Here is a 91,069-nt window from a genome sequence, read left to right on the forward strand (position 1 = left end):
GAGACGAATCGGCGGAATGGGGGGACGGCCCGTCGTACTCGTGTAGAAGGGCTTCGTTTTCTCCGTAATAAAGGAGAAGTCGATATGCATATCGATTAGCCGGAGCAAGTGATCTTCAGGAACTAACATATCCGTACTGGCCATTTCGACTTGAAATCTTCCTTGGTTGAGATGCTCGGAGCTCATGCTCGTCCCCCACATTCATTCGCTTTTTCTATATTATAACACATTACCGCGTTAATTAATTGAAATGTCTTTTTCAACAGCCTGAAAAATCATATAAAATCGCAAAACTCATCGGATCGGAGGGGCGAACAGCCTTGCGGGGCTGCGAGCAGGATAGCGATAGCAGGATAACGACAACAAGGGAACGACAACAAGAGAACGAAATCTATGATTAGCCGAAAGCGCAGTTTGGAAGAATGCGGAGATGCGGCAGAATATGAACCTGCAGATGAGGAGAAGGCGAATATGAAGTCGTTGCGAGAGTTTGGCGAAGCGATCCAATGGGGTGCGGATGCCATCCGGGTGATGGAAAATCGCGAGATTGGCGCCAGGCGCTCATGAGGAGTACCGGATTCGGGGAATCGACGATGCCATCTGCTTCGATATAAGCGGGCAGCGTGCCTGTGACCGCATGGACGATATTAAGAGGCGAGTACCGCACAGAACTCAATTGTGTATATGGCAGGTCGTTCAGATACCGGACTATACTTGCAGTGAGAGAATAAGGCGGAGACTGTCTGCAAAAAAAAGGGAGCGGTCGAAATGAGAATCGATGCCCACCAGCACTACTGGTCGATTGGGCGAACGGACTACGGGTGGCTGACGCCGGATAAAGGGATTCTGTATCGGAATTACGGCCCGGAGGAGCTTAAGCCATTATTATCCCAATTCGAATTCGATGCGACGATCGCGGTTCAGGCCGCTCCTTCGGTGGAGGAGACGCGCTATTTGCTTCGCTTGGGCGAGACGGAGCGGACGCTGGCCGGCGTAGTAGGGTGGCTTGATCTGACGGACACGCAGATGGAGCGAGCGTTCGTCAGAATGCGGGAGCACCCGTTATTCGTCGGCATTCGCCCGATGATTCAGGATCTTCCCGACGGCTGGATCGTGCAGGATACGGTAGCGGGGAACATCCGCCTGCTGTCGGATGCCGATTGTCCGATCGACCTGCAGGCTCGCCCGCGCCATCTCCCGGATCTGATCCGCCTGGCCGATCGGGTGCCGAAGCTGCGTGCGGTCGTCGATCACTTGGCCAAGCCGGAGATCGATCGCAGCGCTTGGCTGCCCTGGAGCCAGGAGATTGCGGAGTTGGCGGGCCACGGCGGGATCTATGCCAAAATATCCGGTTTCTCTGCAGAGCCCGGCCGCAAGTGGGGGCTGGAGGATGCACGCCCGTATGTCCGCCATGTGCTGGATACGTTCGGTCCGAATCGGGTGATGTACGGGAGCGACTGGCCGGTTTGCCTGGAATCGTCCACGTATCCCGCGGTTTTGCAAGCGGCAGTCGACTTCGTTCCGAGCGGCTGGACCGGGGGCGATCGCGCCGCCTTATTCGGCAAGAACGCCGCTGCGTTTTACAACGTAGCCTTTTGCGCCCGATAAGCCTGGGGAGGAAGTCCCGTTACCTTTTTGAAGAGACGGCTGAAGTAGAAAGGGTCCGAATAGCCGACGGTTTCCGCGATTTCGCGGACCGTCTTTTTGGTATGGACAAGCAGATGCTCCGCTCGCTTCACGCGCAATTCCTGCACATATTGGAAAATCGACATGCCGGCGTACTTTTTGAAAATCTGGCATAAATATTCGTATTTTCTATCGGTTACCCGCTCCAACTGCTCCCGGTCCAGCTCGCTTTCGAAGTAATTGTTGATATGACTGAGCAATCCGCGAAACGTTAAATAGGATACCGGGAACAAGGTGTCCTTCTCGCTATGATCCAATACTTCCGTGGCAATCTGCCACAGCATCTCGGAAAGCTGAATGGCCGCAAAATACCTGTAGTACCCTCTGGGACGCTTTATCGTCTCCACGAGCTGCTCGAAGATGCTCAGAATCTTGTACTGCAGCGAGGTGCGATGCCGCCTGGGGAGGATGAGCTGTTCGTCATGGCTGCGCCCGATCGTATACAACTCGGACCGCGAGGCTTGGATGATATTAAGATGTGGCGCATGATCTGATCCAAGTGGCGTCAGTCCTGGCTCGCAGGTGAACTGTACCCAGAAAAAGCGGCCGCTGCGTTCATGGGGCTTACAGCCCCGATGCTGCTCCCAGGGGGTCAGCAGCAGCACATCGCCCGATTGCAGCGTCAGGAGCTCGTCTTTCATTTGCAAGCGAATGTTCCCATCGGCAACCACAATCAGTTCGTAATGCGGGTTATGGTGGTTTTTCATGAATTCCGGATGGTTGGCATCGACTAGACCGGCCCATCTGACATCAAGGGATGACAGCCGCGACATGGCAAAATACATGATTACCTCCAAGTTTTGAATGGGGCTGGAACACATTCACGTGCATGGTCGGTCGACCGGACATCAGTCTATACTGGGGCATGCAACGGAGAACGCGTTCATCATTACTATACCATTTTCGGGAGGTTAGACGAATGAAAGTAAGCATTCTAAACGAAAGTGAATATTATCGCAAGGTTTATGGCGGCTGGCTCGGCAAAAATATCGGCGGCACGCTGGGCGCACCCGTAGAGGGGAAAAAGGAGCTGCTGGCGCTTGACTTCTATCCGGTCCTGCAGGACGGCCCCCTGGAGAACGACGATCTCGATCTGCAGTTGGTGTGGCTGCATGCGCTGGAGCAATATGGCCCCGGCTTGACAGCTCGCGAGCTGGGGCAGGAGTGGAAGGAACATGTGTTTTTCCCTTTTGACGAGTACGGCTACGCGCTCGCCAATCTGCGGAGAGGTCTTGAGGCGCCGGTAGCGGGCTGGTTCAACAATCCGTTTGCAGACTGCATGGGGTCGCCGATTCGCTCCGAGATCTGGGCGATGGTTGCGCCCGGCGCCCCGGAGGTGGCGGCTTGGTACGCCTATCAAGATGCGATTGTCGATCATGCAGGCGGCGAAGGCGTATACGGAGAGATGTTTTTCGCAGCGATCGAAAGTGCCATCTTCTTCGAGGAGGACCGCGACAAGTTGATTGAGCTCGGCATGTCATACGTACCCGAGCAAAGCAGGACGGCCCTTGCATTGAGGGATTTAATGAAATGGCACAAGGAAGGAAAGGACTGGATCGAGGCGCGCAACCTGATTTTGCATCATCATGGCAGCGACAACTTCACCGACGCTCCGCAAAATATTGCGTTCACGATTCTTGGCTGGCTGTACGGCGAAGATTTCGAAGATGCCATACTGAAGGCGACGAATTGCGGGTACGACACGGACTGCACGGCAGCGACCCTAGGATCGATTCTGGGTATGCTGCTCGGCCCCGAAGGGCTTCCCAAGAAGTGGGTCGGACCGGTCGGCAGCCGTGTCGTTGTCAGTCCTCCGATCAAAGGTTTCCCGGCGCCGAAGGATCTGGACGAGCTGACGCGCCGCACGATCTCGGCGGGGCGAAAGGTGCTTGCCTGGTGGGAGACGGATATTCTTGTTCATCCCGAGCTGCCGACGTCCTGGAATCTGCAAGCCGTCTCCAATGCCGCAGCGAAGGAGCTGCAGCACCGAAGCGTGCAGGAGAACCGGTACCTGCTTCCTCGGGGAACGAAGCTTCAGCCGGACATGGAGCTCCGATTGAACTACGGTGAAGCAGGTCCGTCGATCGCGGCAGGCCAGACCAAATCGATGCAAGCCGTTTTTAAGAATCTCTCCTGCGAGACATTGATCGGCACGTTGTCCGTCGTGCTTCCTGTCGGATGGGAAGGGCCGCAGGCTCTGGCCGTGGAGCTGGCGCCGGGCGATTCGAAGGAATGGACGATATCCGTGAAGGCGGGGAGCGAACAGGCGGCATCCTACGAGCTGGGACTGTGCTGGACAAGAGAGCACGATGCTCGCAAGTGGTCCGAGGAGCGCGTCGCGTTCTCGCTCGTCGCGGCGTCCGAATGGATTTTGCGAGATCCGGCAAGCGGGGACGAGCGAGCGACGGTCATCCATGGCAACCGGATCGAATGGGGCGGGCCGTCCACAGCGCCATCGGGCGAAGTGTACTATGCCTCCACCGTGCTGAATATTCCGTCCGAGCGCGAGCTTCGGCTGATCGCGGCATCGGCCGGTCCGGTTCGCGTGAAGCTGGACGGCAAGCCGGTCATCGATTGCAAGGAGGCGCAGGAATTCATGCCCGCCTATCACAGACCGTCCGATGAGCAATATGTCGAGCTGACGCTGCCTGCCGGACGTTATGCGCTGGAGGTGGAGGCGGTCAAGCAGGAGGGGCTGGCGCCGGAGGTGTACGTGCTGCCGGTTGCCACGAGAAATACGTCCCAGCCCGGGGGAAACTATTATTATACGGACATTCTCTTTCATTGTTAGGACCCGGGGGGATCGAAGCATGTATAGGATGATGATTGTCGACGATGATTATATTGCTGTCGAAGGTCTCAGGGATTTAATTGACTGGGAGGCCATGGGCATTCGGATCGTAGCGGAAGCCGAGGACGGCGCCGAAGGGCTGCAGAATGAGGTTGCGGAGCAATACGTCTCTCGGTCCGATCTTCGGCACAGGCAGCTCTTCGACTCTAACATCCGTTGCAATTTACAGCTTGCGCTCAGCCGTCAAATAAACGACAGTTCCGCAGAACTGTAAACTATCGTGCGCAACTTAGACAGTTTGCCGCGAAATTTATCGGTTACAGCAGATTGCGCAACGGGTTTAACCGCACGATTTTGTCGGCGAGGTAGTTGGGGGAATACGGAAGATCCTGCTCGAGCCAGAACGTGATCGTACCGATCATCGCCGAGATGGCATACCAGGAAACGACCTCCCTCGGCATCTCATAGTCGGAGACGGACTGCCTGTATTCATGCATGTGATCCGCGCTTGGCGACCTCAACGATTCCATGACCCGCTTATCGAATTGCGGCAACGCCTTCTGCACGAACAACAGGCGATACACCGTCTTATTGTGCTGGATATACGTCAAGAGGTGCTCGAAGATCCGCTTCTCCCGCGCCTCCCGGGGCAAAGCTTGATCGTAGTAGCGCAACAAAACCTCTTTTATTTTCACAACATAACCCTCTAGGAACCGCTCGATAAACTCATCGATGTTCTTGTAGTGCAAGTAGAAGGTGACTCGGTTGATTCCCGCCCGCATGGCCAACTCGTTGACGGATATCTTATAGAACGGTTTCTCTTGCAGCAGAAGGACCAGAGCGTCGTGCAGCAACTGCCTCGTCCGTTGGATTCGCAGATCGTCTTGACCCGTGGTTGCCATCATAGCGCCTTAAGCTGGAAGTGTTCTTCCCATTCGTTGACTCCTGCGTCCATCCGATAAGCGGTAATCCCGTTGGCCTGCAGCTTCTCCGCAGCGATGGCAGAGTAAACGCACAAGGGGCCCCTGCAGTAGGCGATCACTTCAGCAACATCGGGCCTGTCCCGCATGAAGCTGTCCAACTCCTCCATCGGTACGGAGATGGCGCCGACGATATGCCCCGCATCGTACTCCTCTCTTGGTCTCACATCGAGCAGCAGAATGGATTCATTGTTCACTTTGGTCATGACTTCATCCATCGTCAACGTTTGAATGCCATCCAGGTCATTGAGGAAGTCGTCCTTCAGCTTGCCGATGTCCGGCAGCTGCTTCTCGCTGATTCGCCAGAGCGACGACAGGAAGTCGACAACGGCCGGATCGGCCAGAGAGTAGATGGCATATGTTTTGTTCTTGACGAATTTAACGAGCTTGGCTTCCAGCAGAATCTGAAGATGCCGAGACACGTTGGCAACGGTCATAGCCGTGCAGGAAGCCAGCTTCTCCACGGTTTTGGGGCCTTGGGAGAGCAGCATCAATAGTTCCAATCGTTTGTCGCTCGATACGCTTTTGCCGATCCTCGCGAACTGCTTGTACAAATCCTCCTTTAAGGACTTCGCGGAGCCCAGGACGTCCTCCATCTTCGTTGACCTCATTTCTACTATAGAATTGGAAAAATCGGCAATAGCATTATGCTATTGCCGACGCGGGGTTAGTCTAAAACGGCTGTGATGTGCGCTTTGGTGACGGACCAGTGTGTGGTGCTCCAATATTTTGCCTTGTCCTTCACGTAAATAATCTGCGGCGACTCGTGCTTGACATTCAAATCCTCGGCGATCCGATTCGATACGGGACGGGATTCGATCACCTTAACAAGCGTGTAGTCCACGTCGGGATTAGGCGAACCCTTCAGATACTCTTCGTATTCGCGAAGCGCATTGGCGCTGACGGGACAAGTTGTGCTGTGCTTCAGGATAACCTGTCCGCGTTCGGAGGATTTCGCGATAAGGGCATTCCACTCGTCAAGCGTTGAGATCTCTCTCCAGTTCATTGTGAATTCCTTCTTTCGGGCTTTGAATTCAAATAGTTGATTGAATTTTATCATATAATCCTCTGTATTGACAGTAGGGGGAGACGGCACCTATAATTCAATTATTCGATTGAAAAGTAGAATTTATGTGCGGCAGAGGAGAACACGATGGCTGAGAATCCGTTAGAGCTTGACGGTCATGCCCTGAGCGTGACAAATCCGATTATGGAATACGTGAGATCGCCGGAGAAGCAACGCCAGTTGCACGCAAGAACGTTGAGAGTCGTCATTGTCTCCCAAATTTTCGGCGGAGCGGGTCTGGCGGCAGGCATTACGGTTGGCGCGCTGCTGGCGCAAGCCATGCTTGGCACGGATCGGTATTCCGGGGTTCCCACGGCATTGTTTACGCTGGGTTCGGCTATCGCCGCGCTCCTGGTCGGCCGCCTGTCGCAACGGTTAAGCCGCCGCGTCGGGTTGGCCGCCGGTTTTATGGCCGGCGGCATAGGAGCCATTGGCGTCGTCGGCGCCGCTATTCTGGACAGTATCCCGCTGCTGTTCCTGTCCATGCTCGTGTATGGAGGGGGAACGGCGACCAATCTGCAGGCGCGTTATGCGGGGACGGATCTGGCGCTGCCCGCCCATCGGGCCCAAGCGGTCAGCATGGCGATGGTGTTCACGACCTTCGGCGCGGTTGCCGGCCCCAATCTTGTGACGGCGACGGGCCGCTTCGCCGCTTCGGTCGGCGCTCCTCCATTGTCCGGCCCCTTCATGTTGGCCGCACTCGCCTATATCGCAGCCGGGATTGTCTTGTTGTTGTTCCTGCGGCCGGACCCGCTTATTGTGGCCAAAGCGATTGCGGAGGATCAATTCTTGCAAGGTGCCGCTGTTGCACAGCATGACCAGCCTGCTGCGCAAGAGCAAAAAGGCAACGCCAAAGGAATCGTTATCGGCGCAACCGTCATGCTGCTCACTCAAGTTGTCATGGTAGCGATTATGACGATGACGCCCGTGCACATGAAGCATCATGGCCACAGCTTGGGCGAAGTGGGACTGGTCATCGGCCTTCATGTGGCCGCTATGTATCTGCCGTCCCCCCTTACGGGTTATCTCGTCGATAAATTCGGCCGCACGATGATGTCTTATATGGCGGGGTTAACCTTGCTGCTCTCCGGGCTGTTGGCGGCGCTCGCTCCCGGCGATTCCATGATTCTGCTTGTTGCGGCATTGGCGCTGCTCGGATTGGGCTGGAACTTCGGGTTCATTAGCGGAACGGCGGCAATCGTCGACGCGACGGCTCCCCGGGAGCGCGCCAAGACTCAAGGCTCCATCGACGTCCTGGTCGCGCTCGGCGGCGCTTCCGGAGGCGCGCTGTCCGGCATGGTTGTCGCTCAGACGAGCTACGCGACGCTGTCCCTGTCCGGAGCGATTCTGTCGTTGCTGCTTATTCCCTTCGTGATCTGGTCCCGGGCGAATAGAGGAGATAAAGTGTGACGGAGCGTTCAATACTTCTCCAAATCTTATTATGTTGCCGAATTTTTTGCGCACAACAAGGGCGGGTTATCTATTCGATATCCCGCCCTTGTTGTATTCCTTAGCTTATTCCGTCGTTGAAGTGGTTATCTCAACAGGTCCCCGCACAAGACTCCATTCCTTCGAATCATTCCTTTGCATATCGAAATATACGAAGTTGCCATCTTTACGTTCCCAGAACTGAATGACCCGTTGCTGATCGGATCGGATCAGCACAGCGGGGAATACATCGCCAATCTCCAAGGCTCCATTCGCTTCTTTGCCCATAAGCACCCGATTAAACGAGGAGGCTTCGTCGATCGTCATTCCGTTGGTCAACTCCAGATCGACATCGCCTGCATTCACCAGCGTCCACTCCGATTTGGATTCTTCCCCCAACTCTGTCAGGACAGCCGCTTCACCTCGCTCCCAACTGCTTTGGAGGAACGCAGCCACTTCAGGCTTTTTTGTTTGCAGAAAAGGTTTATGGAGATTAATATGTGCCGTCCCCTGCTCAAGTGTTTGCTGGAAGGTCTCCGGCTGATCCGCATTTGTTAATTGCGAAATTCCAAAGAATGTTCCGCCAGCCGCGATACACGCAAGAAAAGCTTTTTGCAGTGTTTTTTTCATTAATACCCCTCCCAAGTCTCGGTTCCGGCAAAATCATAATCGTTCCCATCTTCAAATTCCCAGTGCTCACTCCATCTCATTTCATAATCATTTGACGAAGCATGCGTGCAGGCAGTTGTTTTAGCTTCAACATTAATTGGTGGAGTACTATCTTCTGCCAACTTGCTACCAGTAAATACTCCATTCGTGTACCAGTTGAAATAAGCACGTCCCAATTCCGTTGCAGGATAAAGACCATTATCGGTACCTCGGTCGCTACCTAAAACATAGCTAGTGCTTCCTACAGGACATGTAGTATCTATGGAAATTGAACGTGAAGGAGTTACATAAGCTGAAGCAGATTGATTAACACAAAGAATAGTGAAAAGAGATAGGGCCATAATTGATTTTATGGTCTTGTCCTTTTTTATCGTTAACACCTTATTCTTCAACATAGCTCACCGTCCATTCGTTGTTTGTTCCCAGGGGCGGGTATAATTTATCATTATATTACTTTTAGTAAAAGGGTAAATAGAACTAAATTTACATTTATTCCTTATTCCAGATCCTTGCGAAGATTATCTGTATTATTGACGATTTTTTACGCATAAAGGTTGGAAACAATATGTAACACCGAAAGAAAATGATATGTCCAACAATAAGGTAGCAGTCTCAGCCGCTTAGACTAGACGCTAGGAACTTCAATCCAAACAACTGTCCGAATTCAACGTTCTCTGTCTTAATAGTCAAAAGCCATTGCATCCCGCTGAGCTGCAGGTTACGATTCTAGTAAACACAATTGCTGGGAGTGCCGCTTATGACCATTAATGTTGCTTTGCCTTGGAGAGAAGTTCTTGCGGACGAGGCCGTTCACACCATTGTTGGCGACGTTCGGATTATCGAGGCCTTCCCGATTCCGCAGCTTCAGACCGAGCGCAGGGTGTGGATTTACTTGCCGAGGAGCTATCACGGCGGGGAGCGCAGCTACCCGGTCTTCTATATGCATGACGGTCAGAACGTATTCGATCAAGCGACGTCCTGGGGGAGCGAGTGGGGCGTCGACGAGACGTTGGAGAAGCTGGAGGACCCCGAGCTGGAGACGATCGTAGTCGCAATTGACCATGGGGGCGACGAACGCAATCACGAATATAACTTCGCGGTTAACGCGGAATACGGCTTCGGCGGCAAAGGAGAGGCGTACGCCGCATTCCTGGCGGAGACGCTCAAGCCTTATATCGACAGCCATTATCGTACGCTCCCCGAACCGGAGCATTCGATCCTCGTCGGAAGCTCGTTCGGCGCCTATGTCTCGCTGTTCGCCGCCATCCGTTATCCGGATCGCTTCGGCCGCGTGGGCGGGATCTCCTTCGTGATGTGGCATGACGGCGGCGCGATCGTGGAGCTGCTCCGGCAGTCGGCGCTGTCCCCTGCGCTGCGCGTCTATCTGAGCATCGGCGAGCTGGAGACCGACAACCCCGAGTTTAATCGGATCGCTTGCGAGCACGTCGAGCTGGCCCTCCAGACGATATTAGCGGCGGGAATCCCGGAGGAGCGCGTTCGATTCGACGTCGTTCCGGGAGGAACGCATCACGAATCCACCTGGGGCTCGCTGTTCCCCGAAGTCCACCGCTGGCTGCTCCAGCCATAGATGGCTTCTGTCATCCCACTGACACATTGGAAGTGTATGGTCGAGGCAGCGCAAGTTCGAACACAAGCGAAGAATCGCATCTTGGATGAGGCCGCGAGCCGGGACAAGAAGGGATTGTACGAATGAAGCAGAAGGTGCTGATTGTTGAAGACGAAGCCAATATCTCCATGGTGCTGAAGGCGTTCCTGGCGAAGGCGGGCTTCCTGGTCGAGCAGGCTTACAACGGCGAGCAGGCCGTCAGCTTGTTCGAATCGGGGAAGCCGTCGCTTGTGCTGCTCGATATCACGCTGCCCGTGATGGACGGCTGGACGGTGCTGAAGCGAATCAGGCAGGTGAGCTCGTGCCCGGTCATCATGCTGACGGCGCTCAGCGATATCAACTATCGGATCGAGGGGCTGAACAGCGGCGCCGACGATTATCTGAGCAAGCCGTTCGTCGGGGACGAGGTGGTGGCGCGCATCAGGGCGGTGCTGCGGCGGATGCCGCAGGTCGCGACGGAGAATGCGGCGCTGTTCGGCGGCCTCAAGGTGGACTACAACGCGAGCGAGATCGCTTTGAACGGCAAGCCGGTGCACCTGACGCCGCGGGATTTGTCCCTGCTGCTCTTCCTGACCCGCCATCCGAACCAGACGTTCGATCGGGACCAGTTGATCGAATCGGTCTGGGGCATGGATTACGTCGGGAGCGATCGCGCCGTCGATATGGCGATCAAGCGGATTCGCCAGTCTCTGGCGGGGTGGTCCTCGGAGGAAGGGGATATCGTTACTTTCAAGAGATTGGGGTACCAATTCCGTGTCAAGTCCGCAACGTAAGAGCATCCTCTACTATTGGTCCATCCGCTACTTGACGATTCTGTTCGTCAGCATCGTGGTTCTCGGTCTGCTCGCCATGTATCTGTTCAATTGGAACGCGTTGTATCAACAGAAGAGCCGATTGCAGAACATCGTGCGGGACATCGGAGCGGCGGCCGAGGACAATGGAGGCAGGCTTCCCGAGGTTCCGGACATGGAGCGGTTCCTGTCCGATCTCGCTGCCAGGCATGGATTGCCGGACGATCCGATCCTGTTCATTCTCGACAGCGAGGGCGGAGTTGTTCAGCAATTCCCGCCGTCCCCTCCGAAGGAGACCGATCAGATCGCAGAGAGAATGCCGGAGGTGCTGTCCCGCGGGGCGCAGATCATTGCCCTGGATGCGTATGAAGGCAGGAAACCTCTCTTCGTCGGCATCCAGCCGATTGCGGTCGCAGACCGGACGGCAGGGTATGCCCTGTACGCGGTTGCGAGGCAGGATGTACTGGACGGAATCTTCGCCTTCCGCTACCCCAGAATCATCCTCTTGAGCCTCTTCATGCTGCTCGGCTGGGGGATCGTGTACGCGTTGACGCGAAGGCTGATGACGCCGATTCGGGAAGCGGCGGAGGCGGCGAAGCAGATCGTGGCCGGCAACTACGATCTTCATCTGGATAAAGAGTACAAAGAGAAGGAGATTCACGAGCTCGCCTCGTCCTTCAAGGAGATGGCGGATCGGCTCAGCCGGTTGGAGGCGCTCCGAACGCAATTGCTGGCCGGGGTTACGCACGAGTTCAAGACGCCCGTCACCTCGATCAGCGGATTGCTTCAAGCGGTGCGCAAGAAGGTCGTCAGAGGCAAGGAAGCGGAGGTGTTCCTCGACCATTGCATGAATGAATGCGATCGGCTGCAGAAGATGGTCGAAGACTTGCTGGACTTCAACAGCTTCGCCGCCGGCGTCATCAACGTAAGGAACGAGCCGACGCCGCTGAACGAGACGATAGCGGCCATGATCGACCGATGGCGCTGCGGGCAGGATCGCTTGCAGACCGAGGTCAGGCTGGAGATGGCGGCCTCGAAGACGAATCCGATCGTATTCACCGATCCGACCCGCCTGGAACAGATTCTCGTTAATCTGCTGAATAATGCAAAGGATGCGACGGCCGGCGAGGGATCGATCCGCATCTCCGTAAGCTCCGATCCGGAGTGGAGCATCATTCGAGTCGAGGATACGGGCTGCGGCATTCCCGCAGAGGAGCAGAAGGATATCTTCGAGCCGTTCTATCGCGGAGCGGAGAAGAAGGTGCTGATCCACGGCCTCGGTCTCGGCTTGCCCTTCAGCCGTCTGATCGCGCGATCGCTCGGCGGGGATCTTGCGCTGAAGAGCAGCTCCGCGAGCGGGTCGGCCTTCGAGCTTCACATTCCGCTAAGCACCGCCAGTTAAAGACAGCCTTGACCGGGATATCGATCCCGCTGGGGTGTCTTTTTTTGGTTCGACAAAAAAACCTCATCCGCCGCTTTTGTCATCTGACTGACATTCTGGAATAGTAGCATGTAGTCGATTGAGAGATTGGGATAAAGGTAGTGGGACGGATGAACGTATGGATTGGAAGTGTGGCGCTGGCTGTTCTGCTTGGCGTATGTTCGATCTCTCTGACGGTCGTATGGAAGCTGATGCACCCTGCGCGGAAGCCGGTGCAGCTATCGCCGGGCGAAGAGGGGATGGCTTATGAATCGATCGCGTTCCGGAGCCGGGACCGGCAGGTCGAATTGAAGGGATGGTTCCTTCCCGCAGCGGGGGCTCCCAAGATGACGATTATTTTCGCCCATGGATACAGGGGCAATCGGCTTCAGAAGAATGCAACGGCGCTTGGCCTGGCCAAGGAATTCGTGCAACGGGACTTCAATGTCGTGTTGTTCGACTTCCGCAACTGCGGAGATTCCGGCGGGCATATTACGACGATTGGCCTCGATGAGCAGCAGGATATTCTCGGAGCGATCGATTGGTGCAAGGCACGCGGGGAGGAGCCGATCGGCCTGATCGGCTTCTCGATGGGAGCCGTCGCCTCCATTCTGGCGGCGGCCAAGAGCGCGGAAGTATCCGGAGTCGTAGCGGATAGTCCGTTCGGCGATCTGACTCGTTATCTGCTGAACAACCTATCGGTCTGGTCCAAGCTCCCGAAGTACCCTTTTTCCCCGCTGATGGTGCTCGCCATTCGCTTCGTTATGCGCAAGAATCCCCGATTGGTGAAGCCGATGGCATCGATCCAGCAGATCTACCCCCGGCCGGTGCTGTTTATTCATGGCGATCAGGACGATGCGATTCCGTGCACCGACAGCGAGATGATGTCCAAGCGATTCGCCGACGCGTTCAGCTATTGGCAGGTTCCGGGGGCGAAGCATACCGGCTCCTACAAGCTGTATCCGCAGGAATATGCGCGCAGGGTTGTTCACTTCTTCGATGGTTTGGCAGGAGGGCGTTGACGGAATGAATTCGAAGTCCAAGATGACGGCAATAGGCAGCTATGTTCCTTCCCAGGTGCTGGACAACTTCGAGCTGGAGGCGATGACGGATACGACCGACGAATGGATCGTGCAGCGAACGGGCATCCGGGAGCGGCGAATCGCCGGAGCGAACGAGTTCACGAGCCATCTGTGCATCGGCGCAATCGACGATCTTCTTCGGAATTATGACGGTACTCTTGCGGACGTCGATATGATCCTGGTGGCCACGTACACCCCCGACTTCCCGGCTCCTTCGGTTGCGTGCTTGATTCAGCGCCATTACGGCATCCCTGCGGCGGGAACGCTCGATGTGAATGCGGCCTGCGCGGGATTCGTCTATGCGATGAATCTGGCGAACGGCTTGATCACGGCAGGGTTGAATCGGAAAATCCTGGTGGCGGGCGCGGATACGGCATCGAAGATCGTCGATTACGGAGACCGCTCTTCTTGCATTCTGTTCGGAGACGGCGCGGGCGTCGTGCTGATGGAGAGGACGGAGGAGGAGGGGGCGGTTGTCGCGCAGCACTTCGGAGCCGACGGCAACGGAGGCATTCACCTCTATCGGACGGGATTAAGGAATGAATTGGACGGCATCGAGCTGAGCGGCGACGGGAAGCTGATGCAGAGCGGCAGGGATGTGTACCGGTTCGCGGTGGGCACGGTTCCTCCGGGCGTGCACAAGCTGCTCGAGCAGGCGCAGTGGAGCGTCGATCGGATCGACTGGTTTATCCCGCACAGCGCCAATCTGCGAATTGTCGAATCGCTATGCGAGAAGACGGGAATTCCGATGGACAGAACGCTGTACAGCATGGAGCAATACGGCAATACGTCGGCTGCGAGCATTCCGCTTACGCTGGCCATGGGAGTGAAGTCAGGCCGAGTCCGGGCCGGAGACCGGCTGCTGCTGTTCGGATTCGGCAGCGGCTTCTCTTACGGCGGCATGATTCTGAAGTGGACGGCATGTTCATAGCCGATTGGAGCGGCGATATAACGCGGGAGTTGTTCCCAGATGCTTGCGGAACAGCTTGTTCAGGTAAAATCCGGATTCGTAGCCGCAGCTCTCCGCAATCTGCGCCAAGGTCAGGTCGGTCTCGACCAGCAGCATCCCGGCCTTCTCGAGCCGGAGCTGCCGGAGGTAGTGGTTCGGAGAGACGCCGACCTCCGATTTGAACTCGCGGCTCAGCCTGTAGGACGACAACCGCAGCTCGGAGGCGATAGCCTGCAGGCTGCAGCGGTCGAAGGCGCGCCGTTCGATCAAAGCCATGGCTTGGCCCATCGGCGAATCGGCCGGGGGGCGTCTGGGCCCCAAGAGCTCCGGCTCGGGAAGCGATTCCAACAGATAGGTAAGCCATATATCCCGAATATAATGATTGCGCAGCTCCTCGGCCGTATCCGGGGCCATCCGGCAGGTGCGCTGCAATTGCTTGTAATTGTACTGCAGGCGCTCGACGTTGCGGATGCTGATCTTGCCTTCGGGGATTGGGGAAGCGCCGGTGCCGGCGTCCGTGTCCGCGGAAGGGGCGACCGTCCAGCGAAGCCGCAAGAACTGCAGCGTCAGCGGGGCGATGACCGATCTGCGCAGCGGAACGCCCGGCTTGCAGAACAGCAGATCGCCGAACGCCGCCGTTCCCGAGCTGCCGTCCAGCTCGTAATGGAAGGAGCCGCGTTCGACTGCAAAAACCGTCCACTCCCGGTACGTCTCCACCTCGTAAATAAACCGGTCGCGTCGTTCGAAATAAGCGTAGAAGCTTAATTCGGGCATCGGATAACGCTGCTCGAGCATCGGTTTGCCTCCCTTCCTCCGCTGCAATTTTGGACATATTATATCGCAAGCGGCTCCATTTGCAAATACTCGCAACCTCTCTACGATGGAGAAGGACGCGACAATCGAAATGGAGGACTGCACAATGGATAGGCAAGAGTATGTCGAGGAATATCGGAAGGTTCCCGTATGCGGGGAATACGATGTCGTGGTGTGCGGGGGAGGTCCCGCCGGCTCGGCGGCCGCGATCGCTTCGGCGCGCGCGGGCGCGCGAACGCTGCTGCTCGAGACGGCCGGATGTCTGGGCGGCGTGTGGACGGCCGGGCAACTGGCGTGGGTGTTCGACTTCGACAAAGCGGGATTCACGCGGGAGCTTCGCGAGGAGTTGGAGAAGCGCGGCGCCAAGGTCGGGGTGCGGGAGGATCGCTTCACGTACGATATTGAAGAGATGAAGCTGCTGCTGGAGGAGAAGTGCCTGGAGGCGGGAGTCGACGTGCAGTTGCACACCCGCGTCGTCGCGGCGCTGAAGGACGAGGCCAACCGGCTGAAGGGCGTCTTCAGCGAGTCCAAGTCCGGCAGGCAGGTATGGTCGGCCAAGCTGTTCGTCGATGCGACGGGCGACGGCGATCTCGGCGCCTTGGCCGGCTGCGGCTTCGACTACGGCTATCGCTCTCCCGACGAAGTGCAGCCGATGACGTTCATGGCGCTCGTATCCGTGCCGGACGTTCAGGCGTTGCAGCCCTATATCTCCTTCTGGCAGGGGGAGGAGCCGCAGCAATGGCCCCGCTTCCTGGAGGAGATTCGCCGCGCCGGTCTGGAGCCTTCCTATGCCAGGCCGACGCTGTTCCAGGTGCGGGACTCGCTTCTCGCCATCATGATCAATCACGGGTATGGCGTAAACGCGCTGGATGCGCGGCAGGTCACGCAAGCGACCATCCGGGGAAGGGCCGAGGTGCAGCGCATCGTGAAGGCGCTTGATCGGCTTGGCGGCTGCTGGCAGGGCATCCGGCTCGTCGCTTCGGCCGACCAGATCGGCGTCCGCGACGGGCGGAGAATTCACGGGCTGCATCGCGTGTCCGTCGACGACTTGACCTCCGGCGCGCGGCACCCGGATGCGGTCGCCAGAGTCGGCTTCGGCGTGGACGTGCATTCGTTCGATTCCCGCAGCAACGGGAAGGAGCAAGGCTTGTCGAACATGGGAGTCCGGTCGCAGCCGTACGATATTCCGCTGCGCGCGCTGATCGCGCGCGACGTCCAAGGCTTGCTCCTGGCCGGGCGGTGCATCAGCGGCGATTACCTCGCGCACGCAAGCTATCGCGTGACCGGCAACGCCGTGTCCATGGGGCAGTATGCGGGCGTTGCCGCCGCTGCCGCCGCGGAGCTCGGGGTGCTGCCCCAGGAGCTCAACTGGGAGGAGATTCGCAAGCGCTTGGTCGGAGTCGAAGTCGGATAAGTCGGATAGGTCGGATAAGTCGGATAGGTCGGATAAGTCGGATAAGAATGAGGAGGGCCGGCGTCTTAACGGACGTTCGGCTCTTCGCTTGCTTCTCTGACCCACTGCAGGAACATGCCTGCGCCCAAGGGCAACGCACTCTCGTCGAGATCGAACAGGGGATGATGCACCGGATGCATGGTCTCCCGGGCCGGATCGGCCACGCCGAGGAAGGCGAAGGCTCCCGGCACCTCGCGCAAGTACAAGGCGAAGTCTTCCCCGGCCAGGCTCGGCTTCTCCAGGACGACAACGTTCCCCTCTCCGAGAATCCGCCTTCCCGCCCGCAGCGACAGCTCGACGGCGGCCGGGTCGTTGATCAGCGGCGTGCCGAGCCGATACTGCGACGTATAGCCTCCCCCGTAAGCGCCGGCGATTGCGGCGGCCCTCGTCTCCAGCACCCGATGCAGCTTGTCCACGTCCTCCGTCCGGAACACGCGGTAGGTGCCGCTCAGCTCGCTCTCTCCCGCAATCGCGTTGATCGCCGTGCCGGCGTGCAAGGTGCCGAAGGCGAACACGGCCGGCTGCATCGGATCGAGCTCCGTCGCGACGGCGATCTTGACGTCGGTGACGAATTGCGCGGCCATGGACAGCGCGTCAACGGCCAGATGCGGCGTGCTGTGGTGGCCGTTCAGTCCCTGGAACGCGATGCGAAAGTGCGTCGAAGCGGCCATCGATTCGCGGCGATGGATGCCGAGCGTGCCGACGGGCAGCGACGGTTGGACATGGAGGGCGAAGGCATAGTCGGCTCCCGCGAGCGCTCCGTCTTCGATCATGTCCTTGCCGCCGCTGATCATTCGCCCGTCGAGCGGACTGGGCAAGGCGCTCTCCTCGGCGGGCTGGAACACGAACCGCACCGTGCCGCGCCACTGCTCGCGGAATCGCGCCAGCGCCTTGGCCGCGCCGAGCAGCATGGCCGTGTGCGCGTCGTGCCCGCAAGCGTGCATGGCGCCTTCGTTCCGGGAGCGGTGCTCGAACGTGTTCTCCTCCCGGATCGCGAGCGCGTCCATGTCGGCCCGAAGCACGATAACCGGACCCGGGCGGCCGCTGTCCAGCGTACCGATAACCCCCTTGCCGAAGTGCTTGCCCACGCCTTCCCGAACATCCAGGCCCAGCTCCGTCAAGTAAGCGGCAACCTTGGCTGCGGTTCGATCGACGTCGAACAGCACCTCCGGGTACCGGTGCAGATCCCGACGGATGTCGATGAGCTCCTCCTTTAACGACCTTATGTACGCCATTGCTTCATCGCTCACGTTAAATTCCTCCCATTGCTTCCAGTTGCGCTTCTTCCAACCTATCATCGTTAAACTCGGCCTGTCTATTCCGATTATAACACTATTTAAAGTTTGAATTGGTCTATCGGATTTATTTATTAGTCAACCGCCAAGCTTCGCCCTTACAATGAGGATAATCCTAACTAATTTAATAGGAATTATACTTATTTTGGGCAAAGGGAGTGAACGCACGATGGCGAATCGGAAGCAAATCAAGTTCGGAGCGGCTCTTCACGGCGTGGGAGGCAATGTCAGCGGATGGCGGCATCCTAACGTGCTTGCGGATGCGAGCGTCAACTTTGAGCAGTACAAGAGGTGGACGCACAAAGCCGAGGAGGGCAAGCTCGATTTTATTTTTATCGCCGACGGCTTGTACATCAATGAGAAATCGATCCCTCACTTCCTGAACCGCTTCGAGCCGATTGCGCTGCTCAGCGCGCTGGCTTCGCAGAGCTCGAAGATCGGACTTGTCGGGACGCTGTCGACAACCTACAGCGAGCCGTTCACCGTCGCGCGGCAATTCGGCACCATCGACAAGATCAGCGGCGGGCGCGCCGGCTGGAACATCGTGACCTCCCCGCTCGAAGGCACCGCGTCCAACTTCAACAACAAGGAGCATCCCGAGCACGACTTGCGCTACGAGATCGCGGCGGAGTATCTTGAGGTGACAAGAGGCTTGTGGGATTCCTGGGAAGACGATGCCTTCGTCCGCAACAAGGAGACCGGCGTCTTTTTCGATCCCGAGAAGCTGCACACGTTAAACCACCAGGGCCGGTTTTTCTCCGTCAGAGGACCGCTGAACATTGCGCGCTCCCCGCAGGGACGGCCGGTGATCTTCCAGGCGGGCTCATCGGAGGTCGGCAAGAGCTTCGCTTCCCGCGAAGCGGACGCGATCTTCACCGGGCACGAGACGATCGAGGATGCGGTCGCGTTCTATAACGACGTCAAGGAGCGGGCCCAAGCGTTCGGCCGTTCCCCGGACGACGTGCTCGTGTTCCCCGGAATCGGGCCGATTGTCGGCGCGACGGAGGAGGAAGCCGAACGGAAGTACCGCGAGGTGGCGGAGCTGGTCACAATCGAGAAGGCGCTGGACCATCTGGGCCGCTTCTTCGAGCACCACGACTTCAGCCAGTACCCGCTGGACGAGCCGTTCCCGGATATCGGGGAGTTGGGCCGCAACAGCTTCCAGAGCGGAACCGACAAGATCAAGGCGGACGCCAAGGCGAACAACTGGACGCTGCGCGAGGTCGCGCTTCGTGCGGCTACCCGCCGAAGCGAGTTTGTCGGGACGCCGGCCCAGGTGGCCGATCTGATCCAGAAGTGGTTCGAGGCCGGCGCGGCCGACGGGTTTATTCTGTTCGAAGCCGTTCCCGGCGGTCTGGAAGACTTCGTCGACCATGTGGTGCCGATTCTGCAGGAGCGCGGCTTGTTCCGCAAGGAATACGAGAGCGACACGCTGCGCGGCAATCTGGGGCTGCCGTTCCCCGAGAATCGGTACGCTCAAGCCAAGTCGGTGCTCTCAAGCCAAGGGGGAGATAAGCGATGACGATCGACTTCCGCGTCAAAGCGCCGATTCCGGGGTGGGAGGGCTTGTTCGCCGAAGGCAAGCGGGCCTTCGCTTCCTTGCTGAATCTGGACCTGGAGCCGACGTCGGCGGAGACGCTTGAGCAAGTGATCGCCGAGCAGGACCGCTGGGGAATTGCGCACGGCGTCATTATGGGGCGGGGCAACGAGCCCGGCTCGTCGAACGAAGAGCTTGCGGCATTCCTGCGGAGTCAACCGACTTCGCGGTTCAGCGGATTTATCGGCATCGACACGCCCGATATCGCCAGCGCCGTCGCGACCATCGACAAGTATGCGCCGACGGGACTGTTCCGCGGCGTGTCGCTGAATCCCGGCTTTATTCAGCCGCGAATTCCGCTGGATGATCCGGCTTGGGAGCCCGTCTATGAAGCCAGCCTGAGGCATGGCTTGCCGCTGTCGATCGTGCTCAGCGGGTACTTGGGCTTGCTCGGCGCGGAGCCGGATTACGACTTCATTCGACCGTCCCGGCTTGTGAAGCACGCCCGCAAGTATTCCGATCTGAAGATCATCATCTCGCACGGCGCCTGGCCGCTGGTTAGCGAAGCGATCATGACGGCGCTGGCCAGTCCCAATATTTACCTGTCTCCCGACTTCTACCTGGGCTTCCCGGGCAGCAAGCTCTATGTCGAAGCCGCGAACCTTGCGCTCTCCGATCGTATTCTGTACGGCAGTTGCTATCCGAACGTTCCGTACGACTTCGCCATTCAGCACTTCCGCAAGCAGGAGTGGAATTCTGGCGTACTGGACAAGGTTCTCTATGAGAACGGGGCCAAGCTGCTTGGCTTGTAGAGAGAGCGGCCGGAGGAACCGGCTTCGAGAGGGTAGGGAGAGCCGATGAAGTTCGTGCTGTTCAGTCTGATTATGAATCTGCCGCATCCCTTGACCGGGGAGAAGCTGACCGATCAGCAGAAGTTCCGCAACGTATTGCGGCAAGCGGAACTGGCCGAGAAGCTCGGCTTCGACGGCTTCGGCGTGGGGGAGAGGCACGGACCGCCGTTCCTGTCGGCAGCGCCGCCGGTCATCCTCGCTTCGATCGCCGCGCGGACGGAGCGGATTCGGCTGCTGACGACGGTGACGGTGCTCAGCGTGCTCGACCCGGTGCGCGTGGCCGAGGACTACGCGACACTGGATCACTTAAGCGGCGGGCGCCTCGACATCATCATCGGCAAGGGCAACGATCCGCGCCATTATCCGCTCTTCGGCCTCCGACCGGAAGAACAGTGGGATTCCCTGGCGGAGCGGTACGAGTTGCTTCGAAGGTTGTGGTCGGAGGAGGAAGTGACCTGGGAAGGCCGCTATCGGCCTTCACTCGAGAACGCTGCGGTGTGGCCGAAGCCGCTGCAGCGGCCGATCCGCATCTGGCACGGCAGCGCCTCGAGCGAGATCTCGACGGAGCTGGCCGCGAAGTACGGCGAGCCGTTGTTCTCGTCCAACGCGGCGCACGAGCAAGGCAAGTACAAGGCGCTGATCGATCATTACCGCGATCGCCTCGCCTTCCACGGCCATGACCCGACCCGGGCGCTCGTCGGCGCCGGGACCGGGGGCTTGTACATCGCCGACACGAAGGAAGCGGCGATCGAGCGCTACCGCCCTTATTACAACACCTTCTCCAATACCGAGGCCGCCCGGCACAACCGATCGCCGTTCGTCGATGCGGAGGACTACGCGGCAAGAAGCTCGGGCCTGATCGGAAGCCCGGACAGCGTCATTGAGAAAATCCTGGATTATCATCGGGCATTCGGCAATCAGGTGCTCGGGATCAGCGTCGACGGGTTGACCGAATCGGAGCAGGAGGAGCAGATGGCGCGCTTCGCCGAGGAAGTGGCTCCCGTGCTTCGGCGCGAACTGCCGAATTCGCTGTGGACCTAACGAACAGGAGGCTTCGCATTGCCCGATTGGAAGCGCAACATGTATTTGCTCTGGTGCGGCATGTTTATCAACGGCATGGCGGCTACGCTGTCCACGCCGTTCTACCCCCTGTTCCTGCGACAGGATCTCGGGGTTCATCGGCATGTCGAGACTTGGGCCGGCATCGCCATCTCGATCAGCTTCCTGGTGAGCGGCCTGTGCGCCCCGTTCTGGGGCTCGCTCGCGGATCGCTTCGGCAGCAAGCCGATGCTGATCCGCTCGGGCATCGGGCTCGGACTCGCTTATATCGCCAATGTGTTCGTGTTCGATCTCATCTCGTTCCTTGCCGTTCGGGTGTTCCAGGGAATCATGGCGGGCTTCTACCCGGCATCGATGACCTTGGTCGGAACGAACACGCCGGAGAAGCATGTCGGGTACGCGCTTGGCATCATGTCGACTTCTACGGCCGCAGGAAGCATCGTCGGTCCCTTGGCGGGAGGTTTGGTCAGTCAGTGGATCGGGCTGCGGGGATGTTTTGTTCTGTCCGGCGTCTTCATGATTCTGTCCGCCTTGATCGTCTTCGGCGTTCGGGAGGCCCAGCGGCGGCGCGAAGCGGCTCGCACTTCCGTGCAGCAAGACTTGAGGCAGGCGGCGAAGACGCCGATGCTGCTGCGGATTTATGCCATCATTGCGGTCGTCACCGTGTCGACCTACATGCTGGAGCCGCTGCTGTCGCTCTATGTCGTCGAACTGGGCGCGGACGAGAGCAATGCGATGCTGAGCTCGGGCATTGCCTTCTCGGCGGTAGGTCTGGCGACGGTGCTGACCGGTGCCTTCTGGGGGAAAATGGGCGGGAGATGGGGCTTCGGCAGAACGCTGATCGTCGGTCTTGCGGGCGGCGGGATCGGCAGCCTGCTGCAACTGTTCGTTCCCGGCGTCGCCGCCTTCACCGGTCTGCGCTTCGGCTACGGGCTCTTCTACGCGGCGGTGTTCCCGGCGCTCAATGCGCTGATCGTGCAGTTCGTCGACAGCGAATTCCGGGGCAGAGCCGTGAGCCTGAGCCAATCGGCGAATATGCTCGGCTTCGTGCTCGGGCCGCTGCTCGGCGGCATCCTGGGCGGCGCCTTCGGAATTCCGCTCGTCTTCGCGTTGACCGGGGCCGTCCTGCTCGGCGCGTCCTGGTTCATCCATGCCAGCCGATTCGATAGAAAAACAGCCAAATCTATTGGCACTGCCGGAAGAAACAGCTAGAATAAATGGGCGTTATCTCATCTGTATAGCGGAATGCACAAGGAGAGCTCCCATGGATTATACGACTGTGCAAATTATCGTTACCGTTCTGTGCGCGGTGATGGTCGGCTTCACGAAGACGGGCTTGCCGACGCTCGGCATCTTCGTCGCCTCGATCATGGCCGCGACGTTCCCGGCCCGCGAATCGGTCGGCCTGCTGACGCCGATCCTCATCACCGGCGATATTATCGCCATTATGTACTACCGCAAGGCGGTCGTGTGGAAGCATCTGTTCACGCTGCTGCCGTGGGTGCTTGCGGGCATCGCCGTCGGCTTCGTCGTTCTGGACTACATCAGCAACGGCGCGCTGTCCGTGCTGATCGGCTCGCTGGTGCTGGCGCTGATCGTCGTGCATCTGCTTAGAGCGAAGCTGGAGAGCTGGCTCCACATCTCGCTTGGCCAATCGCGTCTGTTCGCGGGAACGCTCGGCGTGCTCGCCGGCTTCACGACGATGATCGGCAATGCGGCCGGGAGCATCATGTCTGTCTACCTGCTGTCCAAGGGCATGAACAAGACGAACTTCGTCGGCACGAACGCGTTCTTTTTCTTTATCGTCAACGTCATCAAAGTCCCCTTCACCGTCTACCTCGGACTCATCGACGCCCGCTCGCTTACGCTGAACGCCTGGGTCATTCCGGCCGTGCTCGTCGGCGCGGCGATCGGCTTCAAGGTGCTGCCGCTGATTCCGCAGAAGTACTTCCAGGCGATTATCCTCTCCCTGGCCGCACTCGGCGGACTTCATCTGATTTTCTTCTAAGTGATTCGGAGCTTGGGACGATAGAAGCGCTCTATAGAATGATTCTATGGAAGTATTCATGCCGTCGCTGCAGGATTAACATTCGCGTTGACGTGACGATAACGCTTGCCGGACGATCTCCTGCTACATTGGAAGCATCCCCCAATGCGAAGGAGAGAATCGTTAATGAAGAAGAAGCTTGGTCTGTTCGCGATTGCGACGCTTGGTGCAAGTCTGCTGACGTCGAGTTTGACCGGGATCACGCCGGCCCATGCCGCCGGGCTCGCCGTACCGGACTATGAGGTGAAGTGGTACCTGGACCCCGCGGTCGTGCTGAACTCGGACCACAAGCTGAAGAGCTCCGTACTCGACGAATTCGACATGCCTTCCACCGTGGAGAAGATGAACGTACAATACTTGGACAGCGACGATCTTGAGCTGAACGACGAAGGCTGGAACGTGCGCATCCGCAAGATGGAGGAGTTCAGCGACAAGGAATTCGAGCTTACCTACAAGAAGCGTTATCCGATCGTTAACGGCGACATCGAAGCGGCTCTGGAAGCGGCGGAGGAAGACGGCTTCGACGCGGACGAGGAGGACTACAAGCCGCAGGTCGAATGGGGCTATTCCTCGCAGACGCTCAGCTTCAGCAACAAGAAGGACGTCACCAAGAAGGGCTACGACGGCATGGAGCTGCCGAGCAAGGGAGATTCCCGCGACATGGCGGTAGACAAGCTGCCCGGCAAGCTGGAGAACTGGAAGCCCGGCGATTGGGCCGAAGACATTCTGGATGACGCGCACATCTACGGCCCCGTCGAGGCGAAGCGATCGATCGGAGAGTGGGACGGCGAGGAGCTCTACATCGAAGTGTGGCAGATCCGCAGCGCATCCGGAACCGGGTACGACTACCTGGTGGAAGCCTCGATGAAGATCGACGACTACGCGACGGCTTCGGCCAAGCGCACTTCGCTGAAGAACAAGCTGGTCGCGAAGGGCTGGTTCCTGCCGGCTGACGGCCTCAAGACCGCCCTTATCTTGGATCGGTATTAAGTCGAATACGGCAACGAAGCTGACATAGAAGACTTTTGCGAGAAGCCGGGACGGCGTTATGTCGTTGCCGGCTTCTCGCACGCCTTGGGCCACCGGCTTCGCGCGTCGGCCGTCACGATGAGTCCCGCGCCAGCTCGGCAGCCCGGCGATTAGCTGGAGGAGTAGGGGAGCGGCAGACGAGCCTCTTTTGTATACCCCCACCCTGTATATTTGCCGTGCTGGCTGAGCTGGCCCATATTCCTTTTCGCAAGTGGGTGCCTTATCCCTTTGATTCAGTATCCTAATTACTGGAAAATTCGGCCCTGAACAGCAGGGATAAGACCCCCTTTTAAAAATAGTAGACGGTTTTTACGGGGAATTACCTTATATTGGAATATGGTTATAACAAGGGCTAGTCCTGAGAAACGGCAAACGAAGCCCCGTCTTGAGGAACGAAACCCAATGAGCTACTTGAGAATGCCTAAATATTCGCGCCACGGCCCGACGGCCTGCTCATATCGTTTGGCCATGACTCGAACAATCTGGGCGATGTGCGTTAAATCATGAGCGGCCCAGGTGGCGATTAATTCGCGGACCTTCACGACGCCGAAAGCGGGGTGATACCCCGTGCGTTCCAGATCCGCTTCCGATTCGATCCGCTTGTTGAGTTTGTCCAGGTTCTCGGCGCGCAGCTTCTGGAATTCGAGCAGCTTCTCTGCCAGCGATTGTGCGGATTTGTTGCTCAGGTGAGAGTAGCGATCGAAGGGAGGGAACGGCCGGCTCTCGCCTTCCTTCAGAATGAACTCCAATCGCGGAATCCAGTTCATCTTCTCCCCTTCGATAAGGTGCTCGATCACTTCGCGAACATTCCACGTCCCCTCCCCTTCGTTGCAGATCAGCCAGCCTTCGGACAATCCCGTTAAGAACATCTCCAACGTGCGCGGCGTGCGCTCGAGAACTTCAATCGCTTCAAATCTATTAAATGCTTCAGGCTCATTAACGCTCATACGAACAAACCTCCATCCTTGTTAAATGATAGCCGATATACCTTGCTCCATAGCCAGTATCAAAGGACTCCTGCCGGATCGTCGTCGCGGCGATAGTTGCTGAGGCCATTTTAGTCAGATTTGATGGCTATGTCAAAGCAGCCGATAATGATGCTCCGAAGAGGCGGTTGGAGGGGGTGGTGTGCGGGAAACCTGCATAACGACAGCTCGTGTCGCTGCCGCTGTTTCCGCATGAGTTGCTCTCGTCGCCTCCGTCGCGCCCCTAACGCGTCTACCTCTGTCTCGCTTCTCACCGACATGCCGACCGCGTCGGACCAAGTGCTGGATGTATGCTAAAAACCTCTATGCCAACAAGGACGGTTGTCCCCCCTACAATGAAAATTTTCCGTACGCAGCCTCCGTGGCTATGAAAGCCTACTGTGAAGAGGCTGGGGGCGGAGTGAAGGAAGTCCGATCCTTCGAGCGCGGAGAGGCGAAGGGGGAGGCGTTAGTGGAGAAATCCGCACAACGCCGCTCCACAGAGACGGTTGGAGAGTGATGATGTGGCGACTCATCTCGGTCCCTCCGCGCGCCAATCGCCGCTCCAGTTGAGTCGTGGTGACTCATCTGCACCCACCATGCCTGCACGAACGCCCGCACTTGAGTAATGGCGACTCATCTCGGTCCCTCCACGCGCCAATCGCCGCTCCAGTTGACCCGTGGTTACTCATCTGCCCCCACCATGCCTGCTCGAACGCCTGCACTTGAGTAATGGTGACTCATCTTGATCCCTCCGCGCACCTATCGCCGCTCCAGTTTGACCCGTGTCTAGGAACAATGTGCCGGGAACCCGCACAACGAAGCTCTGAAGAGGCGGTTGGAGAGGGTGATGAGCGGAACCGCTCGAAATTCGGGCGACGAATGTGAAATTTCGCATAAAACGCAGAATCGGAGGAATCGCAGGTGTGAGGTTGTGAAGGGGGATGGAGGCGATGCCACCGCAAGCAAAGAACCCGCCAGGGGGCTCGGCCCTGGCGGGTTCTCTGCTGCGGCCGGACGGGAGCCGCTTATTATTGCTCGATCGCCCACTTCACATCGGCCCGGTCGATTGCGATTCGGATCGTGCGGCCGGCCGTGGAATAGACGACGGTGGCCGAGCGGCGCTCCGCGTCGATGGACAGCTCCTCCAGCCGGGCGGCCGGAGCGCCGCCGGCTGCGAGCTGCGGCAGCGCGACGCAGGCGATGCCCGTCGTGCCGTTCGCTGTTCCGCTCATCGACAGCACCCGGTTCGGCTCCTTCTCCCCGTAGATGCGCGAGATCCAGCCGGCCTCTTCGGAGACGACGAAGCCGGAGCCGGCCGTCGTCCAGTGCAGGTCGACGAGCACCTCCGTCGACGGATAACCAATTCTCGCCGACGGGGATGCGCCGTCCTCCGAGCCGCCCAGCTCGACCGAGGCGTCCGGATGCAACTGGAACCGCTGCTCGAGCGTCCGCTCGCCGTCGCCCTCCAGCCAGTCGACGATGACGAGGACGCCGGCTTCCTTGCCGAGGAGCGTCCATCTCCGGTGCAGGACGGGGGCTTCCAGGCGGAGGTAGCCGTCGTGCGTCGCTTCGAGGAAGGCGAAGCTCGGGTTGTCGATCCAGCGCAGCGTCTCGCATTCCGCGACGGGCTCGCCCCAGCGCTGCGTTGCGACGTAAGGAGTCTGGTCTTGTCCGTCTACGGTTACGGTGTTGTGTGCGCGCGTGCTTTTGAAGTAATGCCGCCATTCGCCTTCCTCGTACGTATACCTGCCCGGATCGGCGAAGATAAGCTGGCCGCGCCACATCCATTCCAGGCTGAGCGCGTCGGCATGGCCGTGGGCGCCGCCCATTCCGGCCGCGTCGAAGAACAGGTGCTGGCCCTCGCTCTTGACGAAGTAATAGCCGGTCTGCTCGAAGGCGCGGCTGACGGTGCCGGGGCTAAAAGCAGCCTGGCTGTCCCGCATCTGCAGATAGACGTCCGCCCCGAAGTGCCACAGCAGCTCCTCGCTGACTTCTCCCGCCGCGAGCAGCGCCTTGTCTCCGAGGATGGCGCCGAGCAGGCCGAGCGGCTTGCGGCCGTGGCTGATCCAGTCCGAGTCGCCGATCGGCGTCGCTTGGCCGTCGGGACGGATGGCCGCTTCGGTGAACGCTCCCATGCGCGCAAGCTTGCGGCCGTACTCTTCGGGGAACTCGAAGCCGGTCTTCAGCGCGAGCAGATAAGGCGTTCCGAACATGCCGATGCTGCCGTTGTGGTAGTGTGTGGTCAGCTCGCTCTGAACGCCTTCGTCTCCGACCTGGCGCGCCATGCACAGCTCCAGCCGCTCGGCGGCGAGCTGGCGCCACAGCGGCGAGCGCGGATGCTCCGCGTGGAAGGCGCCGATCATGAAGAGGCTCTGCATGTGCATGATCGCGTGGTTGATCTCGGCGCTGCCGAGGAACCGGACCAAGTAGTCCGCGTGCTCGGCGAGGGCCGAGAAGAAGCGTTCGCGGAACGAATCGGACAGCCGGGGGCTCGATTCGACCATCCGGTACGTCCAGATCCACGATTGCACGCGCAGGCCGGTCTCGAGCAGCCGCCACGGGCCGGGGCGCTGGAAGTAGGTCGCTTCCTCGTAGGGCACTTCCGCCGGCGGGGAGTTCTGCACAAGCCACTCCTCGAAGTGTCTTGCGAACGTGTGGACGTACTCCTCGCGTCCGGTGAGCAGGTACGCCTTGCCGAGATCCTCCATATGCCAGTGGCGGTTCAGAATCCAGGTGAATTCGAGGTCCTGCGTCGGGTTGTACAGCCAGTCGATCGGCGTCCCCATGTCGACCCAGCGGTCCATCGCCATCGTGAACGGAAGCCGGAACTCGTTGCGCCCGGCGTGCTCGGCGACCTCGACGGCTTTCTTCGCCCGGTCGGGGTAGGAGGCGGCGAACACCTTGGCGGCTTCGCGCAGCTCGTCGTGCGTCAGGAAGAACGGGTTCGTACTTGTGCTCGTGTGCGGATTCATGCTCGGGCTCATTCCGCCACCTCGGCTTCCAGGAAGTCTTGGCGGAGCGGCGTGAATACGTCCAGAATGATCGAATCCTCAAGCGCCACGACGCCGTGGGGGACGCGCAGTCCCGCATAGAAGCTGTCCCCGGCGCTCAGGATCGACTTGACGCCGCCGACGGACACCTCGAACTTGCCCTTGACGATGTAGCTGGTCTGTTCGTGCTCCTCATGGAAGTGAACCTCGCCGACGCCGCCTTTCTTGAAGCTGACTTCCACCATCATCAGGCTGCCTCCGGTGCCGAGGATTTTGCGGGAGGCGTATTCGTCCACCTTGCGGCTGGGGATATCGTTGTTGTGAACAATCATGACGGGAGTTCCTCCTGTTCGATGTCGGATCTTATATAGCAACAGCGCAACGATGCAAAAAAGGGCGCCGAAAAATCTCGGCGCGCGATAAGATTGCGGTGCGATCAATCGATTCGATGGAATGCCCGATTACTGGGCGAGACTGCCTTGGAGCTTGGCGGCGTCGAAGTCCGGGTCCGCCTCGATCTTCGTCGTGCCGTCCGCGCGGGCTTTGGCGAGCGCCGTGTTGTAGCGGGTGTTGAGGTCCTCGATCAGCTTGTCGAGGTCCCCGCCCACGACGACGTACTTGGTCATGACGTCGGCGTACTTCGTGCCTTCAAGCGCGGCTTCCGTCGCGGTAATCGGAGTGGCCGGGTAGATCGCATCGTACTTCGTCGGCAGGAAGCCTTCAATGCCGGGGATCGATGGCGTCGCCGCCGCTTCGATAACGTCCGGGATCAGCGATACGCCGTAGCCGCTCTCGTAATATTCCTTCTGCAGATCCAGGCTGTACACGTATTCGAGGAACTTCCACGCCTTGTCCTTATTCGGCGAGTCGTTGCTGATTCCGATGTAGGAGCCGCCGACGACATTGATCGCGCCGTGGATCGTTCCGTCCGAAGTCGGAGGGAGCGCCGCGCCCCAGTCGATCGTGGTCGGGAACTGGTCCTTGTAGACGCCGGGCTCGCCGGAGTGATTGATATACATGCCGATCTTCCCTTGCGCGAACTGGGCGCGGAGCGGGTCCATGTCGAGGCTCTCGACGCCGGGCAGCATGCTGCCGTCTTCCATCATCTGATGGAGGGCCTGGGCGACGTCCTTCAGCGAGCCGAAGTCGAACTGGCCGGTCTGGAAGTTGTAGCCCTCGGCTCCGGTCGTGTTGCTCGCCGGCGCGATCGTGATCGAAGGGCGCCAGAAGCCGGAGGAGCTCTTCAGATTGCTCGCGAAGCCGTAGGCGCCTTCCGACTTGCCCGCTTCGGTGATCTTCTTCGCGTAGTCGACGAGCTCGGCAAGCGTCTTCGGAGGCTCGGTGAGGCCGGCCTTGGCGAAGAGGTCCTTGTTGTAGATGAGGCGCCACGTCTGACCTATATTCGGAAGGGAATAGATCTGGCCGTCGATCATGTTCTTGTTCTCGATCAGGACGGTGGCGAATCTGGCCTTCGTCGCGTCGTCCATGTAAGGGTCCAGCGGCGTAATGTAGCCTTTCTTCACGTAGGTGTCGAGGTTGTTGATCTGCAGCACGTCCGGCGCCTGCTTGCTGGCGAACGCGATGTCGACGGCGTCCGGGTAGTTGTCGGCCATGACCGTCATCTCGACCTCGATGTTGTCCGTGTTCGTCTTGTTGAACTCGTCGATCTTCGCCTGCATGAACACCGCGTCGTGGCGGTCCGGCGTCCAGTAGGAGATCTTCGTCTTCTCCCCGGAGCTTTGCCCTGAAGCGCTTGCAGAAGCGGCCCCGCTATTCGAGGCGTCCGAAGAACCGCCTTCGTTGCCGGAAGAACAAGCCGCAAGCCCAACGATCAATGTCGCGCCGAGCGCCGCATAACCCCATTGCTTTAACACGTTGTAAAACCTCCCTTTGTCTTGTGCGCTAGCCGGAGAGCCCGGGTAACTGACTCGATTATAGGACGGAACCCGCGAGGGGGGAGAAGGACATTCCGACTGTGGAGGGAGGAGGATATCACTTTTTGTTCCGGTATTCCGTCGGCGTCAGCCCTGTATGCTTCTTGAACAGCTCGCTGAAGTAGGGACGGTCCTCGTACCCGAGCGAGGCGGCGATCTCCTGCACCTGAAGCCCGTCGGCGAGCATCGCCTTGGCCTTCTCCATACGCTGCTGGGTGACATACTGCATCAGCGTCAGCCCCGTCTCCTTCTTGAACAGGTTGGCGAAGTAGCTCGGGCTGAGGTGGACCGATCTGGCGCAATCGTTCACCGTCAAGCTCTGATCGATGTTCTCCTCGATATACGTCATGGTCCGCACGATCAGCTTCGCCGCGTCGCGGTTCTGCCGGTTCTCGAGCATGCCGCAGCCGAGCGCGCAGTAGTCGTGAAGCTTCCGCTGCCAGCCGCTCAGCGACAGGGAGGAGAACTCCTTGATCTCGGCCAGCTTCGTCTCGAGCTGCTGCCGCTCTTCGTCCTGCACCTGCTCCGAGAGGGCGCGGAACATGGAGAACGCGAGTCCGTACAGCAGGTTCGTCATGATGGCGGGCTCGGGCGGAACCGGGTACTGCGAGCATTCCATGAAAATATCGTCGAGCCACTTCGCCGCCCTGTCCAGGTTGCCCGACCGCAGCGCGAACAGCAGCTCCTTCTCCTTGTCGGCCGAGAAGCGAGGCGAGATGAAGCCGCTCTTCTCGGTATAGGGCAGGACGCAGTTGCCGCCGCTGTAGAACGAATAGGACAGCGCGGCCTTCGCCTGCTCATAAGACAAATAAACGCTCTGGATGCCGTCCGCCTGGGAGCCGACTCCGATCGAGACGGACTGCGATGTCCACCTGTCGATATTCTCCCGGCAGCGCTCCAGCAGCTCCGCCGCATCGAGCTGTCCCGGCGGGTTGAACACGGCGACGAACTGGTGCACGTTCTCGCGCAGCAGAATAAACTTCGTGTGCGAGGCGAGCGTCTCCTCCAGCACGTTCTGCACGGCGAACCGGCCCAGCTCGACCTCCTTGATCGGCAGCTCCCGCGCCTTCTCCTCGAAGTTGTCGATCTCGGCGATCATGACGAGCAGAGGCGAATACGCCATCTCCATCTGCAGGAAGCCCCATTGCCGGTTCAGCGACTCCAGGCTCGAGTCGTAGCGGAGCAGCCTGCGGCAGAACTCCTGCCGCAGGTGGGGCATGCTCTCGGCAAGCTGCCGCTCCATCTCGCGCAGGACGTCGCGGCGGGAACGCTCGCTCAGCACGGCTTCCTTCGCCTTCGTCACCGCGTCGACAACCTGGCTCGGGGTGAAGGGCTTCAGCAGGTAATCGAATGCGCCGAGCTTGACCGCTTCCTGCGCGTACGTGAAGTCGGTGTAGCCGCTGATGAAGATGATCTTGGACGGAATGTCTCCGTCCGCGACCAGCTTCACCATGTCGATGCCGCTGATGCCCGGCATGCGGATGTCGGTGACGACGATGTCGGGCTGCTTCTCCCGAATCAGCGCGAGCCCCTCCGAGCCGTCCAGCGCCGTGCCGACGACCTCGATTCCGTGTTGGTCCCACGGGATGCGGGTTGCGATCCCGTTCACGACCGTCTTGATGTCGTCGATGACGCACATCGTTACGATCCGTTCCATTCGTATTCCTCCTTCGGCATGGGAATAAGCAGAGTAACGGCCGTCTCCCGGCCGGGATCGCTCGTGAGCGTCATGGAAGCCTGCGCGCCGTAATATAGCGTCAGCCGCGCCCGAACGTTCGCGAGCGCGTAGCCCTTCAGCGACGAATCCGGCTCGTTCATTCGCCGGAGCACCTGGTCGACGTCCATGCCGCTGCCGTTATCCGCCACGCGCAGCCGCAGATGGGAGCCTTCCCGGCGCACGTCGATTCGGATCATCCCGTGCTCCTTGACATGCTCGAAGCCGTGCAGGATCGAATTCTCGACGAGCGGCTGCAGCAGGATCTTCAGAATCGGCATGGAGAGCAGCGCCCGGTCCTGCAGCGAGATGGAGAAGTCGAACCGGTCCTCGTAGCACTTCTGCTGGATGAACAGGTATTGACGGACGTGGTCGAGCTCCTTCTCGAGCGTCGTGATCTCGTTGCCGTTGTTCAGGCCGAGCCGGAACAGCAGGGACAGAGAGACAATCATCTCCTGCACGTCGGCGTACTCCTCGCTCTCGCTTTTCCAATAAATCGTGTTAAGGGTGTTGTATAGAAAATGAGGCTCGATCTGCGACTGAAGCGCCTTGATCTCCGACTTGCGCTTCTCCTGCTCCGACGCCTTGACCTCTGCAATCAGCGTCTGGAGCTGCTCCAGCATCCGATTGAACTTGTGGCCGACATGGCCGACCTCGTCCTCGTAAGGGCTCTCGAAGCGAACGTCCAGGTCGTTCTTCTCGACCTTGGCCATCAGGCGGCGCAGCTTGTACAGAGGCTTGAGCAGCACGTCCGACAGCAGCTTGGAGAAGAGCAGCGCAACAATGACGCAGGCGGCCATAATAATCAGGATGAGCCAGCGAATGTTCTTCATCGGCCGCAGCAGTTCCGCCTCGGACTGGACGCCGACAAGCGTCCAGCCGTCGTTCATCGTCGAGCCGGCATAGTTGACGAGCTGGCGATTGCCGTCGCGGTCGGTGAAGCGGAAGAAGCCCTTGCCGGTGCTGCGGGACATGTTGCTCAGGAAGGCCGGCTCCGCGCCGAAGTCGATGGACGAGCTGGACGGACGCACCACCTCGGAGCCGTCCGCATCGAGCAGGTACAAGCCGACCTGGTCGTCGATCAGATTCTCCTCGACAATCTCGCGGACAAGCGCCTCATTGAGGTTGACGGTCAGGAAGACGTCGGAGGAGTATTGGCTGCTGAGAGGACGAAGGAGCAGGGACAGCACCCGCTTGCCGCCCACGAACAGGGAGTCCTCGTGCGAACCGATCCATTGGACGCTCCAGGAGGGCCGATCGAGCCAGGAGCCGAACTCCCGGTAGTAGTCGGTCGACGCCAGCTTCGTATCCTTGGTCGCATAGAAGTCGCCGATCGGCGTGTTCAGCAGGACGGATTCCACGAGCGGCTCGTTCAGCTTCAACTGCACGAAAGGAACCTGCAGCGCGGACAGGTTCCGGTAGTAACTCGTATTGTTCTTCGCCTGGACGTCCTTCATCGTCTGAACGAACGCATCGCTCAGCATCAAGGTGTAGGAGGAGACGATGACGTGACGGAGGTGCTCGTCCAGCACCTGTGCCGACTTGTTCAGCGTATTCTGGCTCAGGCCGAGCGCATTGCGCTCCATGACCCGGGACGCGAAGTAATCGGAGAGCATCCCGGTCACAAGAATGCAGAACACCGTCAAGAGAATGTAGAAGAGCTGAATTCGTTGCTTAAGGGATAACCGATAGTAGGCATGCTTCATGAGATATCACTCCCCGCCTCCCATTATAGCGCAACAGGTCATCCCTTCACGGCTCCGGCGGATACTTGCATAAACGACTTGTTGGCGAAAATATAAACGACGAGCATCGGCAGGATCGACAGGCACGCTCCGGCCAGCATAAGCTGCGTCTCCGAGGCGGAGCCGATGCTGTAGCGCAGGCCGGCGAGTCCGACGGTGAGCGTCTGCAGCTCGGGCCTTGTCATCGTGAACACGAGCGGAAGAATGTATTCGTTCCACGCCCCGCGGAAGACGAACAGGCCGCAGACGGCAAGAGCCGGGCGAAGCAGCGGCAGCACGATGCGCCAGAATACGGAGTAGAAGTTGCAGCCGTCGATCAGCGCGGCTTCGTCGAGATCGCGCGGAATGCCGCGGAAGAAGCCGATCAGCATGAAGAAGATCGAAGCATGGGCGCTGATCAGGATGATGATGACGCCCCACAGCGACTTCTGCAGGCCGAGGCCGATCATCATGTCGAATTGGGGGCGAAGCACAACCGCCCCGATCGAGATGAACAGCATGCTCGCTTGGAGCACAACGTAGAAGCGCTTGCCGAAGAAGTTGGCGCGGTCGACGGCGTAGGCCGCCATCGTCGTCACCAGAAGCGTGCCGACCGTCGTGGCGGCGCTCACGAACGTGCTGTTCCACGTAAACCGGGAGAAGTTCGCCGCCTTCCAGGCGGTCGAGTAGTTGCCGAACTGCCATACCTTGGGCAGAATCGTCGCCCCGACCGTGACCTCCAGGTTCGTCTTGAAGGAGCCGAGCACGGTAAGCGCCACGGGGAAGAGCATCAGGAAGGCCGTCAGGAGCAGGAACAGCCACAGAATCGTTCTCGGCACCAGAGTCAGTATTTTCGCCGAAGTCATGGACAGCTTCCTCGCTTTCTTTAATAAATTTTGTCCATCTTCCTAGAGAAGTAGAAGTAGAGCGCCGTCACGACACCGACGATGATCGCCGAGGCGAAGCCGACCGCGCTGCCGTAGCCGAAGCGCTGCATGCTGGCCGTGTCAGCGGAGATGGGGAAGAACTGCTTGAACACGTACAGGTACATGACGTCGGTCTTGCCGTAAGGGCCGCCGCCGGTGAACACCATAATGCTCTCGTAGCCCTTGAGCGCAACCGTGATGGCGTACATGACGATCATCTGCAGCACGGGGCCGAGCATCGGGATCGTGATCTTGAACAGCTTCTGCGCCGCATTCGCTCCGTCCAGGGAAGCAGCCTCGTACAGATCGTTCGGAATGCCCTGCAGACCGGCGAGGAACAACAGCATGTAGTTGCCGACGCCGCCCCAGACGGCGATCAGAATCGTGGTCAGCATCGCGTAATCCGCGCCGAGCCAGTTGATCGGGGACGAGATCAGATGGTACTTCATCAGGAACTGATTGGCCATGCCGTTGTACGCGTTGAAAATAATAAAGAAGACGATGGACATGACGGAGGCGCTGATGATCGTGGGGAGGAAGTAGATCGCACGAAGCAATTGCCGGCCGCGGAACGCCTTGTTCAGGATGACGGCCAGAATAAGCGAGAGCGGGAGCGTCAGCACCAGCTTGCCTCCGGCGTAGATGAACGTGTTCTTGACCGAGTTCCAATATTCGGCGTCCCGCATCAGCCGGGCGAAGTTGTCCAGTCCGACGTAGGTGGCGGAGCCGTAGCCCGGATAGTCGTAGAACATATACCTGAGAGCCCACAGGATCGGGTAGACTCCAAGCGCCAGGGTCAACAGCAGACTCGGCATGATGAATGCGTATGGTTGGGTTTTTCTCATGGTCCTGCAGCCCTCCTCGAGTAGATAGTAAAGATTATAGAAGAGGGGGGAGCGGCGGCGAGATGGACGATTCCACTGTCTAGAGGGGAGAATGTGACTGTGATGGTTGTGAGGAGGGGGCGGGGAGGCGGCAGCAGCGGCGGCAGCGTCGGAAGCGGCAGAAGCGCGGCAGGGGAGCAGGGCGGACTTCGATGCGGGGTTTATGTTAGGAATAGTGACATTTTGAAAACGCCTTCCAATCATCGTGTTCCTTGCCGAAAAATGTAAGCGAACACATCGGAGGCCAATCGCCCTCGTCCTCGCTTCAACAAACAAAAAATAGCTAACAAAAACAAAATGCGGCCATTTGAATGTGATTTTAATTGACATAGTATAAACTTAGGCAATCGGCCATAAGCGCAGCAAGCAAAATGGGGAGGCTAACAAATGAAAAAGAAGAATGTGGCAGCAGGGTTGGCGATCACGCTCGGAATCGGGCTGCTGGCCGGGTGCGGCAGCTCGAACGACGATTCGAATGCATCGCCGTCGGCGAGCGCTTCGGCAGATACGGGGGCAAGCGCGCCGGCAAGCGAGTCGGCCAGCGCAGGCGCAAGCGGCGCCGATAACGGCGGCGAGGAGATCAAGGGCACGATCACGTGGGCGACGCACCGGACCGAGCTGGCCGATACCGACCTGAAGAAGTACGTCGAAGCGTTCGAAGCCAAATACCCGGGAACGACGGTCAAGATCGAAGGGCTGAAGGATTACGAGCAGACGATCCGCGTGCGGATGGCTGCGAACGAGTTGCCCGACGTGCTCTCCCTCGTCGAGACGACGCAATCGGACTTGCCGAAGTTCTATGAACCGCTCGACGACCTCGGGCTGAACGACAACATTTACTTCAAGGACTACAATTCCTACGACGGCAAGCTGTACGGCATCACGCAACAGGTGGCGATCAACGGCCTGCTGTACAACAAGCAGGCATTCGCCAAGGCCGGCATCGCCGAGCCGCCGAAGACGCTGGACGAGCTGTTCGCCGATGCGGAGAAGCTGAAGGCTGCGGGCATCGTGCCGATGGCGACCGCCTTCAAGGACGCCTGGACGCTGCAATACTGGACCGATCCGGCCGAGTTCATCTACGGCAGCACGGACCTGCGCAACGACAAGATCAATACGGACACGCCGTTCACGGTCGACGGCGCTTACGGCCAGGGGCTCGGCATCCTGAAGCAGTTCTATGACAAGGGCTATCTCGAGAAGGACGTCTACTCGGCGACATGGGATCAGACGCAGAAGGATCTCGCCTCCGGCAAAGCCGCGATGATGTACATCGGCAACTGGGCGATCTCGAACCTGCTCAGCAACGGCCTGTCGCTCGACGACATCGGCTTTGTGCCGTTGCCGTACGACAACAGCGGCACGTACAAGGGCATGATGCGCAACGACTGGGCATACGCAGTCAGCGCGACGAGCAAGAACAAGCCGCTCGCCAAGGCGTTCATCAAGTTCCTGCTCGAAGAGTCGGGCGACTACGCCGACCATATGATCATCTCGCCGCTGAAGGATCAACAGCAAAGCCTGAAGCAGATTACCGACTTTATGGCCTACAACCCGGAGATGCTCGAAGCCCAGTCGATCAGCGAAGACGTCAAGGCCGTCGAGAACAAGATGCAGTTCGATCCGTTCAAGTTCATTCAAGAAGTGACGGTCGGCAAGATGCAGGACGTGTTCGACAGCTACAACAAGAAGTGGAAGTCGACGAAGGCGGCGCTCGGCAAGTAACGGGACGGGCGGATCGATTCTCGGCATGACCGACAGAAGCGGATGGCCGGTCCTACGGACATCCGCTTCGTCGTCTCTGCCGCCGCGTCCGTCGATAAGAAAGGAGTGTTAGCGGATGGTCGACAGCCTATCGTACAGCCTGCAGAAGCGGATTCTGATCGTCCTGTTCCTGCTTGTCCCGATTGTGCTGCTGGTGTTGTTCTCCCTGTATCCTGCCGGCTATCTGGTCTATCTCAGCTTCATGAGCTGGGACGGCTTCAGCCCGGAGAAGACATGGGCGGGCATCGCCAACTACAAGGAAGTGTTCCAGACGAAGGAGATCTGGCAGGCGTTCGGCCACAACTTCGTCTATCTGATCTGGGGGCTGTTCCAGAACGCGCTCGGCCTGTTCTTCGCGCTGCTGCTCAATTCGCGGCTGAAGGGGCGCAACGCGTACCGGGTCATGCTGTTCATGCCTTATATTATGAACGGCGTCGCCGTCGCTTATATGTTCAACTACGTGTTCAATTCCGAATACGGCTCCTTCAACACGCTGCTGCGCGGCATGGGGCTCGACTCCCTCGCGATCAGCTGGTTCGGTTCGCCGAAGGCGGTCAATCACGTATTGGGCTTCATTACACTGTGGAAGTTCATGGGCCTCAACATGGTCATCTATCTCGCCGCGCTGCAGTCCGTTCCTTCGGAGATTGTCGAGGCCGCCAAGATCGACGGCGCTTCGCGCTTCCAGACGAGCATGCGCGTTGTCCTGCCCAACATTACCCAGGTCATCGAGCTTAACCTGTTCCTGACGATCATCGGCACGCTCGAGATGTTCGACCTGCCGTTTATTCTGACGGGCGGCGGCCCGCTCGGCGCGAGCGACACGTTCCTGACGAAGACGATCGCGACGGCGTTCAAGTTCAACAACTTCGGCCTGGCGTCCGCGATGAGCATCACCTTGATTGCCCTCGTCGTTGTCGTGTTGGGCGTGCAGCGGCTCGCAACGCGGAGGTGGTCGGATTGAGAGAGAAGGCATTCGCGCCGTTGACTCTATTTAAGCACTTCATTCTGTGGATAGCCGTTGTCCTGATCGTGTTCCCGCCGTATGTGCTCGTGATGAACGCGTTCAAGAGCAAGACGGAATTCGCCCAGACGAGCGTCTTCAAGCTGCCGCACAGCTTCCTCAACTTCGATAACTTCGTCTCGGTGATGACGCGTGCGCATCTGGACCGCGCTTACTGGAACACGCTGCTCATCATTGTCGCCGCCGTCATCGGCAACGTGGCGCTCGGGACGATGGTGGCGTACGTGCTCGGCCGGTTCGAGTTCAGGCTGAAGAAGCTCATCATGGGCACGTATATTGCGCTGTCGTTCGTGCCGATGATTACGACGCAGGTCGCGACGTTCACCGTTGTGAAGAATCTGCATCTGTACAACACGCTGTGGGCGGCGATTGTCCTTAACCTCGGTACGAGCGTGCTGCAGCTCTTTATTTATTTGCAATTCCTGCGGAATATTCCGAGGGAGCTCGACGAGGCCGCGATGATGGAAGGCGCATCGCTGTTCCGCATATACCGGACGATCATCTTCCCGCTGCTGACGCCGGCGACGGCGACGATCATCATCATCAAGACGATCAACATCTACAACGACATGTTCACCCCGTACTTGTACATGCCGGCGCAGAAGCTGACGGTCGTATCGACCAGCCTGATGAACTTCTCGTCGGAGCGGAGCACCGAATGGGAGATGATGTCCGCGGCCATTCTGATGATTATGGTGCCGATCATTGTGCTGTATTTGTTCTTCCAGAAGTACGTGTTTGCCGGGATCGTGAACGGTGCAGTAAAATAACGGTACTCGCACGTTCAGACAACGGGAGGAAGCGGCATGACGAAGATGGGATGGCGAATCGCGGGAAGGGCGTTCGAGAAGTTATGGGTGGCGTTCGCGAATCTCACCATGCAACAGAAGCTGCTGATCGTCTTCCTGACGCTTGTCTGCCTTCCGCTCTTCATGATCAGCTACGCTTCTTCCTATTATTATGCCCGCTCGATCAAGGCGAACACGACGTCGTACGCGACCGAGATCACCTCGAAGACGCTGCTCAAGATCGACGATTACGTGACGGACTTGTACAATATGTCGGCGATGCCGCTGTACAACAAGGACTTTCTCGGCTGGCTGGCCGATCCGAACACAGGGCTGGCCAAGGAGCAGGGAATGGATCTCTACATTAATAATTTGAACAAAATCAAGCCCGATACCGTGTCGGTCTATGTGTTCGATAACTACGGGCGCTTCAAATACAACATCAAAACCGGCGGCATCCGGAACAACCTCGACGAGGTCCGGGACGAATGGGCGAAGATCGCGATGGAAGCCGACGGCAATCCCGTGCTCGTCAGCACGCAGGAGGTGTCGACCGGGAAGGACAATTACTACGCCTTCTCCGTCATTCGGGAGCTGAAGCAGGTGAAGTTCGATCTTGCGCCGATCGGGTTCATCGTCTTCGATACGAATATTACGGCATTCGAGCGGCAGTTCCGCGACCTCGACGACGTGACGAAGGGGCAGACGGTGCTCGTCGACGAGAACGACAAGGTCATCTACGCAAGCGATCGCTCGCTGCTCACCCGCGATCTGTCAAGCGAGGAGTCGGTCCGGCAGGCGACGGCGACCTCGGGATCGTTCCCGATCCGGATCGACGGCGAATCGTACATCACGACGTATGCGAGATCCTCGTTGACCAATTGGAAGCTGATCGTCTACATTCCGACGGCGGAAGTGACCCGGCAAGCGGCGGTCACCCGCAACGTGACGCTGCTCATGTCGGGCCTCTTCGTGCTGCTGGCGCTCGGCATCGCGATTGCGATCTCGTACGCGCTCACCCGGCCGCTCAGCAAGATCAAGACGCTGATGCAGGAGGTGCAGACGGGCAATCTCGACGTCAGCTTCAACCAGCGCTACCGGGATGAGGTGGGCATGTTGGGCCGGCACTTCAACATCATGGTGACGCGCGTTCGCGATCTGCTCGAAGAGGTGAAGACGACGCAGACGCGCAAGAAGGAAGCGGAATATGCGGCGCTGCAGAGCCAGATCAATCCGCACTTCATCTACAACACGCTCGAGACGATCCGGATGAAGGCGGAGCTGAACGACGACGAGGAAGTGGCCGATATGACGTTCACGCTCGGGAAGCTGCTCCGCTACGGCGTCAATCACGAGGAGCAGCTTGCGACGATCGGGCAGGAGCTTGAGCATCTGGGCAACTACATCGCGCTGCAGAACATGCGGTTCTCGAACAAGTTCACGGTGCTTGTCGACATTCCGGAGCGCGATCATGACATCGGCTGCGTCAAGCTTATGCTCCAGCCGATCGTCGAGAACGCGATCCATCACGCGTTCAAGAACCGGCTCGGCACCGGCACGATCCGGATCGATGTCCGCCATGAAGGGACGGACGTCGTCTTCATCGTCGCCGACGACGGCTGCGGCATGAGCGAGCAGGAACTGAAGACGCTGCGCGAACGCGTCGCCGGCCGGCTTCCGCCCGCCGCGCGGGGGCGGGGCATCGGCCTGCGCAACGTGCGGGAGCGGATCAAGATGCAGTACGGCGAGGCGTACGGTCTGCGGATCGACAGCCGGGAGGGCGAAGGCACGGTCGTCGAGATTCGGCTGCCGCTGCCGCCGGAGCGGGAGGAGGCGGAGAGATGCTGAAGATTATGGTCGTCGACGACGAGGAGCAGATTCGCCTTGGCATCGCCAAGATTCTGTCCAGGTATCCGGGCGGCGTCGAGATCGCCGGCCAGCACGGCAACGGGCTGGAGGCGATGCTGCAGTTGTCCGGCATGGGACCGGACGATCTCGATGTCATCGTCACCGACATCGAGATGCCGATGATGGACGGCCTGCGCTTCATCGAGCAGGCGAAGGAGAAGCTGCCGAACGTCGTCATCATCATGCTGAGCGGGTACAACGACTTCGAGTACGCCAGACGGGCGCTGCGCGCGGGCGCGACCGATTACCTGCTCAAGCCGATGGACAAGGTCGAGGTGTTCAAGCTGCTGGACCGGTGCGCGGAGGCGAAGCAGGCGGCGGAGCGGGATGCCGGAGCGGCGGCTCCTGCGGCCGCCCCCGCTGCCGATCCGCAGCCGACCGGCGCGGCGGCGGCACCGGCGCCGCACAGCCTGGGCGCGGCGACCGCCGATCGGATCTGCAAGCTGATCGACCGGGAGTACAATCGCGACATCGATCTGCCTTACATCGCCGACAAGGTCGGCTTTAACGCAAGCTATATCAGCAAGCTGTTCAGCCGCGAGAAGGGCGAGACGATTACCGACTACCTCAACCGGGTGCGGATGGACAAGGCGAAGATGCTGCTGCGCGACCATCCGGGCCTGAAGGTGTACGAGATCGCCCATCTCGTCGGCTACGGCGACAAAATTTATTTCCAGAAGCTGTTCAAACGAACGGTCGGCGTGACGCCCCTCGAATACCGTGCGGGCACGCCCGACTAGCGGGGGAGAACGAGATGGCTACATTCGAGATCGCAGGCGACGGCTTCGTCCTGGACGGCAAGCCGATTCGCCTCATCAGCGGCGCGATGCACTACTTCCGCATCGTGCCGGATTATTGGGAGGATCGCCTCCGCAAGCTGCGGGCCTGCGGCTTCAACGCCGTCGAGACGTACATCGCCTGGAACCTGCACGAGCCGCAGGAAGGGCGCTTCGTCTTCGAGGGCATCGCGGACGTCGAGCGGTTCGTGCGGTTGGCGGGCGAGCTGGGCCTGCACGTCATTGTGCGCCCAAGCCCTTATATATGCGCGGAATGGGAATTCGGCGGCTTGCCCGCCTGGCTGCTGGCCGACTCCGAGCTGCGGCTGCGATGCGGCGATCCGCGGTTCCTCGCGAAGGTTAAGGCATATTACGACGAGCTGCTGCCGCGGCTGAAGCCGCTTCTCTGCACATCGGGCGGCCCGATCGTCGCGATGCAGATCGAGAACGAATACGGCAGCTACGGGAACGATCGGAATTACTTGAATTTTCTGAAGGATACGATGGTCGGGGCCGGGATGGATGTGCTGCTGTTCACCTCGGACGGCTCGGAGGACTACATGCTGCAGGGCGGCACGCTGCCGGGAACGCTCGCGACGCTGAACTTCGGCTCGAAGCCGGAGCAGGCGTTCGCGCGGCTGCTCGCCTATCGGCCGGAATCGCCGCTCGTCTGCATGGAATATTGGAACGGCTGGTTCGACCACTGGGGCGACGAGCACCATGTGCGGGGCTACGAGGACGTCGTCGACGTGCTGGACCGCATTCTCGCGGCCGGCGCTTCGGTCAACTTCTACATGTTCCACGGCGGCACGAACTTCGGCTTCTACAACGGGGCGAACCATATCGAGTTCTACGAGCCGACGGTGACGAGCTACGATTACCATGCGCTGCTGTCCGAATCGGGCGATCCGACGGACAAGTATTGGGCGATCCGGGACGTGATCGGCCGGTATGCGGAGCTGCCCGATGTGCCGCTGCCCGCCGTCTCGCCGAAGCGGGGCTACGGGAACGTGCGGCTGACGGAGCGCGCTTCGCTGTTCGCATCGTTCGATCGGCTGGGGCCGGCGATTCCGTCCGTCTATCCCGAGACGATGGAGCGGCTTGGCCAGGATTACGGCTTCCTCTGGTATGAGACGGAGGTGTCCGGTCCGCAGGAGCAGTGTGCGATCATCGTGCAGGAGGTTCGGGATCGGGCCTCGATCTATCTCGACGGGCGGTTCGTCGGCGTTGTCGAGCGGTGGGGAGCCGATTCCGTTGTCGCCGACATTCCCGCCGGAGGGGCGAAGCTTGGCATTCTGGTGGAAAATATGGGGCGCATCAATTACGGCTCGCGGCTGCGGGACGTGAAGGGCATCACGGAGGGCGTCAAGACCGGCGCGAAGCTGTACAATCACTTCCTGTTCAACTGGACGATTCGCACGCTGCCGCTAAGCGATCTGTCGGGCCTGGTGTATGAGCCTTGCGGGACGAGCGGTTCGCTTGGCGACTTGGGCGACGAGCCTGCCTTCTATCGGGGGACGTTCACGGTCGACGAGCCGGCGGACACGTTCCTGAAGCTCGAAGGCTGGACGAAGGGCGTCGCTTATGTCAACGGATTTAATCTCGGCCGTTATTGGGAGCGCGGTCCGCAGAAGACGCTGTATGTGCCGGCGCCGCTGCTGAGGGCGGGCGTCAACGAGCTGGTCGTCTTCGAGTTGCACGGCACGGCTCGCCCGGTCGCGGTGCTGCAGGATGTCGCGGAGCTGGGATAACGGACGGAAGAAGGAGGAAGGATCGCGATGAGAGTCGGCATTATCGGATACGGCACCCGCATGCATTATTTTGTGGATCGGCTGCTGGAGTTGGAGCAAGGGGTGCAGGTGGCGGCCGTGGCCGACATCGATATCGGCAAGGCGCAGGCGAAGCTCGGACAGAAGGGGAGCGCCGCCGAAGGGGTTCGCTGCTATGAGCGTGCGGACGATATGCTGGCGGCGGAGGAGCTCGACGGCGTTATGATCGGCACCCGCTGCTCGCTGCACACCGAGATGGCGCTCAAGGTGATGGCGCGCAACCTCCCGCTGTTCCTCGAGAAGCCCGTCGGCATTACGCCGGCGGATCTGGCGAAGCTGCGCGAGGCGTCGGCGCGCTCGACGTCGGAGGTCGTCGTCTCGTTCCCGCTGCGCAACACGCCGGCGGCGGTGCTCGTCAAGGAAATTATCGATTCGGGCCGCCTCGGCACGATCGAGCATGTGCAAGCGGTCAACAATGTGCCGTACGGCGGCGTCTATTACCATGACTGGTACCGCAACGAAGCGGAGACCGGAGGGCTGTTCCTGCAGAAGGCGACGCACGATCTCGACTGCCTGAATTTCCTGCTCGGCATGGAGCCGACGGCGGTGGCGGCGATGGAGTCGAAGCGGGTGTTCGCGGGCGGCAAGCCTGCGGGGCTCCGCTGCGGCGACTGCGACGAATATTATACGTGTCCGGAGAGCCCGTACGTGCTTAAGCGCGTCGCGCGGGAGGAATCGACGGGCGACGGCTGCGCCTTCGCGGTCGATACGGGCAATCACGATTCCGCGAGCATTCTGATCCGCTACGAGACGGGGATGCATGCCGTCTATTCGCAGAACTTCTATGCGAGGAAGGAAGCCGGCCGGCGCGGCGCGCGGCTCATCGGCTACAAGGGCACGGTCGAGTTCGACTGGTACCGCGACGAGGTGAAGGTATTCATGCACCATACGCCGCGGACGGAGACGTACAAGCTCGAAGCGGCGAAGCTGCCGCACTTCGGCGGCGATTCGGCGCTTGCGCTCAACTTCCTCGGCGTCATGCGCGGCGAGGAGCGCTCGGCGACGCCGCTCGCGATGGGCATCTCGAGCGCGCTGATGTGCTTGAAGGCGGAGCAGGCGGCCAAGTCCGACGTCTACCAGACGATCGGCCCCGACGGCGGCCAAGGAGTGGTCTCGTGAGCGGCCGACTTCGCGACTCCCATACGATCGTCGCGCACGATGCTTACGACGGCAAGCATTACGGCGCCGTGCATACGCCGATCTACGACACGAGCCTGTTCGCGTTCCCGACCGTCGCCGACATGGACCGGGCGGACGGAGATGCGGGCAGCTTCGTCTATTCGCGCGGCAACAATCCGACCGTCCGCGCGCTGGAGGCGAGGCTCGCGGAGCTGGAAGGCGGCGAGGACGCCCGCTGCTTCGCGACCGGCATGGGCGCGATCTCGGCGGCCGTCCTCGCTTCCGTGCGGGCGGGCGACCATATCGTCTGCGTCGATCAAGCCTACGGCCCGGCCCGGCGCTTCATCGGCGACTACCTGCGCCGCTTCGGCATCGAAGCGGACTTCGCGGACGGTGCCGACCTCGCCTCGATCGAAGCGGCTTATCGGCCGAACACGAAGCTGCTGTACCTCGAGAGCCCGACAAGCCTGTTCTTCGAGCTGCAGGATCTGCGCGCCTGCGCGGCATCCGCCCGCGCGAGGGGCATTCGCACCATCGTCGACAATACGTGGGCGTCGCCGATTTTCCAGCGGCCGCTTGAGCTGGGCGTCGATCTCGTCGTCCATTCGCTCACGAAGTATGTCGGCGGCCACAGCGATGCGCTCGGCGGCGTCGTTGTCGGCAGCGCCGCGGCGATTGCCGAGTTGAGCCGCCAGGAGCTTGTGCTGCTCGGCGCGGTGATGCTGCCGCAGACGGCCGCGCTGCTGCACCGCGGGCTGCGGACGCTGCCGCTGCGCATGGAGCGCCACCAGGCCGGGGGCCTCGCGGTCGCCGCTTACCTGGAATCGCTGCCGTTCGTTGACCGCGTCCACTTCCCGGGCCTTGCTGCGCATCCGCAGCACGGGCTGGCCCGCGCGCAGATGCGCGGCTTCGGCGGCCTGCTCTCGTTCGAGGCGGGCGCCGACCGGGAGCGGCTCGCCCGCTTCGTCGATGTGCTGCGCTGCTTCCGCATCGGCTTCAGTTGGGGCGGCTACGAGAGCCTGGTCAGCCTGCAGGAGGGCGGACGCGGGACGCCGCGCAGGCGAGTGCCGGTTGTCCGCCTGCATGTCGGCCTTGAGTCGCCGGACGATCTGATCGGCGATCTGGCGCAGGCGTTCCGCGCGGCGGGCTTCGGCCGAGCAAGCGACAGCCGAGCGGACGACGGCCGAGTGGACGACGACCGAGCGAACGGCGGGGATCGGCAAGAGGGAGAGGAGGAAGGCGAATGAGCACACAGGCGACAACAACGATTCGCTGGGAGATGAGGTGCGTCAGCTCGCTCGCGAAGGTGTTCCCCGATGAGGAGCTGACGCACGGGGAGCATGGCGCGGGCTCGGCGCTGCGCGGCGAAGCGTATTCGTTCCAGGTTGCGTACCGGCTGCCCGAAGCGGCCCGGAGCCTCTGGACGCGCGTGACCGTCGCTTCGCCGGGCTGGCGGGGCACGCTGACCGCGCAAGCGGTTGGCCTCGCGCCGTCGGCGCTGCCCGGCTACGGCGACGCCGACGCGCACGTGCTGCGCGGCAAGCCGGGGCTGTTCCCGGACCCGCTGCTGCCGCTCGGGCCGGGCGGGAAGCTCCGGGCGCTGCCGAACCAGTGGCGCGCCCTCTGGATCGAGGCGGTTGCGGCGGCCGACGAAGCGCCGGGGGTGCACCCCATCGAGGTGCGCTTCATGAACGATGACGGCGCTGCGGCCGCAGCCGAGACATTTCTGTTGGACGTCATCGATGTCGTACTGCCGGAACAGGAGCTGCTGCATACGGAATGGCTTCACGCCGACTGTCTTGCGACGCAATACGGCGCGGACGTCTTCGGCGAGCGGCATTGGGAGCTGCTCGAAGCCTATGCGGCGACGGCGGCGGCTCATGGCGTCAACCTGCTGCTGACGCCGCTGTTTACGCCGCCGCTCGATACGGCGGTCGGCGGCGAGCGGCCGACGGTGCAGCTTGTCGATGTGAAGCTGACGGCGGACGGCTACGCGTTCGGCTTCGACCGGCTGACGCGCTGGATCGGCATGTGCGAACGCGTCGGCATACGCAACTTCGAGTTCTCGCATCTGTTCACCCAATGGGGAGCGAAGCACGCGCCGAAGATTGAGGCGGAGGAGAACGGCGCGCTCGCGAAGCGCTTCGGCTGGCATACCGACGCCGCGGGCGAGGAGTACGGCCGATTCCTGGACAGCTTCCTGCCCGCGCTGCTGGCTTACATTCGCGAGCACGGCCTGGAGGGCCGCGTGTTCTTCCATGTCTCCGACGAGCCGCGCGAGGAGGACCTTGCCTCGTACACGGCCGCGAGCGAGCGGCTTCGCCGTCATGTCGGCGAGCTGCCGGTGCTGGACGCGCTGTCGGACTTCGCGTTCTACGAGCGCGGACTCGTCGGCCAGCCGATTCCGGGGAGCGATCGCATCGAGCCGTTCCTCGAAGCCGGCGTGCCGGACTTGTGGACGTACTACTGCTGCGCCCAATACAAGGAAGTCGCGAACCGCTTCTTCGACATGCCGTCGGCGCGCAGCCGGATTCTCGGCGCTCAGTTGTACAAGTTCCGCATGAAGGGCTTCCTGCACTGGGGCTACAACTTCTGGTACTCGCAATATTCGCTGCGGGCCGTCAACCCGTTCGAGACGACGGACGCGGACGGTGCGTTCCCGTCGGGCGACGCGTTCCTCGTCTACCCGGGCGAGAACGGACCGGTCGAGTCGATCCGGCTCAAGGTCGTGCGCGAAGCGCTTCAGGACTTGCGGGCTCTGAGGCTGCTGGAGTCGCTCGCCGGACGGGAGGCAACACTGCGGCTGCTGGAGCAGGGGCTCGAGACGCCGCTTACGTTCCGCGCCTATCCGCGCGAGGCGGACTGGCTGCTCGCGCGGCGCGGGCTTGTTAATGAAGCGATCCGCGAGCGAACGAGCCGCCAATCGCCTTTATAGGCCGCACCGACCTAGCGACACGCTGCTCCGCCCCCACTCGAGCCCTTGCAAGCGAGACGGAAGGAGGACGGAAGCCGTCGATGCCGCTTGGCAGCCGGATTTTTATACGAAAATTCACATTGGCACAGCTCGCAAACAGGGAGTTTGGGCAATTATATGTGAAAAATAGCATACATGGAGAAAAGTCCGGGCCGAGTTGCCGCATGTATGCGAAAAGCCGCATAAAAAGCCGCGATTCCTTCGAATCCGGGCCAACGAATGTGAAAAATCGCATAAACGACCGTCAGGGCGCCCTCCCTGGCGGTTCTTTGCCATGTCGGCCAGAAGCGACAAATACGCGCCAAGTGTTCGTTATCGCGGCATTCCCGTCAGATAATCGATACGGGAGCGGGGGCTGTCGCTTAATGAACAAAAGCGCTTTCATTTGCCGATTGAGCTATTCGCCTCCGATTCCTATACTTGGAGTGTAAAGCCGAATCGCATTCGGGCCAAAAAGAAAGGATGTTGTGCACAATGGGCAGACTGACAGGCAAAGTAGCCATCATCACGGGAGCGGCAAGCGGAATGGGACTTGCGGGCGCTCAATTGTTCGCCAGAGAAGGCGCGAAGGTCGTCGCAACGGACATTGTCGTCGATGTGCTCCAGGAGAAAGTGAACGAGATCGTCGCCGCGGGCGGCGAAGCGATCGCGCTGAAGCTTGACGTATCCAACCCCGATTCGTGGAAGTCGGTTGTCGAAGAGACTGCTGCCAAGTACGGCCGCATCGACATTCTCGTCAACAACGCCGGCATTCATATTGCCAAGGGCATTCTCGAAGCCGAGCTGCCGGACTGGAATAAAGTGATGGACATCAACACGTCGGGCGTCTGGCTGGGCATGAAGGCCGTCATCCCGTACATGCAGAAGAACGGCAAAGGCTCGATCGTCAACACGTCCTCGATCGCCGGCATTATCGGCGGCATCTCCGACGCTCAAGGCGCCGCCTACAGCGCGTCCAAGGGCGCCGTCCGCTCGCTCACGAAGCACGCGGCCCAGTGGTTCGCCAAGGACAATATCCGCGTCAACTCCGTGCATCCGGGCGCCATCTTCACGGGCCTCGCTGTCAACGCGGGCATCAAGTCGCAGGAGGAGATGGGCTCATTCTACGTGAACCATGCTCCGCTTCCGCCCCATGCCGGCGAATCGATGGATATCGCACATGCTTACTTGTTCCTCGCCTCGGACGACGCGAAGTTCATTACCGGCGTCGAGCTGCCCGTCGACGGCGGCTGGACAAGCAACTAACGGCAGATTCCCCACTTGGAAAAAAGAGCTTCGGCCCGCTGCCGAAGCTCTTGCGCTAGATGTCATTCTTGTTCGCGATACGATCAATCGAGGTTCGAGAGGTACGATTCCTGCGAGCGATTCAGCCGCGTCAATTCGACAAGCTGTTCGGCCAGGTAGGCCGGATTGTGCTTGAAGTTGTTCTGCACCCATTCCGTCATAATGCCAAGGACCGCGTTCGCCTGGTAGCACGCCATCACTTCCTTGTCGATCGCGGGATTCGGGGAGAGCTCCGTCATGTCTGCGAGATAGAGGTGCTTCAACGTCTCGTAAATGCGGTTCTTGAACTCGGGCAGGCTGTTCGTCTTCACCATCAGCGTATAGACGGCGGCATAGTTCTGCACGTGATCGAAGATCTTGATGTTGGAAGGGCGCAGCATCTGGACATCGAAGTTCTTCATGTTGGCGTACGGATAGCGATACGCGCGGATCAGATCGGACAGCACGTCGCTTAGAATATCGTCAAGCAATTGTTCCTTGCACGAATAATGCTTATAGAAGGTGCCGCGATTCAGCTCGGCCGATTCGACGATATCCGTAATGGTAATCTCGCCGAACTCCTTGCGCGACATCCAGCCGAGAAGCGCCTGCTTCAGCGCGGCCTTCGACTTGGCAACCCTGCGATCCGTCGTCAGCGAATTCGTCATAACTTCCACCTTTTTTCCATGAGATGCGTCCAAGAGGAGCAGGAACCGTTCGCAGTTCTCATTATAATAGGAAAAGAAGGAGAAGAAAATCGCAAAGAAGAAAATCATAGCTTGACTAGAGCCGATGCTCTGTGATAAATTATATTTCGCTGACGTCGCGCTAAGCGGCGGCAACGGCAAACATGCGGACGTGGCGGAATTGGCAGACGCGCTGGATTCAGGTTTTGGCGAGGAAGCAATTTATCGCGGCTACCGGCTCTCAGCCCGCACAGTGATTGGATGCTTGCAAAATGGCCAGCGCGCCAAACAAGCACAGGTCTCACCAATCCTTGAATTTCCCTCTAAGGTTTGACGTACCACGCTAATGTGATTATTAGCGCGGCCGACATAGGCGCGGCTGGTGTGTCGACAGTAACTCTGTAGGGGAAGAGAGTCAAGTCAAGGAACAATTGAATATGCGGTCGTGGCGGAATTGGCAGACGCGCTGGCTTCAGGTGCCAGTAATGGAAACATTGTGGAGGTTCGAGTCCTCTCGACCGCACCATATCTTCAAACAAACTCTTCCTTCGGAAGGGTTTTTATTTTGTGTTACAACATGTTATCGTAAAGATAGATAAGACCAACAACGCTGAAGGGGATTATGAAATGGCTCGAAAGCAGGAACGCACGGAGAAGGCTATACAAATGGAATTGAACTTGGTTCCGGCCGACTACGAGCGCCTGCAGGCCGAAGTTCATCGATTGCGTTTGGAAAACGCAAGCCTTCAGTCTGAAGTGAGACAGTTGAAAAACAGACTTCAATCTCAGGACAGTTCACGTGAAAATGAAGCAAAGTCGATCTTACCGCCAGAGCCATTGAAGGAAGCAGAAGCAGACTTCGAGCGGCAAGGCTCCGACTTTAACGTCACGAAACAGTCGGATCTTCAGGATAAAATCGCCCTGTTCCGATCCTTCTTCCGGGGACGGGAAGATGTCTATGCCTTGCGGGGAGTCGACAAGACCGGAAAGGCCGGGTATTTCCGGGCGCGCGAATACTTGGGCAAAGAAAATGGCCGAGCGGTATGGGGCGAAGACCTGCCCATAACGGATGAGGTCATTGCCCAGCATCTGCAGCGGGAACAGCGTCCGGTTACCCTTGGCCTTTATCCGCTCCTGACCAATGAAACCTGCTGGTTTCTGGCCGTCGACTTTGACAAATCGGGTTGGCAGGAGGACAGTTCCGCCTTCTTGTCCGTATGCCGTCATAAGAAGGTTCCGGCGGCTTTGGAGCGTTCCCGCTCGGGGAACGGAGGGCACGTATGGATCTTCTTCGAGGAGCCGCTGCCGGCCAAAACCGCCCGCATGATGGGAAGCAGTCTGCTTACGCTCGCCTTGGAGCATCGGCATCAGATCGGATTGGATTCCTACGACCGGATGTTTCCCAATCAGGACACGCTCCCCAAAGACAAGAAGCTCGGCAATCTGATCGCTCTGCCGCTGCAACGAGGGCCGGGCAAGGCAGGAAACAGCCTGTTTGTCGACGACCATCTGGAGCCCTACCGAGATCAATGGCAGTTTTTGTCCTCCCTGCGCAAAATGAAGCGAGTGGAAGCGGAAGCGCTTGTTGATGAAGCGCTGCGGAAGGGAAGTGTGCTTCGAATCGCCCGCGCTTCCGACGAGGATGACGATGATGATGCGATGCCTTGGCATGCAGAAACGGCAACGGCAGATGCATGGAAAGAGAATTTCCCCGAGCGAATGAAGCTGGTCATCAGCGACAAGCTCTATATTGAAAAAGAAGGGTTGACGTCCTCTCAAATCAACGCATTCATTCGGCTGGCTGCCTTTCAGAACCCCGACTTCTACAAAGCGCAGAAGATGAGGCTCTCCACCTTCGGAAAGCCTCGCATTATCAATTGCTCCGCCGAATTTTCGCGTCATATTGCCCTGCCGAGGGGCTGTTTGGAGAGCGTTCTGGAACGGCTGGAAAGCCGGGGCACGACCGTGGAGTTGGCGGACGAAAGAGTAACGGGACACCCCCTTCAGATCGATTTTCGCGCCGAGTTGAAGGCGGAGCAGTCCAAAGCCGCGGCGGAATTGCTGCGACACGACACAGGGATTTTAGCGGCAACGACGGCGTTCGGCAAAACCGTGATCGGTGCCTGGATGATTGCAGCCAGAGGCGTCAGCACGTTGGTGCTGGTGCATCGCAGACAGTTGTTAGAGCAATGGAAGGCGCAGTTGGCTTTATTTCTGACCATCCCGGCCGACGAAATCGGACAATGGGGAGGCGGTAAAAACAGCCGTACCGGACGACTGGATGTCGCCATGCTGCAATCCGTTCACGGTCGTGAGGATTTGCCGTCCGTTCTTGGCGAATACGGTCAGATTATTGTGGATGAATGTCATCATATTTCCGCCTTTAGCTTCGAGCAAGTGCTGAGCCGAGCCCGCTCCAAATACGTGTTGGGATTGACCGCCACCTATGTGCGCAAGGACGGACATCATCCGATCGTCAGCATGCAATGCGGCCCGGTACGTTACCGCGTGGATGCAAAGACGCAGGCGAAAAATCGGCCGTTCCGGCATGTCTTGCTGCCGCGCTCGACCTCCTTCAGCATTCCCGAAGCGGAAGCAGCCGACTTGTCGATCCAGGAGCTCTACGATCGGTTGATTGCCAACGAGCGCCGCAACGATCAAATCTTTGACGACCTGCTGAAGGCGTTGGACCAGGGCAGATCGCCGTTATTGCTGACGGAGCGGACGGCTCATTTGGACTATTTTGCGGAACGGCTCAAGCCCTTCGCGAAAAATGTGATCGTGCTGCGCGGCGGCATGGGGAAGAAGCGTTGGAGGGACATTCAGGAGCAAATTCGTTCTGTGCCTGAAGATCAGGAAAGAGTGTTTTTGGCCACCGGCCGGTTTGCCGGCGAAGGCTTCGACGATGCCCGATTGGATACGCTATTTCTGGTGATGCCCATTTCATGGAAGGGAACGCTTCAGCAATACGCTGGCCGGCTTCATCGCATGTATGAATCGAAGCGGGAAGTGCAAATTTACGACTACGTCGATCAGGAGGTTCCCAAGCTGATGCGGATGTATGCGAAACGAAGGAAGGGATACCTTGCGATGGGTTACAGCGAAGAAGCGCGAACCTGACGGAAGCAGCAGCATTTCACCTTGTCGGGCTTGAAAATCGAAATCGGGTTCAGTGGCGAGAGCGGAAAGGTTTTAAAATATGGTATAATGATCCCAAATCGAAAATGCGAGGTGTCTTTCCATGCTTCCACAAAAAATGGATGCCGATACCGTAAAGGAATTGCGGAACATCCTGCGTAAAGTCAATATCACGTATCCGCGAGTGATTATTGATTTTAATCAGGAGACCGTGGAAATGGAAGAGACGGGCGACTGCAGCGTGGATGATCTGCTCCAGTCTGCAGGCGTCTTGTCCCCGGAGAGGATCAAGGAATTAAAGGATGAAGTCGGTCGCATGCGCGAGGACTGGGACCGATGACGAAGTAAGGCTATCTCATGGATACAAATGTTGCGATTGTATGTTTGTTGTAGTCCTTTGGCACCTATTTCGAAAAGGGCCTTCGCCTGCTTCGGGAATGGTTTGCTTCAGCCCCAATGTGTTATAATTGCCTCATACTCCATATGGGAGGGAATTCATATGAAGCTGCTCAAACTCAATAACGATGAACTGTCAACCGCCATCACAAGTGGCGACACCTATATTCAGGTCGGAAGCCGCAAGTTTATGTTGTTTGAAGTTGATGAAATAAGCCAGTCAGGGAACTATGAAGTCACGGATCCGGAAGAAGAAACATTGTTGCTGGATGCCATGAAAGCAGATAATCCGTCTCTTTCCAAGCAGGAAGTGCTCGAACAGTTAGCGCGGCGCAATCGGCAATGAGGATGATTTGGAAGCAGTCAGCATTACAATCCCTTATCAGGCTGGATGTTTGGCGTGAGGAACATGGATGGCCTGCGATCGCCGAGCATTTGGTGGAGATCATTGAATCGTATTTTGAACAACAAGACTTTTCTGTTTTTCTTCCCGGCAGAGGCGTTTCGATTCAAGGAATGCCCGTCAATATGAGAATGACACTGATTAGACCGGGCAAGTCGGATCCTTACAAGGTGTTTTATCGGTATAACCAAGATGCAATCGAAATTTTCCTGATTCGTCATCCTTATCAAAAGTCATTGTTGTAATCCCGATAGACAAGTTCCTTCCCTTTTCATTTTCTCCGAATTTGCTAAAACCCTGCCGAACAATGGGACGGCGGGCTACCCATTGTTTTTCGTCCCCTTTGGTTGGCGTTAGACCTCTCCGACTACTGACGTTCCTGACGTACGAGCGCTCACGACATTGACGGTGACGACGAAACGGACAAAGTACGTGAGCGCTTATCGTAAAGCAGGCGGATCAAGTATCCGCTCCATTCCTCATTTTCGACGTGACCGCATATGCTCAACCGGACTGTATTTCCGATGCTGCTCCCGCACTTCATTGTTAAAAAGCCGGACGTACATCTGAACCATGTCCAAGCAGGAATGGCCGAGAATGAGTTGCAAAGAAAAAGGATCGCCGCCATTACGGATGTACATTTTGGCCATCGTGTGACGGAAAGTATGCGGGGAGACTCGCACGCCCGTGATTTTCGCCATCAGGCCATAGTCATGAATTCGGTCCTGCAAAGATCGAATTTGCAGCGGCTGATTATCAATCGATACAAATAAAGCCGGAGTGAGCAAATCCCCGCGCTCGGCCAAATAAGTCCGAAGCGCTTTGGCGCAGGTTTTCTGGAACGGAACCCGTCGCTCTTTTGCTCCCTTTCCCATGACCCGCAGTTCCATTTCTTGTAGATGGAGATCTTCTATGCGCAAACCGAGCAGTTCACCGATGCGAATGCCGGTATCCAGGAACAACAGCAGGATCGCGTAATCACGAAGTCCAGTGAAAGTCGATTGATTCGGTTGTCGCAGTAGCCGTACGAGTTCGTCGTTGGAAAACGTAGCGATCGCATCTTTGGGAGCTTTGACAGACGTCAAGGCTGTTGCCGGATTCGTCGGGATGTGCCCGTTTCGATGCAGAAATCGAAAAAAGATTCGGCAGCAGATTAAACGACCGTTGATCGTCTGCGGGGCGAGTTGCTTCTCCAACATGTAGCCGAGGAAATGACGCTGCAAGTTATCGGCCGAGATTTGATCAAAGTCCGCGCATTGCTGTTGTTCTTCTAATACCTGCAGCAGGTAATGCAACGTGCTGTCATAATAAGCAATGGAGCGTTGGCTGAGGTTCCGGAATCGGCAGTCCTGGAGGAAAAGATCAATCCATTCCTCGTTCGACGGTTTGGCCGAGAAAGACCGATCCGTTTGGGTGGACACGCGATTGGTACGACGTTTAATGGGATTATTCACGAGACATCTTCCTTTCATCTTTGCATTTCTGAGCATAACGAAGAAGCGATTCGACGGGACTGCATGTTTCGTGCCGATGGCGTACATCGGCGGGCTGGAGTGACACATAGTGACGGGTCATGGTGATGTCGCTGTGACCTAAAAGGGCTTGTAATGCGTAGGCATTACCGCCATTCATCAGGAAAGATTTGGCCATCGTTCGTCGGAAGGCATGGGCGGAACCGCTTATACCGGCGTCATGGCAATGCTTGATAATCAACTGCTTGATCGTGTCTGGCTGAATGGGCTACCCTTTGCTTGAGATCCATAAAGCATCATGCTGCTGTCCGCCGCGCAGTCGCAAATATGAACGGAGGGCCGCGGCGCAAGTTTTCTGCATGGGAACGAAACGGCTTTTGTTGCCTTTTCCCTGGCAATGTGAATAAAGCCGTCCTGAAAGTCCAGATCGGAAATAAGCAGGGTGCTTAATTCGGCAAGTCGAATGCCGGTATCCAGCAATAACAGCATCATGGTGTAGTCCCACAGTCCCGTGAATTGCCGGAGATTGGGTTGCTGAAGAATCCGCTTCACTTCCGCTTCCGTGAAACAGATGGGTTTGTAAGGGTTGACCTGTGAATTCGAAGGCATGGCTATGGAAAAGTTTTCTCCAGCTGTATCCGGAAATGCGAATCGAAAAAATTGCCGACACGTATAAAATCGGCCACGAATAGAATGCTGGGCATAGCCTTGCTCGTTCAATTGTTGAAGCCAATCCTGAAGGAACATCACGCAGTTGGAAGCGAGGAACGGCATCTGGCGAGAGATAAAAAATCGTTCCAAGCCCAGTAGGTGGAAGGAATAGTACGTGATCGTTCGGGGAGATAAACCGCGATGAGAGGCGGCGAGGAGAAACTGCCGAACCTGATCTTGAAATTCAGGCTGTTGGAAGCCCAGCAGGTTGTGGGGAGTAGAGGTTGGACTCGTAATCGTCATACAGAAGGCCCTCCGATCAGGAAATGGAGGGAGAAGCAGAATGGAGATTTAGAGGGGGATCGTCCGGTCGACTCGCTTTTCTCCCGCGCCGGATTCGGCGAATGAAATCCACTGGGCGAATAATCTGGCGCGTCTCCCGTTTATGAGGAACCCTGGCTCCATCTGCTTTTCCCGGCCCCGAATTTAGCGCGTCTCGGGCTAGACACGCCGACTTCAGGTTTTAGCGCGCCCACAATTTAACGCTTCAACCGGTACTCAGCCCGCACGGTGATTGGGTTCTTGCAAAATGAGCAGCGCGCCAAACAGTCGCAAGGCGCACCAATCATGAAATTTCCCTCAAAAGTTTAGCGCACCCCGCTAAAGAAATCTTTAGTGCGGCCGACATAGGCGCGGCTGGTGTGTCGACAGTAACTCTCCGGGGGAAGAGAGTCAAGCAACAATTTTATATGCGGTCATGGCGGAATTGGCAGACGCGCCGGCTTCAGGTGCCGGTGGTAGCAATACCGTGGAGGTTCGAGTCCTCTTGACCGCACCATACCTTCAAACAAACTCTTCTTTCGGGAAGGGTTTTTATTTTGTGTATTACAGTACTGTAATCTCAAATTATAAAGGAATTAAAATTCATCATCTGTTATAATGGGTTTGAGGTGACGGATATATGGCCGGAATAAAAAAAATAACGCTGGACAATCAACTTCAGGAGAAGCTTTGGAGCCTGATTCATAACGAGGATGAAGTTATTGCCGACGTACTGGGTACGGAAGTCAAGTTGACGGTTATCTCCTCTGTTCCGCACGATCAGCGCGAGATTATAAAAGAAATTGAGTCTGACCCGGAACTTCAAACCATGTTGAAGGATTCCGAAGAGGATGAAAAGGCCGGTCGTAACTATTCGGTTGAAGAGGCCATTAAATATATTCAGGAGTTCCATGCGGAATAATGCGACGGGTGACTTTTTCCGAGCAAGTTTTGAAGCGGATTGCTACCATACAAAGTCTGCATTTTTCTCGACAGGAAACAGAAGAATTTCAAATCAAGCTCATTCATTCGATACATGCTCGTCTTTCTGTAATCGCTCCACATGAAGGTTATCGTGAATATGATCGGGGGTCATGGGCGAATACACGTCGTATTGTAGTGATGGGCTACAAAGTATATTATGTTTACAACAGGATGGAAGATATCATTCGAGTGAGAGCCATAAAAGCACCTGGAATGAAGTAGGTTTATTCTTGTTTATGGGGATGACATTTTGGAATGCTCAGTGCCTATTATTAAGAGTGCTTCCGCTAAATTAGATTCGTTGCTCCAGGCTTCAGGAAAAGTTAATCTGTAGATGATGTTGTTTCGTAAAGCCTTACAATAAAAAGAGATGCCGGATGGGCAATGACCTGTCCTGGCCTCTTTTTTTGTTTATCGCTTTCTGTGAAGCCGATGCTGCTCCAGTATAAAGTAACGACTTGCGTCTCGTCTGGATAATATCTAGGGGGAATAACCCAAGTAAACTGCAGAGATGACAAAAATGTAAAGGAAATATGACATTATAAATAGATGGTGTGTTGCTGAATTTGTCAGAGATTGCTATGGCCGATGCAGGAACTAGAAAAGGATTTAGAAGCATTACGAATTGTTTAATTGTTTGGCAACTTTGCTTCTTCAGCATGCAGTCAAAGGGAACGTTGCCTCGCCGCAGAACTTCCGCAGTGAAGCTTTGGTAATGCCGATTACTTGCATTTTAGATATAGGTGGCAAAGAGTGCAGGTACTGTCGTAACTATAGCACTTCGTTGGATGTTGGAGCGTAATATCCCCGATCTTAGTAGGGAGCAGAATGATGGCTACTCTAACATAGAGAAACATGTAGAAAAAGCATATGATTAATTTGAGTTTTTTTGATAAAATATGACTATACCAAATGATTCCAATGAAGGATAGTCAGAAGGTGAATGGACAATGTATAGATCAAATGAATTATTGTGCGAAAAAATCAAACTGGAACTCTCCAATATACAAGTGAAAACAATTAAACTCCGTCAGCTTGAAAATCTTTTCGAAGGAGAGGTGGAATACGATATATTCTTTGCAGCCATAAGGCAGTTAGAAATGGAAGAGCTTCTTAAACCGATTAAATCACATGGCATCAATCATCATGGCCTTGCTCATGCCTTTCGCATACAAAAACAAGATTTAAATAAACCGCTGCAGGAGCAAATCCGTATAAAACAATTACAAATACACCCTCTGATTAATTTATCATGCTATTTTACTTTGTCTCTTGAGACCTGGGAGAACGATCAGGAATTAATCAATCGGTTAAATAGATATATAAACGAAAAGGGACTTCCGGACAAGGAGGCATTCTCCTCTGAACGTTCCTATGAACTTGCAGGCGATGAAAAATGGATCGATGAAGGGGGAGGCCGTGCTTTTTTGGAACGAGTAGGGATCTACTCGTCACTGCGAATTGTCTCTATACCAGAACCACTAATGTTTGCTATAAATCCTTCGCAAATGGCATCGGCTGAGCATATTCATTTGATTGTAGAAAATAAGGCAGTGTACGCCGCGCTTTCTACTTGTCTTGTAGAGTCACCGTATACAACCTTAATTTATGGATCAGGAAAAAGCTTTTTATCTAGTATTATGAAATTGGAAGAACAATTGAATATGCCGGATCGAACGCATCGGCTTTTATATTTTGGAGATCTGGATCGTGAGGGTATTACGATTTGGAATAGCCTTCATCATAGACGATTTGCTCCACCTTGTTTGATTTTTTATCGTGCGCTCCTTGAAAAAGATTTTACTTACGGCAAACAGAATCAACGGCATAATCATGAGGCAGAAAACAATTTTGTCAGATTTTTTCTGGCACATGAACAGGACAAGGTCCGTCAGATGCTAGCAAAGGGCGGCTATTACCCGCAAGAGGCTTTAAAAGCTGATGAACTTCGTGAAATATGGAGGCACTCATGGAAAGAGTAATGGATGATGCTATCAAAGGATACGGTGAACGAGTAAAACGGCTAGCTATAATGGACCCTTTATTTCGATTAAAGTATCGAAAGAGAAATGAAGAAGATGAAAACGTGGATTGGTTTTCTATGGGCTTGTTATCGCTTCTTTTCTTTTTTGAATGTATGCTTCAACGCCAATTTAAAAAAGGTGTTCCTGAATTATCAGATTTTTTGTATAGTATCTGCGGAAAACGCTTGCAACTTAGTCGCTCACGTTTTCATCAAATTGCAGAAACCATTGTTCAAACGTACCGTGATCCAACAGGGAAAAGACAAGAGGAACAGTATTGGGATTGGGAGACAAGGATAACCGAAACATATTCCTTTTCTATTCTAAAGACAGCTGGATTTGATAAATCTGAAAATCGGCAATATTATACGTTGGATGAAGCGGGAATCGAGCTTATTTTTGCTACTAAAGAGTATTACAGCGAGTTTCGAATTTCCATTAATCAACTTCTTATTCGTAAGCAACTTGAAAAAGGCGAATTTGTCAACGCTCTAACTGAAATACACGAAATGAGAATTGCCGTAGAAGTGATCCGGGAACAGATGCGTCGGCTTGGAATGGATGTCGTTAGAAATATCGTATCAGATGAGACTTATCAGAAATTTTTGCAAATCGTTAAAGACACTCACTCACGTTTGGTGAGAGAAGACGAAGAGTTCAAAGAATTGTACAATTTTGTCATGGATACGACTCAAAAGCAAAGTGCTGATTTGCAAACATCCAAAGATTTGAAAGCTTATGAGCAACTATTGCAAATCTCCAAAGAATTAGGCGAGGTCCATCATTTGCACCAATTGTTACTCAAAGAGGCTATTCAATTAAAGAACAAAGCATTTGATTCGGCTAAACAGGCGCTTTATTCCATTGGATTACAAACTTTTCATTTCGATCATGAAATTGTATCACGACTTGTCTCTTCTCCATTGCCTCCTCTCGCGGCTAAGGGGTTAGCTACAACTTTCACATCGTTACATCGGCACAGAAGTTGGTCACTTTTGACGGTCTTTGATAAACAAAGAAGTTCTTCCTTCAATCAGGAGCCAACGAACTATGGTTACCCAGAAGTGGACGATGAGCAGGTTGAACAAAATCGACAGATACAACAAAAAAATTTCTCACTTATTATGAAACAAGTTCTGGAGATTATGAAGGAAAGTCGTGAAATCGAACTCAAGGAACTCAGTGAGTTGCTTCCATCACATATTGTGAACCATCGATCTTACTATGATTTCTGGCTAGTCCTGCATCAGCGTTCCCCAGCAAGGTGGGAGCCAGATCGAGACGGAGATGTTATGAATGGGGCGCTTGTGCAACTAGAAGGTGATGTTCTTGTTGTAACCGAATGCATAGGAGTCATTCAGCCCGCGCCTCGATTTGCCATTCAGAATATGCGTGTGGAACGGAGACTGAAAGAACGTGAGATATAATGAGCAGGCAGTGATGCAGGCATTTGAGATATTTGCAGCATTAATGGGTAATGGGGAACAGTCTGGGAAGGAGATTGAACCTTATTTATTGAATGACGATGTTCGTAGTTTGACCGAACAATTCGCTTGGCGAGTCGACAGTGTAATTGTGCAAGCTGGAGATATATTGTACCTCATTCCGAAGACAGGTTTCTCTCCATTTCATTTAAAAATGGAAGAAGTACGTCGCGAACTTGGCGTGAATGCTACAAATGCTGATGTGTATATGATGTATTTATGCATTTTGATTTTTATAGGCGAATTTTATTGCAGTTATCAATCTTCCAATATCCAGCGTGATTTTTTAACTGTTGATGAATGGCTGGACAAAGTTGGAGAACGGATAGAGACGTTGCGTGAGCATGGAGAAGAAGCGCTTTTGCGTTACGAGAAGGATTTTGACTGCAATTGGATCGCGATTATCCAGAAATGGGACGCATTAAATGATATTCGAGAATCCTCCTTCAGACAAGCTGGGCGAACAGTTACACGAATCAGTTTCTTGTACAAAACATGTGAGTTTATGAAAAAACAACAGATATTGATGGAAATTGGCGATGATGAGTATACGCTGACCGAGAAAGCTCAGATCATTGTTCAGCGCTACTTTATGGAGACACAATACAATCGGGGCATTTTACAGTTCATGTATCAATATGATGGTCGAAAGGAGAACGAGAATGCCGGCAATATCTAAAATTAGATTTGCTAATGTTGTATATGAGGGCGGCGGAAAACGATATAATGATGAAACTTTTCGTTTCGATGGTCATAATGCCGCAATATTATTGGAAAATGGAGGAGGAAAGACGGTATTTATTCAAACGGCTCTCCAGGCAGTGATTCCCCATACTAACCTGGCAGACCGTAAGTTGCTCCAAACGCTAACATTAAGCGGCGCTCATGCGCATATTGCTATTGAATGGATTTTACAGGACAAGCCAAGACAATATGCGGTTACTGCGGTCACCTTGTTTCTTCGAAATGAAAGACTTGACTCTCATAAATACGTTTATACCTATACAACAAATGACGAAGGAGCTATCGAGAAAATACCATTCTCAGTTCCGGATTCGAGAGAAAATCTGCGCCCCGCTTCTGCCGGGGAAATAAATGATTACTATATAGGAATGAGCCGAAAGCATCTTACGGCAAAAACATTTTCAACCATTGAAAGCTATCGCGCTTATTTGGAAAAGCATTTTAAAATCGTTGAAACTGAATGGGATTCGCTTGCTACGATTAATAGCGGTGAAGGCGACGTAGAGGCATTCTTTGAGAATTGCAAAACCACCTCTGACCTGGTGAATCGATTGCTTATTCCTTCCGTACAAAAAGCAATCGGTGGACATGGTGTTGGGGGATTTACTGATTTGTTCGAAGGGAATCGGGATAATTTTCGAAAGAATAAGCAGCTTAAGGAACAGATTGAAGAAAATATACGGATTGAATCAGAATTGGCAGGTATGATGATTGGTTTCGAACGGCTGGATCAATTAAAGCAAGAAGAAAATAAATATTACGAGCAAATGAAGGCAATATATTCTTACACCTCTGCTCAAAAAGTGGAAGCGGATGAAAGATATAGCACGCTACAAAAGCAACTAGAGAGTCTAATAGAGGAAGAAAAGATACTCGAGCAAGAGCATGCGTCGCTTGCTATTGCTGACTTGACTATTAAGGAAGAACAAGCGAATCGGTACTTTCTTGAGTCAAGAACTGCTTATGAAACGATTAAAACCGAGCAACTCAAAGTACAGCATGAATTGGAAAAATTAAAGTATTTACGAGACAAACAGGATTATGATCGCAAAACAGCTCAGTTACAGGCAGAGGAACTGCGTCTGAAATCATTAGATGAAGAGCATGACGAATCGGAGTTAAAGGAACAGCTGCAGGTCACGCTAGCTCAATTAAAAGATGTGTATGAAGACAAGGAGCACTACTTAGGGAGAGAGTATGAGGCGGTTAAACGTCAGATCGAGAATACCAAACAAGAAAAAACGAAATTAGATCAGGATATTGAGAGTAAGCATGCTCAATTGATTGAACTCGATAAACAAACGGTAAAGTTCTCTGTATTAACCGATGAGCTGGTAAAGCAGAAGGAACGCATTGAACTTGAAATTTTGGAAAACAGCCAGCAACTCGTAGAAAGCGAGTTAGTCATCTGGATAAACAAACTGGAGCAAGTTCAAAAAGAACTTGTTGAGCAGAAAGCGCTAGAGCAGAAGGCTCAAAAGGAGAAAGAAGAAAATCTTGAATTGATCGGTTTTCTTCGTGAAGATATAAGGGTCACAGAACTTTCACATCAGGATGCGGAAAATGTTGTGAAGAGGGTCATTCAAGAGCAAGAACAACTCCTTACGGATTTACGTGGTTTGTATGCACTGAGAAATGTTTCGGATGTTTATTTGGAGCAGGACAAAATTGTGATGTCGCTTGAAATTGAGGAGACAAAGAAGAAAAAAACGCTAGAAAGCGCGCGGCTAAAGGAACGGGTTGCTAGCCGTTTGCAGGATTCATACGGTGATTTGGATGTCTTTACGGCTGACCCTTGGATTCGCCAGTGGATCAGACAAATCGATTATCCTGTCGAAAGCGGAACGGATTTTGCTGAAAGATTATTACGTGAAACGCAACTAAACAAGCAGGAATTATTTGTTCGTTTTCCGTTTTGGCAGATGAGTATTGTGGTCCAACCTGAGAATAAGCACATAATTGAAAAGAAACTTGAAGATTCTGCTAGCGAGCTTACTTTTCCAGTAATAGTACTTTCTGTTTATGAAGCCAGGACACTTGCCGAACAACCATTTATTTATCAAACAGTGACACCGTCTTATTGGCCGGATGTGTTAGAAACGTCAGGCTTTGAACTATGGAAGCAAAAAATTGCGGATCATGCAAAGGCAGCAGCCGACAATGTAAAGCATTGTGAGTTTGAGTTGAACGGCATTATAAGGATGATGGATGATCTTAAACGTTTCCTTCAACGTAATTCATATAAAGTATATAAAGAACGGGTTGAACAGAAAAAGCAATGCGAAGAGAAGCTGCGTCAACTCCGTGGGGAGATTGTTCAATTAGATACCAGCTTAGCCGAAAACGAAAAAGTGATAGTAACGATAGCGGAAAAAAGACAGTGGTTATCCGATTTTATTCGTAAGTTAGAGTATAAAATGCGTAAAGCTGCAGAGTGGCAAAATAAAGTGAAAGAACTACAGACGATTAATATTCAACTTAAAGCATGCAGCGAGGAAATGAAAATTGCTCAATTAATGATAGATCGAATGAAAAAAGAACAGAAATCTTTGGTTGAACTACTGGAAGAACTGGAAAGTAACCGTGAGGCTGTATACGATCTGATTAGTGAATTAAAAGGTGAAGAGCTTTTCCTAGAGTTGAAAAAGATAGAAAAGTCGATGCCGGCAGAAAACTCGGAAGCAGCGCTTAAACAAACTCGTATTTTACTAAAGGAGATGCTGCTGGAGGTTGAGAAAGAAAAAAGCGCAATTGAAAGACGGATTTTCCAATATCAGGAGGAGATCAAACAGCAAATAATAAAACTAGCGGAGTATAAAATTGAACTTCCCGACCAGGAGTTTCCGGCTGACGGACAAATTCGTATTCAACAGGCAGCGTCCAAATTAAGTGGGCTGACAAATCTTATGGAAGATAAACATATATCCTTTAAGGAAGCGGAATTAAAAAAAAGAGAAGTAGAAGCAAGATTAAGTGAAAAAATTGATGCTTATCATAAAGGACATAAAGGACCAATCCATTCCTTTAGTGATCCGTTGGATATGGTTGAAACCCACCTGATTGAAAAAGGAAAGCGGCTCTTATCTCAACGTTCTTTTTTGGAAAAGGAGGAACAAATAACTAGAACAGCAATGGAAGAATTGAAAAAAATGCTGAATCATATGGACAAACAGAATATTAGATATGAATTTCTATCTGAACGTGTCCGGCAAATTGTTTTTCCCACGGAAAGACGGAACGAGTTTAATTTAAATAAGGAGCAATTCGTGCTTGAATTCCTAAAACAGATAGAGGACATTTATAAACGGGTGACGCTTGAAAAGCAAGGGGTCGAAAGGGAGCGTCAAAAATTTGAACGATTTGTGGAGTTTAAGATTAAAAACGAGAAATTGCGTCAGGCAGCGCTTAATGGAATTCGGCAGCGAAGTACGTATCAAGAATTGAGAGAATGGGAACGCGGAATGAAGGAACGTGTAGCGCGTGCTACCTTGATTGCGGAGCAAGGGATGCAAGAATTTAATCAGGATTTAAAACATTTTATTCAGCAGTTACATACGTACATGACTACAGTGCGTGATGAACTTGGCAATATTGAAAAGATGACGAGAGTCAAAGTGGAAGACGCTTATAAATCCATCATTGTAATTACAACTCCAACGTGGGAGGAAGACTTTGCCCGAGAACGATTGTTTCGCCATGTTGAGTGGATAAGTGAGCGATTGACCGGAGACGAATATAAAACAGACGAAGGGATCGAAGATACCACAAAAGTTCGTCGAGACATTGAAAAATGGTTGCACCCGAGACACCTTTTAATGAAAATTAGCGAGCATCCCATTAAAGTCCAGGTTCGCAAAGTTTCCAATGACAATCGAGTAAGTCACGCACTCGAAGAGTGGACTACCTCCAATTTATGGTCAGGTGGCGAAAAATGGAGTAAAAACATGGCTCTTTTTTTAGGAATTCAAAGTTATCTATCGGAAAAACGGCAATATGTTACCAAGACAAAAATGAATAACAGGTCAGCTATTCTGGATAATCCCTTCGGCAAGGCTTCCAGTGACCATGTTTTAGAACCTGTTTTTTTTATTGCGAATCAACTCGGATACCAAATCATTGCACTAACCGCTCATACTGAAGGTAAGTTTCTAAGGGATTACTTCCCTATTATTTATAGTTGTCGCCTCCGTAATGCGAAAGATGGGGGAACGTCGATAATAAAATACGATCAGGAAATCCGTCACGCTTATTTTGAGGATAAGGAACCTATAGTTTTGGAGAGGCTTGGCAAAGTAGAGAAGATACAACAACTCCAAATGTTTTAAATTAAAGAAAATGATTCGGCAACTTGTTTTTTTGTTCTCTTAGATCCCATGGAATCCCTCAAGCTGAATAAAGCTAATATTTCAATGCAAAGAGAAAAGTTGCATTCGTATTGAATGGGACTAGGGCGTGTATTCAAACTATCGAAAAGGGCTAGAATCCGGTAAACTTTTCATATGAGAAGACGATACGAGATCCGTGATGATCAATGGGAAAGCCTCAAAGACCTCTTGCCGCCGGAACGGAAACCCCAAGGCGGACGCCCGGCCATCGACAACCGCCATATGCTCAATGGGATGCTCTGGGTGATCCGTTCAGGAGCAGCCTGGCGGGATTTGCCAGACTATTATGGCCCCTGGAGCAGCATTTACACCCGATTCCGCCGCTGGGAGAAGGCCGGGATATTTGACCGGATGCTGGAGACGCTCGCTGCCGAGCCCGATTCGGAAAGTACGATGATGGATGCCTCCATCGTCCGTGTTCACCAGCACGGCGCGGGGGCAAAAGGGGGCAGCAATTTCAAGCCATCGGACGATCCCGAGGAGGCTTGACCACCAAGATTCATGCGGTGGTGGATGCCCTCGGCAATCCGCTTCAATTCGAAGTGACGGCAGGCAACATCAACGATTGTGTCGTGGGCTATGAGATTTTGCTAACCTTGGATCTTAAAGGTCAAAATGTGTTGGCCGACCGCGGCTATGACACCGACAAGATTATCGAACTATTGGATGAAAAGCAGTCGAATGCGGTCATTCCTAGCCGTAAACATCGCACCGTTCAACGAACGACCGATTGGTACTTGTTTAAAGAACGGCATCTGGTCGAATGCCTCTTTAATAAGCTGAAGCACAATCGGCGATTGGCAACCCGATACGACAAATTAGCGCGGACCTTCATGGCCTTTTTAAAGCTGGCGGCTTCCATGGTTTGGTTGGCCTGAGGTTTGAATACACGCCCTAGGAAAATCTCTTGAATGCTCATTTTCTAAAAAAAAGTATTGGAGTGTCAGGCTATGTTGCATGTGGATAAAATGAGGAATATAATGTAAGAGGGGCTTGTGCTCCACACTAAACTACGGGTAAGTTCCGTAGGCTAGTGCAGTATAAGGAGCGACTCATAATAACGTGAGTCAGCTAAATTGTTCATTCAAGGTTTGACGAATACCAGGCTAAGCTTGGTACATGCACTCGTAACGAGTGAAGGAGAAGACCAGGAGAATTTTTGGTCAATAGGTATTTTTGAAGAGCAGGTAATGCATTCTCTACAAGGTATAATTGAAAATTACGTTCTGCTCTAGTCTTAGTACGTACCCCATGAACCCATGGAGGATGCGTATGCGAAGAACAAGAAAGAACAAAAGTAAGAAACGCGGTCATTTCAAGCAGTATTTGATTGAGGTGGCAACTGGCCTGACTGTGGGCTTGTTGCTTATCCTGATTGAACGACTGTGGAAATAGGCGCGTAACGCGGAAGAGGGGCAGGCCACCCCTCTTTTTTGTATTTCGTTGCCGAAGCCCCAAACGAGGTGAACCGTATCCTAAGTGACGGCGAAAAATTTGGGGTATGGGTAAGTGTATCTGACATAAAGGAATTTATAGCCCCTATTACCTGAGCCGGGAGGAAACAACGGCGTATATTGTCACTTAGGAATACCGACTTCGATGAGCATTTCTGTGTCAGCGCCGAGTGCGTTTTATGCTGGTAGCACTCGGCGAGCCACACATGAACAGTTATCGCCTTCTTCGAATCTGAGCATGTTCAACAGGGCTGTATTTCCGATGCTGCTCCCGCACCTCATTGTTAAAAAGTCGAACATATATCTGAACCATGTCCAGGCAAGAATGGCCGAGAATGAGTTGCAAAGAAAAAGGATCGCCGCCATTTCGAATGTACATTTTGGCCATCGTGTGGCGGAAGGTATGTGGGGAAACCCGCACGCCCGTAACTTTCGCCATCAGGCCATAGTCATGAATTCGCTCTTGCAAGGAGCGGATTTGCAGCGGTTGATTATCAATCGAAACAAACAATGCCGGAGTGGGCAGATTCCCACGTTCGGCCAGATAAGATCGAAGCGATTTGGCGCAGGTTTTCTGGAACGGAACCCGTCGTTCTTTTGCTCCCTTTCCCATAACGCGCAGCTCCCTTTCTTGCATATGGAGATCGTTTACGCGCAAACCGAGGAGTTCGCCAATACGAATGCCTGTATCCAGCAATAGCAGCAGGATGGTGTAATCGCGAAGCCCGGTGAAAGTGGATTGATCCGGCTGTCGCAGTAACCGCACAAGTTCGTTTTGGGAAAACGTAGCGATCGCATCTTTGGGAGCTTTGACAGACGTCAAGGCTGATGCCGGATTCGTCGGGATGTGCTGATGCTGGTGCAGAAACCGAAAAAAGATCCGGCAGCAACTTAGACGCCCATTTATCGTTTGCGGGGCCAGTTGCTTCCCCAGCATGTAGCCGAGGAAATGACGCTGCAAGTTATCAGCTGTGATTTGATCAAAGTCCGCGCATTGCTGTTGTTCTTCCAATACCTGCAGCAGGTAACGCAATGTGCTGTCATAATAAGCAATGGAACGCTGGCTGAGGTTCCGGGATCGGCAATCCTGGAGGAAAAGATCAATCCATTCCTCGTTCGATGCTTTGGCCGAGAAAGACCGATCCGTTTGGGTGGACACACGATTGGTACGACGTTTAACGGGACTATTCACGAGACATCTTCCTTTCTTCTTTGCATTCCTGAGCATAACGGAGAAGCGATTCGACGGGGCTGCATGTTTCGTGCCGATGGCGTACATCGGCGGGCTGGAGCGGCACATATTGACGGGTCATGGTGATGTCGCTATGTCCTAAAAGGGCTTGCAAAGCGTAGGCATTACCGCCATGCATTAAAAAAGATTTGGCCATCGTTCGTCGGAAGGCATGGGCGGAACCGGGTACACCGGCGTCATGGCAGTGCTTGATAATCAACTGCTTGATCGTGTCGGGCTGAAGGGGTTGCCCTTTGCTTGAGATCCATAAGCCATCATGCTGCTGCCCGCCGCGCAGTCGCAGATACGAGCGGAGTGCCGCGGCGCAAGTGTTCTGCATGGGGACGAAGCGGCTTTTGTTTCCTTTTCCTTGGGCAATGCGAATAAAGCCGTCCTGAAAGTCCAGGTCGGAAATAAGCAAGGTGCTTAATTCGGCAAGTCGAATACCGGTATCCAGCAATAACAACATCATGGTGTAGTCCCGCAGTCCAGTGAATCGCCGGAGATCGGGTTGATGAAAAATCCGTTCGACTTCCGCTTCCGTGAAGCAGATGGGCTCGTAAGGGTTGACCTGTGAATTCGAAGGCATGGCTATGGCGAAGTTTTCTCCAGCTGTATCCGGAAATGCGAATCGAAAAAATTGCCGACACGTATAAAATCGGCCACGAATGGAATGCCGGGCATAGCCTTGCTCGTTCAATTGTTGAAGCCAATCCTGAAGGACCATCACGCAGTTGGAAGCGAGGAACGGCATCTGGCGAGAGATAAAAAATCGTTCCAAGCCCAACAAGTGGAAGGAATAGTACGTGATCGTTTGGGGGGATAAACCGCGATGCGAGGCGGCGAGGAGAAACTGCCGAACCTGGTCTTGAAATTCAGGCTGGTGGAAGCTCGGCAGGTTGTGGGGAGTAGAGGTTGGACTCGTAATCGTCATACAGAAGGCCCTCCAATCAGGAAATGGAGGGAGAAGCAGAATGGAGATTTAGAGGGGGATCGTCCGGTTGACGCGCTTTTCTCCCGCGCCAGATTCGGCGAATGAAATCCACTGGGCGAATAATCTGGCGCGTCTCCCCAACATGAAGAACTCTTGCTCCACCTGCATTTCCCAGCCCCGAATTTAGCGCGTCTCGGGCCAGACACGCCGATTTCAGGTGCCGGTGGTAGCAATACCGTGGAGGTTCGAGTCCTCTTGACCGCACCATACCTTCAAACGAAGCCCTACAGATTATCTCTGTAGGGCTCTTCATATTTTATGCGTTATACGTAACTATTGATTTAGGTGCAAGAAGAGGATTAATAGCTATTCCTTCTTAGGTAGACATAACAAGTTGAACGGGTCACTTATGAGATACAGAGTTTCATCAGGCGGAGGTCGATTATAGATTGAATCCTTGTGTCCAAATGTAGCCGATATCAAATGAGAAAAACGGTCTTGGACTTCCGCTCCTTTATTGAGGTATCTTTCGCTTTTAGCACAAAACAATGATTATCGATTCATGTCCATTAGTGGCATGTCAATTGAGTTCAATTGGGCGTGCCGACAGTTGAAGAATCAGCGTGCAGGTGTTGATTATTTCGGCGCGGCAGAGCCACGCGGTTGATGAGTGAGAGCCACAATGTTAATGAAATAGGGCCACTGTGTTAGTCGGGAGAGCCACCGCTAAATTCGACAATTCTGTATTCCGTATATAGTAAGCCAGTCAAGGCCGCGAAGTGTTCATTTCAGCCTTAATGGCGATCTCTCGTCCTCACCTCTTCTATGGTCCAGCAAAGCCTTGCTGGACCTGCTAAACGGCGAGTGACGGGGTGCAAGGGGCGTGCTCCCTGCGTTTCCCTCGAGAGGGGGACGGAAGGGGGAGTTTGCATTCCTTGACATAAAAACAATGTGGCTCTCGCCATTTACATCGAGGAACGGCATCTGATGAAAGATAATAAATCGTTAGAAAGAATAATATGTGAGCGTTCAGGGAGATAAAACCGCGATGAGAGGAGGTAAGGAGAAACTGTCGAATCTGGTCTTGGCTGATGGAAGCCCTGCAGATTGTGGGGAGTAGTGGTTGGACCCGTAATACTCGTATGGAAGCGACCCTCCAATAAGGAAATGAGGGGAGCAGCAGAATAGGAGTTAGTGGGGGCTATCCGATCGACGCACTTTCTCCCGCATCGGACTCGTCAAATTATCAGTGCGATCTCACAGACAAGAATAAGCCGGAATAAAGGATTCTGATCAAATATGTCGAATTATGAAAAATAACGTACCATGTTAAATTTTACTAAATGGGCGAGTGGAAAATATGAACGAGTACTACGTAATTTGCAGGAGTTGTGTTGACGATCTAATTGAAGTCATTAACAGGCTAAATATAAAAGTAAGTATTAATAGAAGACCACGGACCATAAGAGAAAGGAAAGAAAAAACAAAGTATAACTGTTTACTGTGTAATTTAAAACTTGATGCTTACGTTGAGTATTATCCTGAAGAGTATTTTGAAGAGAAGATAATACCCATCTTCATGTTAATTGGAGGCGAACTTTCAAAAAAAATTCATGGGTGTTTTAAATGTGTCGGAGCGCAACTTGATTATGATGTTTATCGTTGGAATAAAGATGAAGAAGACCCAAGTAATTTTATTGAAAACAACGCAGGACAAACTGTTGAAAGTTTTTTGTGGGAAGAAGGAATAGACGAGAAGTTCCATAAGCTACTACTTGAACATCTACGATGTCAAACTTGCCACTACGGTGAAGAACCAATTGATTACTCCCATAATCCGGATGGAGGTACTTTTGAATCCTATGATCAAGTTTATGATGAACATGAAACAATTTCGGTATTTGGATTAGATGACTTTGACTTTATTGAGTTTTCTCAGTTTGCCCAAAAATATAATATTGATCTTAGTTGGCTGGAACTCCATGAGTTTAAACAGCATCTTTTGAAATATCCTCTTCTGGCATATAAGCATGAAACGGGGAAAAAAGTATATGATCTTCTGCAAAAACATTATGAAAAGAGAGACTATATAGAATTAAGAAGTGGGACTCAACTTTTTAGAGGAAGGGCACGAAAAAAAGATAGGAAACATGTGTTTGGAGAAGAGGAAATCTGGAATCCACCTGAGGGATTGCCTCAGCACGGACGTTATAATGCTGTTGGCGTATCCGTTTTATATCTGAGTAATCGAATGAAAGCCATCCCGTATGAAATTCATCCGTTAAACGATGAAAATATTGACATTGCTCTTTTTAAAACGAGAAAAAAATTGAAGTTGTTTAACATCGGGTTGTTTGATCACAGTTTCCAGGGTTTTTTTAATGAGATAAACGAAGAGAGTAAGCCCTTGAAAAAGGTTTATCTACTAACCAATTATATTGGTAATTGTTGTGCTGAAATTGGATTTCATGGTGTGGCTTATCAAGGTGTAAGCGATAGAAAATATACAAACTATGCATTGTTTAATTTTGATAAAAACAATGAAATACGAATTGTTGAGGTTGTCAGTTTTGAAGTGGAAATTATATATAATCTGAAGACAGAAGCTAAAAGTACAAAACATAAAGGGAATGAAGATTCCTTTCAGTTCTAGCACGTATATCAAATTTCAAAGGCTAAGAAAGAGGTGGGGTAATGTATATATCTGAGCTAAAAGTGGCTGGGTATAAAAATGCGAAGGAAACCTCACAAATAAAATTTAACAAAGGACTTAATGTTTTAGTCGGTGAGAATGGATCAGGGAAAACCACTATAATAAATGCATTGAGGTTAATTCTCAAAGAAAATGAGTTTTCATATATGAACATATCGGAGGATGACTTCTTTATATCGCTTGATAAACAAGTTTCTTCTGAAAATATTAAAATTGATATCACCTTTGATTCATTAACTCCAGATGAAGAAGTAACCTTCTTATCATGGTGTGATGCTGAGTTCAAAGCACAACTCCATTTAGAAGTAAATGCCAATCCCAACCGGAAAGGCTACTATAAAAAAGAAGTTTGGGGAGGACAATCAAAAGCAAGTATTTTCGAAGAAGAAACCTTCGAGTGTATTGATTGCATTTATTTGCCACCATTAAGAGATGCTGAAGAGAAATTAGTGAACGGGAAAAAATCTCGTCTTGCTCAGCTTCTAAAAAAGCAATATGGTGATAATAAAGAGAAACTTGTCGATAGCGTCAAAGGTTTTAACGACATAATCACCAGTAATGCTGATGGGAACTATAATGAAATAGAAGCAGCTAAAAAGAACATAAACACAAAATTAGTGGAAACCTTGGGAAGTCATCTTGGACAAAGTGTCAATTTACAGTTTGCAGAGACAACCTTTAATAAAGTGGTTGAAAGTATTAAAATGGTGTTTTTTCCTCTTAGCGGAGAGACGGATCCCAATAAGTTCAGAGATATTGCAACAAATAGTCTAGGCTACAACAACCTTTTATATATCGCTACAGTATTCGCCGAACTTGAGTTGCTAAAAGACAATAACCTGGTGACGGTATTACTGATTGAGGAGCCTGAAGCTCATTTACATCCTCAATTGCAAGTAAAATTCATTAAGTACCTAAAACAGTTAACAGATATGTTGCATAATACTCAAGTGGTCATTACGACACATTCCCCTGTTTTAGCCTCATCAATAAGTATAGACAACTTAATTCATATCGTGCAAAAGGATGAGAGGTTTGTTGCAACTGCTTTGAAAGATATCAATATGAGCAACAGTAAAGGGTATTTAAATCGATGGTTAGATGTTACAAAATCAACGTTACTTTTTTCAAAAGGAATCATTTTAGTAGAAGGTATCAGTGAAGCTATGTTAATTCCTGTGCTAGCGCAAATAACGCTGGCAAAATATAATATTTCAGTAAGTGAAACTTCAAAAAAACCATTGCCGAGTTCCTTGGAAGAGGCGGGGGTCTCAGTTATAAATATAAATGGCATTAATTTTAAACATTTTTTGAAGTTGTTCTCCGATTGTGATAATAGTTCGGGAGATGAAAAATTACCAATCCGTTGTTCTGGTATTACTGATAATGATCCGGGGAAAACGGAAATTCCTTTATTCGATCAAGATGGAATGCCAATTTTGAGTGATGATGGAGAGCCCCAAAAAAAGTTTATCGAGACATACCCACTTCCCAGTAATCCTTCAAAAGGAAACAATAGCGCCCTTGCATTAATTGAAGATGTTAACAAAAGCAAGTGGGCACGATTATTTCATTCACCATTAAAAACTTTTGAATATGATCTTGCTATGGAAAAAAACACAAAATTAATGGCGCAAACGCTTAAAATTTTGTGGCCTATTGAAAATGGAAAGGTAAGTAAAGATTGCGAAAAAATTATTGAGTACGATAATAAGTACGTTGATGAGAATCTTCTGAGTGAAGATGCAAAGTTTATTATTGAGCATATTGACGATGAGAATGTAGGTAAAGGAACTTATGCTCAACAATTTGCAGAAATAATCGAAACTCAAATCAATAATGAACTTTTTAAAATTGCTTCAGATAAATCTAATTCGACGGCAATATTGCAAAATATCAACAAGCTGATAAATGTCCCAAAATATATTGAGGATGCAGTAATTTGGTCTTGTGGTGGTGACTTACATGACTAAAGAAGAAATGCAAGAGGTACTGTCAAAGGTTTTATGCAGGAAAGACCACCCTCTTCATTGCGACAGTTGTTCTCATAATCCAAACAAGATATCATCGTCACAGGAAGATCGGTTTATTTGCCGCATTTCAGAAAAGACGGAACAGCAGTTGCAATATATATTTTCCTCAATTAAGCAGAACATTTTTTTAGAGGCATGCGCTGGAAGTGGGAAAACCGAAGTTGTTGGGATGAAGATGTCATATGAAATTAGTAAATGGACAGATAGAAACAACGGAATAGCTGTACTAACGTTCACTAATGAAGCTACAGAAACAATAAAAAATCGCGTTGAGCAATTTTCTAAACTATCCTCATTACACCCTCACAATATTGGGACACTAACAGGATTTCTTCATGGATTTATTGCTCAAAAATTCGGCTACAAATTTTTTGGTAATAATGGGAGGAATGGAGACTTTTCTTATCGGTTGATTGATAAAATGATGGATACTTTTAAAAATCATTGGCTCGAGAATTATAAGTCAAAAATTCCATATGTCTATGGAGCTGGAAAACAAGAAAGTATTTACGCAAATCAAATTTATTATGATTATCAGAAAAAAGATTACTATATACAATTCTCCGAGAATTACAAATTAACTATTACTGAGTACTATAACTCAAAAAACTTCCAGAAATTTGTTCAAGATACTCGAAATAAATATAATAATAACGAGCTATATAAAATTGAATACGTAAAGAAACAACTCATTAGTGACAAAGTTAAATTTTTAAAAGATGGATTTGCAAATTTTGAAGATATGAATAACATTGCTTTCAAGGCTTTGCAAGAAAATATAAAAGTAGCTTCAATCATATCCAAGAGGTTTCCCATCATTATAGTTGATGAGTGTCAGGACTTATCATGGATCGAAATTCAAATCCTTAAGAAATTAAAAGATGCTGGAAGCACACTTCATTTTATTGGTGATTTAAATCAAGCCATCTACGATTTTAAGAATGCCAACCCAACATATACAAAGGAGTTCCTGTCTAACTTTATTTGTTATAAATTAACTGATAATTTTAGAAGCTGTCAACCGATTGTTGATGTATCAAATCGTATATCTTCTATTACAACAACAATAGCAGGAAGAACCAATAATAAATTAAGTGACAATAGTGTTTGTTACTACGAATATGATGACTTACAAGTACTTCAAGAAAAATATTCGTCATTCTTAAACCTATTCAATATCCAACCTGAAAGCTCCTCTATTCTGGTGCGTCAACTTTCTTTAAAATCAAATTTACAAGTTCGTTCAGCTCAAAAAAGCATTCACTTGATATTAGATGCAATTCAACTTTGGAAAGCGAAGCAACAATCAACTAGAATAATGGCGTTAGAGCTTGCAGGAAAGCAATTGCAAAAATGGTTAGGTGGATCTAAAAATAAAGATAATTATTTTTGTCCAATTGATATTAAATCTGCATTCAGATGGCGGATTTTTATCAAGGATTTCCTTGAAGCCTGTTGCTCAAACTCTTTTATAAATAATTTTGAAAATAAAAAATATGGTGAGTGGTATAAAACAGCAAGGGAACAACTCCCTTCTATCTTGCTGAATACATATAAAAGTTTAAAAGAATATGATGAAAATCCGCGTGATTTTAATAGTTTTCCTATTTTACGTACACCTTCAGGTACAACAGAAAGTGCCATCGACGCGATATCAATGTTTGAGCCTCCTACGTCAATAAGAATTAATACGATCCACTCTGCTAAAGGTTGTGGTTTTGAAAGTGTAATGGTCGTTTCGAGTAAAGATCAGAAGAGTATCGGTGGGCATTGGAAACAGTGGATAGAAGTGGAGGGCGAATCAAAACGAATAGGATATGTTGCAAGCACTAGAGCTAAATATTCATTAATATGGGCTGTACCGAAACTAAATGCAAAAGACAGAAAGCAATTAGAGACTTATGGATTTAAAAGAATTGAATAGTTCTATGTATTAGCAGAGATGAGTTTTCGTTATATAAGATGCTGGAGAGTTAAAGACATTACGGGGTGAGGAAGCCAAACTTTGCAATGGAACGATTCAATGGAAGGCGCGTTTATTGAATCGCGGTGGAAAAAATTCCAGTGTCAATGCTTACGTCATTGATGATTATTAATGCACCGATAAAGTACGTGAACGGCGACATTCCGGCGATAAGCTGCTACGATCATTAGATTAGACCAATGAGCCTAAAGCGATATTATGAGATACGGACAATGAAATTTGAGGAACCGAGATGAGAGTAAAAATATGTTTTGTTCTTTCGCGTATATTCTACACCCATTGTAGTTCCGGCGACCAGACGAGTAATTGGTCTTCGAAAAGTATGAATTAGAATGAAAAAGGTCAGTTTCATTGAAGGTAACGGTAATTCGGGTCGTGCAGCATAATGAGAAATAATGTGAAGAAAAGGTGAGTTCAGACGTGGACGTGGCCAAATATCAGTTCAAAGAAGTGAATGGGTTTATTTTGCGATTGCTTTTGCATCAGGGGTTTGATTACACCAATGACCGAATTGTAGATGCGTATTTGAAAGAACGTCAAATCTCATGTGTGTTGCGAAGTGTGCAAGATCACTTTTTATATCTTGCGGGTAAAGGCAAGGAATATATAGAAGTAAAGCATATTCAAATAGACGAAAATCAAATGGCGGCAAAACTCACACCGCGCGGTGTTGATCTGCTGTACGGTGTTATTGACGACGATCCTGGAATTTCAATCGATCACTGATTTTTTCTCTGATCTCTTTCCAAACAATTAGTCTGATCATTTGCAAATAGTGGACAACAGAGACTGATACCTTCCTCCTGGGTATCGGCTTTTTTGTGTTGAAGGTCCCGTTACGAGTTTAGGAGAACTAATCCGTTGTTCATCCGGTCGCCGCGGCACATGTTCGGCAAGAAATCGGTCGTTTGAGAAAATCGATTGACGCCAACTGAAAAGCAGGTGCTGGATCTTCTACTTCAGAGCTGTACAAGAAGAGAGATTGCGGAGAAGTTAAATATATGGCTCCAAATACGGTGGAATTCCATCTGTGAGGGCTGATCAAAAAAATAGGAGAGTCTGTAAAATAGATTGTGTAAACTCCCCAAACCATTACAATGGAATGAGATGAAAGGTTGGGGAGCACACATGGGATTATGGACGGAAGAGCAACTGCGTGCGTTTATTAAGGAGAATCAATTGGTGCTGTTGCCACTCGAATTGTCCATGTTACAGGCAGTTCGCAGTAGAGAAAGGCGATAGCAAGCTTGTCTTGATCCTTGAACTGTAATGCCTTCTTATCACTTAGGAATCCAACTTCGATGAGCCTTCTATGGCAGCGCCTAGCGCGATTCATGCTGGTAGCACTCGGCGAGCCGGACTTGAACAGTTCGCTCCGGCACTCTAGCGTCTATTCATTTATCATTTTCTTCGAGTTTGAGCATGTTCAACTGGACTGTACTTCTGATGCTGCTCTCGCACCTCATTATTAAAAAGTCGGACATACATCTGGACCATGTCCAAACAGGAATGGCCGAGAATGAGTTGCAAAGAAAACGGATCGCCGCCATTACGAATGTACAATGTGACGCAGTCCCTTCCGCAGAAGGGGGTAGCGCCTGCCCCTTACGGGGTGCGATAGGTAATCGTTTGAAGTCATCGCCGGATTTTCCCCCGCCTCACACCCGGCGTGCGACTTTCGCCGCACCGGGCGTTCCATCTTGCTTCATCGGTATTCGTCTATAAGTTCCGAGTTACTCATGGACAGGGAATTGAATGGGTTCAAGCTTGCAATGGCTGCGGTATTTGTTGACCGTATCCACCATTTTGGCCGTGAGACCCAGCTTGGTCATGAGCTGTTCAATCGTCTGGTTTTGGGTGGCATGGATGAGCTTGTGTACGTCTTTGTGCAGGATGCGCAGGTTACTGTACTTGTCGCTTCCGCCAAGATGTGATGGAAGTACATGATGGCAATGGACATCCATTGCGACAAGGAACATCCCAATAATTTCGCATTTGCCCGAACGCATGCTGTACCTGCTGATGCGGTTATCCAAGTATTCCACACTTCGCCCGATGATGTTGGCATTCATCAGCGCGATGATCTCCGTTACAATGTGCCCCTTCAACTTTTGATGGATGAGTCGTCTGCCCGCGGCTGTGAATGGATTAAGCTGCTGATTAAAGCTCTTGTTGACGGTCATTTTCACATTGGCGAGCGGATACAAATACACCCCGGCGACTTGAAATGTACGATAGCTTGTACGATAGAACTTGGTGTACGTCGGCGGAGGGTTGGCAGGATGCGCATAGGTGGCGACCGATTTCAGACGATTGTACGTATAGGCACGCAGATCGTAGGCTAAACGTGAGAACGCGGTACTGACATGGGTTGCCCTGCGAAAATAGTTATGAAGTCCAAGCACAAAGCTGTTGAACAGGATGGCGTTACGGGAGGTTGGAGACAGGCGCAATTGCTGAATGCGTGCCCGGGTCTCTTTCTTGATCTGTTGCTTTTTCTTATCTGTCACACCCGTGTGCGCCACTCTGTTATTGCCCTTTTTCGCCGCGCGTATCGTGAAACCCAGAAACTCGGAAGGACGCTTCCGTAGATTCACGATTTGCGATTTTTCCGGAGATATGTCCAGCTTCAGACGGTCTTTCAGATAGAGACGAACGGCATGGAACCACTTCTGTGCACTTTTGGCATCCGGGCAGAAAATCTTGAAATCATCCGCGTAGCGGACGATGTACCCTTCCTTTAACCCGGATAACCGCAGAGCCGCATACTTATGACTGTTCCACTTGTAGGCATGATGGGCTTCGAAGATCTCCCATTGACGGGCTACCCACATGTCCAGGTCGTGCAGGACAATGCCCGAAAGAAGGGGGGACAAAATGCCACCCTGAGGAGTCCCTCGGGATGGAATGCCTTCGCCTTCAATTTCTGCCTTCAGCATTTTGCTGATGATGCGCAGCACTTTCTTGTCCCGAATGCCCATGTTCCAGCATTGTTTGATCAGCAGGGTATGGTTGACATTATCGAAAAAGCCCTTAATATCAATATCGACCACGTAATGCATACGGACGATGTTGACCAGATATTGCGCCCTTGCCATAGCGTGATGGGTAGAACGCAACGGTCTGAATCCATAGCTGTGCATGTAGAAGTGAGCTTCTGCGATCGGTTCCAATACCTGCTTGCAGCATTGCTGGATGAGGCGATCGACCATACAAGGAATGCCGAGCGGCCTCCATTTGCCATTGTCTTTTTCGATGAAAGTCCGTCGAACCTTTTTGGGCCTGTACAGCTTTAGCGTGTGCTGGACGAGGGCGACCAGTTCGTCGTCCGTCAGCTTTTTCATGTCCGTGATCGTTTTGCCGTCCGTACCTGGCGTTTGAGAACCTTCATTGGATTTAATCGTGCGAAAGGCAAGCAGAATGTTCTGACGGGAAGTGATGATGTCATATAAATGCGTGAAAGTTTCCCGGGTTGCCGCTCTTTCGTGCAAATCTGTAAAGGTACTCGTCATGCCGTAATAATCCCAATGTCGCAGAGCTTGCACGGTGGCATCCCTCCTTTGAAGAGGCGATGTTCCCACGTTCCTAACGGATCGGTGCCATTCACTTCGGGAAATAGACTGCAGATGAAGCAAGACTAAAGGCTATTCCTCCGCTTCCATTACAGAAGCTTCATCGGTCTTGCCTTCGCTCTCACAAGGATAAATGCATTTCGGCGATTCGCCTTATAGCAACCGTCTGGGATGGCAGTCCGTGAGACGACGTTCCTTGCTTTCCTTGTTCCCTCTACCCTAGCTATCCGTGCTGCCCTTAGGTGCCTCCTTTGAGCCTGTGAGCGGGATACCGCCATTGTTCGGTATAGCGTATTTCCTACAAAAAATTTGTACTTTACGCCACTCACCTCAACTTGGGTTGAGCGATACGTTTCCGTATCGTAATGGTCTAGACCCGTACTTTCAGAGATTTGTCAGACCGTTTAGGGTCATGCTCACCATAGGCAGCTTTTCAGCCGTCCGGCCTATCCGTCGGCATACCTGCTCTTGCGAGTGGCTCCAGCCTTCGTTCAGCCGACTTCGCCTAGCTTCATACCCCTGATCTCTGCCGAGACGAGACGCATGTAGGAGTCTCAACGGGATGGTTTCGAGCAACATGGAGCCGTCATTCCCATCCTCGAATAGAGAGTTGGGTTCAGTGAACCCCCGCTTTTCCCGCGGTCAGGCGGTTATAGCAGAACAAGTCGCACTTTTTGCCATCGTATGTCGGAAGGTATGTGGAGAAACCCGCAAGCCTGTGATTTTCGCGATCAGGCCGTAGTCATGGATTCGATCCTGCAAAGATCGAATTTGCAGCGGCTGATTATCAATCGATACAAATAAGGCGGGAGTGGGCAGATCTCCACGCTCGACCAGATAAGCCCGAAGCGCTTTGGCGCAGGTTTTCTGAAATGGAACCCGTCGTTCCTTTGCTCCCTTTCCCATGACCCTCAGCTCCATCTCGTGCATATGGAGATCGTCTATGCGCAAACCGAGGAGCTCGCCAATGCGAATGCCTGTATCCAGAAACAACAGTAGGATCGTGTAATCACGAAGTCCGGTGAAAGTTGATTGATCCGGTTGTCTCAGTAGCCGCACGAGTTCGTCGTTGGAAAACGTAGCGATCGCATCTTTGGGAGCTTTGACAGACGTCAAGGCTGATGCCGGATTCGTCGGGATGTGTCCGTTTCGATGCAGAAACCGAAAAAAGATCCGGCAGCAGCTCAGACGTCCGTTGATCGTTTGCGGGGCTAACTGTTTCTCAAGCATGTAGCCGAGGAAGTGACGCTGTAAGTTATCGGCGGTGATTTGATCAAAGTCCGCGCATTGCTGTTGTTCTTCCAATACCTGCAGCAGGTAATGCAACGTGCTGTCATAATAAGCAATGGAGCGTTGGCTGAGGTTCCGGGATCGGCAGTCCTGGAGGAAAAGATTGATCCATTCCTCGTTCGAAGGTTGGGTCGAAAAAGACCGATCTGTTTGAGTGAACACGCGATTGGTACGACGTTTAACGGGACTATTCATGAGACATCTTCCTTTCTTCTTTGCATTTCTGGACATAACGAAGAAGCGATTCGACGGGGCTGCTTGTTTCGTGCCGATGGCGTACATCGGCGGGCTGGAGCGGCACATAGTGACGGGTCATGGTGATGTCGCTATGTCCTAAAAGGGCTTGCAAAGCGTAGGCATTACCGCCATGCATTAAAAAAGATTTGGCCATCGTTCGTCGGAAGGCATGGGCGGAACCGCTTATACCGGCGTCATGGCAATGCTTGATAATCAACTGCTTGATCGTGTCTGGCTGAAGGGGTTGCCCTTTGCTTGAGATCCATAAGCCATCATGCTGCTGTCCGCCGCGCAGTCGCAGATACGAGCGGAGTGCCGCGGCGCAAGTGTTCTGCATGGGGACGAAGCGGCTTTTGTTTCCTTTTCCTTGGGCAATGCGAATAAAGCCGTCCTGAAAGTCCAGGTCGGAAATAAGCAAGGTGCTTAATTCGGCAAGTCGAATACCGGTATCCAGCAATAACAACATCATGGTGTAGTCCCGCAGTCCCGTGAATCGCCTGAGATTGGGTTGATGAAGAATGCATTCCACTTCCGCTTCCGTGAAGCAGATGGGCTCGTAAGGGCTGACCTGTGAATTCGAAGGCATGGCTATGGCGAAGTTTTCTCCAGCTGTATCCGGAAATGCGAATCGAAAAAATTGCCGACACGTATAAAATCGGCCACGAATGGAATGCCGGGCATAGCCTTGCTCGTTCAATTGTTGAAGCCAATCGCGAAGGACCATCACGCTGTTGGAAGCGAGGAACGGCATCTGGCGAGAGATAAAAAATCGTTCCAAGCCCAACAAGTGGAAGAAATAGTACGTGATCGTTCGGGGAGATAAACCGCGATGAGAGGCGGCAAGGAGAAATTGCCGAACCTGATCTTGAAATTCAGGTTGGTGGAAGCCGTGCAGGTTGTAGGGAATAGTGCTTGGACTCGTAATCGTCATACAGAAGGCCCCCCAATCAGGAAATAGAGGGAGAAGCAGAATGGAGAATTAGAGGGGGATCATCCGGTCGACGCGCTTTTCTCCCGCGCCAGATTCGGCGAATGAAATCCACTGGGCGAATAATCTGGCGCGTCTCCCGTTCATGAGGAACCCTGACTCCATCTGCTTCTCCCGGTCCCGAATTTAGCGCGTCTCGGGCCAGACACGCCGACTTCAGGTGCCAGTAATGGAAACATTGTGGTCGTTCGAGTCCTCTCGACCGCATCATACCTACAATCAAACCCTTCTTCGGAAGGGTTTTTATTTTGTGTTTTTAAGAAATGGACCATCGCAAAATTCCAATAGGAAAAGAGTATACTTAACGGGGCCGTTTTTTAAGTTTATGAAGGAACCGCAAAAAATGATGCATTTATATCGTCCCTTTAAGGTTCAATCGCTGATAGTGACGATGCGGCATTTTTATCGCGGAACCGCAGATGAACGAAGTGGGGGTCATCTTCTTGTGAAAGATGCCCTTCATTGTATATTGTAACGGGATGGATACATCAAATTGATAACGGAAACATCTTGATAATTTGTCGTAAAATGCGATAAAATGGAACTATATAATAGCTTGAGAAAAACAGCCTCGAGGCGGTGGTGCCGCATCGCGGCTATTTGTATAAGCGTATTTTCAATTCGATAAGTAGGTGTTGTTTTGTTAGAGATTACAGGAACGGACATACAATCATTGAATGATTCTGATCTTCGGTCGCTTGTCGGATATCTTTGTGAAGCAGAACTACGTTCACAAGGATTGTCGATCGCAGGGGTAACTTGGGGTGGTCATCAAAATGCAACAGATGGTGGAATAGATGTTCGAGTAGATTTAACTACGATGTTGCATAATGATAGTTTTGTTCCTCGTTCTAAAACAGGTTTCCAAGTCAAAAATTCCGATATGCCTCGTGCAAAAATAATAGCTGAAATGAAACCGGATGGGATGTTGAGAGAGGTCATTCGTGATTTAGCTGTCAATAACGGTGCATATGTTATTGTGAGTAGTCAAGGATCAACATCCGATTCGGTGCTCAGAAGCAGAAGACTAGCAATGCAGGATGCATTGTCAGATGAGGAGCCTTCAGTAGCAATAAAATTGGATTTCTACGATCGGGAAAGAATAGCATCGTGGGTTAGATCTCATCCTTCACTCATCCTTTGGATCAGAGAAAAGATTGGTCGTCCAGTACAAGGTTGGGAACCTTACGGGAATTGGTCAAATATTACAAGAGAAAAAGAAGAAGAATATCTGCTTGATGGCCATCTTCGATTATATAATAGTTCGACTCGTCATTCTGGTGGTTTGACTGCAGTGAATGGCATTAACGAAATTCGAAATAAATTACAGAATGCCAGATCGTCCGTTCGCCTAGTTGGATTATCTGGTGTAGGAAAGACCCGATTATTGCAAGCATTGTTTGATGATAAAATTGGTGAAAATCCTTTGAATCCTTTGCAGGCTTTTTATTGTGATGTTGCAAACCATCCTATCCCTGATCCCCAAAATTTTGCTACCCAATTAGTTGCATTTCAAAGAAATGCTATTCTTGTTGTGGATAATTGCCCCCCGGATTTACATAGAAACTTAACTACAATTTGTTCAAGGTTAAACAGTTCAGTGAGCTTGATTACGGTCGAATATGATGTTCGAGAAGATCAGCCGGAGATAACTGAAATATTTCATTTGGAACCAGCGTCTACTGAGTTAATAGAAAGAGTCATTCGGATGCGATTTCCGAACATAGGCGGCGTTGGAGCCCGTGTCATTGCTAAATTCTCAGGTGGAAATGCGCGAATTGCTATTGCTTTAGGAAGAACAATTGATCATGTCGAAGATGTTTCACAACTTAATGATGAAGCGCTTTTTTCAAGATTATTTGTACAACGGAATGATCAGGATAACAATTTGCTAAAAGCAGCAGAAGTATGTTCGCTTGTCTACTCTTTCGACTGCCAGACAGGCGAGGATGATGATGAATTAAAGCTACTTGGTTCGCTAGTGGGAATGAATGTTCTTGAACTTTATCAAAAAATAAGTGAGTTAAGGCGACGTGAACTTGTACAGCGAAGAAGTGTATGGGGAGCTGTGTTACCTCATGCACTTGCAAATAGACTAGCGAAGAGGGCCTTAGAAAATATACCGCTCAGCTTCATGCTAGATACTTTTGAAAATAGAGCGTCTGAACGACTTTTAAAGTCATTTTCAAGACGATTGAGTTATCTTCACCTTAGTAAGCAGGCCAAAGAAATAGCTAAGATATGGTTAAGTGAAGGAGGATTATTGGGGAACCTATCAAAAATAAATTCATTCGGGACTAGCCTGTTAAAAAATATAGCGCCGATAGTGCCCATGGAAACCCTTTCAGAAATTGAAAGGGTAGGAACTGAAGAACTGATTATAAATGGAGAAATTGATCAATTAAATGAAATATCGAAAGTATTATATTCTATTGCTTATGAACCGGATTTATTTAATCGTGCCGTGAATCTGCTATGCCAATTCGCTTTAAATGAAGATTCGAAAGCACGAGAGTTATTGCAATCTTTGTTTCATATAAAACTTTCGGGTACCCACGCTACAGGAGAGCAGAGACTGGGCGTTGTTGTAAGATTGTTTGAATCAAATCAAAATAAATTAATCCACTTAGGTTTGTTTTTGTTGAGTGCCGCTTTACAAGTTTGGAGTATAAGCTCGAATAATAGTTTTGAATTTGGTGCAAGGCCAAGAGATTATGGATATTGGCCAAAAACATTCGATGAATCAAAACAGTGGTTTACATTGTTTTTGGAATATGCAGTTCAAATTGCGATTTCTGGATCCCCATCAGCAATGGATGCAAAGAAGTTGTTGGCAGACAAATTCAGAGAATTGTGGGTAGGTGCTGAAATGCATGAAGAGTTATCCGCGGCGGCTATCCGCATTTCTGAGAAAACCACCTGGAACGAGGGATGGATCGCGGTTAAAGCCACGGTCAGATACGATGGGAAGGATATGACGGAAGATGTGTTAGGTCGATTAGAGCACCTTGACTCATTATTAGTACCTACTTCTTTAATTGAGCGTGCGAGACTACTTGCGCTTTCACGCGGTCATCCTTATGATCTTTTAGATACTTTTGATGATGAAGTTGAGCCTCTACATACAGCTGAGAATCTTACCCGGTTACTTGGTAAGGATGTAGGTTCTAACGAAGAGACTCTTCTTCAATTACTGCCAGAAGTACTAGGCGGGGAAGGATCAAGGTTGTATTATTTTGGTCAGGGTTTGGCTGAGGGCTCTATTGCACCGGCAAAATTGTGGTGTTATTTTAAAAATAAATTACTGTCAATTGAAGAATCAGAAAGGAACTATCAAGTAGTTCGTGGATTTATAAATGTACTGTCCGAGACAAACGAAGTATTGTGCAATAAGCTGCTGGATGAAGCATTGCTGGACGAATTTTGGAGTACTGTGTTTCCAATTCTACAAATCAGCACATCTATTGGCACCCGAGGTGCTAGAAGGCTTATGGAGTCACTCACAATCGGAAAAGCTTCAATATCACAGTTCAGATACTTAGCTTACGGCAGAGCGCATGAGAATATAAACGACGAAGATTTATCAGAACTGTTATTGGAATTGGCACTATACAATTACGGAGTTTGGGAATCCATAGAGATATTACGTATGAGACTTCATGGTCTTGCAGCGAAGGAAGTAAGCGAAATCATAAAATCTACGGGACGCAAGCTAATTTCGGATTTCGGATTTTTGAGTGATGGTAATCATGGACATGAAATTAAATATGAAATCGCAGAGATTATAAACGTTTGTTATGCGGATGAGGCAATAGATGAAACAAAATCATTATGCATCCGACTTGCCAATGCGTTGATCAGTAGAGAAATTTATACTTTTGATTTCGACAGTGTATTTTCTGCGCTTGCTAAAACACAACCGTTTGTTTTCATGGATGTTTTCATCCGCAAAGAAGTAATAGGAGAGTCGGATTGGTTCTTTTCCAGACTCTCTGTTAGGGAAGATCCGGTAGATGTGATTGAGGATGAAATTATACTACAATGGTGCGAAATCGATCCGGAGAGCAGGTATGCACTTGCTTCTTTAGCAATAAAGCCATTTTTGACTGACGAAAATAGCGCTTCAATTATGTGGTCTAATCTAGCTGATAAGTTTGTTGCTCATGCACCGGATCCAGTCGAAGTTTTAAAAAATTTCGGAGACAAGTTCCATCCCTCACGCTGGAGTGGATCTTTATCCACAATCTTAGAGAGTCGGCTTAAACTAATTGATGAATACAAGGAACATACCAATCCTAAAATTTCACAATGGGCTTATCAAAAAGAACTTGATTTAAAAAGAGAAATTCAATTCCATCAAGAACGAGAACAGCGGCGGCAAAGTGAGGAAAATGAGCGATTTGAATAAACGATATTTATAGAGGAGTGATAAATGTGTTAGCCGGAAGATTAGAATATTCGGGGGGAGCAAGGACTCTCTGTGAATTTTACACACGTCACATTAACTCGGATTACCAAGGGGGCATCCCAAGACTTATTATTAGTTTGTCGCCAGAGAAAACATTCCCAATCGAAGTAGACGGAATAGATTATAAAACTTTTGCTGCCATCAATTGCGATGGAACTGCAAAATTATCAAATGTAAATGTGGGATATATTAAAGGGCCATCATTCTTCCGAATGCTTCCAGGTGGAATAACCTTCATTATTGAATTATCAAGAGAACAAATAAATATGATTGAAAGTAGTAGACAATTTAGGGATGTCGAAGTTGATTTGGATTTACAATTACTGGTTTCTTTTAATAAAGAGTACTTGTTTAATTTTAATTATGTAGTTGAACTGCCTTTAAGGTTACATGTTCAAATAAATAAATCCGTATGGGTTGAGGAGTTTCTTAAGAATTGGAGTTACTACGAGGGTAACGAGAAAATGCTCCGTTTCAATTACTTGTTTAAGCTTCCAAACACATCAAAACTTATTATTTCAGCGCGGAAATCGTTCTCCGAAAATAAATTCAATGATACGCTTGCTACATGTTTTAAAGTGTTAGAGGCCATCCCTAAAGAAATGGGATTTAAAAATCCTAATTTATTTTTTGAAGAATTACGTGTAAAGGCTAGTAATCACAATAACAATTTATATGGGAAAGTTGATTTTGTCAATGAGTTATATGGAAAGATTAAAGGATTTATGCATATTGCCCGACATGTCGAAACCGATGAAGACAAAAACATAATCGATAGAACTATAAGTTCAAGTGATGCTTTTCTAGCTCTACATTGTACAGAATTAATTGTAAATTATCTTATAGAAAGTATTGCAAATGAAGAAACTTAAATCGGATATACGATAAAGCCTCAACGTATCTATTTGATAAATGATGATATGAGTGATTAGTGTTGAACGGAGGCGAGCAAGTGACTAGAGATATAGATGCGGAATTCGTGGAAAAGGCCACTGCAATATTGTTATCCATGCTTAAAATTGATTTAAACACAGGGGAAGATGAGTCAATTAAATTAAAGTATATAAATAGAGAAGATATTTTTCAGCTAGCAGAGAATCTGCGATTATTGGAAGAATATAATTTAAAGAATTTGAATGAGAAATTAATAACAAGTGGTAGAAAGGTTAGTGACTTTCTTACGGAACATACATTTGCTGCAGAACTGATAAGAAATCATGGCTGGAAAGTTGAAATTAAATACGAACCTCAGGAAGGAAGAAAAACTGATTTTGTTATTATTTTAGATGAATTCAAAGAAAAAATCTTTAATATTCAAATGAAGAATTCATCGCCCACTGAGAGAGAAAATCGAAGGGAGAAGATTTATCAGGAGATCAAAAAAGAATTAAAGAAAGTTAAGCGGGCAAGGTTCTATAGTATTTCTATGCATGAAGATTTTACAAATATATATACTTCGAGTTTTATAGAATTTATCAAACAAAATATTAATCAGGCCGATAATGTTAAAATACCGTTTTATGTTGGTAATAAATCGCTCGCAGAAGTATGCTTTAACGAGATAAACAATCCACAATGTGATTGTATGCTACCAGGAGTGAGCGGCGACATGAACTTTATTAATATAACTGGAGAAGAGAGAGGGCATTTTTATAATGCTTTAAAAAAAGCAGCTATTTCATTCTCCTTGCCTAGTGAAAATAATAATATAAATCTGATTATATCAGAAGCGAATAATAAAGATAATATTGACATAGCTGAAGCCATTTATGGAGCTGAGTTTTTTGTATTCGATAGTAATACTGATTCGATGAAAATGAGCAGATACGAAAATGGATTCTATCATAGTGAGGATTCGAGAAATGTTACAGCTGTTGTAACCATGAGAAAAAGAGAAGAGTCGAGAAAAATATCGAGCTTTTCAAAAAAAATATTTTTCAAACACATTCACGAAGATGCAGGGGAAGCTATCCTGGCTCTTCTTAAATTTGATAGAATTATCGGATCTAACAATACTATAACCCATCGATACTGAAAAGTCATTTGATAGCTTGTAACCAAAGTGCAAAAGAAAGCATAATAGTCGAAAAATTCTTCGATTTGGGTCTTGGTCTGTCAGAAGCTAGAAGTGGGTTCGACAAGGTATTTCAGCAATATGGAAATAAAATATTCCGGACATACACCAGTACCTAACCGCATCGCGGCCCTTCGGGTTTTTTGATGGAGTGGGTCTCGTCATATCAATACAAGAACGTTATAAAAAATTCCTGAAGGGGCGAAAAGATATGTATGCTTTATCAATAATGGAAATCAGACAAATAAAAACACTATTGTCTCAAGCCAAAGCGTTAGAAAAAACAGTTGATGATATTCTCAATAGGGATGTAGCTGAGCATAGTAGATATACATCTTTTAAGGATATGGCTTTAACATATAATGATTTAGCAAATCGTGCAAAAGCAGTGATGAGATTTGGTAGTTTTTATACTATGAATACAGACAACATGAGAACTTCAGGGAATACATTGTGGCCTGATGCAAAGAATATACTGGAATCGGTTTTAGTAAGCACACGGTTTTTAATCTCATCGTTAGAAAGTCAGATTGACTTTGTTTCAGAAGAGATCGATAACGTAGGAAATTTTATTAAGACTAAATTACGCAATGTAATCTTTGAAATACCTTCAAAAGAGAAAGATATTCAAAATGCAATTGAAAACTTATTTATTGGTAAAGGATATGATAAAGGAATTGATTATGACAGAGAAACGGGGAAATTTAATTTTTCTGGTCGCGAATATATTCCGGATTTTATTATACCTAAACTCAGAATTTGTATTGAAGTTAAGTTATTAAATGACCGAAATAAAAAATCTAAAATTATAGAAGAAATAAATGCTGATATAACAGCTTATCAAAAAATCTATGAAAGTGTTTTATTTGTAATATACGACATCGGGATAATAAGAGATGAAATTGAGTTTAGTAGAGATATTGAGAACCATAGTGGTGTAAAACTGATAATTGTTAAGCATTAATTTAATCTCTCCAGGTCAAATTGCCCGCAGCTTGCTGTGGGGAATTCGTTAGAGGGAGTCAGGAGGAAAATTAAAGAATTATGAAGATCGTTAAAACTGATTTAATAAACCGAAACAAAGTATCACTTAATATTCCAATCACACAGCGTCGCTGTTTCAGTGATTTGCAAAAAAGCATGACAGCTAGTGACTGGGAGTGTTACCGGCTATGGATAGGAGTGATTCAGCCATGGGCTTCGTAAGCAAAGAATTACTTGCAAAACACAATGTAATAGAGGATGTTTTCGATTATAAAGATTTAGATATTGATGAGAAAATATTAAAAATATATTCGTATTTTGAAAATTCGTTTTTAGAGTTGTACGGAAGTTATGCAGATCTCTTTAAAATTAAAGACTACTGTTTCTACATAAAAGATAATAATAAATGCAATGCATTTGCTTTAACGCGTAAAGGATATAATATTATTGGAATAACAAATGGTTATCCAATTCTTCTTAGTCAAAAGCTAGATGAAAAATACTTTAGAAGCATAGTGCTCGCTGGAATTGGTAACGATGAACCACTTCAAAAAGCATACATTGATTTATACGAGGATAGAGAGTTTGTTTTTGACAAGTTTATTTTGGATTGTTCAATAAAATTTACTTTCAATCATGAATTCCAACATATTATGCAATTTAGTAGTTCAAAACTCAAAAGAAATGATTTTCTTTTGCAGGAAAATTGGGCCGAGGATAATTTTGATATAAAACTACATGCGTGGGAGTTCGACGCTGATAGAATGGCCAGCTATGAAGTTCTAAAATATGTATTTAGAACACATGCCAATTTTAAAGTGAAGTCTGATGAAAAGCTAAAGTGTCTTTTGTACGTTGGATGTGCAAGTATGATAATTACAAATTGCCTGTTCTATTTTGGAGTAATGAATCAATTAGGGCCACAACTGTCAGTACGTAAATTGGAATTCTACGAAAAGAAATTCTCTCATCCTCACCCACTGGTTAGGTGCATAAATATAATGGAGTATTATTTTGATAGTATTACTACGGATCTTCCGAGATTAAAAATGGACTCTCAAGAACTTTTAAATAATACGCTTGTTATTACAAAGTTATATTTCAATATGCTTATTCCCACGCAAAATGTTATAACCTAAATCCCCGGCCAAATTATAACGAGGTCGGGGGGGCTATTTCTAGCGCTTCATAGATTTCCAGCTGGCGCTTGGTGATCTCCCCAAATCGCAAGTCGTGGCCTGACCGTTCGTAACATTCGATC

70 protein-coding genes, 2 tRNA genes and 2 pseudogenes are annotated in these 91,069 nt (G+C 52.1%); 48 read left to right on the top strand and 26 right to left on the bottom strand.

The genetic code is table 11. The annotated features are described in order from the left end of the window. Nucleotides 1–186: pseudogene (locus E6C55_RS34255) on the bottom strand (IS5/IS1182 family transposase); the annotation flags it as partial. A gap of 207 nt (nucleotides 187–393) precedes the next feature. Between E6C55_RS34255 and E6C55_RS33920 the strand changes: the two are divergent. Further along, on the top strand, nucleotides 394–567 hold the full coding sequence (locus E6C55_RS33920; RefSeq protein ID WP_168735804.1) for a hypothetical protein: 174 nt from the start codon (nucleotides 394–396) through the stop codon (nucleotides 565–567). A 201-nt stretch (nucleotides 568–768) separates the two neighbouring features. Continuing rightward, nucleotides 769–1,608 (top strand): amidohydrolase family protein, encoded by an 840-nt coding sequence (locus tag E6C55_RS21995; protein WP_136371977.1) that lies wholly within the window; start codon nucleotides 769–771, stop codon nucleotides 1,606–1,608. Here the strand turns inward: E6C55_RS21995 and E6C55_RS22000 are convergent. Continuing rightward, nucleotides 1,581–2,471: a helix-turn-helix domain-containing protein gene (locus E6C55_RS22000; protein ID WP_168735805.1), complete on the bottom strand. Its 891-nt coding sequence runs from the start codon at nucleotides 2,469–2,471 to the stop codon at nucleotides 1,581–1,583. The two genes, E6C55_RS21995 and E6C55_RS22000, sit on opposite strands and share 28 nt — an antisense overlap. Nucleotides 2,472–2,605: 134 nt before the next feature. Between E6C55_RS22000 and E6C55_RS22005 the strand changes: the two genes are divergently transcribed. Both E6C55_RS22005 and E6C55_RS22010 read left to right on the top strand, forming a co-directional pair. Further along, nucleotides 2,606–4,477 carry an ADP-ribosylglycohydrolase family protein gene (locus tag E6C55_RS22005; protein ID WP_168735806.1) on the top strand — a complete coding sequence of 624 codons (1,872 nt, stop codon included), beginning with the start codon at nucleotides 2,606–2,608 and terminating at the stop codon, nucleotides 4,475–4,477. 19 nt (nucleotides 4,478–4,496) lie between these two features. Continuing rightward, nucleotides 4,497–4,751 (top strand): response regulator, encoded by a 255-nt coding sequence (locus E6C55_RS22010; protein WP_136371980.1) that lies wholly within the window; start codon nucleotides 4,497–4,499, stop codon nucleotides 4,749–4,751. Nucleotides 4,752–4,794: 43 nt separating this feature from the next. On the opposite strand, the gene E6C55_RS22015 is transcribed toward E6C55_RS22010, so the two are convergent. The 3 genes from E6C55_RS22015 to ytxJ all read right to left on the bottom strand — a co-directional run bounded on the left by E6C55_RS22015 (nucleotide 4,795) and on the right by ytxJ (nucleotide 6,463). Then, complete coding sequence (locus tag E6C55_RS22015) at nucleotides 4,795–5,382, bottom strand: TetR/AcrR family transcriptional regulator (protein WP_136371981.1); 588 nt, start codon at nucleotides 5,380–5,382, stop codon at nucleotides 4,795–4,797. Further along, a complete protein-coding gene (locus E6C55_RS22020) occupies nucleotides 5,379–6,053 on the bottom strand; it encodes an ArsR/SmtB family transcription factor (RefSeq protein WP_136371982.1) in 675 nt (224 codons plus the stop codon). Before E6C55_RS22020 ends, E6C55_RS22015 begins: the two co-directional genes overlap by 4 nt. Before the next feature lie 71 nt (nucleotides 6,054–6,124). Further along, complete coding sequence (gene ytxJ / locus E6C55_RS22025; RefSeq protein ID WP_136371983.1) at nucleotides 6,125–6,463, bottom strand: bacillithiol system redox-active protein YtxJ; 339 nt, start codon at nucleotides 6,461–6,463, stop codon at nucleotides 6,125–6,127. Between the two features lie 204 nt (nucleotides 6,464–6,667). On the opposite strand from ytxJ, the gene E6C55_RS22030 reads away from it, so the two are divergent. Then, nucleotides 6,668–7,933 (top strand): MFS transporter, encoded by a 1,266-nt coding sequence (locus E6C55_RS22030; protein WP_230986814.1) that lies wholly within the window; start codon nucleotides 6,668–6,670, stop codon nucleotides 7,931–7,933. 105 nt (nucleotides 7,934–8,038) lie between these two features. On the opposite strand, the gene E6C55_RS22035 is transcribed toward E6C55_RS22030, so the two are convergent. Both E6C55_RS22035 and E6C55_RS22040 read right to left on the bottom strand, forming a co-directional pair. Further along, on the bottom strand, nucleotides 8,039–8,581 hold the full coding sequence (locus tag E6C55_RS22035; protein WP_136371985.1) for an uL14 family ribosomal protein: 543 nt from the start codon (nucleotides 8,579–8,581) through the stop codon (nucleotides 8,039–8,041). Further along, complete coding sequence (locus tag E6C55_RS22040; protein WP_136371986.1) at nucleotides 8,581–9,015, bottom strand: hypothetical protein; 435 nt, start codon at nucleotides 9,013–9,015, stop codon at nucleotides 8,581–8,583. The genes E6C55_RS22035 and E6C55_RS22040 overlap by 1 nt, the downstream gene beginning before the upstream one ends. 362 nt (nucleotides 9,016–9,377) lie before the next feature. On the opposite strand from E6C55_RS22040, the gene E6C55_RS22045 reads away from it, so the two are divergent. From E6C55_RS22045 to E6C55_RS22065, 5 genes are all read left to right on the top strand, one after another. Beyond that, nucleotides 9,378–10,208, top strand: coding sequence for an alpha/beta hydrolase (locus E6C55_RS22045; RefSeq protein ID WP_136371987.1), 831 nt, complete (start codon nucleotides 9,378–9,380; stop codon nucleotides 10,206–10,208). Nucleotides 10,209–10,330: 122 nt separating this feature from the next. Further along, a complete protein-coding gene (locus E6C55_RS22050; protein ID WP_136371988.1) occupies nucleotides 10,331–11,020 on the top strand; it encodes a response regulator transcription factor in 690 nt (229 codons plus the stop codon). Beyond that, entirely contained in the window at nucleotides 11,001–12,440 is a 1,440-nt protein-coding gene (locus tag E6C55_RS22055) for a HAMP domain-containing sensor histidine kinase (RefSeq protein ID WP_136371989.1), read from the top strand. Before E6C55_RS22050 ends, E6C55_RS22055 begins: the two co-directional genes overlap by 20 nt. Before the next feature lie 149 nt (nucleotides 12,441–12,589). Next, on the top strand, nucleotides 12,590–13,480 hold the full coding sequence (locus E6C55_RS22060; protein ID WP_136371990.1) for an alpha/beta hydrolase: 891 nt from the start codon (nucleotides 12,590–12,592) through the stop codon (nucleotides 13,478–13,480). A gap of 4 nt (nucleotides 13,481–13,484) precedes the next feature. Continuing rightward, the gene (locus E6C55_RS22065) at nucleotides 13,485–14,471 is read left to right on the top strand and encodes a ketoacyl-ACP synthase III (protein WP_136371991.1); all 987 of its coding nucleotides are present in this window, start codon (nucleotides 13,485–13,487) and stop codon (nucleotides 14,469–14,471) included. On the opposite strand, the gene E6C55_RS22070 is transcribed toward E6C55_RS22065, so the two are convergent. Next, a complete protein-coding gene (locus E6C55_RS22070; RefSeq protein WP_136371992.1) occupies nucleotides 14,466–15,284 on the bottom strand; it encodes a helix-turn-helix domain-containing protein in 819 nt (272 codons plus the stop codon). The genes E6C55_RS22065 and E6C55_RS22070 overlap by 6 nt on opposite strands. A gap of 124 nt (nucleotides 15,285–15,408) precedes the next feature. Between E6C55_RS22070 and E6C55_RS22075 the strand changes: the two genes are divergently transcribed. Next, a complete protein-coding gene (locus tag E6C55_RS22075) occupies nucleotides 15,409–16,716 on the top strand; it encodes an FAD-dependent oxidoreductase (protein ID WP_168735807.1) in 1,308 nt (435 codons plus the stop codon). 65 nt (nucleotides 16,717–16,781) lie between these two features. Here the strand turns inward: E6C55_RS22075 and E6C55_RS22080 are convergent, their stop codons facing one another. After that, the gene (locus E6C55_RS22080; RefSeq protein WP_230986812.1) at nucleotides 16,782–18,005 is read right to left on the bottom strand and encodes a M20 metallopeptidase family protein; all 1,224 of its coding nucleotides are present in this window, start codon (nucleotides 18,003–18,005) and stop codon (nucleotides 16,782–16,784) included. 214 nt (nucleotides 18,006–18,219) lie between these two features. Between E6C55_RS22080 and E6C55_RS22085 the strand changes: the two genes are divergently transcribed. From E6C55_RS22085 to E6C55_RS22110, 6 genes are all read left to right on the top strand, one after another. Continuing rightward, nucleotides 18,220–19,572, top strand: a complete 1,353-nt coding sequence (locus E6C55_RS22085; protein ID WP_136371994.1) for an LLM class flavin-dependent oxidoreductase — start codon at nucleotides 18,220–18,222, stop codon at nucleotides 19,570–19,572. After that, complete coding sequence (locus tag E6C55_RS22090; protein ID WP_136371995.1) at nucleotides 19,569–20,399, top strand: amidohydrolase family protein; 831 nt, start codon at nucleotides 19,569–19,571, stop codon at nucleotides 20,397–20,399. The genes E6C55_RS22085 and E6C55_RS22090 overlap by 4 nt, the downstream gene beginning before the upstream one ends. A 45-nt stretch (nucleotides 20,400–20,444) precedes the next feature. After that, nucleotides 20,445–21,479 carry an LLM class flavin-dependent oxidoreductase gene (locus E6C55_RS22095; protein ID WP_136371996.1) on the top strand — a complete coding sequence of 345 codons (1,035 nt, stop codon included), beginning with the start codon at nucleotides 20,445–20,447 and terminating at the stop codon, nucleotides 21,477–21,479. A gap of 18 nt (nucleotides 21,480–21,497) precedes the next feature. Further along, nucleotides 21,498–22,709, top strand: coding sequence for an MFS transporter (locus E6C55_RS22100; protein ID WP_136371997.1), 1,212 nt, complete (start codon nucleotides 21,498–21,500; stop codon nucleotides 22,707–22,709). 52 nt (nucleotides 22,710–22,761) lie between these two features. Beyond that, nucleotides 22,762–23,505, top strand: coding sequence for a sulfite exporter TauE/SafE family protein (locus tag E6C55_RS22105; RefSeq protein WP_136371998.1), 744 nt, complete (start codon nucleotides 22,762–22,764; stop codon nucleotides 23,503–23,505). Nucleotides 23,506–23,670: 165 nt separating this feature from the next. Continuing rightward, nucleotides 23,671–24,534 (top strand): hypothetical protein, encoded by an 864-nt coding sequence (locus E6C55_RS22110; RefSeq protein ID WP_136371999.1) that lies wholly within the window; start codon nucleotides 23,671–23,673, stop codon nucleotides 24,532–24,534. Between the two features lie 446 nt (nucleotides 24,535–24,980). On the opposite strand, the gene E6C55_RS22115 is transcribed toward E6C55_RS22110, so the two are convergent. From E6C55_RS22115 to E6C55_RS22150, 8 genes are all read right to left on the bottom strand, one after another. After that, nucleotides 24,981–25,520, bottom strand: a complete 540-nt coding sequence (locus tag E6C55_RS22115) for a DinB family protein (protein ID WP_136372000.1) — start codon at nucleotides 25,518–25,520, stop codon at nucleotides 24,981–24,983. 1,049 nt (nucleotides 25,521–26,569) lie between these two features. Next, nucleotides 26,570–28,525: an alginate lyase family protein gene (locus tag E6C55_RS22120; RefSeq protein ID WP_136372001.1), complete on the bottom strand. Its 1,956-nt coding sequence runs from the start codon at nucleotides 28,523–28,525 to the stop codon at nucleotides 26,570–26,572. Beyond that, nucleotides 28,522–28,863 (bottom strand): cupin domain-containing protein, encoded by a 342-nt coding sequence (locus E6C55_RS22125; protein ID WP_136372002.1) that lies wholly within the window; start codon nucleotides 28,861–28,863, stop codon nucleotides 28,522–28,524. Before E6C55_RS22125 ends, E6C55_RS22120 begins: the two co-directional genes overlap by 4 nt. Before the next feature lie 129 nt (nucleotides 28,864–28,992). After that, nucleotides 28,993–30,405 (bottom strand): ABC transporter substrate-binding protein, encoded by a 1,413-nt coding sequence (locus tag E6C55_RS22130; RefSeq protein WP_136372003.1) that lies wholly within the window; start codon nucleotides 30,403–30,405, stop codon nucleotides 28,993–28,995. 118 nt (nucleotides 30,406–30,523) lie between these two features. After that, on the bottom strand, nucleotides 30,524–32,122 hold the full coding sequence (locus E6C55_RS22135) for a helix-turn-helix domain-containing protein (protein WP_136372004.1): 1,599 nt from the start codon (nucleotides 32,120–32,122) through the stop codon (nucleotides 30,524–30,526). Beyond that, nucleotides 32,107–33,885: a cache domain-containing sensor histidine kinase gene (locus tag E6C55_RS22140; protein ID WP_136372005.1), complete on the bottom strand. Its 1,779-nt coding sequence runs from the start codon at nucleotides 33,883–33,885 to the stop codon at nucleotides 32,107–32,109. The genes E6C55_RS22135 and E6C55_RS22140 overlap by 16 nt, the downstream gene beginning before the upstream one ends. Nucleotides 33,886–33,923: 38 nt before the next feature. Then, nucleotides 33,924–34,769, bottom strand: coding sequence for a carbohydrate ABC transporter permease (locus E6C55_RS22145; protein WP_136372006.1), 846 nt, complete (start codon nucleotides 34,767–34,769; stop codon nucleotides 33,924–33,926). Between the two features lie 20 nt (nucleotides 34,770–34,789). Then, on the bottom strand, nucleotides 34,790–35,674 hold the full coding sequence (locus tag E6C55_RS22150; protein WP_136372007.1) for a carbohydrate ABC transporter permease: 885 nt from the start codon (nucleotides 35,672–35,674) through the stop codon (nucleotides 34,790–34,792). A 426-nt stretch (nucleotides 35,675–36,100) separates the two neighbouring features. Between E6C55_RS22150 and E6C55_RS22155 the strand changes: the two genes are divergently transcribed. The 10 genes from E6C55_RS22155 (at nucleotide 36,101) to E6C55_RS22200 (ending at nucleotide 49,140) form a co-directional block, all read left to right on the top strand. Further along, nucleotides 36,101–37,438, top strand: coding sequence for an ABC transporter substrate-binding protein (locus E6C55_RS22155; RefSeq protein WP_136372008.1), 1,338 nt, complete (start codon nucleotides 36,101–36,103; stop codon nucleotides 37,436–37,438). A gap of 115 nt (nucleotides 37,439–37,553) precedes the next feature. Beyond that, complete coding sequence (locus E6C55_RS22160) at nucleotides 37,554–38,441, top strand: carbohydrate ABC transporter permease (protein ID WP_136372009.1); 888 nt, start codon at nucleotides 37,554–37,556, stop codon at nucleotides 38,439–38,441. Then, nucleotides 38,429–39,271, top strand: coding sequence for a carbohydrate ABC transporter permease (locus tag E6C55_RS22165; protein WP_330999652.1), 843 nt, complete (start codon nucleotides 38,429–38,431; stop codon nucleotides 39,269–39,271). Before E6C55_RS22160 ends, E6C55_RS22165 begins: the two co-directional genes overlap by 13 nt. Nucleotides 39,272–39,307: 36 nt before the next feature. Then, the gene (locus E6C55_RS22170) at nucleotides 39,308–41,137 is read left to right on the top strand and encodes a cache domain-containing sensor histidine kinase (RefSeq protein WP_136372010.1); all 1,830 of its coding nucleotides are present in this window, start codon (nucleotides 39,308–39,310) and stop codon (nucleotides 41,135–41,137) included. After that, a complete protein-coding gene (locus E6C55_RS22175) occupies nucleotides 41,131–41,937 on the top strand; it encodes a response regulator transcription factor (protein WP_136372011.1) in 807 nt (268 codons plus the stop codon). Before E6C55_RS22170 ends, E6C55_RS22175 begins: the two co-directional genes overlap by 7 nt. A gap of 14 nt (nucleotides 41,938–41,951) precedes the next feature. Then, a complete protein-coding gene (locus E6C55_RS22180; protein ID WP_136372012.1) occupies nucleotides 41,952–43,724 on the top strand; it encodes a glycoside hydrolase family 35 protein in 1,773 nt (590 codons plus the stop codon). 27 nt (nucleotides 43,725–43,751) lie between these two features. Continuing rightward, a complete protein-coding gene (locus E6C55_RS22185; RefSeq protein WP_136372013.1) occupies nucleotides 43,752–44,921 on the top strand; it encodes a Gfo/Idh/MocA family protein in 1,170 nt (389 codons plus the stop codon). Then, a complete protein-coding gene (locus E6C55_RS22190; protein WP_136372014.1) occupies nucleotides 44,918–46,168 on the top strand; it encodes a trans-sulfuration enzyme family protein in 1,251 nt (416 codons plus the stop codon). Before E6C55_RS22185 ends, E6C55_RS22190 begins: the two co-directional genes overlap by 4 nt. Then, the gene (locus E6C55_RS22195; RefSeq protein WP_136372015.1) at nucleotides 46,165–47,856 is read left to right on the top strand and encodes a DUF4091 domain-containing protein; all 1,692 of its coding nucleotides are present in this window, start codon (nucleotides 46,165–46,167) and stop codon (nucleotides 47,854–47,856) included. Before E6C55_RS22190 ends, E6C55_RS22195 begins: the two co-directional genes overlap by 4 nt. Nucleotides 47,857–48,369: 513 nt before the next feature. Continuing rightward, nucleotides 48,370–49,140 carry an SDR family NAD(P)-dependent oxidoreductase gene (locus E6C55_RS22200; protein ID WP_136372016.1) on the top strand — a complete coding sequence of 257 codons (771 nt, stop codon included), beginning with the start codon at nucleotides 48,370–48,372 and terminating at the stop codon, nucleotides 49,138–49,140. Between the two features lie 83 nt (nucleotides 49,141–49,223). On the opposite strand, the gene E6C55_RS22205 is transcribed toward E6C55_RS22200, so the two are convergent. Beyond that, on the bottom strand, nucleotides 49,224–49,826 hold the full coding sequence (locus E6C55_RS22205; RefSeq protein WP_168735808.1) for a TetR/AcrR family transcriptional regulator: 603 nt from the start codon (nucleotides 49,824–49,826) through the stop codon (nucleotides 49,224–49,226). 457 nt (nucleotides 49,827–50,283) lie between these two features. Between E6C55_RS22205 and E6C55_RS22210 the strand changes: the two genes are divergently transcribed. The 5 genes from E6C55_RS22210 (at nucleotide 50,284) to E6C55_RS22230 (ending at nucleotide 54,026) form a co-directional block, all read left to right on the top strand. After that, nucleotides 50,284–50,370 (top strand) — tRNA-Leu (locus E6C55_RS22210). 140 nt (nucleotides 50,371–50,510) lie between these two features. Continuing rightward, nucleotides 50,511–52,964 (top strand): TOTE conflict system archaeo-eukaryotic primase domain-containing protein, encoded by a 2,454-nt coding sequence (locus E6C55_RS22215; RefSeq protein WP_136372018.1) that lies wholly within the window; start codon nucleotides 50,511–50,513, stop codon nucleotides 52,962–52,964. 121 nt (nucleotides 52,965–53,085) lie between these two features. Continuing rightward, nucleotides 53,086–53,322: a hypothetical protein gene (locus E6C55_RS22220; protein ID WP_136372019.1), complete on the top strand. Its 237-nt coding sequence runs from the start codon at nucleotides 53,086–53,088 to the stop codon at nucleotides 53,320–53,322. A 159-nt stretch (nucleotides 53,323–53,481) separates the two neighbouring features. Beyond that, entirely contained in the window at nucleotides 53,482–53,724 is a 243-nt protein-coding gene (locus E6C55_RS22225) for a hypothetical protein (RefSeq protein WP_136372020.1), read from the top strand. Further along, nucleotides 53,721–54,026 carry a type II toxin-antitoxin system RelE/ParE family toxin gene (locus E6C55_RS22230; RefSeq protein WP_136372021.1) on the top strand — a complete coding sequence of 102 codons (306 nt, stop codon included), beginning with the start codon at nucleotides 53,721–53,723 and terminating at the stop codon, nucleotides 54,024–54,026. Before E6C55_RS22225 ends, E6C55_RS22230 begins: the two co-directional genes overlap by 4 nt. 234 nt (nucleotides 54,027–54,260) lie before the next feature. Here the strand turns inward: E6C55_RS22230 and E6C55_RS22235 are convergent, their stop codons facing one another. Genes E6C55_RS22235 through E6C55_RS22245 form a run of 3 tightly spaced genes read right to left on the bottom strand, consistent with a single transcriptional unit; the run spans nucleotide 54,261 to nucleotide 56,207 of the window. After that, nucleotides 54,261–55,235: a tyrosine-type recombinase/integrase gene (locus tag E6C55_RS22235; protein WP_168735809.1), complete on the bottom strand. Its 975-nt coding sequence runs from the start codon at nucleotides 55,233–55,235 to the stop codon at nucleotides 54,261–54,263. Then, complete coding sequence (locus E6C55_RS35465; protein WP_168735810.1) at nucleotides 55,228–55,494, bottom strand: tyrosine-type recombinase/integrase; 267 nt, start codon at nucleotides 55,492–55,494, stop codon at nucleotides 55,228–55,230. The genes E6C55_RS22235 and E6C55_RS35465 overlap by 8 nt, the downstream gene beginning before the upstream one ends. After that, nucleotides 55,491–56,207, bottom strand: a complete 717-nt coding sequence (locus E6C55_RS22245; RefSeq protein ID WP_136372023.1) for a tyrosine-type recombinase/integrase — start codon at nucleotides 56,205–56,207, stop codon at nucleotides 55,491–55,493. The genes E6C55_RS35465 and E6C55_RS22245 overlap by 4 nt, the downstream gene beginning before the upstream one ends. A gap of 448 nt (nucleotides 56,208–56,655) precedes the next feature. On the opposite strand from E6C55_RS22245, the gene E6C55_RS22250 reads away from it, so the two are divergent. From E6C55_RS22250 to E6C55_RS34840, 7 genes and pseudogenes are all read left to right on the top strand, one after another. Then, nucleotides 56,656–56,742, top strand: a tRNA-Leu gene (locus tag E6C55_RS22250). A gap of 123 nt (nucleotides 56,743–56,865) precedes the next feature. Further along, a complete protein-coding gene (locus E6C55_RS22255; RefSeq protein WP_136372024.1) occupies nucleotides 56,866–57,147 on the top strand; it encodes a hypothetical protein in 282 nt (93 codons plus the stop codon). A 1,012-nt stretch (nucleotides 57,148–58,159) separates the two neighbouring features. Further along, on the top strand, nucleotides 58,160–59,191 hold the full coding sequence (locus E6C55_RS22260; protein WP_136372025.1) for a Wadjet anti-phage system protein JetD domain-containing protein: 1,032 nt from the start codon (nucleotides 58,160–58,162) through the stop codon (nucleotides 59,189–59,191). Then, nucleotides 59,179–60,660 carry a hypothetical protein gene (locus tag E6C55_RS22265; RefSeq protein WP_136372026.1) on the top strand — a complete coding sequence of 494 codons (1,482 nt, stop codon included), beginning with the start codon at nucleotides 59,179–59,181 and terminating at the stop codon, nucleotides 60,658–60,660. The genes E6C55_RS22260 and E6C55_RS22265 overlap by 13 nt, the downstream gene beginning before the upstream one ends. Further along, nucleotides 60,650–61,396 carry a DUF6063 family protein gene (locus tag E6C55_RS22270; RefSeq protein WP_136372027.1) on the top strand — a complete coding sequence of 249 codons (747 nt, stop codon included), beginning with the start codon at nucleotides 60,650–60,652 and terminating at the stop codon, nucleotides 61,394–61,396. The genes E6C55_RS22265 and E6C55_RS22270 overlap by 11 nt, the downstream gene beginning before the upstream one ends. Beyond that, entirely contained in the window at nucleotides 61,380–65,786 is a 4,407-nt protein-coding gene (locus E6C55_RS34260; RefSeq protein ID WP_211093628.1) for a coiled-coil domain-containing protein, read from the top strand. Before E6C55_RS22270 ends, E6C55_RS34260 begins: the two co-directional genes overlap by 17 nt. Nucleotides 65,787–65,990: 204 nt before the next feature. Then, nucleotides 65,991–66,724, top strand: a pseudogene (locus E6C55_RS34840) (IS5 family transposase); the annotation flags it as partial. A 790-nt stretch (nucleotides 66,725–67,514) separates the two neighbouring features. Here the strand turns inward: E6C55_RS34840 and E6C55_RS22285 are convergent. After that, entirely contained in the window at nucleotides 67,515–68,492 is a 978-nt protein-coding gene (locus tag E6C55_RS22285) for a tyrosine-type recombinase/integrase (RefSeq protein ID WP_168735811.1), read from the bottom strand. Further along, nucleotides 68,485–69,465: a tyrosine-type recombinase/integrase gene (locus E6C55_RS22290; protein ID WP_136372030.1), complete on the bottom strand. Its 981-nt coding sequence runs from the start codon at nucleotides 69,463–69,465 to the stop codon at nucleotides 68,485–68,487. The genes E6C55_RS22285 and E6C55_RS22290 overlap by 8 nt, the downstream gene beginning before the upstream one ends. A gap of 1,360 nt (nucleotides 69,466–70,825) precedes the next feature. Between E6C55_RS22290 and E6C55_RS22295 the strand changes: the two genes are divergently transcribed. From E6C55_RS22295 to E6C55_RS22310, 4 genes are all read left to right on the top strand, one after another. Next, the gene (locus E6C55_RS22295; RefSeq protein WP_136372031.1) at nucleotides 70,826–72,118 is read left to right on the top strand and encodes an RES domain-containing protein; all 1,293 of its coding nucleotides are present in this window, start codon (nucleotides 70,826–70,828) and stop codon (nucleotides 72,116–72,118) included. Between the two features lie 41 nt (nucleotides 72,119–72,159). Continuing rightward, nucleotides 72,160–74,151, top strand: coding sequence for an ATP-dependent nuclease (locus tag E6C55_RS22300; RefSeq protein WP_136372032.1), 1,992 nt, complete (start codon nucleotides 72,160–72,162; stop codon nucleotides 74,149–74,151). Then, nucleotides 74,144–76,135 carry an ATP-dependent helicase gene (locus E6C55_RS22305; RefSeq protein WP_136372033.1) on the top strand — a complete coding sequence of 664 codons (1,992 nt, stop codon included), beginning with the start codon at nucleotides 74,144–74,146 and terminating at the stop codon, nucleotides 76,133–76,135. The genes E6C55_RS22300 and E6C55_RS22305 overlap by 8 nt, the downstream gene beginning before the upstream one ends. A 480-nt stretch (nucleotides 76,136–76,615) precedes the next feature. After that, a complete protein-coding gene (locus E6C55_RS22310; protein ID WP_136372034.1) occupies nucleotides 76,616–76,921 on the top strand; it encodes a hypothetical protein in 306 nt (101 codons plus the stop codon). Nucleotides 76,922–77,928: 1,007 nt separating this feature from the next. On the opposite strand, the gene ltrA is transcribed toward E6C55_RS22310, so the two are convergent. The 3 genes from ltrA to E6C55_RS22330 form a co-directional block, all read right to left on the bottom strand. After that, a complete protein-coding gene (ltrA, locus tag E6C55_RS22320; protein WP_211093630.1) occupies nucleotides 77,929–79,740 on the bottom strand; it encodes a group II intron reverse transcriptase/maturase in 1,812 nt (603 codons plus the stop codon). Between the two features lie 669 nt (nucleotides 79,741–80,409). After that, nucleotides 80,410–81,252: a tyrosine-type recombinase/integrase gene (locus E6C55_RS22325; protein ID WP_168735812.1), complete on the bottom strand. Its 843-nt coding sequence runs from the start codon at nucleotides 81,250–81,252 to the stop codon at nucleotides 80,410–80,412. Further along, nucleotides 81,245–82,225, bottom strand: a complete 981-nt coding sequence (locus E6C55_RS22330) for a tyrosine-type recombinase/integrase (RefSeq protein WP_136372037.1) — start codon at nucleotides 82,223–82,225, stop codon at nucleotides 81,245–81,247. The genes E6C55_RS22325 and E6C55_RS22330 overlap by 8 nt, the downstream gene beginning before the upstream one ends. Nucleotides 82,226–82,922: 697 nt before the next feature. Between E6C55_RS22330 and E6C55_RS22335 the strand changes: the two genes are divergently transcribed. From E6C55_RS22335 to E6C55_RS22355, 5 genes are all read left to right on the top strand, one after another. After that, nucleotides 82,923–86,690, top strand: coding sequence for a hypothetical protein (locus E6C55_RS22335; protein ID WP_136372038.1), 3,768 nt, complete (start codon nucleotides 82,923–82,925; stop codon nucleotides 86,688–86,690). 26 nt (nucleotides 86,691–86,716) lie between these two features. Beyond that, a complete protein-coding gene (locus E6C55_RS22340) occupies nucleotides 86,717–87,622 on the top strand; it encodes a hypothetical protein (protein ID WP_136372039.1) in 906 nt (301 codons plus the stop codon). 80 nt (nucleotides 87,623–87,702) lie between these two features. Further along, a complete protein-coding gene (locus tag E6C55_RS22345; RefSeq protein ID WP_136372040.1) occupies nucleotides 87,703–88,785 on the top strand; it encodes a hypothetical protein in 1,083 nt (360 codons plus the stop codon). Nucleotides 88,786–89,035: 250 nt separating this feature from the next. Beyond that, complete coding sequence (locus E6C55_RS22350; protein ID WP_136372041.1) at nucleotides 89,036–89,788, top strand: PD-(D/E)XK nuclease domain-containing protein; 753 nt, start codon at nucleotides 89,036–89,038, stop codon at nucleotides 89,786–89,788. A gap of 229 nt (nucleotides 89,789–90,017) precedes the next feature. Next, a complete protein-coding gene (locus E6C55_RS22355; protein ID WP_136372042.1) occupies nucleotides 90,018–90,947 on the top strand; it encodes a hypothetical protein in 930 nt (309 codons plus the stop codon). The last annotated feature ends 122 nt before the right edge of the window (nucleotides 90,948–91,069 follow it).

The sequence above is a fragment of the Cohnella fermenti genome, from assembly GCF_004801405.1.
Taxonomy (GTDB): Bacteria; Bacillota; Bacilli; order Paenibacillales; family Paenibacillaceae; genus Cohnella; species Cohnella fermenti.

What these genes read in the sequence shown, in the direction of transcription:
- E6C55_RS33920 (WP_168735804.1), top strand. Translation starts at nt 394, where the DNA reads ATGATTAGCCGAAAGCGCAGTTTGGAAGAATGCGGAGATGCGGCAGAA.
- E6C55_RS21995 (WP_136371977.1), top strand. Translation starts at nt 769, where the DNA reads ATGAGAATCGATGCCCACCAGCACTACTGGTCGATTGGGCGAACGGAC.
- E6C55_RS22000 (WP_168735805.1), bottom strand. Translation starts at nt 2,471, where the DNA reads ATGTATTTTGCCATGTCGCGGCTGTCATCCCTTGATGTCAGATGGGCC.
- E6C55_RS22005 (WP_168735806.1), top strand. Translation starts at nt 2,606, where the DNA reads ATGAAAGTAAGCATTCTAAACGAAAGTGAATATTATCGCAAGGTTTAT.
- E6C55_RS22010 (WP_136371980.1), top strand. Translation starts at nt 4,497, where the DNA reads ATGTATAGGATGATGATTGTCGACGATGATTATATTGCTGTCGAAGGT.
- E6C55_RS22015 (WP_136371981.1), bottom strand. Translation starts at nt 5,382, where the DNA reads ATGATGGCAACCACGGGTCAAGACGATCTGCGAATCCAACGGACGAGG.
- E6C55_RS22020 (WP_136371982.1), bottom strand. Translation starts at nt 6,053, where the DNA reads ATGGAGGACGTCCTGGGCTCCGCGAAGTCCTTAAAGGAGGATTTGTAC.
- ytxJ (WP_136371983.1), bottom strand. Translation starts at nt 6,463, where the DNA reads ATGAACTGGAGAGAGATCTCAACGCTTGACGAGTGGAATGCCCTTATC.
- E6C55_RS22030 (WP_230986814.1), top strand. Translation starts at nt 6,668, where the DNA reads ATGGAATACGTGAGATCGCCGGAGAAGCAACGCCAGTTGCACGCAAGA.
- E6C55_RS22035 (WP_136371985.1), bottom strand. Translation starts at nt 8,581, where the DNA reads ATGAAAAAAACACTGCAAAAAGCTTTTCTTGCGTGTATCGCGGCTGGC.
- E6C55_RS22040 (WP_136371986.1), bottom strand. Translation starts at nt 9,015, where the DNA reads ATGTTGAAGAATAAGGTGTTAACGATAAAAAAGGACAAGACCATAAAA.
- E6C55_RS22045 (WP_136371987.1), top strand. Translation starts at nt 9,378, where the DNA reads ATGACCATTAATGTTGCTTTGCCTTGGAGAGAAGTTCTTGCGGACGAG.
- E6C55_RS22050 (WP_136371988.1), top strand. Translation starts at nt 10,331, where the DNA reads ATGAAGCAGAAGGTGCTGATTGTTGAAGACGAAGCCAATATCTCCATG.
- E6C55_RS22060 (WP_136371990.1), top strand. Translation starts at nt 12,590, where the DNA reads ATGAACGTATGGATTGGAAGTGTGGCGCTGGCTGTTCTGCTTGGCGTA.
- E6C55_RS22065 (WP_136371991.1), top strand. Translation starts at nt 13,485, where the DNA reads ATGAATTCGAAGTCCAAGATGACGGCAATAGGCAGCTATGTTCCTTCC.
- E6C55_RS22070 (WP_136371992.1), bottom strand. Translation starts at nt 15,284, where the DNA reads ATGCTCGAGCAGCGTTATCCGATGCCCGAATTAAGCTTCTACGCTTAT.
- E6C55_RS22075 (WP_168735807.1), top strand. Translation starts at nt 15,409, where the DNA reads ATGGATAGGCAAGAGTATGTCGAGGAATATCGGAAGGTTCCCGTATGC.
- E6C55_RS22085 (WP_136371994.1), top strand. Translation starts at nt 18,220, where the DNA reads ATGGCGAATCGGAAGCAAATCAAGTTCGGAGCGGCTCTTCACGGCGTG.
- E6C55_RS22090 (WP_136371995.1), top strand. Translation starts at nt 19,569, where the DNA reads ATGACGATCGACTTCCGCGTCAAAGCGCCGATTCCGGGGTGGGAGGGC.
- E6C55_RS22095 (WP_136371996.1), top strand. Translation starts at nt 20,445, where the DNA reads ATGAAGTTCGTGCTGTTCAGTCTGATTATGAATCTGCCGCATCCCTTG.
- E6C55_RS22105 (WP_136371998.1), top strand. Translation starts at nt 22,762, where the DNA reads ATGGATTATACGACTGTGCAAATTATCGTTACCGTTCTGTGCGCGGTG.
- E6C55_RS22110 (WP_136371999.1), top strand. Translation starts at nt 23,671, where the DNA reads ATGAAGAAGAAGCTTGGTCTGTTCGCGATTGCGACGCTTGGTGCAAGT.
- E6C55_RS22115 (WP_136372000.1), bottom strand. Translation starts at nt 25,520, where the DNA reads ATGAGCGTTAATGAGCCTGAAGCATTTAATAGATTTGAAGCGATTGAA.
- E6C55_RS22120 (WP_136372001.1), bottom strand. Translation starts at nt 28,525, where the DNA reads ATGAGCCCGAGCATGAATCCGCACACGAGCACAAGTACGAACCCGTTC.
- E6C55_RS22125 (WP_136372002.1), bottom strand. Translation starts at nt 28,863, where the DNA reads ATGATTGTTCACAACAACGATATCCCCAGCCGCAAGGTGGACGAATAC.
- E6C55_RS22135 (WP_136372004.1), bottom strand. Translation starts at nt 32,122, where the DNA reads ATGGAACGGATCGTAACGATGTGCGTCATCGACGACATCAAGACGGTC.
- E6C55_RS22140 (WP_136372005.1), bottom strand. Translation starts at nt 33,885, where the DNA reads ATGAAGCATGCCTACTATCGGTTATCCCTTAAGCAACGAATTCAGCTC.
- E6C55_RS22145 (WP_136372006.1), bottom strand. Translation starts at nt 34,769, where the DNA reads ATGACTTCGGCGAAAATACTGACTCTGGTGCCGAGAACGATTCTGTGG.
- E6C55_RS22150 (WP_136372007.1), bottom strand. Translation starts at nt 35,674, where the DNA reads ATGAGAAAAACCCAACCATACGCATTCATCATGCCGAGTCTGCTGTTG.
- E6C55_RS22155 (WP_136372008.1), top strand. Translation starts at nt 36,101, where the DNA reads ATGAAAAAGAAGAATGTGGCAGCAGGGTTGGCGATCACGCTCGGAATC.
- E6C55_RS22160 (WP_136372009.1), top strand. Translation starts at nt 37,554, where the DNA reads ATGGTCGACAGCCTATCGTACAGCCTGCAGAAGCGGATTCTGATCGTC.
- E6C55_RS22170 (WP_136372010.1), top strand. Translation starts at nt 39,308, where the DNA reads ATGACGAAGATGGGATGGCGAATCGCGGGAAGGGCGTTCGAGAAGTTA.
- E6C55_RS22175 (WP_136372011.1), top strand. Translation starts at nt 41,131, where the DNA reads ATGCTGAAGATTATGGTCGTCGACGACGAGGAGCAGATTCGCCTTGGC.
- E6C55_RS22180 (WP_136372012.1), top strand. Translation starts at nt 41,952, where the DNA reads ATGGCTACATTCGAGATCGCAGGCGACGGCTTCGTCCTGGACGGCAAG.
- E6C55_RS22185 (WP_136372013.1), top strand. Translation starts at nt 43,752, where the DNA reads ATGAGAGTCGGCATTATCGGATACGGCACCCGCATGCATTATTTTGTG.
- E6C55_RS22195 (WP_136372015.1), top strand. Translation starts at nt 46,165, where the DNA reads ATGAGCACACAGGCGACAACAACGATTCGCTGGGAGATGAGGTGCGTC.
- E6C55_RS22200 (WP_136372016.1), top strand. Translation starts at nt 48,370, where the DNA reads ATGGGCAGACTGACAGGCAAAGTAGCCATCATCACGGGAGCGGCAAGC.
- E6C55_RS22205 (WP_168735808.1), bottom strand. Translation starts at nt 49,826, where the DNA reads ATGACGAATTCGCTGACGACGGATCGCAGGGTTGCCAAGTCGAAGGCC.
- E6C55_RS22215 (WP_136372018.1), top strand. Translation starts at nt 50,511, where the DNA reads ATGGAATTGAACTTGGTTCCGGCCGACTACGAGCGCCTGCAGGCCGAA.
- E6C55_RS22220 (WP_136372019.1), top strand. Translation starts at nt 53,086, where the DNA reads ATGCTTCCACAAAAAATGGATGCCGATACCGTAAAGGAATTGCGGAAC.
- E6C55_RS22225 (WP_136372020.1), top strand. Translation starts at nt 53,482, where the DNA reads ATGAAGCTGCTCAAACTCAATAACGATGAACTGTCAACCGCCATCACA.
- E6C55_RS22230 (WP_136372021.1), top strand. Translation starts at nt 53,721, where the DNA reads ATGAGGATGATTTGGAAGCAGTCAGCATTACAATCCCTTATCAGGCTG.
- E6C55_RS22245 (WP_136372023.1), bottom strand. Translation starts at nt 56,207, where the DNA reads ATGACGATTACGAGTCCAACCTCTACTCCCCACAACCTGCTGGGCTTC.
- E6C55_RS22255 (WP_136372024.1), top strand. Translation starts at nt 56,866, where the DNA reads ATGGCCGGAATAAAAAAAATAACGCTGGACAATCAACTTCAGGAGAAG.
- E6C55_RS22260 (WP_136372025.1), top strand. Translation starts at nt 58,160, where the DNA reads ATGTATAGATCAAATGAATTATTGTGCGAAAAAATCAAACTGGAACTC.
- E6C55_RS22265 (WP_136372026.1), top strand. Translation starts at nt 59,179, where the DNA reads ATGGAAAGAGTAATGGATGATGCTATCAAAGGATACGGTGAACGAGTA.
- E6C55_RS34260 (WP_211093628.1), top strand. Translation starts at nt 61,380, where the DNA reads ATGCCGGCAATATCTAAAATTAGATTTGCTAATGTTGTATATGAGGGC.
- E6C55_RS22290 (WP_136372030.1), bottom strand. Translation starts at nt 69,465, where the DNA reads ATGACGATTACGAGTCCAACCTCTACTCCCCACAACCTGCCGAGCTTC.
- E6C55_RS22295 (WP_136372031.1), top strand. Translation starts at nt 70,826, where the DNA reads ATGAACGAGTACTACGTAATTTGCAGGAGTTGTGTTGACGATCTAATT.
- E6C55_RS22300 (WP_136372032.1), top strand. Translation starts at nt 72,160, where the DNA reads ATGTATATATCTGAGCTAAAAGTGGCTGGGTATAAAAATGCGAAGGAA.
- E6C55_RS22305 (WP_136372033.1), top strand. Translation starts at nt 74,144, where the DNA reads ATGACTAAAGAAGAAATGCAAGAGGTACTGTCAAAGGTTTTATGCAGG.
- E6C55_RS22325 (WP_168735812.1), bottom strand. Translation starts at nt 81,252, where the DNA reads ATGAATAGTCCCGTTAAACGTCGTACCAATCGCGTGTTCACTCAAACA.
- E6C55_RS22330 (WP_136372037.1), bottom strand. Translation starts at nt 82,225, where the DNA reads ATGACGATTACGAGTCCAAGCACTATTCCCTACAACCTGCACGGCTTC.
- E6C55_RS22350 (WP_136372041.1), top strand. Translation starts at nt 89,036, where the DNA reads ATGTATGCTTTATCAATAATGGAAATCAGACAAATAAAAACACTATTG.
- E6C55_RS22355 (WP_136372042.1), top strand. Translation starts at nt 90,018, where the DNA reads ATGGGCTTCGTAAGCAAAGAATTACTTGCAAAACACAATGTAATAGAG.